At 75.1% G+C, this 99,535-nt stretch carries 103 protein-coding genes and 2 riboswitches; of the genes, 48 read left to right on the forward strand and 55 right to left on the reverse strand.

Annotation, left to right across the window (positions count from 1 at the left end; all coding sequences use genetic code 11):
* Window positions 1-336 precede the first annotated feature (336 nt).
* Window positions 337-490, forward strand: a riboswitch (cyclic di-AMP (ydaO/yuaA leader).
* A 14-nt stretch (window positions 491-504) separates the two neighbouring features.
* Both ACI79W_RS15025 and ACI79W_RS15030 read left to right on the forward strand, forming a co-directional pair.
* Window positions 505-1,656, forward strand: a complete 1,152-nt coding sequence (locus ACI79W_RS15025) for a C40 family peptidase (protein ID WP_456562890.1) — start codon at window positions 505-507, stop codon at window positions 1,654-1,656.
* Window positions 1,657-1,744: 88 nt separating this feature from the next.
* On the forward strand, window positions 1,745-2,974 hold the full coding sequence (locus ACI79W_RS15030) for an MFS transporter (RefSeq protein WP_456562891.1): 1,230 nt from the start codon (window positions 1,745-1,747) through the stop codon (window positions 2,972-2,974).
* Window positions 2,975-2,987: 13 nt separating this feature from the next.
* Here the strand turns inward: ACI79W_RS15030 and ACI79W_RS15035 are convergent, their stop codons facing one another.
* Together ACI79W_RS15035 and ACI79W_RS15040 are read right to left on the reverse strand one after the other, a co-directional pair.
* Complete coding sequence (locus ACI79W_RS15035; RefSeq protein ID WP_456562892.1) at window positions 2,988-3,815, reverse strand: ABC transporter permease; 828 nt, start codon at window positions 3,813-3,815, stop codon at window positions 2,988-2,990.
* Entirely contained in the window at window positions 3,812-4,801 is a 990-nt protein-coding gene (locus ACI79W_RS15040; protein WP_456562893.1) for an ATP-binding cassette domain-containing protein, read from the reverse strand. Before ACI79W_RS15040 ends, ACI79W_RS15035 begins: the two co-directional genes overlap by 4 nt.
* A 250-nt stretch (window positions 4,802-5,051) precedes the next feature.
* Between ACI79W_RS15040 and ACI79W_RS15045 the strand changes: the two genes are divergently transcribed.
* The 8 genes from ACI79W_RS15045 (at window position 5,052) to ACI79W_RS15080 (ending at window position 12,997) form a co-directional block, all read left to right on the forward strand.
* On the forward strand, window positions 5,052-6,191 hold the full coding sequence (locus ACI79W_RS15045; RefSeq protein WP_456562894.1) for a globin domain-containing protein: 1,140 nt from the start codon (window positions 5,052-5,054) through the stop codon (window positions 6,189-6,191).
* Window positions 6,188-6,958, forward strand: a complete 771-nt coding sequence (locus ACI79W_RS15050) for a DivIVA domain-containing protein (RefSeq protein WP_456562895.1) — start codon at window positions 6,188-6,190, stop codon at window positions 6,956-6,958. Before ACI79W_RS15045 ends, ACI79W_RS15050 begins: the two co-directional genes overlap by 4 nt.
* Window positions 6,959-7,481: 523 nt before the next feature.
* Complete coding sequence (locus tag ACI79W_RS15055; protein WP_456562896.1) at window positions 7,482-8,096, forward strand: DUF4178 domain-containing protein; 615 nt, start codon at window positions 7,482-7,484, stop codon at window positions 8,094-8,096.
* Window positions 8,093-8,602 (forward strand): DUF2617 family protein, encoded by a 510-nt coding sequence (locus tag ACI79W_RS15060; protein WP_456562897.1) that lies wholly within the window; start codon window positions 8,093-8,095, stop codon window positions 8,600-8,602. Before ACI79W_RS15055 ends, ACI79W_RS15060 begins: the two co-directional genes overlap by 4 nt.
* Window positions 8,599-9,003, forward strand: a complete 405-nt coding sequence (locus ACI79W_RS15065; protein ID WP_456562898.1) for a DUF4247 domain-containing protein — start codon at window positions 8,599-8,601, stop codon at window positions 9,001-9,003. The genes ACI79W_RS15060 and ACI79W_RS15065 overlap by 4 nt, the downstream gene beginning before the upstream one ends.
* Window positions 9,004-9,043: 40 nt before the next feature.
* Window positions 9,044-9,508: a DUF350 domain-containing protein gene (locus tag ACI79W_RS15070; RefSeq protein WP_456562899.1), complete on the forward strand. Its 465-nt coding sequence runs from the start codon at window positions 9,044-9,046 to the stop codon at window positions 9,506-9,508.
* Window positions 9,509-9,512: 4 nt separating this feature from the next.
* Window positions 9,513-11,096, forward strand: a complete 1,584-nt coding sequence (locus ACI79W_RS15075; protein ID WP_456562900.1) for a polyamine aminopropyltransferase — start codon at window positions 9,513-9,515, stop codon at window positions 11,094-11,096.
* 281 nt (window positions 11,097-11,377) lie between these two features.
* Entirely contained in the window at window positions 11,378-12,997 is a 1,620-nt protein-coding gene (locus ACI79W_RS15080) for a peptide chain release factor 3 (protein ID WP_456562901.1), read from the forward strand.
* Between the two features lie 6 nt (window positions 12,998-13,003).
* Here the strand turns inward: ACI79W_RS15080 and ACI79W_RS15085 are convergent, their stop codons facing one another.
* The gene (locus ACI79W_RS15085) at window positions 13,004-13,876 is read right to left on the reverse strand and encodes an alpha/beta fold hydrolase (protein ID WP_456562902.1); all 873 of its coding nucleotides are present in this window, start codon (window positions 13,874-13,876) and stop codon (window positions 13,004-13,006) included.
* A gap of 116 nt (window positions 13,877-13,992) precedes the next feature.
* On the opposite strand from ACI79W_RS15085, the gene ACI79W_RS15090 reads away from it, so the two are divergent.
* Both ACI79W_RS15090 and ACI79W_RS15095 read left to right on the forward strand, forming a co-directional pair.
* Entirely contained in the window at window positions 13,993-14,748 is a 756-nt protein-coding gene (locus ACI79W_RS15090) for an SDR family oxidoreductase (RefSeq protein ID WP_456562903.1), read from the forward strand.
* Between the two features lie 73 nt (window positions 14,749-14,821).
* A complete protein-coding gene (locus ACI79W_RS15095) occupies window positions 14,822-15,184 on the forward strand; it encodes a DUF1330 domain-containing protein (RefSeq protein WP_456562904.1) in 363 nt (120 codons plus the stop codon).
* 10 nt (window positions 15,185-15,194) lie between these two features.
* On the opposite strand, the gene ACI79W_RS15100 is transcribed toward ACI79W_RS15095, so the two are convergent.
* From ACI79W_RS15100 to ACI79W_RS15115, 4 genes are all read right to left on the reverse strand, one after another.
* Window positions 15,195-16,838, reverse strand: a complete 1,644-nt coding sequence (locus ACI79W_RS15100; RefSeq protein WP_456562905.1) for a thiamine pyrophosphate-binding protein — start codon at window positions 16,836-16,838, stop codon at window positions 15,195-15,197.
* Window positions 16,835-17,611: a cyclase family protein gene (locus ACI79W_RS15105; RefSeq protein WP_456562906.1), complete on the reverse strand. Its 777-nt coding sequence runs from the start codon at window positions 17,609-17,611 to the stop codon at window positions 16,835-16,837. Before ACI79W_RS15105 ends, ACI79W_RS15100 begins: the two co-directional genes overlap by 4 nt.
* Before the next feature lie 65 nt (window positions 17,612-17,676).
* Window positions 17,677-17,859 carry a PspC domain-containing protein gene (locus ACI79W_RS15110; RefSeq protein WP_456562907.1) on the reverse strand — a complete coding sequence of 61 codons (183 nt, stop codon included), beginning with the start codon at window positions 17,857-17,859 and terminating at the stop codon, window positions 17,677-17,679.
* A gap of 40 nt (window positions 17,860-17,899) precedes the next feature.
* Window positions 17,900-18,733 (reverse strand): alpha/beta fold hydrolase, encoded by an 834-nt coding sequence (locus tag ACI79W_RS15115; protein ID WP_456562908.1) that lies wholly within the window; start codon window positions 18,731-18,733, stop codon window positions 17,900-17,902.
* 81 nt (window positions 18,734-18,814) lie between these two features.
* Between ACI79W_RS15115 and ACI79W_RS15120 the strand changes: the two genes are divergently transcribed.
* Window positions 18,815-19,009 carry a hypothetical protein gene (locus tag ACI79W_RS15120; protein WP_456562909.1) on the forward strand — a complete coding sequence of 65 codons (195 nt, stop codon included), beginning with the start codon at window positions 18,815-18,817 and terminating at the stop codon, window positions 19,007-19,009.
* A 10-nt stretch (window positions 19,010-19,019) separates the two neighbouring features.
* On the opposite strand, the gene ACI79W_RS15125 is transcribed toward ACI79W_RS15120, so the two are convergent.
* Window positions 19,020-20,378 carry an alpha-amylase family glycosyl hydrolase gene (locus tag ACI79W_RS15125; protein WP_456562910.1) on the reverse strand — a complete coding sequence of 453 codons (1,359 nt, stop codon included), beginning with the start codon at window positions 20,376-20,378 and terminating at the stop codon, window positions 19,020-19,022.
* A 259-nt stretch (window positions 20,379-20,637) separates the two neighbouring features.
* On the opposite strand from ACI79W_RS15125, the gene ACI79W_RS15130 reads away from it, so the two are divergent.
* Together ACI79W_RS15130 and ACI79W_RS15135 are read left to right on the forward strand one after the other, a co-directional pair.
* Complete coding sequence (locus ACI79W_RS15130; RefSeq protein ID WP_456562911.1) at window positions 20,638-20,841, forward strand: cold-shock protein; 204 nt, start codon at window positions 20,638-20,640, stop codon at window positions 20,839-20,841.
* Between the two features lie 100 nt (window positions 20,842-20,941).
* Window positions 20,942-21,178, forward strand: a complete 237-nt coding sequence (locus ACI79W_RS15135; RefSeq protein WP_456562912.1) for a hypothetical protein — start codon at window positions 20,942-20,944, stop codon at window positions 21,176-21,178.
* A gap of 1 nt (window position 21,179) precedes the next feature.
* Here the strand turns inward: ACI79W_RS15135 and ACI79W_RS15140 are convergent, their stop codons facing one another.
* On the reverse strand, window positions 21,180-22,052 hold the full coding sequence (locus ACI79W_RS15140) for an ATP-grasp fold amidoligase family protein (protein ID WP_456562913.1): 873 nt from the start codon (window positions 22,050-22,052) through the stop codon (window positions 21,180-21,182).
* A 167-nt stretch (window positions 22,053-22,219) separates the two neighbouring features.
* Between ACI79W_RS15140 and ACI79W_RS15145 the strand changes: the two genes are divergently transcribed.
* Window positions 22,220-23,347: a glycosyltransferase family protein gene (locus ACI79W_RS15145; RefSeq protein WP_456562914.1), complete on the forward strand. Its 1,128-nt coding sequence runs from the start codon at window positions 22,220-22,222 to the stop codon at window positions 23,345-23,347.
* Here ACI79W_RS15145 and ACI79W_RS15150 read toward each other — a convergent pair.
* From ACI79W_RS15150 to ACI79W_RS15160, 3 genes are all read right to left on the reverse strand, one after another.
* The gene (locus tag ACI79W_RS15150) at window positions 23,344-23,886 is read right to left on the reverse strand and encodes a sugar O-acetyltransferase (RefSeq protein ID WP_456562991.1); all 543 of its coding nucleotides are present in this window, start codon (window positions 23,884-23,886) and stop codon (window positions 23,344-23,346) included. The two genes, ACI79W_RS15145 and ACI79W_RS15150, sit on opposite strands and share 4 nt — an antisense overlap.
* A gap of 39 nt (window positions 23,887-23,925) precedes the next feature.
* Entirely contained in the window at window positions 23,926-24,702 is a 777-nt protein-coding gene (locus ACI79W_RS15155; protein ID WP_456562915.1) for a phospholipase, read from the reverse strand.
* Between the two features lie 74 nt (window positions 24,703-24,776).
* On the reverse strand, window positions 24,777-25,217 hold the full coding sequence (locus ACI79W_RS15160) for an NAD(P)H-dependent oxidoreductase (RefSeq protein ID WP_456562916.1): 441 nt from the start codon (window positions 25,215-25,217) through the stop codon (window positions 24,777-24,779).
* A 57-nt stretch (window positions 25,218-25,274) separates the two neighbouring features.
* Here ACI79W_RS15160 and ACI79W_RS15165 point away from each other — a divergent pair, with 57 nt between their 5' ends.
* On the forward strand, window positions 25,275-25,544 hold the full coding sequence (locus tag ACI79W_RS15165) for a YciI-like protein (RefSeq protein ID WP_456562917.1): 270 nt from the start codon (window positions 25,275-25,277) through the stop codon (window positions 25,542-25,544).
* A gap of 9 nt (window positions 25,545-25,553) precedes the next feature.
* Here ACI79W_RS15165 and mug read toward each other — a convergent pair whose 3' ends face one another.
* The 3 genes from mug to ACI79W_RS15180 are packed head-to-tail and all read right to left on the reverse strand — an operon-like array spanning window position 25,554 to window position 27,795.
* Entirely contained in the window at window positions 25,554-26,084 is a 531-nt protein-coding gene (mug, locus tag ACI79W_RS15170; protein ID WP_456562918.1) for a G/U mismatch-specific DNA glycosylase, read from the reverse strand.
* Entirely contained in the window at window positions 26,081-26,737 is a 657-nt protein-coding gene (locus ACI79W_RS15175; protein ID WP_456562919.1) for a histidine phosphatase family protein, read from the reverse strand. Before ACI79W_RS15175 ends, mug begins: the two co-directional genes overlap by 4 nt.
* Entirely contained in the window at window positions 26,728-27,795 is a 1,068-nt protein-coding gene (locus ACI79W_RS15180) for a phosphotransferase family protein (protein WP_456562920.1), read from the reverse strand. Before ACI79W_RS15180 ends, ACI79W_RS15175 begins: the two co-directional genes overlap by 10 nt.
* A gap of 241 nt (window positions 27,796-28,036) precedes the next feature.
* On the opposite strand from ACI79W_RS15180, the gene ACI79W_RS15185 reads away from it, so the two are divergent.
* On the forward strand, window positions 28,037-28,480 hold the full coding sequence (locus tag ACI79W_RS15185; protein WP_456562921.1) for an STAS domain-containing protein: 444 nt from the start codon (window positions 28,037-28,039) through the stop codon (window positions 28,478-28,480).
* An 8-nt stretch (window positions 28,481-28,488) separates the two neighbouring features.
* Here ACI79W_RS15185 and ACI79W_RS15190 read toward each other — a convergent pair whose 3' ends face one another.
* From ACI79W_RS15190 to ACI79W_RS15205, 4 genes are all read right to left on the reverse strand, one after another.
* On the reverse strand, window positions 28,489-28,722 hold the full coding sequence (locus tag ACI79W_RS15190; RefSeq protein ID WP_456562922.1) for a hypothetical protein: 234 nt from the start codon (window positions 28,720-28,722) through the stop codon (window positions 28,489-28,491).
* Window positions 28,723-28,762: 40 nt separating this feature from the next.
* Window positions 28,763-30,058: a S8 family serine peptidase gene (locus ACI79W_RS15195; protein ID WP_456562923.1), complete on the reverse strand. Its 1,296-nt coding sequence runs from the start codon at window positions 30,056-30,058 to the stop codon at window positions 28,763-28,765.
* 129 nt (window positions 30,059-30,187) lie between these two features.
* Window positions 30,188-30,583: a VOC family protein gene (locus ACI79W_RS15200; RefSeq protein ID WP_456562924.1), complete on the reverse strand. Its 396-nt coding sequence runs from the start codon at window positions 30,581-30,583 to the stop codon at window positions 30,188-30,190.
* Between the two features lie 102 nt (window positions 30,584-30,685).
* Window positions 30,686-31,150 (reverse strand): winged helix-turn-helix transcriptional regulator, encoded by a 465-nt coding sequence (locus ACI79W_RS15205; RefSeq protein WP_456562925.1) that lies wholly within the window; start codon window positions 31,148-31,150, stop codon window positions 30,686-30,688.
* A gap of 157 nt (window positions 31,151-31,307) precedes the next feature.
* On the opposite strand from ACI79W_RS15205, the gene ACI79W_RS15210 reads away from it, so the two are divergent.
* Window positions 31,308-31,451: a hypothetical protein gene (locus ACI79W_RS15210; protein WP_236826088.1), complete on the forward strand. Its 144-nt coding sequence runs from the start codon at window positions 31,308-31,310 to the stop codon at window positions 31,449-31,451.
* A 72-nt stretch (window positions 31,452-31,523) separates the two neighbouring features.
* On the opposite strand, the gene ACI79W_RS15215 is transcribed toward ACI79W_RS15210, so the two are convergent.
* The gene (locus tag ACI79W_RS15215; RefSeq protein WP_456562926.1) at window positions 31,524-32,012 is read right to left on the reverse strand and encodes a hypothetical protein; all 489 of its coding nucleotides are present in this window, start codon (window positions 32,010-32,012) and stop codon (window positions 31,524-31,526) included.
* A 426-nt stretch (window positions 32,013-32,438) separates the two neighbouring features.
* On the opposite strand from ACI79W_RS15215, the gene ACI79W_RS15220 reads away from it, so the two are divergent.
* Entirely contained in the window at window positions 32,439-33,314 is an 876-nt protein-coding gene (locus tag ACI79W_RS15220; RefSeq protein ID WP_456562927.1) for a metallophosphoesterase, read from the forward strand.
* 22 nt (window positions 33,315-33,336) lie between these two features.
* Here ACI79W_RS15220 and ACI79W_RS15225 read toward each other — a convergent pair whose 3' ends face one another.
* A complete protein-coding gene (locus tag ACI79W_RS15225; protein ID WP_456562928.1) occupies window positions 33,337-34,359 on the reverse strand; it encodes a potassium channel family protein in 1,023 nt (340 codons plus the stop codon).
* 213 nt (window positions 34,360-34,572) lie between these two features.
* On the opposite strand from ACI79W_RS15225, the gene ACI79W_RS15230 reads away from it, so the two are divergent.
* The 4 genes from ACI79W_RS15230 to ACI79W_RS15245 are packed head-to-tail and all read left to right on the forward strand — an operon-like array spanning window position 34,573 to window position 38,641.
* A complete protein-coding gene (locus tag ACI79W_RS15230) occupies window positions 34,573-35,250 on the forward strand; it encodes a response regulator (protein ID WP_456562929.1) in 678 nt (225 codons plus the stop codon).
* Window positions 35,247-36,686, forward strand: a complete 1,440-nt coding sequence (locus ACI79W_RS15235) for an ATP-binding protein (protein ID WP_456562930.1) — start codon at window positions 35,247-35,249, stop codon at window positions 36,684-36,686. Before ACI79W_RS15230 ends, ACI79W_RS15235 begins: the two co-directional genes overlap by 4 nt.
* The gene (locus tag ACI79W_RS15240; protein ID WP_456562931.1) at window positions 36,683-37,267 is read left to right on the forward strand and encodes a GerMN domain-containing protein; all 585 of its coding nucleotides are present in this window, start codon (window positions 36,683-36,685) and stop codon (window positions 37,265-37,267) included. The genes ACI79W_RS15235 and ACI79W_RS15240 overlap by 4 nt, the downstream gene beginning before the upstream one ends.
* A gap of 3 nt (window positions 37,268-37,270) precedes the next feature.
* The gene (locus ACI79W_RS15245; protein ID WP_456562932.1) at window positions 37,271-38,641 is read left to right on the forward strand and encodes a DUF2254 domain-containing protein; all 1,371 of its coding nucleotides are present in this window, start codon (window positions 37,271-37,273) and stop codon (window positions 38,639-38,641) included.
* A gap of 276 nt (window positions 38,642-38,917) precedes the next feature.
* Here the strand turns inward: ACI79W_RS15245 and ACI79W_RS15250 are convergent, their stop codons facing one another.
* The 12 genes from ACI79W_RS15250 to ACI79W_RS15305 form a co-directional block, all read right to left on the reverse strand.
* Complete coding sequence (locus ACI79W_RS15250) at window positions 38,918-39,595, reverse strand: GPR1/FUN34/YaaH family transporter (protein ID WP_456562933.1); 678 nt, start codon at window positions 39,593-39,595, stop codon at window positions 38,918-38,920.
* Window positions 39,592-40,074 (reverse strand): hypothetical protein, encoded by a 483-nt coding sequence (locus tag ACI79W_RS15255; protein ID WP_456562934.1) that lies wholly within the window; start codon window positions 40,072-40,074, stop codon window positions 39,592-39,594. Before ACI79W_RS15255 ends, ACI79W_RS15250 begins: the two co-directional genes overlap by 4 nt.
* Window positions 40,071-42,536 (reverse strand): molybdopterin oxidoreductase family protein, encoded by a 2,466-nt coding sequence (locus tag ACI79W_RS15260; protein WP_456562935.1) that lies wholly within the window; start codon window positions 42,534-42,536, stop codon window positions 40,071-40,073. The genes ACI79W_RS15255 and ACI79W_RS15260 overlap by 4 nt, the downstream gene beginning before the upstream one ends.
* Before the next feature lie 220 nt (window positions 42,537-42,756).
* The gene (locus ACI79W_RS15265) at window positions 42,757-43,281 is read right to left on the reverse strand and encodes a DUF421 domain-containing protein (protein WP_456562936.1); all 525 of its coding nucleotides are present in this window, start codon (window positions 43,279-43,281) and stop codon (window positions 42,757-42,759) included.
* A gap of 9 nt (window positions 43,282-43,290) precedes the next feature.
* Window positions 43,291-44,610, reverse strand: coding sequence for a cation:proton antiporter domain-containing protein (locus ACI79W_RS15270; RefSeq protein WP_456562937.1), 1,320 nt, complete (start codon window positions 44,608-44,610; stop codon window positions 43,291-43,293).
* 40 nt (window positions 44,611-44,650) lie between these two features.
* Entirely contained in the window at window positions 44,651-45,058 is a 408-nt protein-coding gene (locus ACI79W_RS15275) for a four-helix bundle copper-binding protein (RefSeq protein ID WP_456562938.1), read from the reverse strand.
* Between the two features lie 139 nt (window positions 45,059-45,197).
* Window positions 45,198-46,049: a formate/nitrite transporter family protein gene (locus tag ACI79W_RS15280; protein WP_456562939.1), complete on the reverse strand. Its 852-nt coding sequence runs from the start codon at window positions 46,047-46,049 to the stop codon at window positions 45,198-45,200.
* Window positions 46,050-46,312: 263 nt separating this feature from the next.
* Window positions 46,313-47,908, reverse strand: coding sequence for an alpha/beta hydrolase fold domain-containing protein (locus ACI79W_RS15285; RefSeq protein WP_456562940.1), 1,596 nt, complete (start codon window positions 47,906-47,908; stop codon window positions 46,313-46,315).
* 142 nt (window positions 47,909-48,050) lie between these two features.
* Complete coding sequence (locus ACI79W_RS15290) at window positions 48,051-48,914, reverse strand: dioxygenase family protein (RefSeq protein WP_456562941.1); 864 nt, start codon at window positions 48,912-48,914, stop codon at window positions 48,051-48,053.
* A gap of 82 nt (window positions 48,915-48,996) precedes the next feature.
* Window positions 48,997-49,968: a zinc-binding dehydrogenase gene (locus ACI79W_RS15295; RefSeq protein ID WP_456562942.1), complete on the reverse strand. Its 972-nt coding sequence runs from the start codon at window positions 49,966-49,968 to the stop codon at window positions 48,997-48,999.
* Window positions 49,969-49,978: 10 nt separating this feature from the next.
* Window positions 49,979-50,815, reverse strand: coding sequence for a citryl-CoA lyase (locus ACI79W_RS15300; RefSeq protein ID WP_456562943.1), 837 nt, complete (start codon window positions 50,813-50,815; stop codon window positions 49,979-49,981).
* Window positions 50,812-52,002 (reverse strand): CaiB/BaiF CoA transferase family protein, encoded by a 1,191-nt coding sequence (locus ACI79W_RS15305; RefSeq protein ID WP_456562944.1) that lies wholly within the window; start codon window positions 52,000-52,002, stop codon window positions 50,812-50,814. Before ACI79W_RS15305 ends, ACI79W_RS15300 begins: the two co-directional genes overlap by 4 nt.
* 232 nt (window positions 52,003-52,234) lie before the next feature.
* Here ACI79W_RS15305 and ACI79W_RS15310 point away from each other — a divergent pair, with 232 nt between their 5' ends.
* From ACI79W_RS15310 to pdxY, 3 genes are all read left to right on the forward strand, one after another.
* A complete protein-coding gene (locus ACI79W_RS15310) occupies window positions 52,235-53,755 on the forward strand; it encodes an amidohydrolase family protein (RefSeq protein WP_456562945.1) in 1,521 nt (506 codons plus the stop codon).
* A gap of 89 nt (window positions 53,756-53,844) precedes the next feature.
* A complete protein-coding gene (locus ACI79W_RS15315) occupies window positions 53,845-54,675 on the forward strand; it encodes an IclR family transcriptional regulator domain-containing protein (RefSeq protein ID WP_456562946.1) in 831 nt (276 codons plus the stop codon).
* A 142-nt stretch (window positions 54,676-54,817) separates the two neighbouring features.
* On the forward strand, window positions 54,818-55,669 hold the full coding sequence (gene pdxY, locus ACI79W_RS15320) for a pyridoxal kinase PdxY (RefSeq protein ID WP_456562947.1): 852 nt from the start codon (window positions 54,818-54,820) through the stop codon (window positions 55,667-55,669).
* Window positions 55,670-55,681: 12 nt separating this feature from the next.
* Here the strand turns inward: pdxY and ACI79W_RS15325 are convergent, their stop codons facing one another.
* From ACI79W_RS15325 to ACI79W_RS15335, 3 genes are all read right to left on the reverse strand, one after another.
* Complete coding sequence (locus ACI79W_RS15325) at window positions 55,682-55,858, reverse strand: hypothetical protein (RefSeq protein WP_456562948.1); 177 nt, start codon at window positions 55,856-55,858, stop codon at window positions 55,682-55,684.
* A gap of 68 nt (window positions 55,859-55,926) precedes the next feature.
* A complete protein-coding gene (locus tag ACI79W_RS15330; protein ID WP_456562949.1) occupies window positions 55,927-56,745 on the reverse strand; it encodes a hypothetical protein in 819 nt (272 codons plus the stop codon).
* A 183-nt stretch (window positions 56,746-56,928) separates the two neighbouring features.
* On the reverse strand, window positions 56,929-58,353 hold the full coding sequence (locus ACI79W_RS15335; protein WP_456562950.1) for an NADP-dependent succinic semialdehyde dehydrogenase: 1,425 nt from the start codon (window positions 58,351-58,353) through the stop codon (window positions 56,929-56,931).
* Window positions 58,354-58,623: 270 nt separating this feature from the next.
* Here ACI79W_RS15335 and ACI79W_RS15340 point away from each other — a divergent pair, with 270 nt between their 5' ends.
* The 3 genes from ACI79W_RS15340 to ACI79W_RS15350 all read left to right on the forward strand — a co-directional run bounded on the left by ACI79W_RS15340 (window position 58,624) and on the right by ACI79W_RS15350 (window position 61,245).
* A complete protein-coding gene (locus tag ACI79W_RS15340; RefSeq protein WP_456562951.1) occupies window positions 58,624-59,613 on the forward strand; it encodes an anti-sigma factor RsbA family regulatory protein in 990 nt (329 codons plus the stop codon).
* 166 nt (window positions 59,614-59,779) lie between these two features.
* Window positions 59,780-60,580 (forward strand): CoA transferase subunit A, encoded by an 801-nt coding sequence (locus ACI79W_RS15345; RefSeq protein ID WP_456562952.1) that lies wholly within the window; start codon window positions 59,780-59,782, stop codon window positions 60,578-60,580.
* Window positions 60,577-61,245 (forward strand): CoA transferase subunit B, encoded by a 669-nt coding sequence (locus tag ACI79W_RS15350; RefSeq protein WP_456562953.1) that lies wholly within the window; start codon window positions 60,577-60,579, stop codon window positions 61,243-61,245. The genes ACI79W_RS15345 and ACI79W_RS15350 overlap by 4 nt, the downstream gene beginning before the upstream one ends.
* Before the next feature lie 82 nt (window positions 61,246-61,327).
* On the opposite strand, the gene pcaC is transcribed toward ACI79W_RS15350, so the two are convergent.
* The 5 genes from pcaC to pcaH are packed head-to-tail and all read right to left on the reverse strand — an operon-like array spanning window position 61,328 to window position 65,270.
* Window positions 61,328-61,720, reverse strand: coding sequence for a 4-carboxymuconolactone decarboxylase (gene pcaC / locus ACI79W_RS15355; RefSeq protein ID WP_456562954.1), 393 nt, complete (start codon window positions 61,718-61,720; stop codon window positions 61,328-61,330).
* Window positions 61,717-62,496: an alpha/beta fold hydrolase gene (locus ACI79W_RS15360; protein WP_456562955.1), complete on the reverse strand. Its 780-nt coding sequence runs from the start codon at window positions 62,494-62,496 to the stop codon at window positions 61,717-61,719. Before ACI79W_RS15360 ends, pcaC begins: the two co-directional genes overlap by 4 nt.
* Window positions 62,493-63,818: a 3-carboxy-cis,cis-muconate cycloisomerase gene (pcaB, locus tag ACI79W_RS15365; protein ID WP_456562956.1), complete on the reverse strand. Its 1,326-nt coding sequence runs from the start codon at window positions 63,816-63,818 to the stop codon at window positions 62,493-62,495. Before pcaB ends, ACI79W_RS15360 begins: the two co-directional genes overlap by 4 nt.
* Window positions 63,819-63,855: 37 nt before the next feature.
* Window positions 63,856-64,524: a protocatechuate 3,4-dioxygenase subunit alpha gene (gene pcaG, locus ACI79W_RS15370; protein ID WP_456562957.1), complete on the reverse strand. Its 669-nt coding sequence runs from the start codon at window positions 64,522-64,524 to the stop codon at window positions 63,856-63,858.
* Window positions 64,524-65,270, reverse strand: a complete 747-nt coding sequence (gene pcaH, locus ACI79W_RS15375; RefSeq protein WP_456562958.1) for a protocatechuate 3,4-dioxygenase subunit beta — start codon at window positions 65,268-65,270, stop codon at window positions 64,524-64,526. The genes pcaG and pcaH overlap by 1 nt, the downstream gene beginning before the upstream one ends.
* 68 nt (window positions 65,271-65,338) lie before the next feature.
* On the opposite strand from pcaH, the gene ACI79W_RS15380 reads away from it, so the two are divergent.
* The 13 genes from ACI79W_RS15380 to ACI79W_RS15440 all read left to right on the forward strand — a co-directional run bounded on the left by ACI79W_RS15380 (window position 65,339) and on the right by ACI79W_RS15440 (window position 80,135).
* Complete coding sequence (locus ACI79W_RS15380; protein ID WP_456562959.1) at window positions 65,339-66,115, forward strand: IclR family transcriptional regulator; 777 nt, start codon at window positions 65,339-65,341, stop codon at window positions 66,113-66,115.
* Between the two features lie 164 nt (window positions 66,116-66,279).
* Window positions 66,280-68,046: a PIG-L family deacetylase gene (locus tag ACI79W_RS15385; protein ID WP_456562960.1), complete on the forward strand. Its 1,767-nt coding sequence runs from the start codon at window positions 66,280-66,282 to the stop codon at window positions 68,044-68,046.
* Window positions 68,047-68,128: 82 nt separating this feature from the next.
* The gene (locus tag ACI79W_RS15390; RefSeq protein WP_456562961.1) at window positions 68,129-69,295 is read left to right on the forward strand and encodes a 4-hydroxybenzoate 3-monooxygenase; all 1,167 of its coding nucleotides are present in this window, start codon (window positions 68,129-68,131) and stop codon (window positions 69,293-69,295) included.
* Window positions 69,296-69,334: 39 nt separating this feature from the next.
* A complete protein-coding gene (locus ACI79W_RS15395) occupies window positions 69,335-69,511 on the forward strand; it encodes a hypothetical protein (RefSeq protein WP_456562962.1) in 177 nt (58 codons plus the stop codon).
* A 94-nt stretch (window positions 69,512-69,605) separates the two neighbouring features.
* Window positions 69,606-71,228, forward strand: coding sequence for a carboxylesterase/lipase family protein (locus ACI79W_RS15400; protein WP_456562963.1), 1,623 nt, complete (start codon window positions 69,606-69,608; stop codon window positions 71,226-71,228).
* A gap of 265 nt (window positions 71,229-71,493) precedes the next feature.
* Window positions 71,494-72,669 carry an acyl-CoA dehydrogenase family protein gene (locus ACI79W_RS15405; protein ID WP_456562964.1) on the forward strand — a complete coding sequence of 392 codons (1,176 nt, stop codon included), beginning with the start codon at window positions 71,494-71,496 and terminating at the stop codon, window positions 72,667-72,669.
* A 6-nt stretch (window positions 72,670-72,675) separates the two neighbouring features.
* A complete protein-coding gene (locus ACI79W_RS15410; RefSeq protein WP_456562965.1) occupies window positions 72,676-73,824 on the forward strand; it encodes an acyl-CoA dehydrogenase family protein in 1,149 nt (382 codons plus the stop codon).
* A 269-nt stretch (window positions 73,825-74,093) separates the two neighbouring features.
* Window positions 74,094-75,662, forward strand: coding sequence for a Re/Si-specific NAD(P)(+) transhydrogenase subunit alpha (locus ACI79W_RS15415; protein WP_456562966.1), 1,569 nt, complete (start codon window positions 74,094-74,096; stop codon window positions 75,660-75,662).
* On the forward strand, window positions 75,659-77,065 hold the full coding sequence (gene pntB, locus ACI79W_RS15420) for a Re/Si-specific NAD(P)(+) transhydrogenase subunit beta (protein WP_456562967.1): 1,407 nt from the start codon (window positions 75,659-75,661) through the stop codon (window positions 77,063-77,065). The genes ACI79W_RS15415 and pntB overlap by 4 nt, the downstream gene beginning before the upstream one ends.
* Before the next feature lie 49 nt (window positions 77,066-77,114).
* On the forward strand, window positions 77,115-77,972 hold the full coding sequence (locus ACI79W_RS15425) for an MEDS domain-containing protein (protein ID WP_456562968.1): 858 nt from the start codon (window positions 77,115-77,117) through the stop codon (window positions 77,970-77,972).
* Window positions 77,973-78,183: 211 nt separating this feature from the next.
* On the forward strand, window positions 78,184-78,906 hold the full coding sequence (locus ACI79W_RS15430; protein ID WP_456562969.1) for a GAF and ANTAR domain-containing protein: 723 nt from the start codon (window positions 78,184-78,186) through the stop codon (window positions 78,904-78,906).
* A gap of 60 nt (window positions 78,907-78,966) precedes the next feature.
* Complete coding sequence (locus ACI79W_RS15435; RefSeq protein WP_456562970.1) at window positions 78,967-79,401, forward strand: hypothetical protein; 435 nt, start codon at window positions 78,967-78,969, stop codon at window positions 79,399-79,401.
* Between the two features lie 35 nt (window positions 79,402-79,436).
* Complete coding sequence (locus ACI79W_RS15440) at window positions 79,437-80,135, forward strand: sulfite exporter TauE/SafE family protein (protein ID WP_456562971.1); 699 nt, start codon at window positions 79,437-79,439, stop codon at window positions 80,133-80,135.
* Window positions 80,136-80,138: 3 nt separating this feature from the next.
* Here ACI79W_RS15440 and ACI79W_RS15445 read toward each other — a convergent pair whose 3' ends face one another.
* Entirely contained in the window at window positions 80,139-80,522 is a 384-nt protein-coding gene (locus ACI79W_RS15445) for a hypothetical protein (protein ID WP_456562972.1), read from the reverse strand.
* Window positions 80,523-80,738: 216 nt separating this feature from the next.
* On the opposite strand from ACI79W_RS15445, the gene ACI79W_RS15450 reads away from it, so the two are divergent.
* Complete coding sequence (locus ACI79W_RS15450) at window positions 80,739-81,908, forward strand: glycoside hydrolase family 3 N-terminal domain-containing protein (protein WP_456562973.1); 1,170 nt, start codon at window positions 80,739-80,741, stop codon at window positions 81,906-81,908.
* A gap of 143 nt (window positions 81,909-82,051) precedes the next feature.
* Here the strand turns inward: ACI79W_RS15450 and ACI79W_RS15455 are convergent, their stop codons facing one another.
* The 5 genes from ACI79W_RS15455 to ACI79W_RS15475 all read right to left on the reverse strand — a co-directional run bounded on the left by ACI79W_RS15455 (window position 82,052) and on the right by ACI79W_RS15475 (window position 87,388).
* Window positions 82,052-82,885, reverse strand: coding sequence for an aggregation-promoting factor C-terminal-like domain-containing protein (locus ACI79W_RS15455; RefSeq protein WP_456562974.1), 834 nt, complete (start codon window positions 82,883-82,885; stop codon window positions 82,052-82,054).
* A gap of 187 nt (window positions 82,886-83,072) precedes the next feature.
* Window positions 83,073-83,211, reverse strand: a riboswitch (cyclic di-AMP (ydaO/yuaA leader).
* Between the two features lie 114 nt (window positions 83,212-83,325).
* The gene (locus ACI79W_RS15460; RefSeq protein WP_456562975.1) at window positions 83,326-83,982 is read right to left on the reverse strand and encodes a class I SAM-dependent methyltransferase; all 657 of its coding nucleotides are present in this window, start codon (window positions 83,980-83,982) and stop codon (window positions 83,326-83,328) included.
* A gap of 46 nt (window positions 83,983-84,028) precedes the next feature.
* A complete protein-coding gene (locus tag ACI79W_RS15465; protein WP_456562976.1) occupies window positions 84,029-85,039 on the reverse strand; it encodes a GNAT family N-acetyltransferase in 1,011 nt (336 codons plus the stop codon).
* A gap of 40 nt (window positions 85,040-85,079) precedes the next feature.
* The gene (locus ACI79W_RS15470; protein ID WP_456562977.1) at window positions 85,080-85,910 is read right to left on the reverse strand and encodes an SDR family NAD(P)-dependent oxidoreductase; all 831 of its coding nucleotides are present in this window, start codon (window positions 85,908-85,910) and stop codon (window positions 85,080-85,082) included.
* Window positions 85,910-87,388, reverse strand: a complete 1,479-nt coding sequence (locus ACI79W_RS15475; RefSeq protein ID WP_456562978.1) for a flavin-containing monooxygenase — start codon at window positions 87,386-87,388, stop codon at window positions 85,910-85,912. Before ACI79W_RS15475 ends, ACI79W_RS15470 begins: the two co-directional genes overlap by 1 nt.
* A gap of 120 nt (window positions 87,389-87,508) precedes the next feature.
* Here ACI79W_RS15475 and ACI79W_RS15480 point away from each other — a divergent pair, with 120 nt between their 5' ends.
* A complete protein-coding gene (locus ACI79W_RS15480; protein WP_456562979.1) occupies window positions 87,509-88,162 on the forward strand; it encodes a TetR/AcrR family transcriptional regulator in 654 nt (217 codons plus the stop codon).
* 15 nt (window positions 88,163-88,177) lie between these two features.
* Here ACI79W_RS15480 and ACI79W_RS15485 read toward each other — a convergent pair whose 3' ends face one another.
* The 3 genes from ACI79W_RS15485 to ACI79W_RS15495 all read right to left on the reverse strand — a co-directional run bounded on the left by ACI79W_RS15485 (window position 88,178) and on the right by ACI79W_RS15495 (window position 90,351).
* On the reverse strand, window positions 88,178-88,792 hold the full coding sequence (locus tag ACI79W_RS15485) for an SMP-30/gluconolactonase/LRE family protein (protein ID WP_456562980.1): 615 nt from the start codon (window positions 88,790-88,792) through the stop codon (window positions 88,178-88,180).
* The gene (locus ACI79W_RS15490) at window positions 88,789-89,298 is read right to left on the reverse strand and encodes a universal stress protein (RefSeq protein ID WP_456562981.1); all 510 of its coding nucleotides are present in this window, start codon (window positions 89,296-89,298) and stop codon (window positions 88,789-88,791) included. Before ACI79W_RS15490 ends, ACI79W_RS15485 begins: the two co-directional genes overlap by 4 nt.
* A 99-nt stretch (window positions 89,299-89,397) precedes the next feature.
* On the reverse strand, window positions 89,398-90,351 hold the full coding sequence (locus ACI79W_RS15495) for a DivIVA domain-containing protein (protein WP_456562982.1): 954 nt from the start codon (window positions 90,349-90,351) through the stop codon (window positions 89,398-89,400).
* A gap of 218 nt (window positions 90,352-90,569) precedes the next feature.
* Between ACI79W_RS15495 and ACI79W_RS15500 the strand changes: the two genes are divergently transcribed.
* Together ACI79W_RS15500 and ACI79W_RS15505 are read left to right on the forward strand one after the other, a co-directional pair.
* Window positions 90,570-91,751 carry an LLM class flavin-dependent oxidoreductase gene (locus tag ACI79W_RS15500; RefSeq protein WP_456562983.1) on the forward strand — a complete coding sequence of 394 codons (1,182 nt, stop codon included), beginning with the start codon at window positions 90,570-90,572 and terminating at the stop codon, window positions 91,749-91,751.
* Entirely contained in the window at window positions 91,748-92,368 is a 621-nt protein-coding gene (locus tag ACI79W_RS15505; RefSeq protein ID WP_456562984.1) for an FMN reductase, read from the forward strand. The genes ACI79W_RS15500 and ACI79W_RS15505 overlap by 4 nt, the downstream gene beginning before the upstream one ends.
* A gap of 9 nt (window positions 92,369-92,377) precedes the next feature.
* Here ACI79W_RS15505 and ACI79W_RS15510 read toward each other — a convergent pair whose 3' ends face one another.
* From ACI79W_RS15510 to ACI79W_RS15530, 5 genes are all read right to left on the reverse strand, one after another.
* On the reverse strand, window positions 92,378-92,599 hold the full coding sequence (locus ACI79W_RS15510; RefSeq protein WP_456562985.1) for a hypothetical protein: 222 nt from the start codon (window positions 92,597-92,599) through the stop codon (window positions 92,378-92,380).
* Between the two features lie 70 nt (window positions 92,600-92,669).
* On the reverse strand, window positions 92,670-94,244 hold the full coding sequence (locus ACI79W_RS15515; protein ID WP_456562986.1) for an FMN-binding glutamate synthase family protein: 1,575 nt from the start codon (window positions 94,242-94,244) through the stop codon (window positions 92,670-92,672).
* Between the two features lie 73 nt (window positions 94,245-94,317).
* Window positions 94,318-95,775: a GntP family permease gene (locus ACI79W_RS15520; protein ID WP_456562987.1), complete on the reverse strand. Its 1,458-nt coding sequence runs from the start codon at window positions 95,773-95,775 to the stop codon at window positions 94,318-94,320.
* Window positions 95,776-95,791: 16 nt separating this feature from the next.
* A complete protein-coding gene (locus ACI79W_RS15525; protein ID WP_456562988.1) occupies window positions 95,792-97,345 on the reverse strand; it encodes a gluconokinase in 1,554 nt (517 codons plus the stop codon).
* Between the two features lie 77 nt (window positions 97,346-97,422).
* On the reverse strand, window positions 97,423-98,748 hold the full coding sequence (locus ACI79W_RS15530) for an MFS transporter (protein ID WP_456562989.1): 1,326 nt from the start codon (window positions 98,746-98,748) through the stop codon (window positions 97,423-97,425).
* A gap of 343 nt (window positions 98,749-99,091) precedes the next feature.
* Here ACI79W_RS15530 and ACI79W_RS15535 point away from each other — a divergent pair, with 343 nt between their 5' ends.
* The gene (locus ACI79W_RS15535) at window positions 99,092-99,493 is read left to right on the forward strand and encodes a cupin domain-containing protein (protein WP_456562990.1); all 402 of its coding nucleotides are present in this window, start codon (window positions 99,092-99,094) and stop codon (window positions 99,491-99,493) included.
* The last annotated feature ends 42 nt before the right edge of the window (window positions 99,494-99,535 follow it).

A 99,535-nucleotide genomic window follows, 5' to 3' on the forward strand; every position in this document is an offset into this window, starting at 1 on the left:
CGCCCCGCACACCCCCGTCGCCGTCGTCACCGACGGCTCCACCCCCACCCAGCGCACCCTGCGCACCACCCTCGCCGACCTCCCCGCCACCCTCGCCCAGCACACCGTCCGCCCCCCGGCCGTCTGGCTCGTCGGCGAGGTGGTCGAGCTCACGTCAGTCGGGTGAGGGCGTGTCGCGGCGTGCCGGTGACAGTGGGTGCACGAGCACGAGGCGGACCGCGACGGTTCCGGGCGAAGTTGTCCGCAGGCATGGTGGAGCCGGGCATCGCCCCCTAGCGTGGGCCCGTCCGGACGGACCCGTCCGTCGCTCTACCGGCGACAGTCGCCCGGACGCCGCCGAACCACCCGCCGGATCCGTCCGGCACCGGACCGGGGAACCACACGCACCACCGGGGTGAAGCGGCCGACCGTCCCGCAGGGGCCGGCGGCCGCCGGGCGCCTTCCCGCCCGAACCCGTCAGCTAACCCGGTAGGCGGCCGTGGAAGAAAGGACCACCCGCCGAACATGGCGAGTTCGCTCAGCCCTGCCCACCGCCGCATCACCGGACGGCGGGCCCTGCTGGCCCTCGTGGCCACCGGCGCCGTCGCCCTGACGCCGCTCCCCGCCTCGGCCGAGCCGGACCCGGCCACCTCCCAGGAGGCCGCGGAGCTCATCGCCGCCCGCGCGCACGACCTCGAGGTGCTCACCGAGCGGTTCAACGAGACCCGGGAGCAGCTTGCGGCGACGCAGGCGTCCGCCGATGCGGCCGCCGAGGAGCTCGCCGCCGCGCAGGCGGCGCTGGCCGAGGCGCAGGACCGGGTCCGCACCGTGGCCCGCAGCGCGTACACCGGTGAGGGGCTCGGCACGCTGGAGGCCGTGCTGACCAGCGAGTCGGCCGGCGACCTGGTGGACCGGGTCGGGCTGCTCGACACCATCGCCGCGCACAACAACGGCGTGCTCGGCGAGGCCGAGAGCGCCGGCGAGGACGCCGAGCGGGCGCGGGTCGCCGCCGAGGAGGCCACCGCCGAGGCGCAGGCCCAGGTCGACCGCGTCGAGGCCCAGCGGGCCCGGCTCGACGAGCAGATCGCCTCCTACCAGCGGCAGTACGAGCGGCTGTCCGCCGAGGAGCAGCGCGCCTCGCGCGCCGCCGCCGAGCGGCACGCGGCCGAGGAGGCGGCAGCCGCGCATGCCGCCGAGGCCGAGGCGGCGCAGGCCGCCGGAGCGGCACCCGCCCCGCAGGCCGCTCCCGCCCCGGCGCCCGCCGCTGCGGCGCCCGCGCCGGCGCCGTCCGCTCCCCCGCCGCCCCCGGCACCGTCCGGTGGGAGCGCGGCGGCGCAGACCGCGGTGAGCACCGCCATGGCCCAGATCGGCGACCCCTACGTGTGGGCGGCCGCCGGGCCGAACGCCTTCGACTGCTCGGGCCTCGTGCAGTACGCCTACGCGGCTGCCGGAATCAGCCTGCCGCACTCCAGCCGGATGCAGTCGACCATGGGCACCCCGGTCTCCCGGTCCGCCCTGCAGCCCGGTGACCTGGTGTTCTTCTACAGCCCGGTCAGCCACGTCGGCATCTACATCGGCAACGGCCAGATGGTGCACGCCTCCACCTACGGCGTGCCGGTGAAGGTCGCGTCGGTGGACTCCATGGGCGGTTACAACAGCGCCCGCCGCATCGCCTAGCCACTTCCCGGCGCGCGGGCGGTCCGGCCGCCGCGCGCCGGGACCTCGGCGGCGGCGGCGCGGGCCGCGCGTGGGACCATCGCCTCTCGTGCGGGTCGGGACGGGGGGCGGGCTGCCCCGCGAGGTCAGGGTCCTGGCGGTCATCGCCTTCGTCGTCGCCCTCGGTTTCGGGATCGTCGCGCCGGCGATCCCGCTGTTCGCCCGCTCCTTCGGCGTGGGGACCACCGCCGTCGGGCTGGCGGTCAGCGCCTTCGCGTTCTTCCGCTTCGTCTCCGCCTTCAGCGGCGGCACCCTCGTCGAGCGGTTCGGCGAACGGCTCGTGCTCGCCTCCGGCCTGGTGATCGTCGCCGTCACCACCGGGCTCGCCGGGCTCGCCGGGTCCTTCCCGCTCTTCCTCGGGCTCCGCGCCGCCGGCGGCATCGGCAGCGCCATGTTCACCGTGGCCGCGCTGTCGCTGCTGCTGCGGGTCGCCCCGCCGTCGCACCGCGGCCGGGCCGCCGCCACCTGGCAGGGCGGCTTCATCCTGGGCGGCATCGCCGGACCCGCCGCCGGTGGGCTGCTGGCGGAGCTCTCCCCGCGGCTGCCGTTCTTCCTCTACGCCGGCTTCCTGCTCGTCGCCGGCGGGGTCGGCATCGCGCTGCTGCGCACCGCCGAGGCCGATCCGGCCGCGCCCGCGGCGGCCGACGTCGCCGGCCCCGACCTCGACGCCGGCACCGTCCGGCTGGGCAGCGCCCTGCGCTCCCGGGTCTACCTGGCCGCGCTGGTGGCCAACTTCGGCGTCGGCTGGGTGCTGTTCGGCGTCCGCAACTCCCTCGTGCCGCTCTACGTCACCGAGGAGCTGGGGCGCACGGTGGCCTGGGCCGGCGCGGGCCTGCTCGCCGGTTCGCTGGCCCAGGCGCTCGGTCTGCTCCGCTCGGGCCGGCTGGTCGACGCCTGGGGACGGCGGCCCTCGCTCGTCCTCGGCGCGGCGCTGGCGACGGCGGCCATGGCGGTGCTCGTCCTGCCGCCCGCGATCTGGGCCTTTCTCCTGTCCATGGCGGTCTTCGGGCTCGGCGCCTCGCTGCTGGCGAGCGCTCCGGCGGCGCTGGTCGGTGACCTCAGCGGCGGCCGGGGCGGCCGCGTCGTCGCCGTGTTCCAGATGTCGGCCGACCTCGGCGCCATCGCCGGCCCCCTCGTCGCCGGCTGGCTCACCGACGTGGCCGGCTTCCAGGTGGCGTTCGGCGTGAGCACCGCCGTCCTGGCCGCCGGCCTCGTCGGCGGGCTGGCGATCCCCCGGGCGGCGCCCGCCCCGGCACCGGCCGCGGCACGCGCCGCCTGACCGGGTCCGGACCTCAGCGGCTCCGGTACAGCCGCGTCGTGATCGGCAGGAACACCAGCGCCAGCGCCGCGGCCACCGCGAGCGAGACGAGGACGGCCGGCACGTCGGGCTCCCCGGCCATGAGCGACCGCGACGCCGTGGCCAGGATCGAGATGGGGTTGACGTCGACGAACGCCTGCAGCGGCCCGGGCAGGGTGGCCGGGTCGACGAAGACGTTGGAGAGGAACGTCAGCGGGAAGATGCCCATGAAGCCGGCGTTCATGACCGCGTTGGGGCTGCGCAGGAGCAGGCCGAGCACCGAGAACGCCCAGGACAGCCCGAACGAGAAGACGACCACGAGGGCGAGCGCCGCCACGGCCCCCGACATCCCCGCGTCGGGCCGGTACCCCAGGAGCACGCCCACCACGATGATCACCGTGCCCGCCACGACGTACCGGACGCTGTCGCCCAGCAGCGACCCCAGCAGCGGCGCCGGGCGCCAGATCGGCAGCGAGCGGAACCGGTCCACGACGCCCTTGGTCAGGTCGGTGTTGAGGGCGACGCCGGAGTAGACGGTCGTGAACAGCACCGACATGACCAGCAGGCCGGGCAGCGTGTAGTCCAGGTAGGCGCTGGTGGAGCCGGCGATCGCGCCGCCGAACAGGTACGTGAACATCAGCAGGAACATGACCGGCGTGACGGTGACGTCGAGCAGCTGCTCGGGCACGTGCTTCACCTTGAGCATGCCCCGCCAGCCGAACGTGAGCGCTGCCTGCAGGGGTCCGGGTCGGGGCGGCCGCGCCGTGCCGGCGATCGCCCGCCGCACCGCCGCGGTGTCGGCGTCGGTGGTCACGGTGGTCATGACGTCTGCTCCTCGAGGGTCGGTGCGGGTCCGGGCGGCTCCTCCGCGCCGCGCCCGGTGAGCGCCAGGAAGACCTCGTCCAGGCTGGGCTGGTCGAGCGAGAAGTGGGCGAGGCCGATGCCCGTCCGGGCCAGCTCGGCCACCGCGGTCGCCGCCCGGGCGGGGTCGGGGCAGGTGGCCGACAGCACCGCCGGGTCCGGCTGCAGGGTGACCGGGCCGAGCGCGCGCTCCAGCACGTCCGCCGCGTCGGGCCGGCGGTCCGGGTCGAGCAGCCGGACGTGCAGCGCCCCCGTGCCCACCGAGGCCTTGAGCTGGGCCGGCGTGCCCTCGGCGATCACCCGGCCACGGTCGATCACGGCGATCCCGTCGGCGAGCTGGTCGGCCTCCTCCAGGTACTGGGTGCAGAGCAGGATCGTGGTGCCCCCGGCCACCAGCGCGCGGGCGATCTCCCACACCTGGTTGCGCGACCGCGGGTCCAGCCCGGTGGTCGGCTCGTCCAGGAACATCAGCCGCGGGGTGACGACGATGCTCGCCGCGATGTCCAGCCGGCGGCGCATGCCCCCGGAGTAGTGCTTGACCAGCTTCCCGGCGGCCGCGGCGATGCCGAAGGCCTCCAACAGCTCGTCGGCGCGGGCCCGTGCCCCCGCGCGGGACAGCCCGAGGAGCCGGCCGAGCAGCACCAGGTTCTCGCGCCCGGTCAGCTCCTCGTCGACCGAGGCCAGCTGGCCGGTCAGGCTCACCTGCGCGCGCACGGCGTCGGCCTCGGTGACGACGTCGTGGCCGAGCACCCGGGCGCTGCCCGAGTCGGGGCTGATGAGGGTGGCGAGCATCCGGATGGTCGTGGTCTTCCCCGCCCCGTTGGGGCCGAGGACGCCGTAGACGGTCCCGGCCGGCACGGCGAGGTCCAGCCCGTCCACCGCGGTCGTCGTCCCGTAGGACTTGGTCAGCGCCGTCGCCTCGACGGCCAGTGGTGCGTGCAGCGCCATGGGTACCTCACCCGGGTTCGCGTCGTGCGGTTGCCTCGTGGTGGAGACCGACTCTCCACGCCCGGCTCATCGGCGGCGAGCGAGTTTTCCCCGGCCGACCACGGGGACGGACGCAGAAACCTGCGGGCTGGTCGTGTGGCGCCGGGTGCGCCGGGGAAGGGCAGAGCGGAGCGCGCCGCGGCAGTCGCGGACCGGAGCCGGTGAGCGCTCGCCCGGACGGACGGAACGCGCCGCGAGGAGGCACGCACGGATGGACATCGCCGCGATGCGGGCCAGCTTCGCCAAGGCGGCGGCCACCGGCGACGAGGCCCCCCTGTACTTCTACTCGCACCTGTTCCTCAGCCACCCCGAGACCCGGGCGATGTTCCCCGTCTCGATGGCCCACCAGCGCGACCGGTTCTTCCACGCGCTGGGCGAGGTGGTCTCGCACGTCGACGACCTCGACGCGCTGGTGCCGATCCTCAAGCAGCTCGGCCACGACCACCGGAAGTTCGGCACCCTGCCGGCGCACTACCCCGCGGTCATGCCCAGCCTGCTCGCGACGCTGGAGCACTTCGACGACGAGTGGGACGAGCACCGCGCGAAGACCTGGACCGAGGCCTACGAGCTCGTCGCCTCCGTGATGATCCAGGGCGCCGAGGAGTCCGCCGACCAGCCGGCGACCTGGCGGGCCGAGGTGGTCGCCCACGAGCGGCGCGCGATCGACGTGGCGGTGCTGCAGCTGCGGCCCGAGGTACCGGTCAACTACCTGGCCGGGCAGTCGATGTCGCTGGAGATCGACCGCCGGCCTCGGCTGTGGCGGTACTACTCCCCCGCCAACGCGCCGCGCGAGGACGGCACGCTGGAGCTGCACGTGAAAGCGCGCCCCGGCGGTCCGGTCAGCACCGCGCTCGTGCGCAGCACCGAGGTGGGCGACCTGGTGCGCCTCGGCCCGCCGCTGGGTGACCTCACCCTCTCCGCCGACTCCGACCGCGACCTGCTGCTCGTCGCCGGCGGCATGGGCCTGGCGCCGCTGAAGGCGCTGGTCGACCAGGTGGCACGGCAGGGCCCGGCCCGCCGGGTCGACCTCTTCGTCGGTGCCCGCACCGAGGACCACCTCTACGACCGCGCGGCGATCGGGGAGCTGCAGGCCGCCCACCCGTGGCTGGACGTGACCTGGGCGGTCTCCGACGACGACCTGTCCGGGCTGGAGCACGGCGACGTCGGGGACGTCGCGCTCCGGCACGGGCCGTGGCTCAGCCGCGAGGTGTACGTCGCCGGCCCGGCACCCATGGTGGAGGCGACCGTCGAGGGTCTCCTGGGGCACGGTGTGCCGCGGGAGCGGGTGCGCAGCGAGGTGTTCGCCCCCAGCCGACCGGGGCCCAGTGCCGAGGGGAAGGTGACCGAATGACCACCACCGAGACGTCCGGGACCGGAGGGTCCGCCCGCCGGCTGACAGCCGAGCAGATCCGGGGCGCGCGCTTCACCTCCGGCACGATGCTGCACCCCGGCTACGACCAGAACGAGGTCGACCGGTTCCGGGAGATGGTGGCCGCGGAGGTGCGCACCCTCGTGGACGAGCGCGACGACCTGCACCGCCAGGTCGCCGAACTGCAGCAGCGCCTGTCGGGCGTCGTGGTGCCCGAGCCGCCCAGCGAGCAGGCGGTGAAGATCCTCGCCAGCGCGCAGCAGACGGCGGACGAGTACGTCGCCGAGGCGGAGGACTTCAGCCGGCAGATGACCGCCGAGGCCCGCGACCAGTACGAGGAGCAGCTGCGGCTGGCGCGCGAGAACGCCGGTGCGATCATGCAGGCCGCCCAGGAGGCGGCCGCCCGGCTCAGCGTGGCCACCGGTGCCGACGGCGACGCCGCCGGGCAGCGCACCACCGCCGAGCTGGAGGAGCAGGTGGCGTTCCTCAAGGCCTTCGCCCAGGCCTGCCGGGCGCAGCTGCGCGCCTACCTCGAGGCCCTGCTCACCGACGTCGAGACGGAGTGGGGCCGGGTGGACCCGGCGCTGGCCCCCGAGGCGCTCGTCGCCGCCCAGACCGGACGGCGCCCCGGCGGCACCGCCGCCCCGCAGACGGCCTTCCACGGCAACAGCGCGGCCGGCCCGGCGGAGCAGCCGGCGGGCGACGGGAACCGGGCCGAGCCAGCGGGGGCGCACGCGCCCGGCTCCTGATCGGGCGGTCGGCCCCCGGCGGCCCACGGCGGGCGGACCGGACCGGCGCTCCCCGCCACGCCCCGGCTCCCGGCCCGCTCCGGCTGCCGCCCGTGCTCGGGCCGCTGGAACAGCGAGGAGAGCTGGGACCAGGGCCGGCACGAGGACCAGCACCGCCATCACGCCGCCCAGCGCCGAGTTGGGGTTGACCCAGCTGCCAGGACCTCCCCTGCGGCGATGCCCGGCGGCACCCGACCCGACAGCAGCCCGCCGACGACCCCGCGGCGAACAGCACCCCATCGCCCGGGCCCAGGTGCGCGCCAGGCGGGTGAGCTCCGCGTCCCCCCGCCGGTGGCCGCGCCACTCGGTGAGCACCGTCATCAACGGGAACGCGATGCCGGGGCAGGCGATGACGATGTGCCAGCCCGGGCGGCCCACCGTCGGCGGTGGATCCGGGGTGCGCGCTCCCCGAGGGTGATCCCGCCGGGCCCGGGCGCGGTAGGTTTCCAGCGGCCCAGCCGCCGACCCGCCAGGAGGCCACCCGATGCCCGACGTCCTCGTCGTCCTGCTGGTCGTGCTCCTGGTGGCCCTGGCGGCGTTCGCCGTGGTCGTGCTCGTGCAGCGCCGGCGCAACCTGGCGCGGGCGGCGGCCCCGCGCCCCCGGGTCGACCCCCTGGCCGACGAACCCGACCTCTACGACCCGCACGCCATCGGCGTCGGCGACGTCATCACCTACGCCGGCGTCGACCACGTCGTCCGCGGCACCATCGTGCTGGAAGAGGGCGGGATGACCTGGCGCGAGCACCTGCTCGACGGGTCGACCGGCCGCCGCTGGCTCACCGTGGAGGACGACGAGGGCGACCTCGAGATGACGCTGTGGATGCGTCGCGAGGGCACGAACCTGACCCCCGACGGCGACGTGATCCTGGACGACCGCGTGCACCGGCAGATCGAGCGTGGGCGGGCCAACTACACCGCCGAGGGCACCACCGGCACCCCGCCCAGCGGCACGGTCGACTACGCCGACTACGCGACGGCGGACAAGACCGGGCTGCTCGCCTTCGAGCGCTGGGCGCCCACCCAGTCCTGGGAAGTCTCCACGGGTCGGGCCGTCAGCCGCGGCGAGCTCACCGTCTACCACCGGACGCCCGGCACATGAGCCTGCACCAGCTCGACATCGCACCCCGCGACGTCTCCGCCGGAGCGCTCGGGCTGCTGCTCGACGGCCCTGCGCCGCTCCCCCTGGCGCAGCTGCACCTTGCCGGCGCCGCGGGGGCGACCCTCACCCTGGGCGTGCTCGGGGCCTCCCACGTGGTCTGCGCCGAAGCCGGCGGCCACCGGCTCACCGAGGAGGTCTCCTGCGACGCCGTCGGCGCCGGGGGCCGCCCGCTGCCGGCCGAGCTGCGCTCGGGCGGCTACGCGTTCACCTCGGCGGCCACCACGGAGACGCGCGACGAGCTCGACGCGACGGCGCAGCGGCTGCGAGCCCTGGCCGCCGGCGACCCGGCGTGGCTGTGCGGCGCCTTCCCGGGGGCGGTCGACGCGCTGACCGCCATGACGGCGCAGCCGCTGGCGGCCGGCGGCTGGGCCTGGCAGACGTGGCACCTCTACCCGGCCGGCAGCTCCGGCGAGGTGGTCAGGACGCGGACGAGGTGGGTCCCGTGACCCCGGTCCGCCGGCTGGCGGCACTCCTGCTCGCCGCGGTACTGCTCGCCGGGTGCGGCAGCGGGACGCGGGTCCGCGACTTCCTCGACGACAGCTACGAGCGGACCGAGGTCATCGACGACACCTCGGTCTACGCCTCGCCCGACCCGGTGGGCACCACGACGGCGGCGATCGCCGACGCCGTGCCACCCGCCGAGCGGCAGGCCGACGGGGGCAACGAGTACCTCCGCTACGACGACGACATCGTGATCGTGAGCGCGGCCACCGGTGGCAGCACGGTGCGGGTGGAGGACCTCGACGGCCGCTACCGCAGCGGCTTCTTCGCTTTCCTCGGGCCCGGCTTCCGGCCCGGCTCGCCCGCCGGCACCGGTGGCGGCGGCGGTCCCGGCGACGGCAAGTGACCCGCCGCTCCCCCACCCCGACCTCAGGAGAGTTCCCGACGTGACCACGACCTGGCAGGCCCTCGAGTTCGGCACGGTCGAGGGCGGGGCGTTGCTCGACGGCGTCCTGGCGACGCTGCTGTGGTTCGTCATCGGCTTCGGCGTGCTCGCGCTCGGCTTCCTGGCTCTGGACCTGATCACGCCCGGGAACCTGCGGACCCAGGTCTACACCGACCACAACCCGAACGCCGCGATCCTGCTGGCCGCCAACCACCTGGCCCTGGCGATCATCGTGGTCACGGCGATCATGACCAGCGCCGACAGCCTCGGCCAGGGCTTGCTCGACACCGCCGTCTACGGCCTGCTGGGCGTGGTGCTCCAGGCCGTGGCCCTGCGGCTGCTGGACGCGGTGATCCCCGAGCACCTGCGCGACCTGGTGAACGAGCCACGGATGCGCGGGTCGGCGTGGGCGATCGGCGTGAGCCTGGTCGCGATCGGCGCGGTGAACGCCGCCGCGCTGTCGTGACGCCGTGACGACGCCGGCGGACCGGGTCGCGGTCCCGGCACCCGCCCGGGCCGGGGAGGGCCGCGCGGTGCGCTCGCGGCCGTTGCTGCTGGCCGCCGTCGCCGTCTGCGCCGCCTGCGGGCTCGTCTACGAACTGGTGCTGCTGACGCTGTCGGCGAGCCTCGTCGGCGGTGGGATCACCCAAACTTCCCTCATCGTCGCCGGCTTCGTGGCCGCCTTGGGCGCGGGTGCGCTGCTGGTCAAGCCCTTCCTGCCGCGCGCCGCGACCACGTTCGTCGCGGTGGAGATCCTGCTCGGCGTCGCAGGGGGCCTCAGCGCCGTCACCCTGTACGTCTCCTTCTCCTTCTACGGCACGAGCACCGCCGTGCTGCTCGCCGCGACCGCCGTCCTGGGCGTCCTCGTCGGCGCCGAGGTGCCGCTGCTCATGACGCTGCTGCAGACCGGCCGCGACGGCATCGACGCCGAGGGCAGCGGCAAGGTGCTCGCCGACCTCAACGCCGCGGACTACGCCGGCGCGCTCCTCGGCGGGCTGCTGTGGCCGTTCCTGCTGCTGCCGCTTGCCGGTCTGGTGCGCGGCGCGGCGATCACCGGGCTGGTCAACCTGCTCGCCGCCGCGGTGGTGTGCGGCCTGCTGCTGCGGCGGCAGATGACGCCGCGGGCGCGCCGCGCGGCCACCGGTGCGCTGCTCGCGGCGGCCCTGCTGCTCGGCGCGCTGCTCGTGCAGGCGCGGGACATCGAGACGACGGCGCGGCAGCGGCTCTACGCCGACCCGGTGGTGCTCGCCGAGCGCTCCGGCTACCAGGAGATCGTGCTGACCGAGCGCTCCGGCGACCTCCGGCTCTACCTCGACGGCGACCTGCAGTTCTCCAGCCGCGACGAGCACCGGTACACCGAGTCCCTGGTACACCCCGTGCTCGCCCGCGACCCGGCGCGGGTGCTGGTCCTCGGCGGCGGTGACGGGTTGGCTGCCCGGGAGGTGCTGCGCCACCCGTCGGTGCGCGAGGTCGTCCAGGTCGAACTCGACCCGGAGGTCGTCCGCCTGGCCCGCACCCGGTTGGCCGGGCTCAACGCCGGCGCGCTCGACGACCCGCGCGTCCAGGTGGTCGTGGAGGACGCGTTCCGCTGGCTGCGCTCGCCGGCCGCGACCGGGTTCGACGCGGTGGTCGTGGACATGCCCGACCCCGACACCCCCGTGCTCGGGCGGCTGTACTCCACCGAGTTCTACGGCCTCGTCACCGCCGCCCTGGCACCGGGCGCGCTGGTCACCGTGCAGGCCGGCAGCCCGTACTCGACGCCGGACGCCTACTGGCGGACCGTCTCCACCCTGGGAGCGGCCGGGCTGGCGACGACGCCCTACCACGTGCACGTGCCCAGCTTCGGCGACTGGGGCTTCGCCCTGGCCCAGCCGGGGCAGCGGCCGCCGGACCTCGTCCTCTCCCCCGGCGCACCGCCCACCCGGTTCCTCGACGCGGCGGTGCTGGCGGCCGCCGGCGTCTTCCCCGCCGACCGCCCGCGGCAGGAGTTCGAGCCCTCGACGCTGGACCGGCCGCTGGTCGTCGACGACATGCGCGGCGGCTACGTCGGCTGACGGAGCCGTGAGCACCGCAGCGAGGGACGAGCGGGAGCGGAGCAGGACCGGGAGCCGCCCGGGGAGACCGCCGGCTGACGGTGCCGTGAGCACTGCAACGAGGAGCGGGACCCGAAGCCGACCGACGAGGATGTGGGCTGACGCCTGTAGCGTTGGAGGGGCTCGGACACCGTCGGCCGGCCCGCTGACCGCTGGTCACTCCCCCGCCCGGTGTCCCGGAGCACCCCCGGGCCGCCGCCTCCGCACCTGCGCGCGCCCCACGGACCCCGAGGAGAACCGCCGTGAGTGCCGCCCCACCCGCCGGCGACGTCGACCGCACCGGCCGGGCAGCGGTCGCCGAGGCCGGCCGGCGGCGCACGTTCGCCGTGATCAGCCACCCCGACGCCGGGAAGTCCACGCTCACCGAGGCCCTCGCCCTGCACGCGCGGGTGATCGGGCAGGCCGGCGCGGTGCACGGCAAGGCCGGGCGGCGGGGCACCGTGTCGGACTGGATGGACATGGAGCGCGCCCGCGGTATCTCCATCACCTCCGCGGCCCTGCAGTTCTCCTACCGCGACGCGGTGATCAACCTGCTCGACACGCCCGGCCACGCCGACTTCTCCGAGGACACCTACCGGGTGCTCACCGCCGTGGACGCCGCCGTGATGCTCGTCGACGCCGCCAAGGGCCTGGAAACCCAGACGATGAAGCTCTTCGCCGTCTGCAAGCACCGCGGCATCCCGATCGTCACCGTCATCAACAAGTGGGACCGCCCGGGCAAGGACGCCCTGGAGCTGATGGACGAGATCGGCGAGCGCACAGGGCTCACCCCCACCCCGCTGACCTGGCCGGTGGGCATCGCCGGTGACTTCCGGGGCGTGCTGGACCGCCGCGACGGCACGTTCCGCCGCTTCACCCGCACCGCCGGCGGCGCGACGATCGCCCCCGAGGAGCAGCTGACCGCGGCCGAGGCCGGCGCGCGCGAGGGCGAGGTCTGGGCGCAGGCCGTCGAGGAGGCCGAGCTGCTGGCGGCCACCGGCGCCGAGCACGACCAGGAGTCGTTCCTCAGCGGGGTGACCACGCCGGTGCTGTTCGCCTCCGCCGTCTCCAACTTCGGCGTCGGGGCGCTGCTGGACACGCTGGTCGACCTCGCCCCGGCCCCCACCGGGCGCCCCGACGCCGACGGCGCGGTCCGCGGGCTGGACGAGCCGTTCAGCGCCTTCGTGTTCAAGGTGCAGTCGGGCATGGACGCCGCCCACCGCGACCGGCTGGCCTACATCCGGATCTGCTCGGGCGTCTTCGAGCGCGGCATGGTGGTCACCCACGGCCGCACCGGCCGTCCCTTCGCCACCAAGTACGCCCAGCAGGTGTTCGGCCGGGAGCGGGAGAGCGTCGACGTCGCCTACCCCGGCGACGTCGTCGGCCTGGTCAACGCCTCGGCCCTCGGCGTCGGCGACACGCTGTTCACCGAGCGGCCGGTCGCCTTCCCGCCGCTGACCACCTTCGCGCCCGAGCACTTCGCCGTCGTCCGCAGCCGCGACACCGCCAAGCACAAGCAGTTCCGCAAGGGCATCGAGCAACTGGACTCCGAGGGCGTGGTCCAGGTGCTCCGGTCCGAGCGCCGCGGGGACGGCTCCCCCGTGCTGGCCGTCGTCGGGCCGATGCAGTTCGAGGTCGCCACCCACCGCATGGAGCACGAGTTCCACGCCCCGGTGGCTCTGGACCGGCTGCCCTACAACCTGGCGATGCGCACCGACGAGGACTCCCTGCCGCTGATCGCCTCCTCCGGCGGCGTCGAGGTGGTGCAGCGGCCCAGCGGCGAGCTGCTGGCGCTCTTCCCCGACAAGTGGGCGCTGCGGATACTGCAGCAGCGGCACCCTCGCGCGACCCTCGAACCGCTGGTCGCCGCCCAGCTGGCCTGACGCCGCTCAGGGCCGGAGCGCCGCGTACACCTCCTCCGCGTGGTCGAAGACGAGGAAGTGGCCCTCGCCGGGCAGCCAGTGCGCCGAGCACCGCGGCAGCATCGCGCTCAGCACCTGGCCGAGCACGACGGGCACCTGCCAGTCCTGCGTGCCGTGCCAGACGTGCACCTGCTGGCCGACCTCGGACAGGGGGAAGCCCCACGGCCGGAACAGCAGGGCCCGGTCCTCGGCGAGCACCGCGCTGCCGTTGCGCAGCCCCTCGGTGAAGGTCTCGGCCAGGATCCGCCGGACGGCGGGGCGCCCGATCACCCGCCGGTCGGCCGCGTTGAGCCGCAACTGCAGATAGCGGGGGATCATCGCCGGCCGCAGCCCGATCGGGGCGAACACCGGCCGCAGCACCGCCGCCAGCCGGGCCGGGCGGTGCACGGCGGCCCGCAGCTGCCCGGGGATCCAGCGCGGCCACGGCCACGGGACGTCCGGCGGGGGCGCGCCGCCCAGGATGCCCACGGTCGTCACCCGGTCGCCGAGGGCGTGCGCACAGGCCAGCGCGTAGGCGGCCCCGCCGGAGAGGCTGAGCGCCGCGCACCGCTCGATGCCGAGGTGGTCCAGCAGCTGGGCGACGTCGTCGGGCCAGTCCGCGACCCGGCGGCCGGGGTGCGGGTCCGAGCGCCCGAAGCCGGGCCGGTCGGGGACGATGAACCGCACCCCCCACCGCCGGTAGTCCGCCGGGTCCTCGACGTGCCGCTCCAGCCGGGAGCTGGGCGAGCCGTGGCAGCCCAGCACCGGCCACCCGTCGGGGTCGCCGTGCTCGGCCCAGGCGAGCGTCCGGCCGTCCCGGAGCCGGATGCTCGCGTGCCCTGTCTCTGCATCGGTGTGCATCTGCACCCCGTACCCCACGAGGCGGCGTGCACCCCCCGCTCACCGGGGACTGCGGGGACCGCCCGCGGGTAGGACCCTCTGGTGCCGCCGTGGGTCGCGGCGGGACGGGAGAGCGCATGAGCGGCAGCGATGCCCACCGCGTGGCCGTGGTGACCGGGGCCAGCAGCGGGCTGGGCCGCGCGGTGGCGCTCCGGCTGGCCACCGACGGCCACCGCGTCGCCCTCCTCGCCCGGGGGGCCGAGGACCTCAGGGCCGTCGCCGCGGAGGTCGAGCACGCCGGCGGGACGGCGCTGCCCTGCCCGGTCGACCTCGCCGACGCAGCGGCGACGCGGGCCGCCGCCGAGGAGGTGCTGACCCGCTGGGGGCGGGTCGACGTCCTGGTCAACGCGGCGGCGACCGATGCACCCGGGCCGGTCGAGTCGACCAGGGTGGAGGACTGGGACCGGGTACTGGCGGTCAACCTGCGGGCCCCCTTCGTGCTCAGCCAGGCGGTGTTCCCGGCAATGCGCCGCGCGGGCGGCGGCACGATCGTCACGGTGTCGTCGGTCGCCGGCCGCCGCGGCTGGGCCGACGCCGCGGCCTACTGCTCGTCGAAGTTCGCGCTCACCGGCTTCACCCAGGCGCTCGCCGCCGAGGGCCGCGCGCACGGCATCCGCGCCTGCGTCCTGTATCCGGGAGCCATGGCGACGTCGTGGGGCGTCTGGGACCCCTCGGCGCGCCGGCCGGCCGGCGCAGGGGACGCCCCCGACCCGCGCGACGCGCTTCCTCCCGAGCGGGTCGCGGACCTGGTGGCGTGGCTCGTGCAGGCCCCTGGTGAGCTGGTGCTCAACGAGGTGACCGTCACCCCGCTGCACGAGCAGGGGTGGCCCTGATCGCGACCGGACCGGTGCCCCGACCTGCAGGTACGTCGCCCGCCCGGACCACCGGGACCGGTAGCTTGCCCTCATGGCGATCGATCCACGCGGTGCGGACCTGAAGCGATACCTCCAGGAGGACCCCGGCGGGCCCGTCGTGATGCTCAACCTGCTCCGGTTCGCCGAGGGCGGGCGGGAGCTCTACGCGCAGTACGCCGACGCCCTGTCCACCACGTTCCTGCCCCGGTACGGCGGCGAGGTGCTCTACGCCGGCACCGGCTCCACCCCGCTGGTCGCCGAGGACGGGCAGGACTGGGACGCCGTGCTCCTCGTCCGCTACCCCTCGCGCGAGGCCTTCAGCCGCATGGTCGCCGACCCCGAGTACCAGCAGGTGACCGGCCTGCGCACCCGCGCGCTGACCGAGGCGGTGCTCCAGGCGACGACCGCCTGGTAGCTGCCGGCGGTCAGTGGCCGAGGAACGCCTCCGCGAGCCACCAGGAGGGCTGGTCGCGGGTCACCTTGGCATCGACCAGCAACGGCGCGGACCGGGGGCCGGCCAGCCAGGCCGCGACACCGTCGAGGTCGGCGGGCCCTCGGACGGTGACCGCCTCGTACCCGTGCCCACGCGCGATGGCGGCGAAGTCGGTCTCGGGGAACAGGACGGTGCCCAGCGGGTGGCCGTCGGGCCCGAAGTGGTGCACCTCCGCCCCGTAGCCGGCGTCGTCGTACACCACCACGACCATCGGCAGGCCGAGCCGCACCACCGTCTCCAGCTCGGCGGCGCCCATGAGCGCCCCGCCGTCGCCGAGCGCGGCCACAGCCAGCCGGTCGGGGCGGGCCAGCGCCGCGCCGATCGCCGTGGCCAGACCCAGCCCGACCGACTGGAACGCCTGGGTGAAGCAGAAGCCCTGCTCGTCGGGGACGTCGAGGAACATGCTCGGATAGCCCATGAAGTTCCCCGAGTCGACGGCCACGACGCGCTCGGCCGGCAGCAGCTCGTCCAGGGCCGCGGTGAGCGCCCGCGGGTCGATCCGGCCGCCCTCCCCGTCGGAGCGCGGCTCGTCGCGCCAGCGCCCGCGGGCGGCGATGGCCTCGCGCACCTCCGCGGTGCGGTAGCCGCCCGCACCCGGGTCCGGCAGCAGCGCGGTGACCGCCTCGGCCGTGGCGCGCACGTCACCGACGACGCCGAACGCCACCTCGCGCTGGGCGCCGATCGCCGGTCCCTCGTCGTCGACCTGGACCACGACGGCGTCCTCGGCGATGAGCCGGCCGTGGCGCATCGTCCACATGTTGAGCTGGCACCCCCAGCCCACGATCACGTCGGCCCCCGAGATCAGCTCGGCGGCCAGCGGGGTGGCGAACCCCCCGGAGACGTCGAGGTCCCAGTCGCTGCCGCGGAACAGCCCCTTGGCCACCGCCGAGGTGGCCAGCAGGGCACCGCACCGCCCGGCGAGGGCCTCGAGCGCGGCGCGGGCGGCCCGCGCGCCGCGACCGGCCACGAACACCGGCCGCCGGGCGGTGCGCAGCGCCTCGGCCAGGCGCGCCACCTCGGCCTCGTCGGGGCGGACGGGCGGGGGCGCGGGGGCCGGCGGCGGCGCGGCCTCGCCGGCCGGGAGGGCCTGCACGTCCAGCGGCAGGTTGAGCACCACGGTGCGCCGCTCCAGCCGTGCGGTGTCGACCGCGGCCGCGGCGACCGCCACCGCGTCGTCCGCGGAGGTCACCCGCACGGGGACCGCGCCGACCGCCGCGGCCAGCGCGGGCTGGTCGACGAAGAAGTTCGACCGCGGCGAGGTCGCCTCCGCCGTGAGCACCACCAGCGGGGTGCGGCTCTTGGCCGCCTCCGTGATGCCGGTCAGCGCATTGGTGAGCCCGCACCCCTGGTGCAGGCTGAGCACGGCCGGGCGGCCGGTCACCCGGGCGTGGGCATCGGCCATCGTGGCCGCCCCGCCCTCGTGGCGCGCGGCGACGTACCGGGCGCCGGCGGCGACCATCGCGTTGGTCGCGACGAAGTTGCCCGATCCGACGACGCCGAACACCGCCTCGGCGCCCCGCGCGACCAGGGTCTCCCCGACCGCCTGCGCGACGGTGCGCCCGGTGCCGCCGCTCATCCCCGCTCGACCAGCGCCAGCACCCGCGACGGCGAGCCCGAGCCGGAGACGATCGGCAGCGGGGCGGCCACGAGCAACGCGCCGGTGGGCGGCAGCAGCGCGAGGTTCTGCAGCTGGGTGAGTCCGTACTTCCCGCTGCCCATCAGCGCCGCGTGGCACGGGAACGGCGGGTCGAAGGAGTGCGCCGCACCGGCGTCGGTCCCCACCGTCTCCACGCCGAGCCCCAGCACCGGCGACTCCTCGGCCAGCCAGCGCGCGCACTCGACCGACAGGCCGGGGGTGTGCGGGCCGGTGTCGTCGGCGTTGAGGAACTGCTGCTGGGAGGCCGAGCGGGCGTCCCAGCCGGTGCGGAACAGCAGCCAGCCGCCCTCGGGCAACGGGCCGTGCTCGGCCTCCCACGCGCGCACGTGCTCGACCTCGAGCAGGAAGTCGGGGTCGGCCGCCGCGTGCTCGGAGAAGTCGAGGACGACGGCCGGGGCGATCAACCGCGCCGCCGGCACGGAGGCGACGTCGTCGCCGTCGCGACCGGTGACCCAGTGGTTGGGCGCGTCGAAGTGCGTGCCGGTGTGCTCACCGGTGCGGAAGTTGTTCCAGTACCAGGCCGGGCCGCGGTCGTCGTACCGGCTCAGCTCCTCCAGCTCGAAGCGCGCCGTCTGGGCGAACTGCTCGGGCAGCTGGATGACCGGCGTCTCCGCCGACAGGGGCGCGGTGAGGTCGACGACCTCGATGCGCGCGCTGACCAGCGCCTCGGCCAGGCTGGAGAGGATCGACATCGCACTTCCTTCGGGGGCCGGCGGGTGGGCCGACAGCCAATCACAGGCCCCGCGCGCGACGGCGCTCAGCGCTCCTTGGGGATCATGATCCACAGCACGATGTAGGCCAGCTCGCCGACCCCGAAGAGCCCGAAGAGGACGAAGCCGATCCGCACCAGCCCCGTCGAGACGCCGAAGCGCTGGGCGAGGCCCGCGCACACGCCGGCGATCATCGTGCGTCCTCGTGGTCTGACCAGCGGTGATGTCATCCCCGCCCGCTACCCGCGCGATCCGGCGGGGACACCTCGGTCAGGCCCGCTCGACCAGGCGCAGCACCGCCTCGGCGACGACGTCGGGCCGGTCGGCGGGCACGAAGTGGCTGGCGTCGTCGACCCAGGTGAGGCGGGCGCCGGGCAGGTCGTCGGCCAGCCGCTGCCCGTACCGGGGCTTCATCTGGTGGTCCTGCCGCCCCCACACCACCTCGGCCGGCATCGTCAGCCGCGGGAGGAACGGGGCGACCGTCTGGGTGTACACCGAGTCCAGCGAGCGCAGGTGGCGGGCGAGCTGGTCGGGGCCGCCCGGGCGGGACCACGGCTCCACGAAGCGGTCGAGGAAGGGCGCCGCGCGCTCCTGGTGGGCGAACAGGGTGCGCAGCGCGGGCCGCAGCGCGTTCGCCAGCACCGCGGGCGGGAGCAGCGGCAGCGCCGGCCAGGTGGCCTTCAGCGCCCGCACCACGGGCACCGGCCAGCCGTCGTAGCAGACCCCGTTGACGACCCCCAGCCCGGCGACGCGGTCGGTGCTCGTGGTGGCCAGGATCTGCGCGACCCCCCCGCCGAGGTCGTGGCCGACCACGACGGCCCGGTCCACCTCCAGGGTGTCCAGCAGCCCCAGCAGCAGCGCCGCCTGCGCGGCGAGGTCCACCGGGTGACCGTCGGACCGGTCCGAACCGCCGTAGCCCAGCATGTCGACGGCCAGCACCCGCGCGGCGCCGGCCACCGCGGGGACGACGTCGTGCCAGAGCAGGTGGTTGGTCGGGATGCCGTGCACGAGGAGGACCACCGGCCCGGCCTCGCCCGCTTCCCAGATGTTGAGCCGGCCGTCGCCGACGTCGACCGTCCGTGTGGTCCCGATGGGCAGCTCCATGCCGTCTCCCTGCCCCCGGCCACTGCCGTCGATGCATGGTCTCCCCGCCTATCCCGTCACAGGCCGGGTAGGACGCCCACCATGGATGCGATCACCTTCGGGAAGGCCGGCCTCAAGGGCTGGCGCGCACGCGTGGCCGACGCCGTGGCCGGGCCGGTGTCCCAGCGGACGCCGGTCACCGACGACCAGGTGCGGGCCGCGATCGGGGCGCTGTTCCTCGCCCTGTCGGCCATGTACGTGGCCAAGGCGGTGAAGGACCTGGCGAGCAGCCGCTGAGCCCGCCCGGTCAGCCCGCCAGCACCGCCCACCCGTGCCCGGGCAACCGCACCCGGGCGCCGGGCGACCCAGGCGTGGGGACGTCGGCGCGGCCGGCGAGCACGTCGCCCGCCCCGGGAGCGGGCAGCTCCGACGGCCCCTCGGAGACCGACAGCGCCACGACGAGCCGCTCGGCACCCTCGCGGGCCTCGTAGACGATGTGGTCGTTGGCCAGGTGCAGCGTCGTCGTGCGGGCGGTGTGCAGCCAGCGGTGCCGGCGGCGCAGCCCGATCAGCTCCTGGTGCAGGTGGTACACGGGCAGCCCGAGCGGGGAGAGCTCCCCCGGAGAGGTGGGGAAGGCCGGGCGGACGGCGTCGTCCCCTCCGGCGCGGTCCTCCTTGACACCGCGGAAGGCGTGCTCGTCCCCGGCGTAGACCGCCGGCGTGCCGCCGGTGGTGAGCAGCACCACCAGCGCGTGCGCGAGGTGCCGCTCGTCGTCCAGCCGGCTGGCGATGCGGGTGACGTCGTGGTTGCCGACGAAGGTGTAGGGCACGAACCGGCCCAGGACGTCGTCGTGCCGGCGCAGCGCCGCGTCGAGCTCGAAGAAGTTGCGGTCGTTGAGCGAGCTCCAGATGGCCTTCCACAGCTCGTACTGGGTGACCGCGTGCAGCCCGGACTCCTCGACGAAGCGCCGCTGGTCGCCGTGGATGACCTCGCCCATCAGGTAGGCGCCGGGGTGGCGAGCGCGCACCCGGCCCACCGTCTGCGCCCAGAACGCCGTCGGCACGGCGTAGGCGGCGTCCAGCCGCCACCCGTCGGCGCCCCGGTCCAGCCAGTGCGCCATCACCTCGCTGACGTGGTCGACGACCTCCGGGGACCGGTGGTCGAGGGCCACCAGGGCCGAGTGCCCCTCGAAGTCGTCGTACGCGGGCTCCGTCCCGGGCCTCCACGCCTCCGCCCCGCCGGGCCAGCGCAGCCGGAACCACCCCGCGGTCGCGGCCCCGGGCCCCTCCGCCAGCACCTGCTGGAACGCCGGATGGCCCCGGCCGACGTGGTTGAAGACGCCGTCGAGCAGCAGGCGCAGGCCCCGGGCCCGGCACTCGGCGACCAGGTCGTCGAAGTCGGCGTCGTCGCCGAGCCGGGGATCGATCCGCAGGTGGTCGGTGGTGTCGTAACCGTGGGTCTCCGACGCGAAGACGGGGCCGAGGGCCACCCCTGAGGCGCCGAGCTCGACCGCGTGGTCGAGCCACGGCAGCAGCTGCCGCAGCCGGTGCCGGACCGGCTGCCCGGGGCGCGCGGCGGGCTCCGCGCCGACGAAACCCAGCGGGTAGACGTGCCACCACAGGGCGTCGTGCACCCAGCCCGGCTCACGGGTGCGCAGGGAGTCCATGCCGACGATGCTCGCGCACGCGCCGACGGCGCCCACCGCCCGGGCCGGGCCCCGCGGGGAAGCACGCCGACCGGGTCTTCCACGATGGGGCCATGTAGCTGTACAGTGATCGGTGGTCGCTGTTGCGCCTCTGCTTTCGTTCTTGGACGTCCGCAGTCGTCTCTGCCTGACGTTCCCTCTCGGTCCTGCCGGTCGGTGCGGCGGCCCCGCACCCGGTACGTACCTGTGCGGTCACCTCCCAGCACGGAAGAAGAACGACATGGCTCAGGGCACTGTGAAGTGGTTCAACGCGGAGAAGGGCTTCGGGTTCATCGCCCAGGACGGCGGCGGCGCCGACGTCTTCTGCCACTACTCCGCCATCACCGGCTCCGGCTACAAGTCCCTCGACGAGGGCCAGCAGGTGGAGTTCGACGTCACGCAGGGCCAGAAGGGCCCGCAGGCGGAGAACGTCCGCGCGATCTGATCGACGCGTGAGGAGGGGCCACGGCGCACTGCGCCGTGGCCCTTTCGCGTCCCGGTCCCGGCACCTCGCCGCGCCGGCCACCACACCGAGGGGAACCGCCATGGCCACGCACACCGGACGCTGCGAGGAAGCCCATCTCGGTTGCCCCTGCCGGGGCGACGAGCGGATCCACGAGGAGCGCACCCGCGCCCTCACCGAGGCGCGCGCCGACTCCGGGGGAACAGTCGAGTGCCCCGAGTGCGGCGGCCCGACGACCCCGCTGGCCATCGTCTCGTGGGGCAACTGCCGGGCCTGCCGCACCGCGCACTCCCGCTCCACCCACCCGCTGCGGTGGTGAGCTAGCGGGCCCGCACCTGGGCGCGCGGGGGCAGCGTCCACCATCCGCCGAGCCACCGGTCCAGCTCGGGGTCGAACGGGTCCAGCCCGCCGCCGGGGTACGGCGTGAGCTCGCCGAACCAGACCTGCCCGTCGACGTCGTAGAGGTCGACCCGGATGAAGTCGAAGGCCGCGCCCAGCGCCTCCGCGGTCTCCAGCATGGCCGGCAGCGAGGCCGGCGGCGCCGTCACGGGGCCGGTGGCGACGTGCGGCTCGTGCGCCGCCACGGGCACCCAGTCACGCGTGTAGAGCCGCCGGGAGTGGCTCCCCGTGAGCCGGCCGGTGTCGACCTGCACCAGCCGCACCCGGCCGCCGAAGACGAGGAACTTGTGGTCGGCGAGCACCTCCCCCGGCCGGCCGAGGAACTCCTCGACCAGGAGCAGCCGGCGGGCCCGGCTGTAGACCCACTCGCCGCGCTCGGGCCACAGCGGCTCGTCCAGCCAGCCCTCGGTCAGCCGCCCCAGCGCCGCCACGTCCGGGCGCCCGGCGCCGCGGTGCACGCGCATGGTGCCGTGGTTGGGCTTGAGCACCCAGCGCTCGGGCAGGACCGCGTCGGCGAGCTCGCCGATGTCGGTGCCCGCCCAGAAGACCCGCGGGACCGCCAGCCCGGGCCGGGTACGGGCCGCGAACTCCTTCATCGCGAGCTTGTCGCCCAGCCGGCCGATGAGGGGCCGCCGGTCGTGCACGATCCGCCAGTTCAGCTTCTCGGTGAAGGTGCGGGGGTCGCGCAGGGGCGGCCGGCGGCCGTGCGCCTCGGCGTAGAGCACCGCGCGCTTCGCCGCGATCGGCAGCCGCCGCACCACGGCTCGGCGCAACCCTGCGGGCACCACGGGCACGTCGCCTTCGCCTCCCTCCGGCTCCCGGCGGCCGTCCGCGGCCGCGCCCCGCGGACAGTCTGCGCGGCGGACCGCGCCGTCCCCTCCTAGGGTGGCGCCGTGACGACGGACGGAGCCCCGCGCTGAGCACGACCGACGAGCGGGAGGCGTCACCCGGAGTGGGTTTCGTGGCGAAGGACCCGTGGCACCCGGCCGTCCGACGCGAGCAGATGATCGCCCGCGAGCTGGTCCGGCAGGGGCGGCCGGTCAGCTTCCTGCAGGCCCCGGCCGACTGGCGCCGCCTGCGCAGCGATCCGGCCAACTGGTGGGGCCACCTGACGCGGGCACGGTTCGCCCCGGCGGCTCCCGGCGTCCGCGTCTCCGAGCGCTCCACCGTGCTGCCGGGCTCCCGCGGCCCGCTCGCCGAGCGGCTCGACGCCGCCCTCCTGGGCGCCCTGCTGCGGCGCTCGGACTGGGAGGTCGACGTCACCGCCTTCATGCTCCCGTGGGAGTGGCGCGCCGCGGGCGCCGTCCGCGGGCGCGTGGTGTTCGACTGCACCGACGACTGGGCCCGGCTGCTCCCCCACGCCCGGCGGCTGCCCGACCAGCTCCGCCGGATCGCCGCGGAGGCCGACGAGGTCGTCGTGGTCAACCCGCTGCTGGCCGAGCTCTTCCCGGGCCGGCAGCCCGTGGTGGTGCCGAACGGCACCGATGCCGACCTGCTCGCGGCACCTCGGACGGGAGAGCGCGCCGAGCGGCACGCCGTCTACGTCGGCAGCGTCGCGGAGCGCTTCGACGTCGACCTGGTGCGCGGGCTGCTCCGCGCGCTGCCGGACTGGACGTTCTCCGTCCACGGGCAGCTGGTCTTCCCCGACCGGGCACGGGCGGCCGCGGAGCGCTTCCGGGCCCTGGTGGCGGGATCCGGCGGCCGGCTGACCTACCACGGGCTGCTGCCGCGGGACCGGCTGGCCGCCGTCCTCGACACCGCGACGGTGGGGCTCCTCCCCGACGTCGCCGGCCGGGCGCTGGGCCAGTCGTCCATGAAGAGCTACGACTACGCGGCCCGGGGGCTGCCGCTGGTCGCGACCGCAGGGCACCTGGAGCACGCCGCGGAGCTCCCACCGCACACCGCGATCGCCTCCGGTGCCGACGAGATGGCATCCGCGGTGCGCGCGGCCGCCGCGGAACCGGCCGCGCACGCGGTGCGTCGGCGGGAGTGGGCCGCCGCCCGCACGTGGGCCCGGCGGACCGAGGAGTGGCTGGACGCGGCGCTCGGGCGGCCTGCGCCCGCCGCCGGGTCGGCCCCCGCCGCCTAGACCAGGGTGCGGACCACGCGGGCCGGGTTGCCGACGGCGACCACACCCGGCGGGAGGTCGGCGGTGACGACCGCCCCGGCGCCCACCACCGTGTCCGCACCGATGGTCACGCCCGGGAGGACGATCACCCCACCGCCGAGCCAGGCGTTGTCGCCGATGGTCACCGGCGACGCGTGCTGCCAGCCGGCCCGCCGCTCGGCCGGGTCGAGCGGGTGGACCGCGGTGAGCAGCTGCACGTAGGGGCCGAGCTGCACGTGGTCGCCGAGCGTGATGGGCCCGACGTCGAGGAACACCGCACCCCAGTTCACGAAGCAGTGCGCCCCGACGCGGGTGCGGTAGCCGTAGTCGCAGCGGAAGTCCGACCGGATCGTCGTCCCGCCCCCCACGGCGCCGAGGAGCTCGGTGAGCAGCGCGTGCCGTCGGTGCGGGTCGCCCTCGGCGTTGTAGCGGGCCACCAGCGCGGCCGCCCGCCGGGAGTCGGCGGCGAGGTCGGGGTCGTCGGGGCGGTACGGCTGCCCGGCCAGCATCCGGTCCTTCATCTCGCCCACCCGGACCACGGTATCCAGCCCGGCCCGGGGTCACCCGGCGGTGAGCCAGTCCACTGCCGCGCGGACCACCTCCTCGGGCACGGTGTGCGCGCCCGGGAACTCCTGGTAGGTGACGTCGTAGCCGTCGTCCTGCAGGGCGGGCACGATCCGGTGGCTGGTCCGGTCGATCGGCAGCACCTCGTCGTCGACCCCGTGCGAGACGAAGACCGCCGGGTTGCCCGACCGCGAGGCGGGGGGCACGAAACCCGGGGAGAAGGCGACGACGCGGCCGAAGAGCAGGCCGTTGGCCAGGCCGAGCCCGAGCGCGTACGAGGCGCCGTCGGAGAACCCCGCGACGGCGATCCGGCCCGCATCCACCGGGACCGAGCCGAAGACCTCGACCATCGCCCGGTCGACGTGCGCGGCGTCCGGGCCGTAGCCGCCGGCGACGGCGTCCCAGGTCGCGCCCCCGGATGCCGGTGCCAGGACCACGAGCCCGCGCTCGTCGGCCGCCGGCCGCAGCAGGGCCAGCCCCGCCGCCGCGTCACCGCCCGCGCCGTGCAGCGAGACGACCAGCGGCAGCGGGCCGGCGCCCGCGTCCGCGGGGACGTGCAGCAGCGCCTCACCGGACGGGAGCCCCAGCGGCCGGGTCCCGGGCTCGGGCACGCCTGCGGAGGGCGGCGCGGGCGGGCGGGCCGTCAGCACCGCCCCGTCCTGCCCCGCCGCCGGGCCGCCGGCGGGGCGCGGCGACCGGGACGTGCACCCGGCACCCAGCACGACCAGCGCCCCGGCGGCACCGGCGCGCAGCACGGCTCGTCGTGTCGGCACGGAGGGCCTCCTCCCGGGCGGGTCCGGTGCGGTACCCGGTGGGCGAACGGCGACACGGACGGTGCCGGGTTGCGTCAGAGGCCGACCGCGACGGTCGCCGCGAGCTCCCGGCAGGCCTCCAGGTCCGCGGGGCCGGGCGCCCCGGTCAGGCTGAGCGGCGCCGCCACCTGCTTCCAGCGCAGCGCGCGGGTGATCCGCTCGATGCTGCGCAGGGCGCCGGCCGTGTCGTCGTTGCCGTGCACGTACACCCCGAACGGCAGGCCGGCGGTCGCCTCCAGGCAGGGGTAGTAGACCGTGTCGAAGAAGTGCTTGAGCGCCCCCGACATGTAGCCGATGTTGGCCGGCGTGCCCAGGACGACGCCGTCGGCGGCCAGCAGGTCCGCAGCCCCCGCCGAGAGTGCCGGGCGCAGGACCGGCTCGACGTCGTCGACCAGGCCTACGCCCTCCCGCACCGCTTCCAGCACGGCCTGCAGCGCCGGCGAGGGGGTGTGGTGGACCACGAGCAGTCGGGGCACATGGGCATTCTCGCCCCCGGGCGGCACCGCCGGACCCGGGGTGTGAGAGTGGGGGACGTGCACCTGGTCCTCGAGTACGTGCTGGCCGGCGACTACCTGGAACGCCGGACCGCGCTGCGGGCCGACCACCTGGCGCTGGCTCGGGCGACCCACGAGCGCGGCGAGCTCCTGCTCGCGGGTGCGCTGCCCGACCCGTACGACCGCGCGCTGCTGATCTGGACGGCGCCGCGCGAGGTGGTGGAGCGGTTCGTGGCGGAGGACCCCTACGTCACCCAGGGTCTGCTGACGACCTGGACGATCCGGCCCTGGAACGTGGTCGTCGGCTGATCCGGCCGGTCAGCTCCCCGCGCCACCGCCCCCGGGGCGCAGCTGCCCGTAGATGCGGGCCAGGTCGGGCAGCTGGACGTGCGCGTTGAGCCCGCTCGGGTTCGGCGCCACCCAGGTGACCGCGCCGCCCACCCGCTCGGGCTGCCGCCCGGCGACCGCCTTCGGCCGCGCGAACCCCTGCCGCCAGGCCGTGATGCCGAGAACCGCCAGCACCCGGGGCCGAACCCGTGCGACGAGCCGCGCCAGGGCCTCCGCGCCGGCCCGCAGCTCCTCGGGGGAGAGCTCTGCCGCCGTGCGGGTCGGCCGGTCCACCACGTTGGTGACCCCGAGCCCGTACCGCAGCAGCTCGCGGCCCTCCTCCGGGCGCAGCAGCCGCGGGGTGAGCCCGGCGAGGTGGATCGCCGGCCAGAAACGGTTGCCCGGCCGGGCGAAGTGGTGGCCGGTCTCCGCGGACCGCAGCGAGGGGTTGATGCCGCAGAACAGCACGTCCAGACCGACCCCGATGACGTCGGGGACCGGCTTGGGCGACGGCTGGGTCATCGGTAGGTGAGCAGGTGCCGCCGGTCCCCGGTCACGTGCGCGTGGTCGTTGAAGGCCAGCAGCGAGAGCCCTGAGGCACCCGCCAGCACGGAGGTCACCCCGACGTTCACCGCGGCCCGGTTGAGCGCCACCACGCCGTCGGCCGGGGCGCCGAGCAGCCCGGCCACCAGCGCGGCGATCACCCCGCCGGAGCTGACGACGACGGCGTCGCGGCCGCGCTCGAGCCCGGCGGCGAGGTCGGCGACGGCCGCGGCCGCCCCGGCCGAGAAGGCCGGCCAGCCGTCCGCGTCGCCGGCCGCGATCCAGGAGCGGAGCGCGCCGTCGAGCAGCCGCTGCACCTGGCGGGACCCGGAGCCCCCCACCGGCTCGCCGTCGTCGGCGGGGTAGCGCTTCAGCAGGTCCAGGTGGTCGTACTCGTCCAGCCGGGGGTCGGGCACCCCGACCGGCCCGAAGCCGGCCGCCTCCGCGAGCAGCGCCGCGGTGTCGCGCTGCCGGCGCAGGGTGCCGGAGACCACGAGCGGGTCGCGCAGCTCGCGCCGCCGCAGCTCCTCGCCGACGCAGCGGGACTGCTCGCGGCCGAGGTCGCTCAGGACGTCGTAGTCGTCGGCACCGAAGGAGGCCTGCCCGTGCCGGACGAGGCAGATCAGCGGCATCCGGCCAGCCGCTCCGCGCGCTGGAGCAGGACGGCGGCGGCGATGCCGAAGTGCGCGAACCGCGGGTTGGTGGTGTGCCCGGAGCGGTACCGCGCCCAGATCTGCTGGATGATCACCGCGAGCCGGAAGAGCCCGAAGACCTCGTAGAAGGTCCAGTTGCCGGTGCTCAGCCCCGTCCGCTCGAGGTAGCGCGCCACGACCTGCTCGCGGGTGGGCATCCCGGGCAGCGTGCTCGGCTGGGTGGAGACCAGCCCGAACTCCTCGTCGTCGTCGGCGGTGACCCAGTAGGCCAGCGACGCACCGAGGTCCATGAGCGGGTCGCCGACCGTGGCCATCTCCCAGTCCAGGACGCCGGTGATCCGCGGCGTGCCGGACAGGTCGAGCACGAGGTTGTCGAGCTTCCAGTCGCCGTGCAGCAGGCTCGCCCGCACGTCCTCCGGCTGGTGCCCGGCCAGCCAGGCCATCAGCTCCTCGGCGGGCGGGACGTCGTCGGTGCGCGCGTCGCGGAAGCGCCGGGACCAGCCCTCCACCTGCCGGCGGACGTACCCGGGGCCCTTGCCGAGGTCGGCCAGCCCGGCGGCGTCGACATCGATCGCGTGCAGGTCGGCGAGGGTGTCGTAGGCGGTCTCGCCCAGCGCCCGCGCCTGCTCCGGGGAGAGCTGCACGCCCTCGGGCAGCTCCCGGCCGAGCACGGTGCCGACCAACTGCTCCATGACGTAGAAGTCGCTGCCGATGACCGAGTGGTCCTCGCAGAAGCCGTGGATCTCCGCGACGACGTCCAGGTGCGGCCGCAACCGCTGCTGCACCCGCACCTCCCGCCCCATGTCGTGCGCCGAGGCGGCCTTGTGCCCGTGCGGTGGCCGGCGCAGCACCAGCTGCGGGTCGCCGTAGTCGAGCAGGTAGGTGAGGTTGCTGGCGCCGCCGGAGAACTGCCGCACCTCCGGCGCGGGCCGTCCCGCGAGCGCCGGGACGCGCGGCGCCAGCCACGCGTGCACGGCCTCGACGTCGAAGGCGTCCTCGGGGCGGACCTCTCGCAGGCGGCTGGCGTTCTCGCTCATCGGCCCCATCCCACCACGCGAGCTCGGTGCGCCGGCTCTCGCCCGGGGCCACAGCCGGAGGTCGGCGTGGTCAGCCGCACGCGCAGCGTCACGGCAGCGCGCCGCCGCGCGTTGCAGGGCTGCGCGGTCTCGCTACGCCCGCTAGCCTCCCCCCGAGGTCCAAGCTCCGGCCCACGCACGCCGTGAGGCGTGGAACCGTGCCCCGGAGCCACCCCGGGTGCACACGCCAGGGGGTCCTGCCATGTCAGCGCACCACGATCCGTCCCAGGTTCCGCCCGTCCCCTTCCGCGTCGACGTCGACCTCGTGGACGCGACGGTGGCAGTCGCCGGGGAGCTGGACCGCGAGCACGTGCACCTGCTGCTCGACGCGCTCTCCGCGCTCGACGACGGGGCGCCCCGCCGCTGGTCGGTCGACGCCGCCGAGGTCGTCTTCTGCGACGCGGCGGGGCTGCGCGCCCTGGTGACCGCCCACCACCTCGCGCGCAGGCACGGGTGCACGCTGGTGGTGGAGCGGCCGAGCCCCTGCCTGCACCGGCTGATCCTGCTCGTAGGGCTGGAGCAGATGCTCGACCTCCGGCCGGCCGGGCCTGCGCCGAGGGCGGCGGCCGACGGGCGCCGCCCGCTGCCCCACAGCGGTCCGCTCCGGGTGGGGCACCCCGTGCGCGCCGTCCCGACCAAGGTCTGAGACCCCGGCTACTGGACGGGCGCTCCCGGCGGGGGGAGGCGGTGCACCTGCTGCTCGTCGACCGAGGCCACACCGGTGACCGCGCTCAGCGCGCCGAGCGTGCTCCGGGGCACCGAGCCGGTGATGATCCCGAGCCCGTCGAGGACCTGGTCGACGTGCATCCCGCGGGCGCGCAGCCCCTGCACCACGCCGTCGAGCGCACTCAGGTGCCGGTCGTCCACGGTCACGCTGACCCGGGTCATGGCCCCGACGCTACAAGGAACCCGCGGGACCGGGAACCGTTCACCGCGGCGCCAGCACCAGCCCGCTGCCGGCGTCGACCGACGGCTGGAGGAGGCGCTCGCCCTCCTGGACCAGCGTGGCCCACAGCTCCAGCCCCCGCCGTCCCGTCGCCTCGGCCCAGAGCGCGGCGACCCCGGCGACGTGCGGCGTCGCCATGCTGGTGCCGCTGATCGTGTTGTAGCGCTGCGGCATCGGCCACGCCGAGCAGACGTCGGCCCCGGGGGCGGCGACGTCGACCTGCCCGCCCCGCCCGGGGAGGCTGCGGGCGGAGAACCAGGCCGGGGCCAGCCCCTGGTCCAGCGCCCCGACCGCCAGGATCTCCGGGCTGTTGGCCGGGGCGCCGACGAACCCCCAGGAACCCGCCCGCCGGTCGGCGTTGTTGCCGGCCGCGGCCACGACCAGCGACCCCTGGGCGAGCGCCCGGCGGCCGGCGGCCGAGTACGGCGGGTGGGCCTCGGGCACGTCGGCGCCCAGCGACATGGAGATCACCGGGCAGCGGTTCGTCACCGCCCAGTTCATCCCGGCGAGGATGCCCGCGTCGGTGCCGCTGCCGTCGTCGCCGAGCACCTTCCCGGCGAAGATCTCCGCCTCGGTGGCGACGCCGTAGCGCGGCCCCGACGGCGGGGTGCGCGGTCCGCAGGCGGTGCCGATGCAGTGCGTGCCGTGGCCGTGCCCGTCCTGCGGCCCCTCGCCGGCCACGAAGGACCGGGCCGTGACCGCGCGCCCGGCGAAGTCGGGGTGGGCCAGGTCGAGCCCGGTGTCGAGCACGGCGACCCGGATGCCGCGCCCGGACCAGGAGGAGGCGTCGGCTCCGACGGCCTGCACGCCCCAGGTCGCCTGGCGCGTGTCCTCGAACCGCGCCGCCGGCCCGGCGGGCTCCGCCGGGGCGGCCAGGAGACGGCCGGTGAGGTCGGCGACGCCGTCGCGGTAACCGCGGGCGTAGCTCGCGGTGCCCTGGTCGAGCACGTGGTGCACCAGCTCCGGGGAGACCGAGAGGACCGGCCGACCCCCGTCCGCCGCCGCCAGTACGCCGACCTGGGCCGGGTCCGCGGCCACGACGGCGATCCCCAGCGCGGCGAAGACCACCGCGGCGGTTCCCCGCAGCACCTCCGGGGGGACGACTCCGTCGGCGAAGTCGCGCGAGTCGGCAACGTCCCGGAGCCCTGCCCGGCCCCAGTCGACCGCGCCGTCGCCGTCGGCGAGGACCAGCACCTGCCGGCCGGTGGTGCGGGTCAGCGGGCCGACCGCCCCGTGGCGCACGCTGCCCGGCTCCGCCGGTCCCTCCGGATCGATCACTGCTCCCCCTCCCCGCCGTGGCGGACCGCCGCGACGGCGTCTCGACCGCTGACCGCCGCGAGCGGCCGGTGACGACAGGGTTCCGGAGAGTGGGCGTCGCCGCCAGCCGACCGCCCAGCCACCGTGGGCTCAGCCGGCGATCACCGCCGGGTCCATCCACATGACCTCCCAGACGTTGCCGTCCGGGTCGGTGAAGCTCGCGCCGTACATGGCGCCGTGGTCCTGCGCCGGGAGCCAGGGCTTCCCGCCGGCCGCGATGGCGGTGGACACCAGCCGGTCGACCTCCTCGCGGCTGTCCGCCGACAGGCAGGTGAGCACGGAGGTCGCCTGCGCCGGGTCGCCCACCTCGCCCGCGACGAAGTCGGCGAACCGGTCGCGGGTCAGCAGCATGACCGCGATGTTCTCCTCGATCTGGTAGGAGACGGTCCGGTCGTCGGAGAACTGGTCGTTGCGGCGGAAGCCGAGCGCCCCGTAGAAGGCGTCGGCGCGGTCGCGGTCGGACACCGGCAGGTTCACGAAGATCATGCGCACGGGAGCTCCTCGGCTGGTGGTGGTCCGGCGCCGTCGGCCGGGCTCGCGGGTAGGACGACGGAACCGGCCTGAACTCATCGCCGCGGCTGCCGGCGGTCAGGCCGGGGCTGCGTCCGCTCCCCCGGCCCGGGCGCGGACCTCCCGCGGCCCGCCGATCTCGTGGCCGTCGTCGCACACCAGCGCGACCCGGACGGCGCCGCCGCAGTCGCGGTGCTCGAGCGCCAGCGGCGGCGGGCCGCCGGCGAGGTGGCGGTCCCCCCACGCCATGAGGGCGACGAGCGTCGGGTAGAGGTCGCGGCCCTTGTCGGTGAGCCGGTACTCGTGGCGCTGCCGCTCCCCCTCGGCGCGGTAGGGCTCCCGGGTGAGCACCCCCTCGCGGACCAGCGTGGCCAGCCGGTCGGTGAGGACCGCCTTCGGCGCGCCGAGCGCCTGCTGCAGGTCGGCGAACCGCCGGACGCCCAGGAAGGCCTCCCGCAGGACGAGCAGGCTCCACTTCTCCCCGACGACGGCGAGCGTGCCGGCGACGGAGCAGCGGGACCGGTCGAACGTGGCGTCGCTCACGGGTGTGAGGATAACCATGCTGGGTTCGCTTGCCGAACCGCGCGCGGAGGAGCAGAGTTCAGGGTGCGAACCCAGGAGGCGGACGGTCTCCGGCCGGCCCGCCCGGCCCCCTGCAGCGCTCGCTCGCACCACCACCGCTGCTCCGGAAGGACACGCCATGACCCGCCTCCGCACCGTCCTTGCCCGTCGGCACGCCGTCCGCGCGCACCTGCGCGAGGAGCGCGCACTCGCCCGTGCGCTGGCCACCGCGCCGACCCTCGAGTCCGCGCACGAGATCGCTGCGCTCGGCGCCCGCCGCTGACCGCGGCACCGGCGCCTCGTCGCTGAGCCGCACCGGCGCCCCGCCCCGGCGGGGCGCCGCCAGGCGCGCTGCTCAGCCGCGCGGCTGCACGGTGCTCGCGGCGAGGAAGGGGTCGCCCTCCCACTCCGCGTACGCGTCGTCCGGCAGGTCGGTGCCCAGCTGCTGCTCCAGCTCGGTCAGCTCGAACTCCTCGGTGGGCTCCGCGCCCAGGGCGACGACCTGGCCGGGCTCGAGGTCGGGCATCTCCTCCTCGGTGATGACGAGGATCGGCTCGACGTCGTCGCCGGTGAGGGTGAAGGCGACCGGCGAGACGATGCGGCCGACCTCGCCGACGAGGGTGACCTCGAGCCCGGTGTAGCCGTCGAGGTCCTCGCGGAAGTCCGCCGTGTACTCCCCGTCGTACGGGTCCTCCAGGTCGTCGGAGGGCCGCACGTCGACGTCGGCCGCGGTGGTGTCGTCCACCTCGTCCTCGCCGCAGCCGGCCAGGGCGGCACCGGAGAGCAGCGCGGCAAGCAGGACGGCGGGGGTCCGACGGCGCAGGGTCGGGCCCGATCGCGTCACCGAGGTCACCCCTCTCCCGGAACCGGGGCGGGCGCCACGGGGCTGGGCCGGCTGGTCGTCATGTCGGTGTCCTCTCGGCGGCTCGGAGGTGCGCGGCGGTGCGCCGCCGACCGGGATGCTGCCCCGGGCCGGCCCGGAGCATCACCACACCGCCGCGTTCGTCACCGCATCGCAAAGACGCCGCCCCGGGCGCGGTGACCCCGCCGGGCGGCCGGCACGGCCCCACCGCTCCGGTCCCGGGGTGCGTTGCCGGTTCCGCCGGCCGGCCCCCGGGGTCCCGTCGGCGCTGTGTGACGACGCCGTGGCGAATCGGTCCCCGACCGCATGCCCGTCGCACCGCGGGGCACGCCGGTCCCCTCAGGCCGCGGCGGGCCGGTGGCCGCCCCCACGGCTGCGCCACGCCCGCCGACCCGAGGACGCCCCACCATGACCTGGCTCAAGCGCACCGCTGCCGCCCTCGGCGTGTTCGTCGTGCTCCTGCTCGTCTACGGGGTCCTGGTCGAACCGCGCCTGCTGCTCGACGAGGAGCGGGCACGGGTCCCGCTCCCCCAGCTGGCCGAGACGGCCGACGGCACGCTGGTCGGCATGGTCTCCGACCCGCAGATCGGCATGTGGTGGGCCAACGAGGGCATGGTCGGCCGCGCCGTGGAGGAGCTGGTCGACGCCGACCCGGACCTCGCCCTCCTCGGCGGCGACTACGTCTACAGCCGGGACCCGGGCATCCCGCAGCAGGTCGAGACGGTCATGGACCTGCTGCAGCCGCTGGTCGACTCCGGCATCCCGACCTACGCCGTGCTCGGCAACCACGACCACGCGGTGGAGGCCGTCGACGAGCTGGTCAGCGCCTTCGAGGCGGCCGGCATCACGGTGCTCCGGAACGAGGCAGCCGCCGTGCCCGGAACCGGCGAGGGCCCCGACGCCCTGCACGTCGTGGGCATCGGGGCGGCGTGGCCCGGCGAGGTCGACGTGGACGCCGCCCTCGCCGAGGTGCCCGACGGCGCCCCTCGGGTCGTGCTGATGCACAACCCCACGGTCTTCCCCGAGCTCCCCGCCGGCACGGCGCCGCTCGCGCTGGCCGGCCACACCCACTGCGGCCAGGTGGCCCTGCCGGGGACCCCGCGGTGGTCCTACCTGGGGCTCACGGAGGAGGAGGAGGTCGTCGCCGACGGCTGGGCCCCCGAGGGGTACGGCGCGGTAGGCAACCGCATGTTCGTCTCCTGCGGCCTGGGGTTCAGCACGGTGCCGGTGCGGATCAACGCCGCACCGCAGCTGGTCCTGTTCGAGCTGCGATCGGATGGGTGAGCCGGGCAGCACGGCGCGGACGTCACCCGTCCCAGCGCCAGCCGGCGTCCTCCACCAGGCAGCGCAGCCCGGTGCGGCGCTCCACATCACGCTCGGCGGCCCGCCGCAGCACGGCCCCGTCGGCAAGGGGGACGCCGGCGGCGGCCAGCCGGTCCGTTCGCGGCGGCGGCGGACCCTCGGCGCCGGCGACCTCGAACCGCCCCCCGGCCGCCGTCGCGAGGTAGCGCCCGATGACCCGGCGCACGGGCTCGACCGCCGCCGCCGGGGGGCGCACCGGCTCGGCGACGGCCGAGCACAGCAGCAGGAGCGCGTCGTCGAGCCGGGCGATGGCCACCGGAGCGGCGGCCTCGGTGCTGCGGCTGCGGAAGAAGTGCAGGACCGGGTAGGCCAGGTGCTGCTCGGCAACGGACGCCAGCTGCGCCGGGAGCTGCAGGAGGTGCTGGGTCAGCACGGGGCTGAAGCGGTCCCCCTCCCAGCAGATGAGCAGCATCTCCTCGGCGCTCTCGCCGCGCGCGTGCAGCTGGGTGGCCAGCGCCCGGCGCTCGACGACGGCGGACATCACCGAGAACAGGTAGGTGATCGCCAACGTCATGAGCGCCAGCCCGCTGAACGCGGCGACCGCGGCGGCCACCCGCGAGGTGGGCGTCGTGGCGACGAAGTCCCCCACGCCCAGCGTGGAGATCGCCGTGCCCGCGAAGTAGACCGTGTCCAGCGCCGAGGCCGGGCGGGCGGGGTCGGCGTCGGCGTCGGCGACCGACCCGCTGCCCAGGAAGACCAGCGACCAGCCCAGCCAGAACAGCGCCACCCAGAGGACGACGGTGGCGAGCACGAGGAGCGGCCCGGCGGCGGAGAGCAGCCGCGACCGGCCGGCCCGGCTTTCCCGGCGCAGGCGCAGCAGCCGCCGCCACCCGGCGTCGAGCACCCGACGGGTCAGCGGACCGGCGCCCTCGCCCAGGGTGAACGTCGTCGTCACCACGTCCCACGCCACGAGAGCCACGAGCAGCAGGCCCGCCCCGACCCCCAGGACGGGCCCGGCACCGCTCACGTCCCCGCACCGCCGCCGGCGGGTGCGGAGGCCACGGACATCGTTCGCACGGTTCCTCCCTCGCCGGCGCACGGGACGGCCGGCCGTCCTCGCCGGTATCCGCCGGCGCACCGGGCGACCCGCGACGTCACGAACTCGTCACGTCCCCACCCGGCCCGTGACCCGAACGGGGCCCGGTGACTAGTTCCCGCCGGCGTGGGCAGACTGACCGGCATGTCCCGGTCCGTGCTCATCATCGAGGACGACCCGCGGATCCGGCGCATGCTGCAGCTGACCCTGCAGCGCGAGGGTCTGGAGGTCATCGAGGCAGCCAGCGGCGAGGACGGCCTGGCCCGGCTCGCCGAGAGGTCCTTCGACATCGTCCTGCTCGACCTGATGCTCCCCGGGAAGGACGGCTTCGAGGTGTGCCGGGAGATCCGCCGCTCCTCGAACGTCCCCGTCATCATGCTCACGGCCCGGTCGGACAGCCACGACGTGGTCGCCGGCCTCGAGGCGGGGGCCGACGACTACGTGTCCAAGCCTTTCGTCGTCAAGGAGCTCTCCGCCCGCATCCGGGCACTGGCCCGCCGCACCCGCGCCCCGGAGCCGCGCGTGCACCTGACCGTCGGCGACCTGGAGATCTCGCCCGCCGAGGGCACCATCACGCGCAACGGCGAAATGCTCAACCTGACCCGCACGGAGTTCCGCCTGCTCTGCGAGCTCGCGGTCGACCCCGGCCGGGTGCTCAGCCGGGAGGAGTTGCTCGAGCGGGTCTGGGGCTACGACTACTTCGGCGACTCCCGGCTCGTCGACGTCCACGTCCGCCGGCTCCGGAAGAAGATCGAGCCGGACCCGTCGAACCCGACGCTGGTGACGACCGTCCGGGGCATGGGCTACCGGGTTCCTGGGTGACCGCGCCGGTCGACGGGGCCGCCTCCCCCGGCGCGGGTGCACCGGTGCGCCGCGCCCCGTACCGGCTGGCCACCCTGCGGGCCCGGGCCACCGTCGCCTTCACCGCCGTGACCCTGCTCCTGTCGACGGTCCTGGCGGTCGCCGTGTGGGTGGCGGTGTCGCAGTTCCTCCTCCTGCAGCGCGAGCGGGTCACCCTGGTGCAGACCTCCGACAACGCCGCCCAGGTGCAGCGCTCGCTGGCCACCGAGGGGCTCGACGTCGCCCAGGTGCTCGCCCAGCTGCCGCGCGAGACGGGCTCCACCTCGCTGCTCGTCGACGCCGGCGCCTGGACGACCACGTCGCTGCTGGTCGGCCGCGACGACCTGCCCGAGGAGCTCCGCGAGCTGGCCGTCGCGGGCACGCCCGTCCGGCAGCGCATCGAGCTCAACGGCGAGACGGTGATGGCCGTCGCGGTGCCGCTGGCCGAGCTCGGGTCGGCCTACATCGAGGTCTTCCCGCTGTCCGAGCTCGACCGGACCTACCGGGTGCTCGGCACCGTCCTCGCCGTCGCGGTGCTCGGATCGGTCCCGCTGGCCCTCGTGGTCGGGTGGTGGGTCACCGGCCCCACGCTGCGCCCCCTGGACCGGATCTCCGCCGCGGCGGCCGCCGTCGCCGCCGGCGCGCTCGACACCCGCATCGACCCGCGCGGCGACCCGTCGCTCACCCCCATCGCCGCGTCGTTCAACCAGACCGCCGAGGCGCTCGAGCAGCGGGTCCGCAGCGACGCCCGATTCGCGGCCGACGTCAGCCACGAGCTGCGCAGCCCGCTGACCACGATGGTGGGCGCGCTGGACCTGGTCGAGGCGACCGCCGACCCGGGCGACGCCGAGCAGGCCGAGGCGCTGGCCCTCCTGCGCTCGGAGGTGGAGCGGTTCGAGCGCCTGGTCGCCGACCTGCTGGAGATCTCGCGGGCCGACGCAGGGAGCACCGACGTCGTGCTGGAGCCCCTGCAGCTGGCCGCGCTCACCCGCGAGGTGGTGACCCGGCACCGGCTGGACGGCGCGACCGCGGCGCTGCTCACCGTGCACCCGGGCGCCGAGGGGGTGCTGGTGTGCGCGGACAAGCGCCGCCTGGAACGGGTGCTCGGCAACCTGCTGGACAACGCCGACAAGCACGGCGGGGGCGTCACCGCGGTCGCGGTCACGCGGGACGGCGACCTCGCGCGGGTGACCGTGGACGACGCCGGACCGGGCGTCGCCGAGGCCGACCGCGACCGGATCTTCGAGCGCTTCGCGCGGGGGGCGGGCAGCGTCCGCACCCGCACCGAAGGAGCCGGGCTCGGGCTGGCCCTCGTCCACCGCCACGTCCGCCTGATGGGGGGCGCGGTGCACGTCCAGGACGCTCCCGGTGGTGGCGCCCGGTTCGTGGTGGCACTGCCCGTGGAGGAGGGGCCGTGAAGGTGCTCGCCGTCGTGCTGTGCGTCCTCGCGGCCCTCACCGGGTGCGGCGTCGACCCGCAGCCGCAGCCCGAGCGGATCGCCGTCCCCACCGCGCCGCCCGGCACCGTCACCCCGCAGGCCGACGACGCCGGGCCGGAGGTCGTCGTCTACTTCGTGCGCGGGGCCGACCTGGCCCCGGTCGCCCGGGAGACGTCGGACGCCACCCCGGAGAGCGCCGTCGCCCTGCTCGCGACCGGACCCACGCGCACGGAGGTCATCGGGGGCCTGCGCACCGCCGTGGCGCCGCAGTCCATCGTCGCGGACGAGGGTCTGCCCGGGGGGATCACGGCGGTGAGCGTCACCCGGGAGTTCGCCGGGATCACCGGTGGCAACCAGCTGCTCGCCGTGGCCCAGGTGGTCTGGACGCTCACCGAGCTGCCCGGCACCACGCGGGTGCGCTTCCTGATCGACGGCTCGCCGCTCGAGGTGCCCACGGACGCCGGGCTCTCCGACGGGCCGGTCGGCCGTGACCACTTCATGTCGGTCGCCCCTCCCGGCGCCGCCCCGACCTCGGGCACCGGCCCGGCGAGCGAGGACTGACCCGTGCACCACGTCAACCCGGCCCGTCGCCTGTGGCGGCTCATGCGCAGCGCCCTGTGGCCGATCCCCCTGCTGACGGTCACGCTCGCCGTCGCACTCGGCATCGGGATGCCTTTCGTGGACGGCCACCTCGGCACCGGCGGCCCCGCGTCGCCGCTGAGCTTCGTGTTCGGCGGCGGCCCGGCCGCGGCGCGCGACCTGCTGTCGGCCATCGCGGGCTCGCTGATCTCGGTGACCGGTGTGATCTTCTCGCTCACCGTCGTCGCGTTGCAGCTGGGCAGCAGCCAGTACTCCCCCCGTCTGCTGCAGACCTTCGCCACCGACCGCGTCGTGCAGCTCAGCCTGGCCCAGCTGACCGGGACCTTCGTCTACGCCCTGACCGTCCTGCGGACCGTGCGGACGGCGGAGGCCGCGGTCGGCGAGGACTCGTTCGTCCCCCGGCTGTCGATCACGCTGGCGTTCGTCTTCGCCCTGGGCAGCGTGACGGCCCTGGTCGTGTTCCTCGGCCACCTGGCCCGATCCCTGCGCGTGGAGACGATGCTGCGCGACGTCCACGCCGAGGCCACCCTGGCGGTCCGCGACGAGGAGGAGCCCGAGGACACCCCGGGCCGCCCGGAGGGCCGGGCGACCCCGGTCGAGGCGACCCGCAGCGGCTTCGTGGTCCGGGTCGACGCCCGGCGCCTGGCGCGCGCGGCCCGCGACGCGGGTGTGGTCCTCGCCCTCTCCCCCCGCACGGGCGACGCCGTCGTCGCCGGCACACCGCTGGCCGAGGCCTGGCGGCGCGCCGGCGACACCGGCGGCGACCCCTCGGCGCTGCGCGATGCGGTGAACGACGCCGTGAAGCTCTCCTACGAGCGCAGCCCCGAGCACGACCCGGCCTACAGCCTCCGCAAGATCGTCGACATCGCCGGCCGGGCGCTGTCGCCGGGGATCAACGACCCGACGACCGCCGTGCACGCCCTGTCCCACGTCTCGGCGTTGCTCGGCGACCTCCTCCCCCGCCGGAGCAGCCTCCGTGCCTGGCGGGACGAGGACGGCACGGTGCGGCTGCTCGTGCCGCGGTGGACCGCCGAGGAGCTGCTCTCCCTGGGCTTGGAGGAGCCGCTGCAGTACGCCTCCGGGCAGCCGGCGGTGCTGCGCCGGATCGCCGGCCTGCTGCACGAGCTGGCGTGGCGGGTGCGCGGCGAGGGCCTGGACTCCTCGCTGCGCGCCCTGCTCGACCGCACCGTGGACCAGGCGCTGGAGAGCACGTCGATCGACAACCGCGAGACGAGCGCCTGGCGCGCGGCGGTCGAGGACGCCCTGGCGGGCCGCTGGTCGCCCGCCCGGCGGCTCAGCCCCCGATCGCCGACGTCGGACGGGCCGGCTGGGTGAACGCCGGGTCGTCGATGCCGTGCCCGGCTGCCTCGCCGGCGATCGCGGCGCGGAAGCGGTCGGCGTCGGTCGCGCCGGCCCGCAGGGCGCCGCGCAGGTCGGGCTCCTCCCCGGGCGAACGGGCAGTGGCGCACCTGCCCGTCGGCGGTGGGCCGGACGCGGTCGCAGGCGCCGCACAACGGCCGGAGCGCTGCCGCGGGTCGGCTCCGGGTCAGTCGGTGGCCTGGCGGCCGTGGTGGTCGACGAGCACGGAGCCCCTGCGGGTCACGGTCCTGGTCACAGCTGCGGACGCACCCCGGCCTCCTCGATGAGCTCCTCCGGCGCGAGCGGCCCCTCGCCCGCGATCGCGGCCTTCCCCGGCCCGCGACGGCCCAGCGGCAGCACGGTCTTCTCCTTCACGCCCTCGAGCTCCAGGGCGAAGGCGGCGTAGACGGCCAGCGCAGCGAGTGCCACCCCGACCCAGCCCGCGGCGGTCTTCCACCCGGCGGAGCCGGTCAGCTCGTAGATCCCGGTGACGATGAACCGGCTCCCCGCCAGGCCCATCACCGCGGCCGGCACGATCTTGCTGCCGTAGGCCGCGGCGGCCGGCACGAACATCGTCACCCCGGCGATCAGCAGGAACACGCCGAGCCCTTGGCTGGCCGCACCGGGCGGCGTGGTCAGCGTGGTGAGGCTGGCGACCGCCCAGGTGCCGCTCAGCACCCCCATCCCGGTGGCGGCCACCGGGTCGCGGCTGAGGAAGCCGAAGACGGCGGCGAGCAGTTGCAGCGGGGCGGTGGCGAGGAGCGCCGAGTACCCGGCCACCCGCCCCTCCGCGGCCGGGATCCAGCCGAGCTGAACCGCGCTGAACATCGTGGTGGCCAGCGCCAGGGCGAGGAAACCCAGCGGGAGGGGGGTGGCCAGCGGGCGCAGCACGACCTGGGTGCCGGCCGCGGACGTCGGGGCCGCGCTCAACTGACCAGCGCCTGGGTCGCGGATTCCTTGAGCTTCCCGTTGGCCCAGCGCACCTGGCGCAGGGTGTCGGGGTGGCAGCTCTTCGCCAGCTCGAGCAACTCCTTCTTGCGCGCGCCCTGGGCGGCCTGCGCCAGCAGCTCCCAGTCCAGGGAGACCCCGGAGGCCTCGCGGTAGATGTGCCGCAGGTCGGCCAGCAGGAGCAGCCCCGGCTCCGGCCGCCGGCCCATCAGGTCCGAGGCCTTCTGCCGGGTCTTCTCCAGGATCGTCGGGTCACCTTCGGGCTCGGGGTCCAGGTCCAGGCCGAAGTCCTTCCCCATCTCGGTCAACCGGCGGACGTGGTCCTGAGACCAGCGGGCGATGTCCCGGGCCACGTGGAAGACCTCGTGGTCGGCCTTGTGCCGGTCGGACATCGCCAGCAGCGCGCCGGCGAGGTGGTTCTCCGAGCGGTGCAGCTCCTCGATCGCCAGGTGCAGCTTCACCGGGCACCTCCGGTCACGGTCGCGAGCTCCTCGGTGGACAGGGCGGCCTCGCCGCCGGTGGTCGGTGGCACGCCGTCGCTGACCGGCCGCGACCCCGTCGTCGTCGGCGCCGGGGACGGGCCGTCGGCCTTCTCCAACCGCTGCACCGCGGCCGCCGCCGTCTTGAAGATCGGCTGCTTGGAGGCCGGGTCCCAGTCGGTGATGGTGAGCTCGTTGGCCGCCCGCCCGCGCTTGCCGTCCGGTTCGTGGCCGGAGGGTTCGTCCCAGTAGCCGTAGTGGAAGGGGAGGAAGACGACTCCGGGGCGGATGCCGCTGACGCGGAGCTTCGCCTCCACGCGGCCCCGCAGTGTGCTGATCTCCAGCAGGTCGCCCTCGGCGAAGCCGCGGTCGGCGGCGTCGCTGGCGGACATCTCGACCCACACCTCCGGGGCGGCCTTCTGCAGCTGCGGCGCGCGTCCGGTCTTGGTCCGGGTGTGGAACTGGTACAGCGTGCGGCCGGTGATCAGCTGGAACGGGTAGTCCTCGCTGATCACCTCGTGCGGCGGCACGTACTCGGCGGCCTTGATGACGGCCTTGCCCGAGGGGTTCATCGCCTTGTACTCCACGGGCGAGAGCGGCGCCCCGGTGACCAGGTCACGGCCGTAGCTCTCGCAGTAGCTCGGGTCGGACCAGAACTGCCCGTCGACGTAGATGCGCTCGGTGCCGTCGGGGTGCTGGTCGTTGCACGGCCACTGGATGCCGCTGCCGCCGCGCAGCTTGTCGTAGGACAGGCCGGTGTAGTCGCACGGCCGGCCGCGGGTGCACTCCTTCCACCCCTCGAAGGCGTCCTCGGGGGTGGACCACTTGACCAGGGGCGCGCCGTCCTTGTCCCGCAACCCCATGCGGTGGGCGAAGTCGACGAAGATGTCCAGGTCGGGCTTCGCCTCGCCGGGGGGCTCGACCGCCTTCTCCGACAGGTGCACCGTCCGGTCGACGTTGGTGAAGGTGCCGGTCTTCTCGCCCCAGGTGGCGGCCGGCAGGACGACGTCGGCCAGCTGCGCCGTCTCGGACAGGAAGATGTCCTGCACGACCAGGAAGAGCCGCTCCTGGGACAGGACCTCCCGGATGCGGCCCAGTTCGGGCAGCGAGACCGCCGGGTTGGTGGCCTGCACCCACATGAACCGGATCGAGCCCTCCTCTGCGTACCGGAACATCTGCATCGCGTGGGTGGGCGGCGAGTAGTGCGGGATGTCCATCGGGTCGACGTTCCAGACCCGCGCCAGGTCCTGGATGTGCTCGTCGTTGGACCAGTTGCGGAACGCCGGCAGGTCGCCGTCCGCGCCGCACTCACGGGTGTTCTGCGCGGTCGGCTGCCCGTTCATCTGCAGGATCCCGCACCCGGGCTTGCCGAGCATGCCGCGGATGATGTGGATGTTGTTGACCTGCACGGCGGCGGCAGTGGCCTGGTTGGCCTGGTAGAAGCCCTGGAGCACCGAGGACATGAGCCGCTCGGCGGTACCGATGATGCGGGCGGCCTCGCGGATCTGCGCCACCGGCACGTCGCAGACCTCGGCGGCCAGCTCGGGCGGGTAGTCCTGGACACGCTCGGCCAGCTCCTCGAAGCCGACCGCGTGCTGCTCCACGTAGTCGACGTCGACCCAGCCGTTGTCGATGATCTCGTGCAGCAGCGCGTTGGCCAGCATGACGTTCGTGCCCGGCCGCGGGGCGAGGTGGACGGTGGCGTACCGGGCCACGGGTGTCTCCCGGGGGTCGATGCAGATGACCTTCGGGGGGTTGGGACCGGCCAGCCGGTCGAGGATGCGCGTCCAGAGCACCGTCTGGGTCTCGGCCATGTTGTGGCCGTACAGGGCGATGACGTCGGCGTGGTCGATGTCGGTGTAGGAGCCCGGCTGCCCGTCGCAGGCGAACGACTCCTTCAGCGCCGCCGCGGCCGTCGCGGTGCACAGCCGGGTGTTGCCGTCGACGTGGTTGGTGCCGATGCCGCCGTGCGCGATCAGCCCCAGGGTGTAGTACTCCTCGAGGAACAGCTGCCCGGTGGTGTAGAAGCTGACCGCGCTCGGCCCCTGCTCCGCCAGCAGCTCCTTGCACCGGCCGACGACCGCCTCCATCGCGGTGTCCCAGTCGGTCTCGACGAGTTCTCCGTCGCGGCGGATCAGCGGCTTCGTGAGCCGGTCGGGCGAGTTGTTCGCCTGCCAGCCGAAGAGGTCCTTCGGGCCCAGCCGGCCGTGGTTCACCCGGTCGACGGCGCGGCCCCGGACGCCGACGATCCGGTCGTCCTTCACGGCGATGTCCAGGCCGTCGCCGTTGGAGTGCAGGATCGTCGCCGACTGCACCCAGCGGTCGACGTCGGCCTCGGTGAGACCGTCGGCCAGGTGGGTGTCCACCCGGGTGGGCCACTGCTCGCCGGGGCCGTAGGGCGTCCGGGTGCCCCACGGTTCGGCGATCCGGTCGATGCGCGCCACGTGCGTCCTCCGGGAGTTCGATGTCGGGCGGGATGTCGCGCAGGTGGTACCGGCGCGCGGTGCCGCGCCGGTGACGGCCTGCGGCCAGCGCGCCGGCGGGTTGCTGCACCGGCTGCAGGCCCACCGTTCCCGCAGGTGGGCGTGGGAAACGGCGCCACCGGACCCACGGGGACGGCTGACACGACATCGTCATGAACGCCACCGCGCCGTGGGCAGGAGGTCACCGCTCGTGCTGGTGGGACCCCGCGACGCCGTCCAGCGCGGACCCGGTGCCGTACTTCTCCGCCGGGATGACGCTCAGGGAGCCGTCGCTCTCGAGGACCACCGCGGCCACGGCGGACAGGTCCCCGGCTCCCGAGGAGCGGACCGCCTGGTGGATCTCCGAGACGCCGACCCGCACCTCCCGCATCCGGTCGTGCAGCAGCTCGCCGTCCTGCAGCACCAGGGTCGGCCGAGACGTCACCACCGCTCGCAGTCCGGGCCAGCGCACCGTCAGCCAGGCGACCACCGCCTGGAGCAGGGCGAGCAGGCCGAGGGCCACCGCGCCTTCGGTCCACGCGACGTCGCTGCTGAGCAAGATGGTGGCGAGCGTCGAACCCAGCGCGACCGTGACCACGAGGTCGAATGCGTTGAGCTTGGTCAGCGTCCGCTTTCCGGAGACCCTGAGGACCACGACGACGGTGACGTAGGCCGCCGCCCCCACCGCGAGCACCCGGACGACGTCGGACCAGTTGTCGAACCACATGACCGGCCCCTACCCCTCCGACCCCGGCGACGACGCGGACGCGTCCCGATCGCGCCGCGGGACGTCCTTCCCGGTCTCCTGCTCCTCGTCCTCCTCCTCGTCGTCCCCTTCGCCTTGGCCCTGCTGACCGGCCACCTTGCGGTAGAGGACCCGCCCCGGGGTGGCGGTCAGGCCGTGCACCGCCGTGCTCGCGGCGACCACCAGGCTGCCGGCGGCGAGGACGACCGGGTCCATCGAGGGCAGGCGCTCGGACTCCAGGGTCAGGTAGAAGAGCGCCGAGACACCGATCGGGCCGAACCAGCCCAGGTGGACCGCGTCCGGCCGCCCCAGCCCCAGCGGCTTGCGCAGCAGGTAGACGACGGGCAGCCGGCGCAGCAGCAGCACGGCGGCGGCCAGGGCGAGCCCGCTCCAGCCCAGCGCCCGCCACTCCGACCACGGCAGCACCGCGCCGAACGCCACGAACAGCGGCAGCACGACGAATCGGTTCACCGCCTCGTCGATGCGCACGTCGGCGGTGCGCTCCCGCCCGGTGCTGACCGCGTTGAAGGCCAGCCCGCAGACGAAGACGGCGAGGATGCCGTCGACGTGGATCAGCCCGCTGACGCCGAGCACGGCGAAGGCGAGCACCACGGTGAAGACCAGCTCCGGTCCGGGGTCGGTCGACCCGTGGTCGGCGCCGGCCCGCAGCGCCCGGCCGCCGAGCCAGCCGAGGAGGGCGCCGGCGAGCACGGCCCCGGCCACCTCCCACAGCGATTCCAACAGCGCATCCTCCATCGCCAGCGGACCGGCGACGGCGATCGCGACCAGTACCAGCGGCAGGGCCAGCCCGTCGTTGGCCCCCGACTCCAGGGAGAGGACCTGGCGGTCGCGGCCGGGGATGTCCTGCTCGGCGGGCTCCCCCGTGGCGACGTTCGAGGCGAGCACCGGATCGGTGGGGGCCAGCGCGGCCCCGATGAGCGCCGCGGCGCCCAGGCCGACGCCCAACGTCAGGGCAGCCAGCCCGGCGCTGACCAGCGCCATCACGGGCATCACGACCAGCAGGAGCAGGGTCACCGGCCGCCACCGCGACCGGGCCGTGCCGAACGGGTACCGCAAGGCGATGGACATCACGGAGACGGCCAGCAGCAGCCGGGCGGCGGTGTGCAGCCAGGCGTGGTCGGCCAGCAGCTCGGGTAGCGGGAGCACGCCCAGCGCCGCCGGGCCGAGGACGACGCCGATCGCCAGGGCGAGCAGCGGCTCGCTCACCGGGAACCGCCGGATGGTCGTCGACCAGGCGGCAGCGACGAGCGCCAGGGCGCCCGCCGCCGTCAGCAGGACGTCGACGGTCACCGCGCCCTCCCCGGCCGGGCCCCGTGCACCGCCACGTGGCTCAGCCCAGGGAGCTGATCAGGTCGCGGCAGGCCGCCTCGCACCGGCGGCAGGCCTCGGCGCAGACCCGGCAGTGCGCGTGCATCTCGGCGTGCTGGGCGCACTCGTCACCGCATGCCTTGCACGCGGTGGCGCAGGCCTCGAGGACCGCGCGGGTCAGGTTGGCGTCGTAGCCGGTGTGCCGGGAGAGGACCCGCCCGGTGGCGTCGCAGATGTCGGCGCAGTCGGCGTTGGTGCGGATGCACTTCGTCAGCTCCGCGACCGAGTCCTCGCTGAGGCAGGCGTCGGCGCAGGCGGTGCAGGCCTGGGCGCACTCGAAGCACGCCTCGATGCACGCCAGCAGCTTCTGCCGGTCCACCCCACCGAGGTCCTTCGGGTACGTGTCGAGCATCTGCGCGGCGACGGTCATGTCGGGTTCCTCCACGGTGTCGGCCCGGGCGCGGTCGCGACCGGGGGCTCTCGCCGGTGGCGCCCCTACCCCCGCCGTCCACCGGCGTACGCGGCCCGGCGTATGACGATTCCGTGACGAGCGGGCACGTGCGCGGTGCTCAGCCCCGCTCGGCCGGCTCGGCGGCGGCCTCCTGCGGGGAGGGCTCCGGCTCGTCCCGCAGGAACAGGTACCAGTAGGACGTCGCCACGAAGACGACCGCTCCCACGAGGTTTCCCGCCCCGGCCAGCAGCCAGTTCAGGAGGGTGTCGCCCCAGCCGATGTCGGGGACCCCGGCGAAGATCGCGGCCGGCAGGAAGAACATGTTGGCGACGACGTGGTCGAAGCCCATCGCCACGAAGGCCATGATCGGGAAGAAGATGGCCAGGATCTTGCCCGACACCGACGTGGCGGCCAGCGACATCCACACCGCCAGGCAGACCAGCCAGTTGCAGCCCACCGCCCGCAGGAAGGTCTGCCAGGGCGACTCCCCCAGCGCCTTGCCCTCCGCGATCGAGGCCAGCCGCTCGTGGGTGAGCGCCGCGCTGCCCGCCGCGTCGGCATCCCCGATCACCCCGCTCTGGACCGCGAGGAAGTACGCCACGAACAGGGCGCCGATCAGGTTGCCCAGCAGGACCAGGGTGAGGTTGCGCGCGACGTCGCCCAGGCCGAGCTTCCCGTGCATGGCGCCCAGCGGGACCAGCAGCATGTTCCCGGTCGCGAGGTCGGACCCGGCGATGAGCACCAGCACGAGGCCGAGGGTGAACGTCGCCCCGGTGAAGAGGGTGGGCAGCGTCCCCCACGTCTGCGGGTCCAGTCCCGAGGAGACGGTGATCGCGACCAGCCCCCCGAAGGCGATGTAGGCCCCCGCCAGGAACGCGCTGACCAGCACCCGGTCCCACGTGCGGTCGACCTTCTTGGCGCCCATCGCGGTGGCCGCCTGGGCCATCTCCTTCGGCTGCCGCGCCGCCATGGTCGCCCCCTCCGGTCGGTGCCCCACCTCCGGGCAGCCTCCCGCTCGGCCACGGTCGTGGCAAACCGAGCCGGGTTCGCCCGGAGAGGTCGACCCGATCGGACCGCGGGTGACCGAGTACGCGGGTGCGGACGGGTGCGCCGGAGCGGCGCGAGGCCCCGGCACGACGGCGCCACCCCTACGAGGCCCTCCGGAGGGGTGGCGCGGTCAGTGCGCCCGGTCCCCACGCAGCCGCAGCACCGTCGGGAACCGCCGCGCCCTCGTCAGCGGACCCTGCCGCCGGACGGTGAGGCACCCACGGACGGCCGGGCGGCGCCGAAGGCCCGCACGAAGTGCTGCGCCGCCTCCTGCTGGGCCTGCTCGGCCTTGTCCAGCACCGCGGCGGCACCGAAGAACTCGTGCATGACGCCCGGGTAGTACCGGTGCGTCGTGGGCACGCCGGCCGCCTCGAGGTTCTCTGCGAACCGCTGCCCCTGGCTGCGCAGCACGTCACGCTCGTCGGTGATGACGAGCGTCGGCGGCATCGCCGCCAGCTGCTCGCGGCTCCAGCCGAGCAGGTCGATGCGCGGGTCCTTCGCCGCGTCCGGCTGCCCCTCGAAGGCGTGCATCGCCATCCAGGAGAGCAGCGCGCGGTTGAGCGGCCGGCCGTCGGCGGCGTCCTCCATCGACTCGCCGAACTGCTCACCGGTGGTCACCGGGTAGACGCTCACGACCGCCGCCGGGACGGGCTCGCCGGCCTGCGCCAGCTGGAGCACCGTGGCCGGGGCCATGTTGCCCCCGACCGACTCGCCGCCGATGCCGATGCGCGTCGGGTCACCGCCGAACTCGGCGATGTGCGCCACGGTCCACCGGTAGGCGGCCAGGACGTCGTCGTGCGAGGCCGGGAAGACCGCCTCGGGCGCACGCCGGTAGTCGGGGCTGACCACGATCGCGCGGGCCTTGTTGGTCAGGCCGCGGCAGGAGGCGTCGTAGGTGTCGATGTCGAACAGCACCCAGCCGCCACCGTGGATCCACATGACGACCGGCAGGGGCTCGGCGCCGGCGTCCACCGGCTTGTAGATGCGCATGCGCATCTGCCCGCCGGCGGCGTCGGGGATGACGATGTCCTCGACCGAGCCGACCTGCTGCGGGCCCTCGATGCCCTTGTCGGCCATGACCTTCTTGACCGCGTCGTCGGGGCCGGGCTGCTTGCGCGCCTGGTCGGGCTCGAGGATCTCGAACGGCAGCGGGCCGAGGGAGGAGTGGGCGTCGACGATCGCCTGCGCCTGCGGGTCCAGCAGCCCGGAGGCGTCGGTGGCCATCTCCTTCTGCTTGCCCGAGAGCAGGTCGCGGACGTGGTCCAGCGGCTTGGCCAGCATGCCGGCGATCCGCTCGGCGATGCCCTCGTCCGGGGCGTTCGGGTGCGGCCGGGTCGGCGCCTGGCGCTTGGCGGCCAGGAACTCCTTGCCCAGCTGCGCCATGCGCTCGGGGCCGGCCTTGCGGCGGAACTCCGGCAGCTCGTCGGTCTCCTCGTCGTCCACGTGGTGCCGGACGACACCGATCAGCTTGGCGAGCGCCTCCTCGAACTCCTGCTCACCCGGCTCGTTGCGGCCCAGGGTGACGAGCAGCTCCTTGATCTCCTGGTGCTCGTGCTCGGCGTCGTCGTGCTCGTCGGTCATCCCGATCTCGGTCCAGATCGGGTAGAGCACCGTCTCCTCGGCGAACGCGTGCAGCGCCAGCTCGAAGGAGACCTGGTCCACCAGCACCCGGCGGTTGCCGCGGCCGGCCTCCAGGTGCTGGAACTGCCGCTCGACGATCGCGTGGTCGTCGGCGATCAGGTGGTCGATGTCGCCGGGCAGGGTCGGGTAGTCCAGGGCCACGGGGGGCCTCCTCGTCTCTCCGTCGTGCGCAACCGGTCGGGTCGGCTCCTACCCACGACCAGGTCGGGCACGCGCGGCGGAGGCGGTCCACCCCGACGGGCACCGCGCGGCGGCGCGGTCGACCGCACCGCCGCGCGGGCGCTCAGGCCCGCCGCTGGAGCACGAAGTCGTAGCGCGACTCCAGCCACGGCACGTCGATCGAGCCGCCGTCGGGCGTGGCCCCCGGCTCGCGCTCCTCGAAGGCGGTCACCAGCTCCTGCTTGGTGCCGAAGACGACGTCGCTGTCGAGGTACTGCGCGCCCTCCTCGAACAGGTGGGTGATCAGCGGTTCGAAGCCGGGGACGTTGATCAGGAAGTGGATGTGCGCCGGCCGGAAGTGGCTGATCTCCGTGCGCGCCACCAGGTCGCCGACCGGGCCGTCCATGGGGATCGAGTAGCCCAGCGGGGCGATGGTCCGCAGGCAGTACCGGCCGTCGTCGTCGGTGGTGTACTTCGCCCGCAGCCGGGCCTCGTCCACCTCGGCGAGCTGCGACTCGTAGAGGCCCTCGGAGTCCGACTGCCAGACGTCGAGCACCGCACCGGCCACCGGGGCGCCGTCGAGGTCGGTTACCCGGCCGTGCAGGTACAGCGGGGTGCCGGGCAGGCCGTCGGACATGTCCTCGCCGTAGCCGAGCTCCGGGGACCCCTCGATGTGGAAGGGCCCGAGCACCGTGGCCGGGGTGGCCCGCGGGTCCAGCCGGTGGTTCATCTGGACGACGAGCATCGACAGGCCCACCACGTCGGAGGCGAGGATGAACTCCTCACGCTTCTCCGTGCTGATCTTGCCGGTCGCGGTCAGCCACTGGACGGCGGCCATCCACTCGTCCTCGGTCAGCCGCACCTCGCGGGCGAAGTCGTGCAGGTGGCGCACGAGCGCGGTCATGACCTCCGCCAGCCGCGGGTCGCGGGCGGTGGCCCATCGCTCCACCGCGAGCTCGGTGATGTTCTCCTCGGTCACCAGGTCCACGACGGTCCTCCTGCCGTCCGGCGCGGCCGGCTGCCGGCCGCGCGCCTCATCCCCCCGCGGTTCCCGCGCGGGGCCTGCTCGTTCAGGGCGTCAGGACCAGCCGGACGCCGGGGTCGCCGGTCGCCTGCCGCCGCCACGCACCGGCGACGTCGGCGAGCAGCACCTGCTCGTGGGCGACGGCCAGCCGCCCGGCCGCCGCCTCGCGCGCGATGGCCCCGACCGCCTCGGCCCGCTGCGCCGGGGTCAGCGCGTTGTTCGTGTACCCGAGCACCGACGCCGCCTTCCCGCGCAGCACCGCGGAGGAGAACTCCGCGCTGTCCCCGGAGGCGCCGCCGAGGTTGACCAGCCGGCCCCCCGCGGAGAGCGCCCGGGCGGCGGCCGTGGCCGCTGCCCCGAAGACGGGGTCGACGACGAGGTCCAGCCGCCCGCCGGCCGCCTCGGCGAACCGCTCCGCGAGCGCGTCGACGCCGGCGTCCAGGGCCACCACCGCGTCGGCGCCGGCGGCCAGCGCGCGCTCGCGGGCCGCTGCGGAGCGGGCCGCCGCCACCACGCGCCCGGCCCCCATCAACCGCGCCGCGCCCACCGCCACCTGGCCGACCGCCCCGCCCGCGCCGAGCACGAGCACGTGCTCGCCCGGCCGCAGCCCGCCGCGCCAGGTCAGCGACATCCAGGCGGCGACGGCGGAGAGCCCGAGGGCGGCCAGCGCGGCGTCGGGGACGTCGGCGTCCACCGGGACGACGTCCTCGGCCGGCACCGCGCACCGCTCCGCGAGGCTGCCGTCGCCGGGGGCCATGCCGGCGGTCGTGCTGAACCAGACCCGCGTGCCGGGTGCCGCGCCGGGGCCGCTCTCGACCACGCCCACCCCCTGGACCCCGGGCACGTAGGGCACCGCGGGCCGGCCGAAGTAGGAGGTGCCCGACGCGCAGAGCAGGTCGAGCGGGACCAGCGGCGCGGCGGTCACCCGCACGACGGTGCGGTCGCTGCCGGACCCGGGGTCGGGGTGCTCGCGCAGCTCCGGGGTCTCCCCCGGGGTGTGCAGGACGGCGGCGCGCACGGTCGGCCCCTCAGCCCTGCGGCCCGGCGGGCGGCAGCGGCGCGGGGACGAAGGGGTCCGGCGGGACCGGCCGGTTGTGCAGGTCGACCGAGAGGAAGACGTCGTTGGCCACCGGGTGCCGCAGCTCCTCGGCGAGCTGGCCGATCAGCCCGGCGGTGCGGGCCAGCAGGGCGAAGCCGCGCAGCAGCTCCATCGGCAGCCCGAGGTCGGCCAGGGCCGCCCCGCAGACGCCGGCGCCGTTGAGCGGGAGCCGCTTGCCCAGCACCTGCTCGTGGGTGCGGCCGATGGCGGCGAACAGCTGCAGGTGCGGGCCGACCAGGTTCTCCTCGGCGGCGATCTCGAACAGCCGCGGGGTGCGCGGGTCGCCCTGCTTGTGCACGTGGTGGCCGAGCCCCGGGACGAACCGGCCGGCCGCCCGCTGCGCCGTCACGGTCTCCAGGGCGAGCGCGTCCCAGCCGGCGTCGTCGGTGGGGAGGCCGCCCTCCACCCGCGCGAGCACGTCGTGCAGGAAGCGGCCGCAGTCCTCGGTGACGCCGAGGAAGCGGGACCCGCCGCCGAGCAGACCCGCAGCCAGGGCGCCCTGGATCGAGTCCGGCGCCGAGAGGTAGGTGAGCCGGGTGACGATCGCGGTGGGGGTGAACCCGTGGTCGGCGAGCGCGGCCAGCACCGCCTCGAACACGCGGGTCTCCCCCGGCGTGGGCCGCCGCTGGGTGGCCAGCCAGAAGGCGAGCTCCCCGAAGCCCACGGTGCCCATGACGTCGCGGGCGAGGTCCGTGCCCAGGAGGGTGATCGACTCCAGGCTGGAGGCGCCGAGCGCCGTCGCGTACTGCGGGTGCTCGGCGGTCACCGGGTGCCCTCCTCGGGTGCACTCAGCCAGCGGCGGACCTCCGCGCCGTGCTCGTCGAGCCCCGGCGGCGGCAGCCGGTAGACCGGCGGCGTCTCGGAGAAGGTGATCGGGTGCCGGACGGTCGGCACCGCGGCCGCACCCTCGCCCACCTCGACGACGGGGTCCAGGCCGACCTCCTGGGCGAAGGCGACGCCCTGGTCGATCGTGTTGATCGGCCCGCACGGCACCCCGGCGCCGATGATGTCGCGGAACCACTCCTGCTTGCTGCGGGTGCGCAGCCGCTCGACCAGCAGCGGGCGCAGCTCGTCCCGGTTGGCGGTGCGGTCCTCGTTGCGGCTGAAGCGCGGGTCGTCGGCGAGCTCGGGCACGCCGAGCACCTCCACGAGCTTGCGGAACTGGCCGTTGTTCCCCGCGGTGACGATCAGGTCGCCGTCGGCGCAGGGCAGCGGCTCGTACGGGAAGAGGCTCGGGTGGCTGTTGCCCATGCGGAAGGGCACGACGCCGCCGGCGACGTAGGCGCTGGTCTGGTTGACCAGCCCCGACAGCGCCGAGGAGAGCAGGTTGACCTCGATGTGCTGGCCCCGCCCGGTGGCGTGCCGGTGGTTCAGCGCCGACAGCACCCCGATGGTGGCGTGCAGGCCGGCCATGACGTCGAAGAGCGCGACCCCACCCCGGTAGGGCGAGCCGTCGGGGTCGCCGGTGAGGCTCATGAACCCGGAGATGGCCTGCACGATGAGGTCGTAGCCCGGCAGCGACGCGCCCTCGGGTGCGCTGCCGAACCCGCTGATGGAGGCGTAGACGACGCCGGGGTTGGTGCGCGAAACGGCGTCGTAGTCCAGCCCGAACCGGGCGAGCCCGCCGGGCTTGAAGTTCTCCACGAAGACGTCGGCCCGCCGGGCCAGCTCCTGCGCGACCGCCTGGTCGGACGGGTCCTTGAGGTCGAGGGCGACCGAGCGCTTGTTGCGGTTGGCGCCCATGTAGTAGGTCGAGACGCCGTCGCGCACGGGCGGCTGCCAGGTGCGGGTGTCGTCGCCGTGCGGGCCCTCCACCTTGACCACCTCCGCGCCGAGGTCGGCGAGCAGCATGGTGGAGTAGGGCCCGGCCAGGATGCGGGAGAAGTCCGCCACCAGCAGGCCGGAGAGAGGGCCGGTCACCGGCCCCCCGGAGTCCTCGGCGTCAGCGCTCATCCGGATGCACCCTCCTCGTCGTCGGCTGTGACGGACGATCGTCCGCACGGTCGGCCCACGCAGTCTCCGACGCCCGGATGGACCTGTCAACCGCGAGTGGGACGCCCCCGCCGTCCGTCACCGCCCCCGTTGACAGCGCAGGTCGCACCCGTCATCGTGACCCAGATCGCACCAGGTGTCCGCTGCACGGACACTGGTCCGGCAACGTGACGACGATGTCCAGGAGGAGACGATGACCCACTCCGAGCCCGCACCGGCGGCCGGCCGTCCGGTGGTACTGCGCGGCGGGACCGTGCTGACCATGGACGAGGCCTGCACCGTCCTGCCCGAGGCGGACGTGCTGGTCGTGGACGACCGCATCGCCGCCGTGGGACCGGCGCTGGAGGTGCCCGAGGGGACGCAGGAGATCGACGCCCGGGGCGGCATCGTGATGCCCGGGATGATCGACACCCACCGGCACATGTGGCAGACGGCGATGCGCGGCTACGGCGCCGACTGGACGCTGACGCAGTACTTCGTCTGGTACTACCTCGAGCACGGGAAGAAGTTCCGCCCCGAGGACGTCGCGGCGGGCAACCGGCTCTCGGCCCTCGAGGCGCTCGAGGCCGGCGTCACCACCACCGTCGACTGGTCCCACGGGCTGCAATCGGTGGACCACGCCGAGGCCGCCGTCGAGGCGCTGCGCTCGGTACCGGGACGCTTCGTCCTGGCCTACGGCAACATCCAGGCCGCGCCGTGGGAGTGGACCGCCGACGCCGACGTCCGCGCCTTCCTCGAGCGGCACCGCGACGCCGCCGACGGCAAGCTGGGCCTGCAGCTGGCGTTCGACGTCACCGGCGACCCCGCCTTCCCCGAGAAGGCCGCGTTCGAGGTGGCCCGCGACCTGGGACTGCCGGTCACCACGCACGCCGGCGTCTGGGGTGCCACCAACGACGACGGCATCCGGCTGATGCACGAGCACGGCTTCATGACACCCGAGACGGTCTACGTGCACGCGGCCACCCTCACCCCCGACTCCTACCACCGCATCGCCGCCACCGGCGGGTCGATCTCGGTGTCGACGGAGTCCGAGCAGAGCGCCGGGCAGGGCTACCCGCCCACCTGGCAGGTGCGCTCGCACGGCATCCCGGTCTCGCTGTCGATGGACACCAGCGTCTGGTGGAGCGGCGACCTGTTCTCGGCCATGCGCACCACGCTGGGCGCCGACCGCTCCCGCGAGCACTTCGAGGCCCACCTCAAGGGGGAGACGGTCACCCACCTGCAGCTGCGCGCGCAGGACGTCGTCCAGTGGGCCACCCGCGGCGGGGCGCTGGCGCTCGGCCGCGACGACCTGGGCACCCTGCAGCCGGGCAGGAAGGCCGACGTCGTCCTCATCAAGAACGACGCCTCGCCGGTCTCCTTCCCGCTGCTCAACCCTTTCGGCCACGTCGCCTTCCAGGCGCAGCGCGGCGACGTGCACACGGTGCTGGTCGACGGCCGGGTCGTGAAGCACGCCCACCGCCTGGTCGACGTGGACCTGGCCGCCGTCCGCCGGGAGGTGGACGCCACCGTGGAGCACCTGCGCGGTGCGATGGGCGAGGACGCGTGGGCCGGCGGCATGTACCCCGACCTCCCCGACACCGAGGTGCTGGACAACCCGTACCAGTACACCGACTACAAGTCGCACGGCACCCACGCCGCCCGGGAGCAGGTGTTCGAGGAGCACCTGGCCACCGAGCGGGCTGCCGACGAGCAGTCGACCCGTCACCAGTAGGCCGACCCGCCCGGTGGTCCCGCACACTTCCAGCAGCGGGGTGCGCGGGACCACCGCTCCACCGCGGCACCGAGGAGAGGACGACGGACATGGCAGGGCGCGGCAGCGGGCCCGACTTCGTCGAGGCGCTGGCACGGGGCCTGGACGTCCTGGCCTGCTTCGACCGCGACCACCCGGCGATGACGCTGTCGGAGGTGGCGGCGGCGGCGGGGCTGGCGCGCCCCACGGCCCGCCGGCTGCTGCTCACCCTCGAAGAGCTCGGCTTCGTGCGGTCGTCGGCCGGCGCGTTCGCCCTCACCCCGAAGGTGCTCACCCTCGGCATGGCCTACGTCGGCGCCCTGGGGCTCTGGGACATCGCCCGCCCGCATCTGGAGGCGCTGGTCTCGTGCACCGGTGAGTCCTCGTCGATGGCCCAGCTCGACGGGTCCGACATCGTGTACGTCGCCCGGGTCGCGGTGCCCAAGCTCATCGCGCTGCGGGTCGACATCGGCACCCGCTTCCCGGCGGCCCGGACCTCGCAGGGCAAGGTCCTGCTGGCCGCCCTGCCGCCGGACGAGCTGGCCGCGGTCCTCGCCCAGCCCAGCCGCGCCGGGCTGCCGCCGATGATCGGCCGCTCCCCGGAGCAGCTGCGGGACGAGCTCACCGAGGTGCGCGCCCGCGGGTGGGCGCTGGCGGACGAGGAGCTCGCCCCGGGGGTGCGCTCGGTGGCGGCACCCGTCCGGGACCGCGACGGCGTCGTCCGCGCCGCCATGAACGTGACCGTGCACGCCGCGGAGACGTCCACCGAGCGGTTGGTCGGTGAGCACCTCCCGCGGCTGCTGCGCACCGCCGGTGACGTCAGCGCCGAGTGGGCGCTGTGGCAGTCCCGACCGCACGTGGAGCTCCGGCCGCCCGGGCGGACGGGTGACGCCACCGCCTGACCGCGGTCACGATCAGGCCCCCTGGTCATGGTGCGTCCTCCCCGCGGTGGGCGGTGAGGGAGGACGCTCCCCGGTGAGGGAGGACCGCCGCCGACCCGGTCAGCTCGTCGCCGCGGGGAAGGCGTGTGCCAGGGTGCCTGTCGTGACCGCCGTCCTCTCCGTCCAGTCGCACGTCACCTACGGCCACGTCGGGAACAGCTCCGCCGTCTTCCCGCTGCAGCGCCTCGGCATCGAGGTGTGGCCCGTGCACACCGTCCAGTTCTCCAACCACACCGGCTACGGCGAGTGGACCGGCCGCGTCTACGACGGCCAGTCGATCGAGGAGATCGTGCAGGGCGTGGCCGACCGCGGCGTCCTGGGCGCCTGCGACGCGGTGCTGTCGGGCTACCTCGGCTCGGCCGACATCGGGCACGCCGTCGTCGGCACGGTGGCGCGGGTGCGCGCGGCCAACCCGGACGCCGTCTACTGCTGCGACCCGGTCATCGGCGACGTCGGCCGCGGCGTGTTCGTGCGCCCCGGCATCGAGGAGTTCATGCGCGAGGTCGCCGTCCCGGCCGCCGACCTGGTGACGCCGAACCACTACGAGCTCGACCTGCTCTCGGGCACCACCACCCGCTCGCCGGCCTCGGTGAAGGACGCCGTCGCCGCGGTGCAGGCGCTGGGCCCGCGGGTGGTCCTCACCACCTCCCTGGTCGCCGAGGACACCCCCGAGGACGCCGTCGACCTGCTCGCCTCCGAAGGCGGCCGGCACTGGCGGGTGCGCACCCCGCGGCTGGGCGTGTCGGTCAACGGGGCCGGTGACGCGATCGCCGCGCTGTTCCTCGCCCACTGGCTGGAGACCCGTTCGGCCGCCGAGGCCCTGGGGCGCGCCGCGGCGTCGGTCTTCGGCCTGCTGCAGCGCACGGAGGACGCCGGGTCCCGCGAGATCCTGCTCGTCGCCGCGCAGGACGAGTTCGTCTCCCCGACCCGGACCTTCCCGGTCGAGGAGATCTGACCCGCCGGCGGCTCAGGTCTTGCTCTTGCCCTGGGCGCTGGAGTGCTCGTGCCGGTCGTCGCCGTGGGTGCGGTGCTCGATCTGCTTCGAGGCCCCGGTGGTGGCGCCGGCGGCGCTCGGTGCGACACCCTGCTTCTTCGCCTCGCGCACGGCTGCGCGCTGCGCGTCCTGGTCGTTGTTCTTCGCCATGCCGCCGTCGGTACCCCGGGTCCGGCGATGGCACGCCCGCCGGGCGACGACCGGACCCGCCCCGCCGGTCAGCGTCCCAGCGCCGCCGCGATCCGGGTGATCGTGGCCTCCTCCACGGGCAGGTGCGGCAGCACCGACGGCACCTCCTCGGGCTCCAGCCCGGTGTCGCCCAGCGCGGCCAGCAGCAGGTCGGCCTCCTCCGGCGGCACCGGCACCGTGCAGCCGGCCTCCTCCAGGGCGGCGCGGGCGAGGAAGAGGGCGCCGGCAAGCGTCTCGTCGGGCACCGGCTCAGGCTCGGCGACGACGGCGGACCGGGTGGCCGCCTCGGCGGCACGTACCAGCGAGAGCGGCAGCCCCTCGGCCTCCACCTCGATCAGCGGGACGTCGCGCAGCGCGGCCAGCACCAGGTGCTCGGCGTCGATGCGCAGCGGGGCGGCCCAGTCACCGGCCCGCACCACGCCCTCCACGTCGCCGGGGTCCTCGCCCAGGTCGTCGGCGAGCTCGACCCAGGCGGCCCCGCGGGTCTCCCGGGCGCGCTCCCCCGCCAGCCGGCAGGTCTCGCCGACGAACGGCACCAGCACCTCGTCGTCGAACCGCTCGGCGACCAGCCGGCCGTCGGGGCCGATCATGTCCAGGGCGTCCTGGAAGCTGCCCGGCGCGGCGTCGCCGAGGTCGACGCGCCCGTCCTCCTCGCTCCCCAGCCGCTGACCGGTGGCCGCCCGCTCCCCCACCGTGAGCCCGCTGGGCGCGATCCGGCCGGAGCGGCGCCGGTAGTGCGGGCGGTCGGAGAGTCCGACGGCCCACGCGCAGCTCTCGGCGATCAGCGCCGCCCCGCGCTCGCGCAGCACCTCACGGGTCAGCAGGCTCATCCAGTCGACGTCGAACACGCCTCCACTGTCCCAGCGCGGAGCCCGGAGGGTCAGGCGGGAGGATCGGTGAGCGGCAGAGGCACCCGGAACCGGGTGTCCCCGGGCGACGACGTCACCCGCAGGTCCCCCCGTGCCGCGCTGACGGGAGGGCCCGCGCGCCCGGCGCGCGGGCCCCCGGTGGGTGGCCGGTCCAGCACCTCGCTACTCCGCGGCGGAGCCTGCGGTGCTTCGCTCGGCCTGCTCGCTGCCCGGCCCGCCGATCCAGACGGTCTTGGCGTTCATGAACTCCCGCATGCCGAGCTCGGTCAGCTCGCGGCCGTAGCCGCTCTGCTTGACCCCGCCGAACGGCAGCTCCGGGTAGCTCGTGGTCATGCCGTTGACGAAGGCCATGCCCGAGGCGATGTCGCGGATGAACAGCGCCCGCTCGTCGGCGTCCTCGCTCCAGAGGTTCGAACCCAGACCGTAGGGGTGGCTGTTGGCGATCTCGATGGCCTCCTCCAGCGAGTCCACCGTCCACAGCGCCGCGACGGGGCCGAAGACCTCCTCGAGGTAGAGGTCCATCTCCGGGGTGATGCCGGTCAGGAGGGTCGGCTCGTAGAACCACCCCGGCCGGTCCACCCGCTTGCCGCCCACGAGGACCTGGGCGCCCTTGGCGACGGCGTCGTCGACGTACCTCTCGACGTCGTCCCGGCCGGACTCGGTGGCCAGCGGCCCGACCTGGGTGGCCTCGTCCATCGGGTCGCCCACGGTCAGCGCGCCGATCTTCTCGGCGAACAGGCGGGTGAACTCCTCGGCGACGTCGCGGTGCACGAAGAACCGCTTCGCGGCGATGCAGCTCTGCCCGTTGTTCTGGTTGCGGGCGGTGACCGCCACCTCGGCCGCCCGGTCCAGGTGCGCCGAGGGCATGACGATGAACGGGTCGCTGCCGCCCAGCTCCAGGACGGTCGGCTTGAGCGCGTCGCCGGCGATGGAGGCCACCGACTGGCCGGCGGGCGCGCTGCCGGTCAGGGTCGCGGCCGCGACCCGGTCGTCCCGCAGCACCTTCTCGATGGTGGCCGAACCGATGAGCAGCGTCTGGAAGACGTCCTCGGGGAAACCCGCCTTGCGGAACAGCTCCTCCAGGTACAGCGCCGTCTGCGGCACGTTGCTGGCGTGCTTGAGCAGGCCGACGTTGCCGGCCATGAGCGCCGGGGCGGCGAACCGCATCGCCTGCCACAGCGGGAAGTTCCACGGCATGATCGCCAGGACGACGCCCAGCGGCTGGTGCACCACGTAGGCCTGCTCGGCACCCACCGCGGCGGCGTCCTTCGGCTCGGGCTCCAGCAGCGCCGGGCCGTGCTCGGCGTACCAGCGCAGGGCCTTGGCGCACTTGCCGACCTCCGCCTTGGCCGAGGCGAGGGTCTTGCCCATCTCGGTCGTCATCAGCTCGGCGACGGCGTCGGTGTCGGTGTCCAGGACGTCCGCCGCCGCCGTCAGCCACCCGGCCCGCTGCTCCGGCGTGGTCAGCCGGTAGCGCGCGGACGCCTGCGCCGCGCGGGCGATCCTCTCCTCGAGGGCCTCGTCGGTGAGCGGCTCGTAGGTCTTGAGCGTCTCGCCGGTGGCCGGGTTGATCGTGGCGATGGCCATGGTGTTCTCCCTCCGGGTTCCGTCCGTGACCTGCCCCTCGGCGCCCGGTCGAAACGGGGGACGCCCGCGGCGCAGGGTGGCAGCCCGCGCCGACGGCGGCTACCTTCGACGCGGCCGCGCCGGGCACCGGCACCACCGGCGACCTCGCGGGCCACGCGCGCACGACGACGACGGAGGGGCGCGCGCCGGGGTGCAGGCCGACCGCCGCGACCCGCTGGCCTACCGTGGGACACGGATTCCGGACGACGGCGTGACGATTCAGGGGCACAGGTGAGCTGGACGGCAGCAGGCGGGGAGGGCCACCCCGAGCGCGGCGGGTTCCCCCACGACGCGCTGCTCCACGACTCCCTCGACCACCTGGTCGCCACCGCGGCGCCCTTCCTCCGGGCGGGTCTGGACGCGGGCGAGGCCGCGGTCGTCGCCGCGTCGGCGCCCACCGCGACCGCGCTGCGCGAGGCCCTCGGGGACGACCCCCGGCTCGTCCTTGTCGACCGCCACGACGCCTACCGGCCGCGCACCCCCGCGGCGATCACCGCGTTCCGCAAGCTCGCCGAGGAGCAGCGCGCCGCCGGCGCTCCCCGGGTCCGCGTCCTCGGGGAGGTCGACCACGGGCCCACCGAGCGCCACTGGCTGGAGTGGGAGCGCTACGAGTCGGTCATCAACCAGGCGCTGCGCGGCTGGGACCTCTGGGGCGTCTGCGCGTTCGACACCCAGCGCCTGCCGGAGCCGGTGCTCACCTCCGCCTGCCGCACCCACCCGCACCTGGTGACCCCGCAGGGCCGCACCCCCAACGCCGGCTTCGCACGGCCGGCCGCCTACCTGCGCTCCCTGCCGCTGCCCGACGAACCGCTGGAGGCCACGCCCCCGCGCTTCGCGGCCGACGCGGTCGCCGACTTCGTCGGCCTCCGGCACGCGGTCGCCGCAGAGCTCGCCGGGCTGACCGCCCCCGCCGACGTCGTCGAGGACTTCCTCCTCGCCGTCGACGAGATGACCTCCAACGCCGTCCGCCACGGCGTGCCGCCGGTCTGCCTGCGTCTCTGGACCGCACCGGACCGAATCGTCTGCACCATCACCGACGGCGGCCCCGGCTGGGACGACCCGTTCGCCGGGTACGGCCCGGCGCACGGGGACGACCTGTCCCGCGGCGGCATGGGCCTGTGGCTGGCCCGGCAGCTCTGCGACCACGTCGACATCTCCGGTGGGGCGCACCACCCCGGAGACGGTGGCGTCCGCGTCCGGCTGACCACGCTGCTGCGCTGAGCCCTCCCGCGGCCGGTGGTTCCCACCCAGTGGGGAGGCCGCGCGCGCCGTGCGCCCGCCGGCCGCGATACTGGGGCCCGCAGCGGCGACGATGGGAGCAGCGTGGTGGATCGGGCGCGTTCGGACCACGGCCGGGGAACCGGTCCCGCAGAGCGGGAGGGCTGACGTGGACAAGGTCGTCCGTTCCGCCGAGGAGGCGGTCGCCGACATCGGCCAGGGCGCGACCCTGGCGGTCGGGGGCTTCGGGCTCTGCGGGGTGCCGTACGCGCTGATCGACGCGCTGCTCGCCCAGGGCGCCGACCGGCTGACCACCATCTCGAACAACTGCGGGGTCGACGACCAGGCCCTCGGCGTCCTGCTCTACGCGGGGCGGATCCGCAAGACGATCAGCTCCTTCGTCGGCGGCAACAAGGAGCTCGCCCGGCTGTACCTGTCCGGGGAGCTGGAGGTCGAGCTGACCCCTCAGGGCACGCTGGCCGAGCGGCTGCGCGCGGGCGGCAGCGGCATCCCCGCGTTCTACACCCCGACCGGTGTCGGCACGCTGGTCGCCGAGGGTGGCATCCCGATCCGCTACGACGCCGACGGGAATGTCGTCGAGGTCAGCCGCCCCAAGGAGGTGCGCGAGTTCGACGGCCGGCAGTACGTGCTGGAGACGGCGCTGACCGCCGACTTCGCGCTGGTGCACGCCGCGGTGGGTGACCGGCACGGCAACCTGGTGTTCCACGAGTCGGCGCGCAACTTCAACCCGCTGGCCGGGATGGCCGGGCGGATCACGGTCGCCGAGGTGGAGCAGCTCGTCGAGTCCGGCGAGATCACCCCCGAGGACGTCCACCTCCCCGGGGTGTTCGTCGACCGCGTCGTCGTCGTCGGCGGCGACCGCAAGCCGATCGAGAAGCGGACCACCCGCCCGCGCACCGACCACTCCCAGACCCCGGCCGCCGCCGGCGAGGAGGCCACCCCCGCATGAGCCTGACCCGTGAGCAGCTCGCCGCCCGGGTGGCGCTGGAGCTCCAGGACGGCCAGTACGTCAACCTCGGCATCGGCATGCCCACCCTGGTGCCCAACTACGTGCCCGAGGGGGTGCACGTCGTCCTCCACTCGGAGAACGGCGTCCTGGGCGTCGGCCCCTACCCCTTCGCGGGCGAGGAGGACCCCGACCTGATCAACGCCGGCAAGGAGACCGTCACCCTGCTGCCCGGTGCGAGCTTCTTCGACTCGGCGCTCTCCTTCGGGATGATCCGCGGCCAGCACCTCGACGTCGCCGTCCTGGGCGCCATGCAGGTCAACGCCCGCGGCGACCTGGCCAACTGGCTCATCCCCGGGAAGATGGTCAACGGCATGGGCGGGGCGATGGACCTGGTCCACGGCGCCCGGCGGGTGATCATCATGATGGAGCACGTCGCCCGCGACGGGTCCCCGAAGATCGTGCAGGAGTGCACCCTGCCGCTGACCGGCAAGGCCTGCGTCGACCAGATCATCACCGACCTCGCCGTCATCGAGGTCACCGGCGACGGGCTGGTGCTGCGCGAGACCGCCCCCGGCGTGACCGCCGACGAGGTGGTCGCCGCGACCGGCGCGCCACTCACCGTCGCCGACGACGTCCGCGAGATGCCGCTGCCCGCAGGCGTCTGACGCCGGGCGCCGCCCTCCTGCGCCGGCTGGCGGCCGGTGGTCGGCTCCGGGCCGCGGGGACGACCACCGGCCCGACGGTGGTTCAGGCCGGGTCGCCGCGGAGCTCGTCCAGGATCGGGCCGGCGACCTTGAACGCGTGGTTGGCGGCGGGCACACCCGCGTAGACGGCGGCGTGCTGGATCACCGCCCCGATCTCCTCGTCGGTGAGCCCGTTGTTCACCGCAGCGCGCACGTGCAGGGCGAACTCCTCCCAGTGCCGCAGCGCGATCGTGATCGACAGGGTCATCAGGCTGCGGTCGCGCCGGGAGAGCTCCGGCCGCTGCCACACGTCCCCCCACGCCACCCGGGTGATGAAGTCCTGGAACCCGGCGGTGAACGGCGTGGTGCCGGCGACCGCGCGGTCCACGTGCGCCTCGCCCAGCACCTCGCGGCGGGTGCGCATGCCGGCCTCGCGGCGTTCGTCGTCCGTGGTCATGCGTGGCCTCCCGCGGCATCGAAGTGGGCGAGCAGCGCGCCGGTGACCTCCAGCGGGCGCTCGAGGTTCCCCAGGTGGGCGGCCGGGCGGAGGGTCAGCAGCTCTGCCCCGCCGATGCCCGCGGCGATCGCCTCCTGGTGCGGGGGCGGGAGGGCCGGATCGTCCGCGCCGGAGACCACGAGGGTGGGTGCGGTGATCCGCCCGAGGTCCTCGCGCAGGTCCGTGCCGCCCACCACCTCGCAGCAGGCGGCGTACCCCTCGTCGTCGGCGCCGGCGACCATCGCCTCGAGCCGGGCCACCAGGTCGGGGTGCTCCGCGGCGAACCCCGGCGTCAGCCAGCGGGACACCACCGTCGGGGCGAAGCCGGCCGTGCCCTCGGCGCGGGCCTGCGCGGCGCGGTCGAGGAAGCCCTGCGGGTCGGTCTTCGCGGAGCTGAACAGCACCGCGAGCCCGGCCACCCGCGCGGGGTCCCGGGCCGCCATGCGCATGCCCACCATCCCGCCGAGGGAGACCCCGGCGACGTGCGCCCGCTCGGCCCCGAGCGCGTCCATCACCGCGAGGACGTCGTCGACCAGGTCGTCCAGCCCGTAGGGGCCCGCGGGTGCCGGCGACTCCCCGTGCCCGCGGCCGTCGTAGGTGACCACCCGGAACCGCTCGGCCAGCGGGGCCACCTGCGGGTCCCACATGGCCCGGGTGGCGCCGAGTGAGTTGGAGAGGACGACCAGTGGTGCGTCCGCAGGGCCGGCGACCGTGTACGAGACAGGGACGGCGCTCATCGGGTTCCTTCCGCCAGGTGGGTGTGCTCGGCGAGGACGGCGTCGACCTGCGCGCCCGCTTCGCCGACGTCCGGCCGTGCACCGAGCAGGTCGCCGAGGTCGACGTCGTCGCGGCCGGCCACCACGTCGGAGAGCGGGCGCCCGGTGGCGGCGGCCTCCCGGACGGCGGCCGCGGCCTCGTCGTGCGCCGCGTCCCGCCCGAGCAGCGGGGTCAGCGCGTCGGCGAGCGCGCCCGCCAGCTCGGGGTCGCGGGCGGCCGCCACCGTGGCGGCCATGCGGGCCGGGTCGGCGCGCAGCCCCTCGAGGCTCTCGACCAGCCAGGCCGCCGACGAGCCGACGGTCGCGAGCAGGTCGGTCAGCGTGGGCCACTCGCTGTGCCAGGCGCCGGCGGCCCGCTCGTGCTCCTGCTCCATGGCGCCGAGCAGGGTGGCCACCAGGCCGGGTGCGCGCCTGGCGCAGGCACGCGCGGAGATCGCGGCGACCGGGTTCCGCTTGTGCGGCATGGCCGAAGAGCCGCCCCGCCCGGCGCCGGTCTCGGCCACCTCCGCCACCTCGGTCTGCGCGAGCAGCACGATGTCGACGGCGACGGTCGCCAGCACCCCCGCGGTCGCGCCGAGCGCACCGGCCAGGTCCGCGACCGGGAGCCGCACGGTGTGCCACGGGGCAGCGGTGGCGACCAGCCCGAGCTCGGCGGCGAGCGCGGCCCGCAGCGCGGTGCCGGCGCCGTCGACCGCGGCCAGCGTGCCGACGGCACCGCCGTACTGCACCGGCAGCGACGCCACCACCTCGGCGAGCCGCAACCGGGCGCCATCGAGCCCGCTGACCCAGCCGGCGGCCTTCAGCCCGAAGGTGGTGGGCAGCGCCTGCTGCATCAGCGTGCGCCCCATGACGGGGTCGTCGCGGTGGTCCCGGGCCAGCCGGGCGGCGGCGTCGGCGGCGAGCGCGAGGTCGCGGTCGATCGCGCCGACCGCCCGGCGGGCCAGCAGCACCAGCGCGGTGTCGACGACGTCCTGGCTGGTGGCGCCGACGTGCACGGCGACGGCGTCCCGCTCCCCCACCGCCGCCCGCAGCACCCGCACCAGCGGCGGCACCGGGTTGCCCGCGTCGGCGGCGTGCGCCACCACGGAGGCCAGGTCGAGCGCCGCGGGCTCGGCGCAGGCGCGGGTGACGGCGTCCGCCGCCGTGCTGGGCACCAGACCGGTCGCGGCGGCGGCACGGGCGAGGGCTGCCTCGACGTCGAGCAGCGCGTCGAACCAGGCCGGGTCGGAGACGGCGGTCGCAGCGCCGCCGCGGGCGAAGGTCGCGCTGAAGAGACCGGTCACGTCCCGTTCCTACCGCCTCGGCCGCTCGCGGGCGGGGTCATACGGCGAAGAACACCGTCTCGCGCTCGCCCTGCAGGTGGACGTCGAACCGGTAGCCGTCCGCGGTCGGGGTGGCCAGCAGCGTCCGCCGGGCTGCGTCATCGGGCAACGACGCCAGCACGGCGTCCTCGGCGTTGGCCGCGGCCTCGTCGGCGAAGTAGATGCGGGTGACGACGCGGTCGAGGATGCCGCGGGCGAACACCGAGACGTCGATGTGCGGGGCCTGCAGCCCGCCCTCGCCGTCGGGCACCCGGCCGGGCTTGAGGGTGTGGACGGCGAACTCCCCGGGCGGGTCGGCCGTGTGCGACCGGGCGAACCCGCGGAAGCCCGGGTAGGCGGCCGCGCCGCGCGGGTCCTCCGGCGAGGGGAAGCCGCCGTCGGGGTCGGCCTGCCAGGTCTCGACCATCGCGTCGGCCACCAGGTCGCCGGCGCCGTCGAGGACCCGGCCGCGGATCCAGAAGGCGCCCGCGGTCCCCTCCTCGGCGGCCCAGGCGCCGTCGGGCCAGGTCATGCCGATGGCCAGGTAGGGGCCGACGGTGGCGCTCGGCGTGGTGCCCAGCCGGAACGGCCCGTCGAGGTAGCCGCTGCCGCGCCGGCCGGTGCGCGGCTGGGAGGGTCCGGTGACCTCGGGGACGACGAGCAGCGGGTTCACGGACGGCTCGGCCATCACGCGACATCCCCGTCGTCGTCGGTCTCGAACGGCGTCTGCTCGGCCCCGCGGAGCACGATGTCCCACTCGAAGGCCAGGGCCCAGTTGTCCTGCGACCTCTCCAGCGAGAAGCGGCTGACCGCCCGGTGCCGAGCGGCCGCCGGCATGGCGTTGAAGATGGGGTCCTGGCCGAACAGCGGGTCGTCCGGGAAGTACATCTGGGTGACCAGCCGCTGGGTGAAGGCCCGACCGAACAGGCTGAAGTGGATGTGCGCCGGCCGCCAGGCGTTGTGGTGGTTGCCCCACGGGTAGGCGCCGGGCTTGACCGTCAGGAACTCGTAGCGGCCGAGGCGGTCGGTGACCACCCGGCCCAGGCCGTCGAAGTGCGGGTCCAGCGGCGCGGGCCAGTTGTCGCCGAGGTGCCGGTAGCGGCCGGCCGCGTTGGCCTGCCACACCTCGACCAGCGCCCCGGGCACCGGCCGGCCGTCGCTGTCGAGCACGCGCCCGTGCACCAGGATCCGCTGCCCGACGGCCTCTCCCCCGTTGCGCAGGGTCAGGTCGGCGTCCTGCGGCAGGACCCGGTCCTCACCCAGCACCGGCCCGGTGACCTCGGTGAGCCGGTGCGGCAGGTCCACCGGTGTCCGCAGGGGCGCGCGCAGGGCGGTGCTGCGGTAGTCGGGGAAGCCCACGGGGGTGCGCAGGGCGGCGTCCTCGCGGTGGTACCGCGGTAGGTGCAGGCCGCCGGCGGATGTGGTCCCGGTCATGGCGGGACGGTACGACCGCCCGGCTAGGCTCCCAAGCTCGACTTTCCACTGGACGGGAGAGGGGCAGCATGGCCGGTCGCAGCGCCAGCCCGGGGAGGTCGGTCACCTCCCGGGCGCTGGGCATCCTCGACGCCTTCGACAGCAGCGCCCCGCGGCTGTCCCTCTCCGAGATCGCCGAGCGGTCCGGCACGCCGCTGACCACCGCCCACCGGCTGCTCGCCGAGCTCACCGGCTGGGGGGCGCTGATCCGCCGCCCCGACGGCCGCTACGAGATCGGCCGCAAGCTCTGGGACCTCGGCCTGCTGGCCCCCGTGCAGCTCGGGCTGCGGCAGGTCGCCGCGCCCTTCCTGCTCGACCTGCACACCACCACCCGCGACACCGTGCACCTGGCCGTGCGCGAGGGGCTCAGCGCGCTCTACGTCGACCGGGTCTCGGGCCGGGAGTCGGTGCCGGTGGTCAGCCAGGTCGGCAGCCGGCTTCCGCTGCACGCCACCGGCGTCGGCAAGGTGCTGCTCGCCGCGGCTCCCGACGACGTCGTCGACCAGGTGCTGGCGGCGCTCGACCCCGTCACCCGCTACACCTGCACCGACGCCACGCTGCTCGCGCGCGAGCTCACCGAGATCCGCCGCCGGCGCTACGCCCGCACCAACCAGGAGATGTCCCTGGGCGCCGCGTCCCTCGCCGTGCCCGTGCAGGTGGAGCGGGCGAACGGCCCGCTGGCCGTCGCCGCGCTGGGGATCGTCGTACCGCCCCACCGCCGTGACGTGGCCCGCCTGGTGCCGGTGCTGGAGATGGCGGCCCGGGGCATCGGCCGGGAGCTGGCCCGCTCGCGGGAGTTCCACTGACCTGCCGCGGGTGAGCCGAGGCCGTCGTCCCGCTTCCCTCCCCCGGAGCGCACTGGGACGATGCTCCCGCTGCCGGCGAAATGCCGGCGCCACGCGTCGAGCGCGGCCCCGGGGAACGCCGTGCCCCGGGACCGCACCGGGCCCCCGATCGGAGGTCGAGGCCGGTGACCGCCTCCGTGCTCGCGGTCGTCGCCCACCCCGACGACGACCTGCTCTTCCTGAACCCCGATCTCGACGCGGGCATCCATGCCGGTGTGCCGACCACCGTCGTCTACGTCAGCGCCGGAGACGCGCTGCTGCCCCTCGCGGAGGGCTCCGCCCGCGCCCGCGACCGGCGCCGCGGCATCCAGGACGCCTACCGCATCTCCGGCGACGTGGCGGACCTGACCCTCCAGGACGAGTGGGACGGCGAGGTGGTCGAGATCGGTGGCCACCGGGTGGAGGAGTTCCGGTTGCGCGACCGGCCCGGGGTGCGGGTGGCCTTCATGGGGCTGCCCGACGGCCACCTGCCCCGGCTCCTCACCGGCGCCACCCTGGAGACCGTGCCCGCTCGCGGCGGGCTGGTCGAGCAGGCGCAGCCGTACGACGTGGACGGCGCCGTGGCGGCGCTCCAGGGGCTCATGGCGCGCTACCGGCCGACGGTGCTGCACGTGACGGAGCGGTTCGCCGACCACCGGTACGACGTCCCCCAGTCGCACCCCGACCACCGGGCGGCGACGGCCCTCGCCCTCGAGGCGGCACGCCGGTACCGGGCCGCGCACGGGACCTGGATGCCGTACGTCCTCGAGCACCGCGACTACGGGGTCGGCCAGCACCCGGTCAACCTCGACAGCGCGACCCGTGCCCGCAAGCGGTCGCTGTTCGCGATGGCGTACCAGCCGTGGGACCCGGCCGCGGCGGACGTCTTCGGCGCCACCGACCGCGCCTACCACCGCTGGACGCAGGGCACCCGGTGGTCGGCGACCGACGGCGCGGGCGCGGTGCGGCTCTTCGCCGTGCGCGACGGCCGGGTCGTCTCCTGGACCGGTCCCGGCACGTGGGTGGGCCCGGTCGACCTCGGTCCCGACGACCCGGCCGCCCGGGTGACGACCGTCGTCGCGGCGACCGGACGCGACGGGAGCATCCACCTCGCCGCCCGCACCGACGACGGCCGTGCGCTGGTCCGCCCGCTCACCGGGGCCACGTGGACGGACCTGGGCACGCCGAACCCCGGGGACGGCGCCCGGTACGTCGGGAGCCCCGCACTCGTCGCGGAGGCCGACGGCGGGCTGCGGGTCGTCGTCGTGAACGCCGGCGGCGGTCTGTCCACCCGCCGGCAGGAGCCCGGGGGCGGCTGGCACGCGTGGTCCGACCTCGGGGGCACCGATCTGCAGGACCCGTGCGACGCCCTGCTGGACGCGTCCGGCCGCGTCCAGGTCGTCGCCGCCTCCCGGACCGGGCTGGTCCTGTGGCGGCAGGCCGTGCCGGGCGGGGAGTTCCTGCCCGGCCCGGTGCCCAGCCTGGCCCCGGCCAGCGCCGCCACCTTCGCCGTCAACGCCGACGGGCGGCCGGAGGTGCACTACCGGCAGGCGGGGACCGCGGACGTCGCGACGAGCTGGCAGGACCGGGACTTCGCGTGGCGGTCGGCGACCGCGCTGGGCGGGCACGGCGGCACGGGGCCCGCGGCGAACGCGACCGCGGACGGGCGGATCTCCTGCGTCGCCCGGAACGCCGGCGGGGGCGTCTCGGTGTCCGAGCAGGTCGCGCCCGACAGCCACTACGGCCCGTGGGCCGATCTGGGCGGCTTCGTCACCGACCAGCCGACGGCCGCCGCCACGCCGGACGGCCGCCTGGTCGTGGCGGTGGTCGACGCGGCCGGCGCGCTGGTGCACCGCACCCGGTCCGCCGGCGGGGAGTGGGGGCCCTGGCGGACGGTCGGCGAGATCGTCTGACGCAACCGCCCTCCCCCGCCCGGGCCTCCGCTGGACGGAAGGACCCGGAGACACCGGTGGCGGCGGGCGGGAGACTGCCCCCGTGCGCACCCAGGTAGCCATCATCGGCGCCGGCCCCGCCGGCCTCCTGCTGTCGCGGTTGCTCGCCCTGCAGGGCGTCGACTCCGTCGTCCTGGAGAACCGGTCCCGGGAGTACGTGGAGGCCCGGATCCGGGCCGGGATCCTGGAGCAGCACACCGTCGACACGCTCACCGCCGCGGGCGTGGGCGACCGGCTCCACCGCGAGGGCATGGAGCACCGCGGCATCTACCTGCAGCACCCGGGCACGCGCCACAAGCTCGACTTCCCGGAGCTCTGCGGCCGCACGGTGTGGGTCTACGGGCAGACGGAGGTCACCAAGGACCTGATCAAGGCCCAGCTGGACGGCGGCCCGCCGCTGCTGTTCGAGGTCTCCGACGTGCGCGTCGAGGACGTCGAGACCGACCGCCCGCGGGTCCGGTTCACCGACGCCGACGGGGTGGCGCAGGTGCTGGACTGCGACGTGATCGCCGGCACCGACGGGTTCCACGGCGTCTCCCGGCCCGTGGTGCAGGCCGACGACGGGCGCACGTGGGAGCGCACCTACCCCTACGCATGGCTCGGCATCCTGGCCGACGCGGCGCCGGCCACCGACGAGCTGATCTACGCCTGGCACCCCGAGGGGTTCGCGCTGTACTCCATGCGCTCCCCCTCGGTGTCGCGGCTCTACCTGCAGGTGGACCCGGCCGAGAAGATCGAGGACTGGTCCGACGACCGGATCTGGGAGAACCTCTCCCGCCGGTTCGCCCTCGACGGCTGGGAGATCAGCACCGGCACGGTCACCGAGAAGTCGATCCTGCCGATGCGCTCGTTCGTGAGCAGCCCGATGCGCCGCGGGCGGCTGTTCCTCGCCGGCGACGCCGCGCACATCGTGCCCCCGACCGGCGCGAAGGGGCTCAACCTCGCCGTCGCGGACGTGACGCTGCTGGCCCAGGCGCTGGTGCGGCTGCTGACCGAGGAGCGGACCGACCTGGTCGACGCCTACTCCGACCGGGCGCTCGCCCGCGTCTGGCGGTGCACCCACTTCTCCTGGTTCATGACCTCGATGCTGCACACCTCCGGCGACGACTTCGACGCCCACCTGCAGCTCTCCCAGCTCCAGCGGATCTGCTCCTCCGAGGCGGCCGCCCGCGAGCTCGCCGAGAACTACACCGGGCTGCCCGTCGGCTAGGGGCGCATCCGTCCGGTGCGCCGCGCGCGAATGCGGGGCGTGGAGTCCACCGCCCCGCAGCAGGAGACGGCATGGCTGGTGCAGCCCCTGGTCGACGCGGGCCTGGACCCCGGCGAGATCCGGGTGCTGGTCACCCGGTTGGGGTTCGAGGCGGCCGCTGACCACCCGTTCCCGGTGTCCCGGCATCGGTCGCGCCCGGCACCGCCCTCACCGTGACCCCTACCACAGGCCACTGCAACAGGTGTGGCTAGTGTCTCAGGTGCTGTGGTCCAGCTCACCCCGGGCCGGGCCGGCACTCCTTGGAGGTCACGTGCGCACCACTCCCCCACGTCCCGCCCGAAGGTCGTTGCTCGCACTCGGGCTGGGCGCCGTCCTGACCGCCGGCGCCCTCGCCACCGCGGCGCCCGCCGGCGCCGCCCCCGACCGCGCCCCCCTGGTCGTCCAGACCACCGAGGGTGCCGTCGAGGGCACCTCGACCGACGGTTACCGCCTGTTCGAGGGCATCCCGTTCGCCGCGCCGCCGGTGGGTGACCTGCGGTTCCGCCCGCCGGCGCCGGTGCAGCCCTGGGAGGGTGTCCGGGACGCCACCACGCCCGGCAGCGCCTGCCCGCAGGAGCCCAGCGCCAGCAACCCCACCACGTCGCTGGACGAGGACTGCCTCTACCTCAACGTCACGACCCCCTCGGGCCTGGGCACCCAGCGCCGCAACCTCCCGGTGATGGTCTGGATCCACGGCGGCTCGTGGCAGACCGGCAGCGGCGACCGGTACGACGCGAGCGAGCTCGCCCTCGAGGGCGACGTCGTCGTGGTCACGATCAACTACCGCCTCGGCGCGCTCGGCTTCATGGCGCAGGAGGACCTCTCCCGCGAGAACGGCGACGTCGCCTCGGGCAGCGCCGGGCTGCTCGACCAGCAAGCGGCGCTGCGCTGGGTGGAGCGCAACATCCGCGCCTTCGGCGGCAACCCCGGGCGGGTCACGATCTTCGGTGAGTCGGCCGGCGGCTCGGCGGTCTGCGCCCAGCTCACCTCGCCGGGCGCGCGAGGCCTGTTCGACCGCGCCATCGCGCAGAGCTACAGCTGCACCGCGCCCTACGACACGCTGGAGACGGCCGAGGCCAAGGGGGCCCGGGTCGCGGAGGCCGTCGGCTGCGCGACCGCGGACGACGTCGCGGCCTGCCTGCGGGCCGCGCCGGTGCAGCAGCTGCTCGATGCCTGGCCGGGCGGCGCCTTCGTCGTCGGCGGATCGGCCCTGCCGGAGCAGCCGGCCGAGGCGATCGCCGCCGGGAACCACGCCAAGGTGCCGGTCATGCACGGCAACCTCAGCGACGAGAACACCCTGTTCACGCCGCTGAACCCGACGGTCGCCCGCCTCGCGGCCGACGGCTTCACAGAGACCGACTACGCGACGGTCCTCGCCGGTGTCTTCGGTGACGCCGCGGACGAGGTGCTGGCGCGTTACCCGACCACCGCGTACGCCTCGCCGCTGCGCGCCCTGGCCGCCGTCAACAGCGACGCGGGCAGCGCGCTGTCCACCTGCGAGCACGTCGACGCCTACGACACCCTCGCCCGCCCGCCGGCGCCGGCCCCCGTCTTCGCCTACCAGTTCCGCGACGAGACGGCCGACCCGCTGGTCGACTTCCCGTACCCGGCCTACCCCGAGGACGCCCAGCACGCCACCGAGCTGCCCTACCTGTTCCCGGGGTTGTTCGGGAACGGACTGGACGCCGAGCAGGAGCAGCTGTCGACGACGATGGTCCGCTACTGGACCAACTTCGCGGCCCACGGCAACCCCAACGGCCGTGACGTCCCGACCTGGACCCGGTACCGCGCCTCGAAGGACGTCCAGGGCCTGGACATCGCCTCCGACGGGGGCATCGGCCCGGTCGACGTCGCCGCCGAGGCCCACTGCGCGTTCTGGTCGACCCTGACCTGAACCGACCTGCACCGCAGCGGGGGGGGGCGGCGCGCCCCCCCCCCGCGCCCCCCCCCCCCCCCCCCCCCCCCCCCCCCCCCCCCCCCCCCCCCCCCCCCCCCCCCCCCCCCCCCCCCCCCCCCCCCCCCCCCCCCCCCCCCCCCCCCCCCCGCCACGCGGGCGGCACGCCGTCCCCGGGTGCCGCCCCTACCCGCCGGTAGCCCGTGTGGGATCGTCGGGGGCACTACGTCGAGACGGCACCTGCCGCCGTCAGGAAAGAGGACCGATGCGGTTGCAGCTGTCCCCGGAGCTCGAAGCCTTCCGGGAGGAGATGCGGACCTTCTTCACGACCCAGGTGCCGCAGGAGATCCGCGACAAGGTCGCGGCTCACCGGCACGTGTCCAAGGAGGAGTACGTCGAGGCCCAGCGCGTGCTCAACGCCGCCGGCCTGGCCGTGCCCCACTGGCCCGTCGAGTGGGGCGGCAAGGACTGGACGCCCCTGCAGCGCCACATCTGGCGCGAGGAGATGCAGCTGGCCGGCGTCCCCGAGCCCCTCGCCTTCAACACCAGCATGATCGGCCCGGTCATCGCCGCCTTCGGCAACCAGGAGCAGAAGGAGCGCTTCCTGGCCAAGACCGCCAACCTCGACATCTGGTGGTGCCAGGGCTTCTCCGAGCCCGACGCCGGCTCCGACCTGGCCTCGCTGCGCACCACCGCCGTCCGCGACGGCGACGACTGGGTGGTCAACGGCCAGAAGACCTGGACGACCCTGGGTCAGCACGCCGACTGGATCTTCTGCCTGGTCCGCACCGACCCGACGGCCGAGAAGAAGCAGCGCGGCATCTCGATGCTGGTCTTCCCGATGGACACCCCCGGCGTGACGCTCCGCCCCATCGAGCTCATCGACGGCGGCTTCGAGGTCAACGAGGTCTTCTTCGAGGACGTCCGCGTCCCCGCCGAGAACCTCATCGGCGAGGAGAACCGCGGCTGGGACTACGCCAAGTTCCTGCTCGGCAACGAGCGCGTGGGCATCGCCCGCGTGGGCGCGACCAAGAAGATGCTCGCCCAGGCGAAGGACTACGCCCGCGAGATCACCGTCGACGGCCGGCCGCTGCTGGAGGACCCGTTCATGGCCCGGCGGATCGCCGAGGTGGAGAACGAGCTGGTGGCCCTCGAGCTCACCGCGCTGCGCGTCGTCGCGAACTCCGCCGACGGCAAGCCGCACCCGGCGTCCTCGGTGCTCAAGCTGAAGGGCTCGGAGCTGCAGCAGGCCGCCACCGAGCTGCTGGTCGACATCGCCGGCCCGCTCTCGCTCGCCTCCTTCGCCGAGGAAGGCTCCGACGTGCCGGACTGGGCGCGCGTCGCCACCCCGCACTACCTGAACTACCGGAAGGTCTCCATCTACGGGGGCTCCAACGAGGTTCAGCGCACCATCATCGCCGGCACGATCCTGGGGCTGTGATCTGACGTGGACTTCACCTTCGACAGCGAGCAGAACGACCTGCGGGAGGCCGTGCGCGGCCTGCTGGCGCGTGCGTACTCCGACAGCGAGCAGCGCCGGAAGGTCGTCGCCAACGACCCGGGCTTCGACGAGAAGACCTGGGCCCGCCTGGCGGAGATGGGCCTGCTCGGCCTGCCCTTCGCCGAGGAGCACGGCGGCATGGGCGCCGGCCCGATCGAGGTGGCGATCGTCGCCGAGGAGATCGGCCGGGTCATCGCGCCCGAGCCGTTCATCGAGGCGGTCGTCCTCGCCGGCGGCCTGATCGCCGCGGTCGGCACCGATGAGCAGAAGGGCGAGCTCCTCGGGGCCATCGCCGAGGGCACGACCGTGCCGGCGTTCGCCCACGCAGAGACCGGCACCCGGTGGAGCGCCTCCGCGTCGGCGGTCACCGCCACGCAGTCCGGCGACGGCTGGACCCTCAGCGGCGCCAAGGAGCCGGTGCCCACGGGCGCCCGCGCCGACGTCCTGGTGGTCTCCGCCGTGGTCGACGGCGCGACCGCGCTGTTCCTCGTGCAGGGCGACGCGGCGGGCCTGACCCGCACCAGCTACCGCACGCACGACGGCACCCGCGCCGCCGCCGTCCGCTTCGACGGCACCCCGGCGACCCTGCTGGGCGCCGGTGGCGACCAGACAGCCGCCATCGAGCGGGCGCTGGCCGAGGCCCGGATCGCCTACAGCCACGAGGCCATCGGCGCGATGGACACCGCGCTGCGCACCACGGCGGAGTACCTCAAGACCCGCAAGCAGTTCGGCGTCACCCTCAACCGGTTCCAGGCGCTCACCTTCCGCGCCGCGGACATGTACGTGTCCCTGGAGCTGGCCCGCAGCGCCGCGCTGTGGGCCTCGATGGTGCACGACGCCGGTGGCGACGTCATCTCCGCCGCCGACCGTGCCCGGCTGCAGACCAGCCGCGCCGGTCGGCACATCGGCAAGGAGGCCATCCAGCTGCACGGCGGCATCGGCGTGACCGCGGAGTACTCCGTCGGGCACTACACCAGCCGGCTCACCGCCATCGACCACCTGCTCGGTGACGGCGACTTCGCCGCTGCGCGGCTGGCCCGCACGGTGGGCGAGCGGGCGACCGTCGACCCGCTGGGCGCGCCCTACGCCGTCTAGGCGACACCCCGCCGCGGAGCCCCGTCCCTCGACCCGAGGGGCGGGGCTCCGTCGCGTCGTGGCCCGTTCCGGGCCCGCCGGACCCCGAGGGAGCCGGCGCCCCGTCCCGTGCGGGGATCCCCCGGCGGCGTGCCGTGCCTCACATTTCCGCACCCGTCCACCGCGGCCGCGCGATCCCAGGCAATATCCGTCCAACCCACCGAGCACCGCGAACGACCCCACTGGCGGGCAGGCGACGAGGCCTGCCCGGCGAGGAACGGAGCGCCACGATGCAGATCGGAGTCCCGCGCGAGACGCGGCCCCGCGAGACCCGGGTGTCCGCGACACCGGCGACGGTCGCGCAGCTGGTGCAGCTCGGCTACGACGTCGTGGTGGAGACCGGAGCCGGCGCGGCGGCCAGCTTCCCCGACGAGGCGTACCTCACGGCCGGCGCGCGGATCGGCACGACGGCCGAGGCCTGGGGGTCCGAGGTCGTCCTGCGGGTCAACGCCCCCGCCCGGGACGAGATCGGGCTGCTCGCCGACGGCGCGACGCTGATCAGCCTCCTCTCCCCCGGCCTGAACCCCGAGCTGGTCGAGGCGCTCGCCGCCCGACCGCTCACCGTGCTGGCCATGGACGCCGTCCCCCGCATCTCGCGGGCCCAGTCGATGGACGTGCTCTCGTCGATGGCCAACATCGCCGGCTACCGGGCTGTCATCGAGGCGGCCAACGTGTTCGGCCGGTTCTTCACCGGCCAGGTCACCGCGGCGGGCAAGGTGCCGCCGGCCAAGGTGCTCGTCGCGGGCGCGGGCGTGGCCGGGCTGGCCGCCATCGGCACCGCTTCCAGCCTGGGCGCCGTCGTCCGCGCCACCGACGTCCGCCCCGAGGTCGCCGAGCAGGTGCGCTCCCTGGGCGGCGAGTACGTCGCCGTCCCCGCCGGGGAGCAGGAGGTGAGCAGCGACGGCTACGCCCGCGAGATGGGCGAGGACTTCAACCGGCGGGCCGCCCAGATGTACGCCGAGCAGGCCCGCGACGTCGACATCGTCATCACCACCGCACTCATCCCCGGCCGGCCCGCGCCGAGGCTGATCACCGAGGAGATGGTCGCCTCGATGCGCTCGGGCTCGGTGATCGTCGACATGGCCGCCGCGCAGGGCGGCAACGTCGCCGGCTCGGTGGCCGACGAGGTGGTGGTGACCCCCAACGGCGTCACCATCATCGGGTACACCGACCTGCCCGCCCGGCTCCCCGCGCAGGCCTCCCAGCTGTACGGCACCAACCTGGTCAACCTGCTCAAGCTGCTGACCCCCGGCAAGGACGGCCGGCTGGTCCTCGACCTCGACGACGTCGTCCAGCGGGGCATCACCGTGGTGCGGGACGGCGAGCTGATGTGGCCTCCACCGCCCGTGCAGGTCTCGGCGGCACCCCCACCGGCCGCACCCCCGGCGGGGGCGACAGCGGGCATGCCGGCCGTGCCGCAGCGGACCCCCGCGCCCGCGCGCCGGTTCGCGCTCGTCGGGCTGGGTGGGGCCCTGCTCTTCCTGGTGGCCGCCTTCTCCCCCGACGAGCTGCTCGGGCACGTCACCGTGTTCGCCCTCGCCGTCGTCGTCGGCTTCTACGTGATCGGGAAGGTGCACCACGCCCTGCACACGCCGCTGATGAGCGTCACGAACGCCATCTCCGGGATCATCGTGGTCGGCGCGCTGCTGCAGCTCGGCAGCGACGACGGCGTGGTGCGCGCGCTGGCCTTCGTAGCCACCCTCGTGGCGAGCATCAACGTCTTCGGCGGCTTCGCCGTCACCCGCCGCATGCTGGGCATGTTCTCCCGCGGCCAGGGCACGGAAGCCGCTGCCCGATGACCGCCACCACCGCCGCGGCCGCGGCCTACATCGTCGCGGCCCTGCTGTTCATCCTGAGCCTCGCCGGGCTCAGCAGGCACGAGACCGCCAAGGCCGGGAACGCCTACGGCATCGCCGGCATGGCGATCGCGCTGGCCGCCACGGTCGGCCTGGCCACCCGGGACATCTCCGCCGTCGGGCTCACCCTCCTCGTGCTCGCCGTGGTCATCGGTGCCGCTATCGGGCTGTGGCGGGCGCGCGTGGTGGAGATGACCGGCATGCCGGAGCTGATCGCGCTGCTGCACAGCTTCGTCGGCCTGGCCGCCGTACTCGTGGGGTGGAACGGCTACCTCTCGGTCGAGGGTGCCGACGGCGGCTCCTCGCTCACCGGCGCCGAGGCCGGCATCCACTCCGGCGAGGTCGTGGTCGGCGTCTTCATCGGCGCGGTCACGTTCACCGGCTCGATCGTCGCCTTCCTCAAGCTCTCGGCGCGGATCAAGAGCAACCCGCTGGTGCTGCCGGCCCGCAACTGGCTCAACCTGGGCGCCCTGGCGCTGTTCGCCGTCCTGACCGTCGTGTTCGTGGCCGAGCCGAGCCTGCTGGTGCTCTCGGTGGTCACGGTGCTGGCGCTGGCGCTGGGCTGGCACCTGGTGGCCTCGATCGGCGGCGGCGACATGCCCGTCGTCGTCTCGATGCTCAACAGCTACTCGGGCTGGGCCGCCGCCGCGTCGGGCTTCCTCCTGGGCAACGACCTGCTGATCATCACCGGCGCCCTGGTCGGCTCCTCCGGCGCCTACCTCTCCTACATCATGTGCAAGGCCATGAACCGCTCCTTCCTCTCGGTCATCGCCGGCGGGTTCGGCAACGAGGGGTCCGCCGCGTCGTCCGACGTCGACTACGGCGAGCACACCGAGATCACCCCCGAGGAGACCGCCGAGCTGCTGCGGGACGCGAAGTCGGTCGTCATCACCCCCGGCTACGGCATGGCGGTCGCGCAGGCGCAGGGCGCCGTCGCCGAGCTGACCCGCAAGCTGCGCGCGAAGGACGTCGAGGTGCGGTTCGGCATCCACCCGGTCGCCGGGCGGCTGCCGGGGCACATGAACGTGCTCCTGGCCGAGGCCAAGGTGCCCTACGACATCGTGCTGGAGATGGATGAGATCAACGACGACCTCGCCGGTACGTCGGTGGTCCTGGTCATCGGCGCCAACGACACGGTGAACCCCGCGGCCACCGAGGACCCCTCCAGCCCGATCGCCGGCATGCCGGTGCTGCGGGTGTGGGAGGCCGAGCACGTGGTGGTCTTCAAGCGTTCCATGAACACCGGCTACGCCGGTGTGCAGAACCCCCTGTTCTTCCGGGAGAACAGCCGGATGCTCTTCGGTGACGCCCGGGAGCGCGTGGAGGACATCCTCAAGGCCCTGTGACGTCCGCAGCCGGCTGTCGTGCCGGCTGAGCAGCCGCTACGGTGGGCACATGCGCGTTCACGGCTCGGTGAGGGGCGTCCCCCCACCGCGGGCGCGCGACCACGTGTGCTGGGTGTACCGCGACGAGGACGAGCTCGACGCCGCGGTCGTCGCCTTCGCCGGCGGCGGGCTGGCCCGCGGGGAACGCCTGCTCGGCGTGGGCGACCGGGTCGTGGCGGCCGTCCGGCGTGGCGGTGCGGCCCTCGGCGGCGTCGAGGAGCTCGTCACCGACGGTGCCCTGCAGCTGCTCTCGCTGGAGGAGGCCTACGCCGCCGCCGGGCCCTTCGGCGCCGGGCGGCAACGGGACTTCTACGACCGGGCGACGCGGAAGGCCCGCGCGGAGGGCTACCGCGGGCTGCGCGTGATCGCCGACGTCAGCGCGCTGGCCGGCGACCCCTCTGCCCGGGCGGAGCTGGCCCGGTGGGAGCACGGGGCCGACGAGTACATCGCCCACGGGCCCGGCATGGCCGCCTTGTGCGCCTACGACGCCACCCTGCCGGGAGCAGCCCTGGACGCCGTCACCGCCGTGCACCCGCAAGTCCACGCACCGCACGCTCCACCGCCCTTCCAGGTCTTCTTCGACCGGCACCGGGTCGTCGTCGTCGGCGAGGTCGACCTGGTGGGCGCGGAGCGGCTCTTCCGGGTCCTGGCCACCTCCCCGGTCGAGGGTGGCACCTGCACGCTGGACCTCTCCGGCCTCGGCTTCGCCGACGTCGCCGGCTGCCGCGCGATCGCCCGCTGGGCCCGGTCGCTCGCCGCCACGGGTACGGGGGTCGAGGTGCGCGATGCACCGCCGCTGGTCCGGCGGGCGTGGCGGCTGCTGGGGTTCGACCGGTGGGCGCCGGTCGTCTTCACCACCGCCCCCTGATCCGCCGCCGCGACCGTCCCACGCCGGGGTCGCACGCCCCCCGGGATCGGCCCTGGCCCGTGGCTATATTGAGCACCGCTACACACGCGTCACACAGCCGGCGCGCGGCAAGGGCCCCAGGCCCGGCCCGAGGGCACCTGGAACAACGCGGGACCCCTCTCTGACCGCCGGCGCTCGTTCGTCCGGTGCAGGAACCGACGGAGTGCAAGGCGTGACACCCCCTGACGACGACGATGCGCTCGCCGTCCAGCCGGCGTTCGAGGAGCTGGCCCAGCTCTCCTTCGCGGAGCACTCGCTGGAATCCGTGCTGAGCACGGTGACGGAGCTGGCCACCCGCATCCTCCCGGGCCGCCCGGTGGCCTCGGTGACGATCCTCGGCGACGCCCGCCCCAGCACGGTGGCCGCCAGCGGGCAGCTGGCGGTGGACCTGGACGAGGTGCAGTACCGCTTGGGCAGCGGCCCCTGCCTCGAGGCGGCGGCGACCGGCCGCCCCACCGTGGTCGCCGACACCCGTGCGGAGCCGCGCTGGCCGGCGTTCGGCGCCGAGGCCGCCGCGCTGGGCTGCGGGAGCACGCTGTCCTACCCGCTGCCGGTCCAGGAGCGGGTCTCCGGGTCGATGAACGTGTACGCCGGGGACTTCACGGTCGCCGACGACCGCACCCGGTCCCTGGTCTCGCGGCTCGCCGCCTACGCGGTCGGCCCGGTGTCGAACATGTACCTGTACGAGACCGCGGTGGAGCGGGCCGCGCACCTCCAGGCAGCCTTGGAGCACCGGGCGGTGATCGACCAGGCCAAGGGCATCCTCATGGAGCGGCACAAACTCACCGCCGACCAGGCCTTCCGGTTGCTCGCGCGGGTGTCGATGGAGAGCAACACCAAGGTGCGTGACGTGACCGCGCGCTTCGTGCTGACCGGGCAGCTGCGGCCCGACTGAGTCGGCCAGCCCCGGGCGCGAGGAGTTGCGTCCGGGGCGCCGGTCACCCACGGTTTGCTGGTGGATCCCTTCCGCGGGCTCGGCATGCCCCGCATCCCCGGGTTCGGCGAGCTCGTCGCGCTGCTGCAGACGCAGACGGAGGCCTTGTCCCAGCTCCCCCGCACGCTGGCCGACCTGAACAGCACGGTCCGGGAGCTGACCGCAGCCACCACCGCCGCCCGGGAGACCATCGCCTCGGCCCAGCGCATGGCCGAGCGTCTGGAGGGCCTGGTCGAGGAGCTCGAGGAGCCGGTGCGCGCCCTGCGCCCGGGCATCGAACGGGTGGGTCGGGTGCTGGACGACCCCGCCGTCGACACGGTCCCGGAGACCTTGCGCCGGATCCACGACGACCTGATGCCGCTGATCCACGGACTGCGCCAGGCCCAGACCCGCGTGGGGTCGGTGACCGGCCTGCTGCGCCGTCGTCCACCCCACGACGAGGACGACGGCTACTGACCGGGGAGCTGACCACCGACCTCGTCCCGCTGCTGGTGTGCGCCCTGGCGGTGCTGCTGGCGTCGGTCGTCCAGACGGCGACCGGGATGGGCTTCGGCCTGCTCGCCGGGCCCCTGGTGCTGCTCGTGCAGCCCGCGCTGGTGCCCGGCCCCCTGCTGGTGGGCACGCTCGCCTCGCTGCTGCCGGTGGTGTGGCGCGAGCGCGCAGCGCTGGAGCTCACGACCGTGCGCGGTGCGGTGCTGGCCTCGGTCCCCGGTGTCGTCGCGGGTTTGTGGCTGTTGCAGGTGATCGACGTCCGATTGTTGGGGATAACGGTCGCCGTGGTGGTGCTGCTGGCGTGCAGCGCGTCACTCGCGGGCGTGCGCCTGCCGGGCGGACGGCGTGCGCTCGCCGTCGCCGGCTTCGCCTCCGGCGCGCTCTCGACGGTCGCGGCGACGCCGGGGCCGCCCCTGGTGGTCACCTACCGGGCGCCCACCCCGGCCGCCCATCGGGCGAACCTGTCGGTGTTCTTCGTCGGGACGACGCTGCTCTCCCTCGGCGTGCTGCTGGCCGGTGGTGAGCTGACCGGCGGCGGGCTGGCCGCCGGGGTGGGGCTGGTGCCCTTCGTGCTGCTCGGCTTCCTGCTCGCCGGACCGCTGCGCCGGCGGCTCGCGCTGCCGGTGATGCGCCGTACCGCCCTGGTGCTCTGCCTGCTCTCCGGCGCGGCCCTGCTGGTCAGGTCGCTCGCGGCCTGACCGTCACTGCCCGGCGGGGGGCTCCCGGCGCACGAAGTCGCCGACGGCCTCCTCCAGCCGCGCCCACGTCCCGCTCCACTCCACCAACGGGTCGAGGATCCGCTCGAAGACGGCGAGCTGCTGGTCGAAGGCGTCCAGCTGGGCCCGCATCGCCGCGATCGAGCTGCGCTGCGAGGTCACCATCTCCTTGATCGCGCGCAGCTGGGCGGCGGACATCGCACCCGGCGGGCTCGGCAGGGCGGGCAGCGGGAGCCGCGACGTCGCGTTGCCGGCGAGCCCGCGGGCGCGATCGCTGAAGAACCGCAGCTGGCTCACGAACTCGTCGATCGACCGGCCCACGAAGCCGCCCTGCGGGGTGGTCCGGTCGTCGTCGCCGGCCTCGGTCATCGTTCCCCCTCCGTCGGTGCTGCACCGACCTTAGGCAGCCCGGCGGGTCCACGGCGAGGGCACCGAGGGCCGCCCGGCGCACCGCGCGGCGGTGCGACCGGTGCGCCGGGGCCCCGTGGGACGGGAGGGGCGGGCGTCCCGCGTCGGACCGCGGACGGACGCGCCCCCGCACGGAAGCTGGCTGCCCGACCGAGCCCCCGAACCCCTGGGAGACCCGTGCACCTCCGCGGCATCCTGCCGGCCCTCGCCTCCGTCGCGCTCTGCACCGCCCTCGCCGGCTGCAGCGCCCCGATCGCCGTCCGCCCCGCCGCGGCCGCCGCCGACGCCAGCCCGGCGCGGTCGGCGCCGGGCGACCCCGCTGCCGCCGTCGACGCCGCCCTGGCCGCGCTCGACCGGCGGGCCGAGGTCGCACAGCTGTTCGTCGCGGGGGTGGCGCTGGACGACCTCGGCGACGCCGACGTGCTCGTGGCCCACGGCGTGGGCGGCCTCTTCCTCGCCGGCCGGAGCGCCGCCCCCGTCACCGAGCTGGCCGCGACGACCGGGGGCTGGCAGGAGCGCACCCCGGGCCCGGGGCTGTGGATCGCGGCCGACCAGGAGGGCGGTGCCGTGCAGACCCTCAAGGGCGAGGGCTTCGACCGGCTCCCGGCCGCCGCCGAGCAGGGCGCCCTGCCCGCCGACCGGCTCGCCACCCTCGCCGACGGACTGGGGCGGGAGCTGAGCGCGGCCGGGGTGAACCTCAACCTGGCGCCGGTCGCCGACGTCGTCCCGGCCGGGACCGAGGAGGGCAACGAGCCGATCGGGGCGTTCGGCCGCCAGTACGCGGGCACGGGACCCGAGGTGGCCGAGGACGCCGCCGCCGTCGCCGACGGGCTCGCGGCGCACGGCGTGGTGCCGACCTTCAAGCACTTCCCCGGGCTGGGGCTGGTGCAGGGCAACACCGACACGAGCGCCGGCGTCGTCGACCCGCTCACCGGCGCCGACGGCGAGCAGGTCACCGCCTTCGCCGAGGCGCTCGCCCGGACGTCGGCCGACGGGTTCGTGATGACCTCGTCGGCGACCTATCCGCTGATCGACCCCGGCAACCAGGCGGCGTTCTCGCGGGCGGTGGTCACCGACCTGCTGCGCGGGCGGCTCGGCTTCGAGGGCGTGGTGATCTCCGACGACCTGGCCAACGCCGCGGCGGTCCAGGGCCTGCCCGCCGGCGAGCGGGCCACCCGCTTCCTCGCCGCCGGGGGCACCCTGGTGCTCAGCTGCGACGGCGACCTGGTGCCGGAGATGGTCGACGCGGTGCTGGCGCGCGCCGAGGCGGACCCGGCGTTCGCCGACGTCGTCCACGCCGCCGTCCGCACCGCGCTCACCGCCAAGGCCGAGGCCGGCCTCCTCTGACCCCCGACGACGAGTTCGGCGATCTCGTCCCCATCAGGCAGCTGACGGGGACGAGATCGCCGATCTCGCGGTGAGGTGCTGGAACGGCCTCGCTGCAGGGCCCCGCCGCGAGCCTGCGAGCGGTGGGGGGCAGCGAGGTCCTTCTAGTACCAGCCCACCGACTGCGAGTGCGCCCACGCACCGCACGGCGAGCCGTAGCGGTTGTTGATGTAGATCAGCCCCGCGTCGATCTGCCGGTAGCCGTCAGAGGTCTTGGCGATGCCGGTGCCGGCCCAGGTGGAGTCGAGGAACTGCGCGATGCCGTAGGCGGTGCTGCGCGGGTTCTGGGCGTTGGGGTTCCAGCCGCTCTCCTTGCCCCACAGGCTCTCGAGGCAGGAGAACTCGCCGGCCGAGCCGACCTTGCCCATCGCGTACTCCTTGAAGGAGCCGGCCGGGGCCGGTGCGGCGGCCGGGGCAGGCGCGGGGCGGGCGGGCGCCGGGGCCGGTGCGGGGACGCTGGCCGCCTGCTGGCGGGCGGCCTCGGCGCGGGCGGCTTCCTCCGCGGCGGCCTTGCGCGCAGCCTCCTCGGCGGCGGCCTTGCGCGCGGCCTCCTCCTCGGCGGCCTTGCGAGCGGCCTCCTCGGCGGCGCGGCGGTCGAGCTCGGCCTGCTCGGCGGCGGCCCGCGCCTCGGCGGCGGCGGTCTGCTCGGCAGCGCGCTCGCTCCGGCTCGCGGCCAGGGGTGCGAGGCTCTGCACGGCGGACTCGACGGCGTCGGCCGCCGGGGCTCCGGTGGGGATCCCGAGCTGCTCGGCCACGCTGACCGACGCCAGCTCCGGCTCCGCCTGCGCGGCCGGCTCGTGGGCGACGACGCCGTTGACCAGGATCCCGCCCGCGGCGGCGACGGCCAGGAGCAGCGCGGGACGGCGGACCGACCGGGTGGTGCGGCGCCCGCCGGCGGGACGGAGGGCGCGGGTGATCGAGGTGGCGCGGAGGTTCATGGGGAGGGACTGCTCCAGGGGCAGGGCACAGCGGGCCGCGGAGGCGGCGCGACTGCGAGGTGGTCGAGTGGCAGCGGGTCGGGCGGGTGCCCGGGCGCTCAGCGCGGGGAAGGCGCGCGCGAGGCTCCGTACCGGCTGCGGTTCCGTGCAAGGTGGGCCCGCGGGCTCGCCATGCGGCGGCTCTCCGTTTCTTCCGTGTGCCGCCTACCGGGTTAGCTGACGGATTCGGGCGGGAAGCGGCCCTACCCGCGGCGGGACGTGCCCGGCGCAGGATTCACCCCAGTGCTGCGGTGGGTCCCCGGCTCGCCCCGGAAGGCGACTCGGCGGCGCCCGGCGGACCTCCCCGGTGGGGAGTGGACGACCGTCCGGGCCCAGCCACCGTAACCACCGTTATGCAGTCGTGACAATCCCCCGGCGGTCACCGGTCCGTGAGCCGGGCCTCACGGCAGCCGCCAGACGGTGGTCCGGCGCACCGGAACGGGTCCGCTCGGCGCCGGCTCGGTGTCGGGGACGTCGTAGGTCGCCAGCGCCTCCAGCCGGTCCTCGGGCAGGTAGACCCGGCCGGGATCGCCGACGAGCACCTCGGCTCCGCGCGCCCGGGCCGCGGTCAGGAAGGGCAGCACCCGGTCGGTCATCTCCCGGTCGTAGCAGACGTCGCCGGCCAGCACGACCCCGACGTCCGGCGGGTCCGCACCGAGCACGTCCCCGACCGGCGTGATGCCGGCCGTCCCGTTCCGGGCGGCGTTGACGGTGACGGCGGTCAGCGCGTACGGGTCGACGTCGCTGGCGAGCACCGCGCTCGCCCCGGCGAGGACGGCGGCGACGGCGACCAGGCCGCTGCCGGCGCCCAGGTCGAGGACCGCGCGCCCGGCCACGAGCTCCGGGTGGTCGAGGACGTACCGCGCCAGCGCCTGCCCGCCCGGCCAGGCCGCGGCCCAGAACGGCGGGTCGGTGGAGGTGCGCCCGTGCTCGGTCTCCATCGCCTCCCAGAGGGCGACGACGTCGGCAGCGACCAGCAGCTCGACCTCGGGCACCAGGTCCGGGCGCACCGGCCGGGTGTGGGCGCTGACGAACCCCGCGGGGATAGGACGGTCCACCCCGGCAGTCAACCGCACCCGTCCCCCGGCCCCCGGGCCACCCGCCTCAGAGCCGGGCCGACCAGGAGGAGAGGACGCCCGCGGGGCGGAAACCGAGCTCCTCGTTGACCGCGACCATGGGGGTGTTGTCCTCGGCGTTGTAGGTGCTGACCCGGCGAACCTCGGGGAAGCCTGCGGCCAGCTCCCGCAGCACCGCGGCCTTCATGCGGGCACCGAGCCGGTGGCCGCGGTGCTCGGGCAGCACCAGCGTGCCGCCCTGGTGGGCGAGCACCGGCTGGGCGAGCGGGATCTGCAGGTCGGTGAAGCCGACGAGGCGGCCGCCGGTCACCGCCCCCGCGCTGAGCACCGTCCGGCCCCGGGCGAGGTGCGTCTGCTCGTACTCGCGGATCCGGTCGCCGTCCCACTCCTCCTCCCCCACCGGCAGCTCGCCGTGCGGCGCGTCGGTCGTCATGCGCCGCTCCAGCAGCGCCCGGTCGGCCAGCAGCGGGCCCGGGGTGCGGTCCCGCCAGGTGACCACCTCGTACCCGGCGCCCGCCGCGGCGGCCCCGGCCTCCAGCGCCGCCAGCCGGCCCTCCTCGACCGGCAGCGCCAGGTCCCGGCGGGTCTCCAGCAGGTCGCAGGTCCAGCCGTGCCGCTCGGCGAAAGCCCGCCCCGGTGCACCGGGACCCGGTTCGTCCACCTCGCTCACCAGCAGCGTGCGCCCGAGGGAGGCAGCGATCCCACGGGCCTCGGCCAGCAGCGCGCTGCCCAGGCCCCGGCGCCGCGCAGCCGGGGCCACCGCCAGGTCGACCACCGCCAGCGACCGGTTGTCCTTCAGCGGGACGATCAGCCGCAGGGCGCCGGCGACCGCGCCGTCCACCAGTGCCGCCCGGTGCGTGCCGTCACGCGACCCACCCGGCGCCACGAGCTCGCGGCCCAGCGCGACGTGCTCCCGGGCCGGCCGGGGCGGATCGTCGGGCCGGGCGTCACGGCCCGCGGCGGACCACACCTCGCACCAGGCGGGGAAGAGGTCGTCGTCGGGTGCCAGCTCGACGATCCGGCAGGAGGAGTGGGTCACGGTTCCCGTTCTACCGAGCGCGGCAACCGCTTTCCCGACCTCAGCGCGCCGGCGCCGTGCGCCGGGCGATCAGCCGCCAGTAGGAGCCGGGGAGCACGCGGACGAGGACGTCGGGCACCTTGGCGGTCCAGCCGATCAGCAGCCGGGGACGGCGGCGCTCGATCGCCGCGACGATCTGCGCGGCGGCGACCTCCGGCGGGATGCGCAGCAGCTTGCTGAACTGCTCGCGCCCCTTCTGGTACTCCTCGACCGAGACGCCGGCGCCGGTGCGGGCGCTCTCGGCGATCCGGGTGCGGACCCCGCCGGGGTGGACCACGGTGACGCCGATCCCGTCGTCGGCCAGCTCGTGGCGGAGCGCCTCGCCGAACCCCCGGACGGCGAACTTGCTCGTCGCGTAGGCCACCTGTCCGGCGGGGGCGAAGATGCCGAAGACGCTGGACACGTTCACCACGTGCGCACCGGGGTGCGCCTTCAGCACCGGCAGCAGGGTGTGGGTGAGGCGGACGACGGCGTGCAGGTTGACCGCCAGCAGCCACTCGACGTCCTCGAGGCCGACCTGGTCGAAGCGCCCGCCCAGGGCCACGCCGGCGTTGTTGACCAGCAGCGTCGTCTCCGGGTGCTCGGCGACGAGCGTCGCGGCCACCCGGGCGGTCGCCTCGTCGTCGGCGAGGTCGACCACGTGGGTGGCGACGCGGAGGCCGGGGTGCCCGGCTCCGATCCCGTCGGCCACCGCCGCCAGCCGTTCGGCGTCCCGGTCGAGGAGCACCAGGTGGCTGCCCCGGTCGGCCAGCTGCGCGGCCAGTGCCTCCCCGATCCCGCTGGCCGCGCCGGTGACGACCGCCGTCCCCCCGGCGAACGCGTAGGGCCGCATCACGCCACGACCCGCTCTGCAGCCGGCACGCGCGGCTGGAAGGTCATGCCCTCGTCCTCCAGGGGCCCGCGGCGCATCATCGCGACGTCCCGCAGGTAGTTCTGGTGCAGCCGCCAGGGCGCGCGGCGCCCCTGCTGCGGCAGTCCGGCGAGGCCGCGCCGCACGTAGCCGGCGGCGAGGTCCAGGAACGGTGCGCCGCCGCCCTCGGGCGGCGCGACCGGCGTCGCCGAGGCGTAGCCGTGGGCGTCCAGGTGGTCCAGCAGGCGGCAGACGTAGCGGTTGACCAGATCGGCCTTCAGCGTCCACGAGGCGTTGGTGTAGCCGATCACCATCGCGAAGTTGGGCACGCCGGAGAGCATCATGCCCTTGTAGGAGACCCGCTCGGAGAGCTCCACCGGCTCCCCGTCGACCACGATCCGCATGCCCCCCACGGGCAGCAGGTTCAGCCCGGTGGCGGTCACGACGACGTCGGCGACGAGACGCTCCCCCGAGGCCAGCTCGATGCCGTCCTCGGTGAAGGTCGCGATCCGATCGGTGACGATCGACGCCGTGCCCCGGCGCAGGGCGCGGAACAGGTCGCCGTCGGGGACGAGGCACAGCCGCTGGTCCCAGGGGTCGTACGGCGGGTTGAAGTGCGTGTCGACGTCGATGCCCGGCAGCTGCTTCTGCGTCATGCGCCGCAGCAGCGAACGCACCAGCGCCGGGCGACGGCGGCTGAGCTGGTAGAGCGCGGTGCTGGTGAGCACGTTCTTCCAGCGCACCACCGAGTAGGCCGCCCGCTCCGGCAACCGGGCCCGGAGCTTCTCGGCCAGGGGGTCGTGGCCCGGCAGCGACATCACGTAGCTGGGCGTGCGCTGCAGCATGGTCACGTGCGCGGCCTGCTCGGCCAGGTTGGGCACCAGGGTGACCGCGGTGGCCCCGCTGCCGATGACGACGACCCGCTTGCCGGTCAGGTCGAGGTCCTCGGGCCAGTGCTGCGGGTGGACGAGCCGCCCACCGAAGCGCTCCTCCCCCGGGAACTCCGGCCGGAAGCCCTGGTCGTAGCAGTAGTAGCCGGAGCAGACCTGCAGCCAGGAGCAGGTGAGGGTCACCGTCGTGCCGGTGTCGGCGCGCTCCGCCGTGACCGTCCAGCGAGCGTCCGCGCTCGACCACTCCGCCCGGACGACGCGGTGGTGGTAGCGGATCCGCTCCGTGACGCCGTGCTCCCGGGCGGTCTCCTCGAGGTACCGGCGGATGGCGGGGCCGTCGGCGATCGACTCGGGTTCCCGCCACGGCCGGAAGGAGTAGCCGAGGGTGAACATGTCCGAGTCCGACCGGATGCCCGGGTAGCGGAAGAGGTCCCAGGTGCCGCCCAGCGCGGCCCGCGACTCCAGCAGGGCGTAGCTGGTGCCCGGCCGCTCGCGCTCCAGGTGGCAGGCGGCGCCGATGCCGGAGAGGCCGGCCCCGACGATCAGGACGTCCAGGTGCTCGGTGGTCACATCTCACTCCCCGGTCCGCTCCCGGCCGGGCGGCCGCGGGCTGGTCCGACGCTATCGACGCGGTGTCGAGGTCGTCAACACGGTGTCGAGGAAGGGCTCGCGGTGGCTATCCTCCGTCCCGTGCAGAGTGCCGAGAGCGAGCAGCCCGTCGCCGGTCGCGGCCGGCGGGCGCCCCGGCCCTCCGGCGACGACCGCGAGCTGGCCATCCTCGCCACCGCCGAGCGGCTGCTCGCCGAACGGCCGCTGACCGCCATCTCCGTGGACGACCTCGCGCGCGGCGCCGGCATCTCGCGGCCGACCTTCTACTTCTACTTCTCCTCCAAGGACGCCGTCCTGCTGGCCCTGCTCGACCGGGTGGTCGCCGAGGCGGACACGGCGATGCGCCAGGTGTTCGGCACCCCGGCGAGCAGCGCGCGGGACGGCTGGGCGCGGGCGATCGGCGCCTACTACGAGACCTTCCGCGCGCACCGGGCGCTCACGGTCGCCTGGGCGCAGGCCCGCTCCACCAACGACGAGGTGCGGGAGCTCTGGTCCGCGGTGGTCGAGCGCTGGGTGACGCGGTCGGCCGCGGCCATCGAGGCCGAGCGGTCCCGCGGCGCTGCCCCGGCCGGCTCCGCCGCCCGCGACCTCGCGGTCGCCCTCACGTCGATGAACGAGCGCGTGCTCTACGCGACCTTCAGCGGGGACGGGCCCGCCGTCGCCGAGCAGGACGTCGTCGAGGTCCTGCTCGGGATCTGGCTCGCCGCCGTCTACGGCACCCCCGCGCCGGGGTGAGCGGCCGGCGCCGCGTCACAGCCGGAGGGTCGCCACCGCGCTGCCGGTCAGGCTGCCGGACCACACGGTGCCGCCGGACTCGCGCACGCCGGTGAGCGTCTCGAAGCCGGGGATCTCACCGCTGAAGCGGTGCACCGTCGCCCCGCTCGCGTCGACGGCGAGCACACCCATCGTCCGGCCCGGGCTGGGCTGCAGGCGGGGCGGCAGCGTGCTGAGCGGCGCGGGCAGCCGGTGGATGGCGGCCAGCGCCGCGACCCGCGGGCTGGGCAGGGTGCTCCACACCAGCCCGTCCGAGCCGAGCGCGATGTCGTCGGGGTGGCCGGGGAGGTCGTCGACGAACACCTCGCTCGTGCCGGTGCGCGCACCGGTCAGCCAGACCCGGCGCAGCCGCGCCGCGCCGGTCTCCGCGACCGCCACCCACGACCCGTCGGCGGCCAGGGCGACGCCGTTGGCGAATTCGAGGCCGCCGAGCAGCTCGGTCACGGCACCGTCGGGCGCCCGGCGGAGCAGCCGACCGGCACCACCGTCGTCCCCGCGAGATCGCGCACCACGCCTCCCCGTTGCGCCCGCGGCCGCTGCGCGGGTCAGCGGGCAGTCTGCACGGCCGGGTGCGCGCCCCCGGGGGGTCACTCCCCGACGACGGCGCCGGCCCCCTCGGTGGTGAAGTCGCGGCCCTGGGCGCCGGTGCGCACCACGGTGACCGGGCAGGCGGCGTGGTGCACCAGCTGGTCGCTCACCGAGCCCAGCAGCAGACCGGCGAAGCCGCCCCGGCCGCGCGCGCCGACGACGAGCAGGCTCGCCCCCTCGGCCGCGGCCAGCAGGCCGGGCACCGGGGCACGGTGGACGACGTGGGTGGTGACCCGGCAGGCGGGGTCGAGGCCGGCCGCCTTCACGTGGGCGGCGAGCTCGTCGCGCACGGCCTGCTCCCAGTCGACCAGCGGCGGCACGTAGCCGGGCTCCCAGCTGGCGGGCTGCGGAGCGCTCGTCATCGACCAGGCGCGGACGACGTGCAGCTCCACGTCGGCGCGGCGGGCCAGCCGCCCGGCCCACTTGAGCGCCTCCTGCGCGCACTTGGAGCCGTCGTGCCCGACGACGACGCCGCCCTCGATCCGAACGACCTCACGGACCTCGTCCACCGCTGACCTCCTCGTTCCCGCATCCCGGCGCGATCACCGACGCGGCCAGCCTCTCATCACCCGCGCCCGGCCACGCCACCGGCGCCGCACGCCACGCCGTCAGCCGACGGGTTCCGGGCGGCTCCCCAGCAGGGCCAGCTCCTCGGCCGGCGGGACGCCGACGGCCTGCAGCGCCTCACCGATCCGGTCGGTCAGGCACCGCAGCGACTCCCGGGCCTGGTCCCGCTGCCGGCACAGGTCCTCGACCTCCGCGCGGACGGTGGCCAGGTGGGCGGCGGCGGCCTCGTCGGCGGCGGCTCGCTCGCCATGGGCCTGCTCCGCGGCGCGCTCCCGCTCCGCCGCGGCCTCCGCCGCCAGCCGGTCGCGCTCCGCGGCCGCCTCGGTCGCCAGCCGGTCGCGTTCCGCGGCCGCCTCGGCCGCCAGCCGGTCCCGTTCCGCCGCCGCCTCCGCCGCCAGCCGGTCCCGCTCGGCCCCCGCGGCGCGCAGCAGCTCCGCGGCCTCGGCCTGCGCCCGCTCCAGGGCAGCGGCACCCTCGGCGCGGTCCCGCTGCGCGTTCACGCGGAGCTGGTCGGCGACGTCGATCGCCAGCTCCTTGATCTCGTGCGCCTTGCGCAGCCGGGCGTCCGCCTCCAGGCGCGCGTCGGCGCGCAGCTGCGCGGCCTCGGCCTCGGCGGCGTCCAGCACCTGCGCGGCCTGGTCCTCGGCCAGGCGCAGCACCTCGCCCACGCGGGCGCTGACCGCCGGGCGCTCCCGGCCCACCGGCTGCTCGGCGAGGAGCCGGCGGGAGATCTCCAGCTCGGTCCCGCAGGCGACGACGCGGTCGAGCAGGTGCTCCCGCTCCCGCTGGGCGGCGGCGAGCTCGTTCTCGGCCCAGGCGACGTAGTTGTCGACCTGCACCCGGTCGTACCCGCGCACCGAGCCGCGGAAGGACGGCCCGTGGTCCAGCAGCACCTCCAGGCCGCCGGTCGGCCGCTGGACCGGGGGGACGGCCCCGTCCGGCGGCACCTCCTCGTCCTGGACACGGTTGGCGACGAATTCGACACGCCGGAGCATCCGGATGGCCCCCCTGGGAAGTAGGTGGGGCGAATCTCCCAGAGCGCTCCCGGGCGCGCGGCTCACCGTGACGGCTCCGTGACCCGTGTCGCGGCGGGCCCGGGGGTGCCACGGCGGGGCGTGCCGAGCCGGTCACCGTGTGCTGTCACCGGAGCCCCGCACCCCTCGTCGGGGCGAGCGGGCATACGACGAGGTGGCCGCGCGTTCACCGAGCAGCGATGATTGCACTCTCAACCAGTTTGGAGCTCGAGATGCAGTTCGGCGTCTTCACCGTCAGCGACATCACCACCGACCCCACGACCGGCCGCACGCCCACCGAGGCCGAGCGGCTGAAGGCGGTGCTGACCATCGCGCAGAAGGCCGAGGAGGTCGGGCTCGACGTCTTCGCGCTCGGCGAGCACCACAACCCGCCGTTCTTCTCCTCCTCCCCCACGACCACGCTGGCCTGGATCGCGGCCCGGACGCAGAAGCTCCAGCTGTCGACCTCGACCACGCTGATCACCACGAACGACCCGGTGAAGATCGCCGAGGACTACGCGATGCTGCAGCACCTGGCCGACGGCCGGGTCGACCTGATGATGGGCCGCGGCAACACCGGCCCCGTCTACCCGTGGTTCGGTCAGGACATCCGCAACGGCATCGAGCTGGCGGTGGAGAACTACGCGCTGCTGCGCCGGCTCTGGACCGAGGACGTCGTCGACTGGTCCGGCCGCTTCCGCACGCCCCTGCAGGGCTTCACCTCCACGCCGCGCCCGCTGGACGGCGTCCCACCGTTCGTGTGGCACGGCTCGATCCGCTCCCCGCAGATCGCCGAGCAGGCCGCCTACTACGGCGACGGCTTCTTCCACAACCACATCTTCTGGCCCAAGGAGCACACCCAGCGGATGGTGGAGTTCTACCGCCGCCGCTACGAGCACTACGGCCACGGCGCCGCCGACCAGGCGATCGTCGGGCTCGGCGGCCAGGTGTTCATGCGGAGGAACAGCCAGGACGCCGTGGCGGAGTTCCGGCCGTACTTCGACAACGCGCCGGTCTACGGTCACGGCCCCTCCCTGGAGGACTTCAGCCGGGAGACCCCGCTGACCGTCGGCTCCCCGCAGCAGGTCATCGAGCGGACCCTGGGCTTCCGCGACTACGTCGGGGACTACCAGCGGCAGCTCTTCCTGATCGACCACGCCGGGCTGCCGCTGAAGACCGTGCTCGAGCAGCTCGACATCCTCGGCGAGGAGGTCGTACCGGTGCTGCGCCGGGAGTTCGCCGCGCTCAAGCCCGCGCACGTCCCCGACGCGCCCACGCACGCCGCCCGGGTCGCCGCCGCCGGGGGCGCGACGGACCGGACCGTGCACGCACCGGCCGACGACGTGACCGGCCGGGTGCGCGACGAGGTGGAGGTCCGATGAGCACCCGCACCCTGGCGGTGGTCAGCGCCGGGTTGTCGACGCCGTCGTCGACCCGGCTGCTGGCCGACCGGCTCACCGCGGCGACGGTCGAGGCGCTGCGCGAGCGCGGCGTCACGGCCACCGTCGAGGTCGTCGAGCTGCGGCAGCACGCCCGCGACCTCGCCGACAACCTGACCACCGGATTCGCCAACCAGGCGTTGCGCGGCGCGGTGGACACCGTCGTCGGCGCCGACGGCCTGATCGCCGTCACGCCGATCTTCTCGGCGTCCTACAGCGGGCTGTTCAAGACCTTCGTCGACGTCCTGGAGAAGGACTCGCTGACCGGGAAGCCGGTGCTGCTGGGCGCCACCGCCGGGACCGCGCGGCACTCGCTGGCGCTGGAGCACGCCCTGCGGCCGCTCTTCGCCTACCTGCGCACGACGGTCGCCCCGACGGCCGTCTTCGCCGCTCCGGAGGACTGGGCCGGTGGCGAGACCGCGACCGCGGGGCTCACCAGCCGGGTGCACCGCGCGGCCGGCGAGCTCGCCGACCTGGTGGCCGGCCGGCCGCCCGCCGCTCCGGCCGACCCGTTCGCCGACCCCGCGACCTCCTTCGAGGACCTGCTCCGCGGGAGCTGAGGCGCCGGATCAGTCGTCCTCCTCCTCGCCGCCTTCGTCCTCGCCGCCTTCGTCCTCGCCGCCTTCGTCCTCGCCGCCTTCGTCGTCGCCGCCGTCCTCCTGCTCGACGACGCCGCCCTCGTCGAGCGACCCCCCGCCCCCGCAGGCGGTGAGGGTGAACGAGGCGGCCGCGATGGCGGCCCCGGCCACGGCGGTGCGCCAGCGGTGGGTGGGAAGGGTCGAGCGGGTCACAGGTCCTCCTCCGGGACGGCCGACGGTCCCCGGCTGCTTGTCCCCGCGGGGCTGCCCCGAAACGGCCGGCTCAGCCGGTGGCGTCCGGCGACGGCGGCGCGCTGCCGCCCTCCTGCGCCTCGCCGAGCATCAGCGCGGTGATCGTGGCCCGGTCCGCGGGTGAGGGCAGCCCCCACCCCGGCTCGTAGCCGTAGACCTCCCGCAGCGGGGCGGAGGTGGTGCGCCCGGTCAGCACCTCCACCGACGTGGTGTCGATGAGCCCGGGGTGCGCGACGCCGCACGCCTCGGCCACCTTCAGCAGGTCGCGGCGCAGCGTGCTGATGTAGTTGGCCGCGCGCACCGACTTCAGCTCCGGGTCCAGGCCGCGGGTGAGCCAGGCGTTCTGGGTGGCCACCCCGGTCGGGCAGGTGTCCGTGTGGCACTTCTGCGCCTGGATGCAGCCGATGGCGAGCATCGCCTCCCGGCCCACGTTGACCATGTCGCAGCCCAGCGCGAAGGCGACGACCGCGTTGTCCGGGAGCCCGAGCTTCCCCGCGCCGACGAACGCGACGTCGTCGGCCAGCCCGGCCCGTGCGAACAGCGCGTGCACGCGGGCGAAGCCCAGCTGGAAGGGCAGGGACACCGAGTCGGTGAAGATCAGCGGTGCGGCCCCGGTGCCGCCCTCGCCGCCGTCGATCGTCACGAAGTCGACGCCGCGGCCAGTGCCGGCCATGAGCCCGGTGAGCTCCTCCCAGAACGCCATGTCGCCGACGGCGGACTTGATGCCCACGGGCAGGCCGGTCTCGGCGGCCAGCAGCTCCACCCAGTCCAGCAAGCTGTCGGCGTCGGAGAACTCCGCGTGCCGCGAGGGGCTGATGCAGTCCACACCCTCGGGCACCCCGCGCGCCGCGGCGATCTCCGCCGACACCTTGGCCGCGGGGAGGACGCCGCCGAGCCCCGGCTTGGCACCCTGGCTGAGCTTGATCTCGATCGCCCGCACCGGCGCCCCGGCGACGAGGTCCTTCAGCCGGGCGAGGTCGAAGCGGCCGTGCTCGTCCCGGCAGCCGAAGTAGGCGGTGCCGATCTGGAACACCAGGTCGCCGCCGTGGCGGTGGTGGCGGGAGATGCCCCCCTCCCCCGTGTTGTGCAGGCAGCCGGCCAGCGCGGCCCCCCGGTTGAGCGCCTCCACCGCCTGCGCCGACAGCGAGCCGAAGCTCATCGCGCTGATGTTGACCACCGACGGCGGCCGGAAGGCGGCGGCCCGCCCGCGGGCCGCCCCGAGCACCTTGGCGCAGGGCAGGTCGACGTCCTGCCCCGCGTGCACGTCGGTCGCCGGCACCGCCGGCCCGAAGGTGCGGTGGTTGATGACCGGGTAGCCCGCGGTGAACTCCAGGTCGTTGTCGGTGCCGAAGGCGAAGTAGTTGTTCTCCCGCTTGCTGGAGGCGTAGACCCAGCGCCGCTGGTCGCGGGTGAAGGGTCGCTCCTCGTTGTTCCCGGCGACCAGGTACTGGCGCAGCTCGGGCCCGATCGACTCCAGCAGGTAGCGGGCATGCCCCACCAGCGGGTAGTTGCGCAGCAGCGTGTGCTCCCGCTGCAGTAGGTCACGGACGGCGACGGCGGCGAGCGCACCGAGGCCGGCGGCCGCGGCACGGGGAAGGCTCGGCATGCCCCACTATGGCGCGCCCGGACGCGCCGCGCAGTCGCTGCGGCCGGGCGTCCGGGGCCGTCCTCGCCGGCCGTCAGAGGAAGAGGCTGAGGACCAGGGCGAGGACGAAGCCGATGGTGCCCAGCAGCGTCTCCATCACCGTCCAGGTCTTCAGCGTCGTCTTCTCGTCCATCTGGAAGAAGCGGCTCACCAACCAGAAGCCGGAGTCGTTGACGTGCGAGAGCACGGTGGCCCCGCCGGCGATGGCGATGACGATGAGCGCCAGGTCGACCGAGCTGAGCCCCTCGCTGGCCGCGACGACGGGTGCGATCAACCCCGCGGCGGTGGTCAGCGCGACGGTGGCCGAGCCCTGCGCCACCCGGATGAGGGCGGAGATGACGAAGGCCGCGACGATCACCGGCAGCCCGATGTCGCCCAGCACGTCGGCCAGCGCGGCGCCGATGCCGCTGGCCCGGAGCACGCCGCCGAACATGCCGCCGGCCCCGGTGATCAGGATGATCGCGCAGACCGGGCCCAGGGCGCTGTTGAGCACCGACTCGACCTCGGCGCCGCTGTCGCCGCGGCGGCGCCCGAGCACCCACATCGCCACGAGTACGGTGATCAGCAGCGCGATGGGCGTGGCCCCGATCAGCTGACCCCAGCGGACCAACGTGGATTCCTCGTCGACGACGCCCTCGGCGGCGAGGGTGCTCAGCCCGGTGTTCAGGAAGATCAGCACCATCGGGAGGAGCAGCAGCGAGACGACCGTGGCGAACCGCGGCGGCGCGGGCCGGGTCGCCGTCTCCGTGCCGGTGCGGCCCGATGCGATGCCCGGCGAGCTGCCCTCGACCGACGGGTCAGGGGCGTTGTCGGCGGCCTTCGCCTCGTCGGCCAGGATGTTCGGGACGGGCAGCTCGAACTTCCTGCCGGCCCAGAGCCCGAACAGGTAGCCGCCCACGAACCAGGTCGGGACGCCGATGAGCAGGCCGAAGACCAGCACCAGCCCGATGTCCGCCCCGATCAGCCCGGCCGCCGCGACCGGCCCCGGGTGCGGCGGCACGAACGCGTGCATGACCGCGAACGCGCCCGCCACCGGCAGCCCGTAGGTCAGCAGCGAGCCGCCCAGCCGGCGGGCCACCGTGAACACGATGGGCAGGAAGACGACGAGCCCGGCGTCGAAGAAGATGGGGAAGCCGAACAGCAGCGCGGCGATGCCCAGGGCCAGCGGTGCCCGCTGCTCGCCGAAGCGGTGGATCAGGCTGTCGGCGAGCACCTGCGCACCGCCGCTGTGCTCGAACAGCCGCCCCAGCATCGCCCCGATGCCCACCAGCAGCGCCACGCTGGCCAGGGTCGAGCCGAACCCCGTGGTCATGACCTCGACCACGTCCTCGAGCGGAACCCGCGTGGCGAGGGCCACCGCGAGGCTCACCAGGATCAGCGCGAGGAAGGCGTGCAGCTTCACCTTCATGATCAGGAAGAGCAGGACCGCGACCGCGGCGGCGGCGATCAGCAGCAGCGGTCCGGCACCCAGGGCCGGTTCGGCGTCGGGCATGGCTCCTCCAGAGGGGTCAGGTCGGTGCGGTCGAGGCGTCGTCCAGCGCATCGAGGGTGGTGAGGACGTCGACCAGGGCCGTGGTGGACCGGTCGACGAGGGGACGCAGCTGCCGGTAGACCGCGACCGCGTCCGGGTCGGGCAGCACCGGCTCGTGGACGTCGACCAGGGCGGTGGCGGCCGTGAGGTCGGGCAGGGCGCCGAGGGCGTGCCAGCCGAGCAGGCAGGCGCCCAGACCGGTGCCCTCCGGGGATTCGGCCACCCGCACCGGCAGGTCCAGGGCGGAGGCCAGCGTGCGGATCCAGAGCGGCGAGGCCACCGCGCCACCGGTGGCGCGGACCTCGCGCACCGGCACGTCCGTCGCGGCGAAGGCGTCGCGCACCAGCGCCAGCTGCTGGCAGACGCCCTCGACGGCAGCGCGCACCAGGTGGGGGCGGCGGTGCTCGCGGCGCAGCCCGAGGTAGGCACCGCGCATCCCCGAGCGCCACCACGGCGCCCGCTCCCCGAGCAGGTAGGGCAGGCACAGCAGCCCGGAGCTGCCGACCGGCACCGCCGAGGCCTCCTCCAGCAGCCGGGCGTCGAGGTCGTCGGCGGCCTCCCCCACCGGGCCGTCCGCCCCGTCGGGGCCTGCGGCGAGCGCCTGCGCGGCCCACCGCACCACCGACCCGCCGTTGTTGATGGCGCCGCCGACCACCCAGGCGTCGTCGGTGAGCGCGTAGCAGAAGAGCCGCCGCCCCGGGTCGACCGTCGGGCGGGGGACGACGACCCGCATCGCCCCGCTCGTGCCCAGCGAGACGGCGGCGACGTCCGAGCGCACGGCGCCGACGCCCAGGTTGGCCAGCACCCCGTCGGAGGCGCCGACCACCACGGGCAGGCCGGGCGGCAGGCCGGTCGCGGCGGCCACCTCCGGGCGCAGGCCGGGCAGCACCGCCGTCGTCGGCAGCACCTCGCCGAGCTGGCCGGGGCGCACGCCGGCGATTCCCATCGCCTCCTCGTCCCAGCGCCCGCCGTGGATGTCGTAGAGGCCGGTGGCCGACGCGCAGGACCGGTCCAGCACGTGCCGGCCGCCGCAGAGGGCGGCCAGCACCAGCTCCTTGACCCCGCCCCAGCGGGGCACGCCGGCCACCCGCGCGGCGTCCTCCGCCCGCTGCCACGAGAGCTTCACCAGCGGCGACATCGCGTGCACCGGGGTGCCGGTGCGGGCGTGCAGATCGGCGGCGCGACCGTCGGCCACCAGCGCCTGCGCCCACTGGGCGGCGCGGTCGTCGGCCCAGGTCACCACCGGGCCCAGCGGGCTGCCCTCGTCGTCCATGGGCACCAGGCCGTGCATCGCCGCGCTCAGCGCGACGGCGACGACGGCGTCCCCCCGGTCGCGGGCGAGCGCCCCGACCTCGCCCAGGGCCTCGACGGCGGCCGCGGCCAGCCGCCCGGCGTCGAGCTCGGCGCGGCCGGGAGCGGGCACGAGCAGCGGGTAGGCGACGCTCGCGACGTCGCGGACCCGGCCGTCGGTGCCCGCGGTGACCGCCTTCGTCGCCGTGGTGCCCGAGTCCAACCCGACCACGACGTCCACGGGCACCCCCCTGACCGGCTCGTCCGCTGGTCCGCATCGTTCCCGTGCGGGCGCGGGGCGGCAACAGGCCCACCCGGTCAGCCGGCCTCCGGACCCCCGCGCAGCCGCTGCCGGACGGCGACGTGCAAGGGCTGCAGCACCACGCCGTCGCGGGCGAGCCGGGCGCGGAGCTGCTTGCGGTGCCGCACCACCCCGGCCAGACCGATGGCCCAGAACAGGTACTGCACCGAGAACGCGGCCCGGAAGGCGTCCAGGTCGTAGGCGGTCGAGCTGCCCGGGGTGAGCAGGTCCAGCACCGCGCCGACCGCCAGGATGGTCAGCAGCGAGGCGACGAAGCCACCGACGTTGACCACGCCGCTGGCACTGCCGTGCCGCTCGACCGGGTTCTCGGTGCGGGCGTAGTCGAAGCCGATCATCGACCCGGGGCCGTTGGTGCCGAGGACGACGACCAGGAGCACGAGCAGCGGCAGCGGCGCACGGCCCGGCCACAGGAGCACGACGGTCCAGGCGGAGGCCGTCGCCGCGAGGATGCCGAAGACCAGGACCGAACGGCGCAGCGGCCACCGGGCGCACAGCCGGCCCAGCGCCGGGCCGACCCCCATGCCGACCAGCACCAGCAGCGTGAGCAGGGCGGCCGCGGTGCCCGGCGACAACCCTTGACCGACGACCAGGAAGGGGTAGCCCCACAGCAGCGCGAAGACCGTGCCCGAGAACTGGGTGACCAGGTGGGTGTAGAGCCCGATGCGGGTACCGGGCTCGGCCCAGGTGTCCGCGAGCCCCCGGCGCAGCTGCGCCAGGTCCGGCACGGCCGCGCGGGTGGCGCCCTCGGGTGCGTCCCGGAGCGCCAGGAGCACCAGCAGCGCGACGACCGCCCCGGTGGCCGCCGCCCCGAGGAAGGTCGCCGTCCAGGAGGTGGTGTGCAGCAGGGTGACCAGCGGGTAGGCGGCGACGATCGACCCGACCTGCCCGAGGATCCCGGTGAGCTGGGTGATCAGCGGTGCGGCCGAGCCGGGGAACCAGAAGGAGACGACGCGGAGCACGCTGATGAACGTCATCGCGTCGCCGGCGCCGACCAGCACGCGGGCGGTGACCGCGGTCGGCACGTCGCCGGCCAGCGACAGGACCAGCTGCCCGGCCGCCATGGTCACCGCGCCGGCGAGGATCATCCGGCGGGACCCGAAGCGGTCCAGCGCGACGCCGACCGGCACCTGGAGGCCGGCGTAGACGGCCAGCTGCAGCACGAGGAACAGCGACACCGCGGAGGCACCGGCCGAGAAGCGCTCCTGCGCCTCGACGGCGGCCACGCCGAGCGACGAGCGGTGGAAGACGGCGACCGCGTACGCCAGCAGGCCCACGGCCCACATCGCGTAGGCGCGGCCCGACGGACGCTCGGCGGAGGTCACCTGAGGAGGACACCACGACCCGGGCACGGTCTTCCCCCGGAGGGCCGTGACATGCCTCACCGGGCTCCGTCAGCCGGGCGTGTCACCCGGGCGTGGACCCCGGGCGTGGACCGCGGGCGTCGGCACGGAGCGCCTGCCGTCCGCGCGGGTGGAGCGTCACGCCCTCCGGGTGGCACCCGGAGGGGTGCCCCTGCGGACGCGGCTGCCGGGTCACCCGCCCCCGGCCGCACCGAGGAGTAGCCCCGCCCTTCCCCGGGCAGGAGCAGGCCGTGTCCGGTCCGGCCCGCCGCAGTGGCGGGCCGGGCCGCAGCCGTCCGTCCCCGAGACGAGAGGAGCGCCGTCCGTGGCGTCCGTCATCCACTACACGATCGCGACCGAGGCCGAGAAGAGCCCCGACTTCCGCCGGGTCCTCTGGACCGGGAAGAACACCCAGCTCGTCATCATGACCATCCCGCCGGGTGGGGAGATCGGCGAGGAGACCCACGAGGACATCGACCAGATCCTCACCTTCGTGAGCGGCATCGGGAAGGCCGTGATCTCGGGCAACGAGAAGAACGTCGCCCAGGGCGACCTCGTCGTCGTGCCCGCGGGCACGAAGCACAACTTCCTCAACACCGGCGAGAACCCGCTGGTCCTGTACACCGTCTACGGCCCGCCGGAGCACGCCGACGGCGCGGTGCACAAGACCAAGGAGGAGGCGGACGAGGCCGAGGAGTCGGGCCAGGACGAGCCGCCGGCCTCCTGACCGCGCACGACCTCCGGTCGTGGCCGGGCACCCGCGGGTGCC

The sequence above is a fragment of the Blastococcus sp. SYSU DS0533 genome (genome assembly GCF_054050775.1).

Bases quoted from the DNA above. Each gene is read 5' to 3' on its own strand.
- ACI79W_RS15025 (WP_456562890.1), top strand. From the start codon at position 505: ATGGCGAGTTCGCTCAGCCCTGCCCACCGCCGCATCACCGGACGGCGG.
- ACI79W_RS15035 (WP_456562892.1), bottom strand. From the start codon at position 3,815: ATGACCACCGTGACCACCGACGCCGACACCGCGGCGGTGCGGCGGGCG.
- ACI79W_RS15040 (WP_456562893.1), bottom strand. From the start codon at position 4,801: ATGGCGCTGCACGCACCACTGGCCGTCGAGGCGACGGCGCTGACCAAG.
- ACI79W_RS15045 (WP_456562894.1), top strand. From the start codon at position 5,052: ATGGACATCGCCGCGATGCGGGCCAGCTTCGCCAAGGCGGCGGCCACC.
- ACI79W_RS15050 (WP_456562895.1), top strand. From the start codon at position 6,188: ATGACCACCACCGAGACGTCCGGGACCGGAGGGTCCGCCCGCCGGCTG.
- ACI79W_RS15055 (WP_456562896.1), top strand. From the start codon at position 7,482: ATGCCCGACGTCCTCGTCGTCCTGCTGGTCGTGCTCCTGGTGGCCCTG.
- ACI79W_RS15060 (WP_456562897.1), top strand. From the start codon at position 8,093: ATGAGCCTGCACCAGCTCGACATCGCACCCCGCGACGTCTCCGCCGGA.
- ACI79W_RS15085 (WP_456562902.1), bottom strand. From the start codon at position 13,876: ATGCACACCGATGCAGAGACAGGGCACGCGAGCATCCGGCTCCGGGAC.
- ACI79W_RS15090 (WP_456562903.1), top strand. From the start codon at position 13,993: ATGAGCGGCAGCGATGCCCACCGCGTGGCCGTGGTGACCGGGGCCAGC.
- ACI79W_RS15095 (WP_456562904.1), top strand. From the start codon at position 14,822: ATGGCGATCGATCCACGCGGTGCGGACCTGAAGCGATACCTCCAGGAG.
- ACI79W_RS15100 (WP_456562905.1), bottom strand. From the start codon at position 16,838: ATGAGCGGCGGCACCGGGCGCACCGTCGCGCAGGCGGTCGGGGAGACC.
- ACI79W_RS15105 (WP_456562906.1), bottom strand. From the start codon at position 17,611: ATGTCGATCCTCTCCAGCCTGGCCGAGGCGCTGGTCAGCGCGCGCATC.
- ACI79W_RS15110 (WP_456562907.1), bottom strand. From the start codon at position 17,859: ATGACATCACCGCTGGTCAGACCACGAGGACGCACGATGATCGCCGGC.
- ACI79W_RS15115 (WP_456562908.1), bottom strand. From the start codon at position 18,733: ATGGAGCTGCCCATCGGGACCACACGGACGGTCGACGTCGGCGACGGC.
- ACI79W_RS15120 (WP_456562909.1), top strand. From the start codon at position 18,815: ATGGATGCGATCACCTTCGGGAAGGCCGGCCTCAAGGGCTGGCGCGCA.
- ACI79W_RS15125 (WP_456562910.1), bottom strand. From the start codon at position 20,378: ATGGACTCCCTGCGCACCCGTGAGCCGGGCTGGGTGCACGACGCCCTG.
- ACI79W_RS15130 (WP_456562911.1), top strand. From the start codon at position 20,638: ATGGCTCAGGGCACTGTGAAGTGGTTCAACGCGGAGAAGGGCTTCGGG.
- ACI79W_RS15135 (WP_456562912.1), top strand. From the start codon at position 20,942: ATGGCCACGCACACCGGACGCTGCGAGGAAGCCCATCTCGGTTGCCCC.
- ACI79W_RS15150 (WP_456562991.1), bottom strand. From the start codon at position 23,886: ATGAAGGACCGGATGCTGGCCGGGCAGCCGTACCGCCCCGACGACCCC.
- mug (WP_456562918.1), bottom strand. From the start codon at position 26,084: ATGACCCAGCCGTCGCCCAAGCCGGTCCCCGACGTCATCGGGGTCGGT.
- ACI79W_RS15175 (WP_456562919.1), bottom strand. From the start codon at position 26,737: ATGCCGCTGATCTGCCTCGTCCGGCACGGGCAGGCCTCCTTCGGTGCC.
- ACI79W_RS15180 (WP_456562920.1), bottom strand. From the start codon at position 27,795: ATGAGCGAGAACGCCAGCCGCCTGCGAGAGGTCCGCCCCGAGGACGCC.
- ACI79W_RS15185 (WP_456562921.1), top strand. From the start codon at position 28,037: ATGTCAGCGCACCACGATCCGTCCCAGGTTCCGCCCGTCCCCTTCCGC.
- ACI79W_RS15190 (WP_456562922.1), bottom strand. From the start codon at position 28,722: ATGACCCGGGTCAGCGTGACCGTGGACGACCGGCACCTGAGTGCGCTC.
- ACI79W_RS15200 (WP_456562924.1), bottom strand. From the start codon at position 30,583: ATGATCTTCGTGAACCTGCCGGTGTCCGACCGCGACCGCGCCGACGCC.
- ACI79W_RS15210 (WP_236826088.1), top strand. From the start codon at position 31,308: ATGACCCGCCTCCGCACCGTCCTTGCCCGTCGGCACGCCGTCCGCGCG.
- ACI79W_RS15220 (WP_456562927.1), top strand. From the start codon at position 32,439: ATGACCTGGCTCAAGCGCACCGCTGCCGCCCTCGGCGTGTTCGTCGTG.
- ACI79W_RS15230 (WP_456562929.1), top strand. From the start codon at position 34,573: ATGTCCCGGTCCGTGCTCATCATCGAGGACGACCCGCGGATCCGGCGC.
- ACI79W_RS15265 (WP_456562936.1), bottom strand. From the start codon at position 43,281: ATGTGGTTCGACAACTGGTCCGACGTCGTCCGGGTGCTCGCGGTGGGG.
- ACI79W_RS15275 (WP_456562938.1), bottom strand. From the start codon at position 45,058: ATGACCGTCGCCGCGCAGATGCTCGACACGTACCCGAAGGACCTCGGT.
- ACI79W_RS15280 (WP_456562939.1), bottom strand. From the start codon at position 46,049: ATGGCGGCGCGGCAGCCGAAGGAGATGGCCCAGGCGGCCACCGCGATG.
- ACI79W_RS15305 (WP_456562944.1), bottom strand. From the start codon at position 52,002: ATGAGCGCTGACGCCGAGGACTCCGGGGGGCCGGTGACCGGCCCTCTC.
- ACI79W_RS15310 (WP_456562945.1), top strand. From the start codon at position 52,235: ATGACCCACTCCGAGCCCGCACCGGCGGCCGGCCGTCCGGTGGTACTG.
- ACI79W_RS15315 (WP_456562946.1), top strand. From the start codon at position 53,845: ATGGCAGGGCGCGGCAGCGGGCCCGACTTCGTCGAGGCGCTGGCACGG.
- ACI79W_RS15325 (WP_456562948.1), bottom strand. From the start codon at position 55,858: ATGGCGAAGAACAACGACCAGGACGCGCAGCGCGCAGCCGTGCGCGAG.
- ACI79W_RS15335 (WP_456562950.1), bottom strand. From the start codon at position 58,353: ATGGCCATCGCCACGATCAACCCGGCCACCGGCGAGACGCTCAAGACC.
- ACI79W_RS15350 (WP_456562953.1), top strand. From the start codon at position 60,577: ATGAGCCTGACCCGTGAGCAGCTCGCCGCCCGGGTGGCGCTGGAGCTC.
- pcaC (WP_456562954.1), bottom strand. From the start codon at position 61,720: ATGACCACGGACGACGAACGCCGCGAGGCCGGCATGCGCACCCGCCGC.
- ACI79W_RS15360 (WP_456562955.1), bottom strand. From the start codon at position 62,496: ATGAGCGCCGTCCCTGTCTCGTACACGGTCGCCGGCCCTGCGGACGCA.
- pcaG (WP_456562957.1), bottom strand. From the start codon at position 64,524: ATGGCCGAGCCGTCCGTGAACCCGCTGCTCGTCGTCCCCGAGGTCACC.
- pcaH (WP_456562958.1), bottom strand. From the start codon at position 65,270: ATGACCGGGACCACATCCGCCGGCGGCCTGCACCTACCGCGGTACCAC.
- ACI79W_RS15380 (WP_456562959.1), top strand. From the start codon at position 65,339: ATGGCCGGTCGCAGCGCCAGCCCGGGGAGGTCGGTCACCTCCCGGGCG.
- ACI79W_RS15405 (WP_456562964.1), top strand. From the start codon at position 71,494: ATGCGGTTGCAGCTGTCCCCGGAGCTCGAAGCCTTCCGGGAGGAGATG.
- ACI79W_RS15415 (WP_456562966.1), top strand. From the start codon at position 74,094: ATGCAGATCGGAGTCCCGCGCGAGACGCGGCCCCGCGAGACCCGGGTG.
- pntB (WP_456562967.1), top strand. From the start codon at position 75,659: ATGACCGCCACCACCGCCGCGGCCGCGGCCTACATCGTCGCGGCCCTG.
- ACI79W_RS15425 (WP_456562968.1), top strand. From the start codon at position 77,115: ATGCGCGTTCACGGCTCGGTGAGGGGCGTCCCCCCACCGCGGGCGCGC.
- ACI79W_RS15445 (WP_456562972.1), bottom strand. From the start codon at position 80,522: ATGACCGAGGCCGGCGACGACGACCGGACCACCCCGCAGGGCGGCTTC.
- ACI79W_RS15455 (WP_456562974.1), bottom strand. From the start codon at position 82,885: ATGAACCTCCGCGCCACCTCGATCACCCGCGCCCTCCGTCCCGCCGGC.
- ACI79W_RS15470 (WP_456562977.1), bottom strand. From the start codon at position 85,910: ATGCGGCCCTACGCGTTCGCCGGGGGGACGGCGGTCGTCACCGGCGCG.
- ACI79W_RS15495 (WP_456562982.1), bottom strand. From the start codon at position 90,351: ATGCTCCGGCGTGTCGAATTCGTCGCCAACCGTGTCCAGGACGAGGAG.
- ACI79W_RS15500 (WP_456562983.1), top strand. From the start codon at position 90,570: ATGATTGCACTCTCAACCAGTTTGGAGCTCGAGATGCAGTTCGGCGTC.
- ACI79W_RS15505 (WP_456562984.1), top strand. From the start codon at position 91,748: ATGAGCACCCGCACCCTGGCGGTGGTCAGCGCCGGGTTGTCGACGCCG.
- ACI79W_RS15515 (WP_456562986.1), bottom strand. From the start codon at position 94,244: ATGCCGAGCCTTCCCCGTGCCGCGGCCGCCGGCCTCGGTGCGCTCGCC.
- ACI79W_RS15520 (WP_456562987.1), bottom strand. From the start codon at position 95,775: ATGCCCGACGCCGAACCGGCCCTGGGTGCCGGACCGCTGCTGCTGATC.